This is a genomic window from Paenibacillus sp. FSL H7-689, assembly GCF_000517905.1.
In the GTDB taxonomy this organism is placed as follows: Bacteria; Bacillota; Bacilli; order Paenibacillales; family Paenibacillaceae; genus Paenibacillus; species Paenibacillus amylolyticus.
Map to the genome: position 1 here is coordinate 115,343 of NZ_ASPU01000005.1, position 115,343 is coordinate 230,685.

General features: G+C 46.0%; 99 protein-coding genes (2 of these 99 running past the window's edge). 79 read left to right on the plus strand and 20 right to left on the minus strand.

The genetic code is table 11. The features are described 5' to 3' along the window. The 15 genes from C170_RS03200 to C170_RS03270 form a co-directional block, all read left to right on the plus strand. Nucleotides 1-47 carry the end of an IucA/IucC family protein gene (locus C170_RS03200; RefSeq protein ID WP_036606214.1) on the plus strand. It extends 1,966 nt beyond the left edge of the window, so the window shows 47 of its 2,013 coding nt (coding positions 1,967-2,013); its start codon lies off the left edge, out of view; the stop codon is at nt 45-47. Continuing rightward, nucleotides 44-820 carry an HpcH/HpaI aldolase family protein gene (locus C170_RS03205; protein ID WP_036606215.1) on the plus strand — a complete coding sequence of 259 codons (777 nt, stop codon included), beginning with the start codon at nt 44-46 and terminating at the stop codon, nt 818-820. The genes C170_RS03200 and C170_RS03205 overlap by 4 nt, the downstream gene beginning before the upstream one ends. Then, a complete protein-coding gene (locus C170_RS03210; protein WP_051446969.1) occupies nt 817-2,244 on the plus strand; it encodes a type III PLP-dependent enzyme in 1,428 nt (475 codons plus the stop codon). Before C170_RS03205 ends, C170_RS03210 begins: the two co-directional genes overlap by 4 nt. After that, nucleotides 2,204-4,051, plus strand: coding sequence for an IucA/IucC family protein (locus tag C170_RS03215; RefSeq protein WP_036606216.1), 1,848 nt, complete (start codon nt 2,204-2,206; stop codon nt 4,049-4,051). Before C170_RS03210 ends, C170_RS03215 begins: the two co-directional genes overlap by 41 nt. A gap of 210 nt (nt 4,052-4,261) precedes the next feature. Further along, on the plus strand, nt 4,262-5,269 hold the full coding sequence (locus C170_RS03220) for a restriction endonuclease (RefSeq protein WP_036606217.1): 1,008 nt from the start codon (nt 4,262-4,264) through the stop codon (nt 5,267-5,269). Between the two features lie 256 nt (nt 5,270-5,525). Then, nucleotides 5,526-9,008, plus strand: a complete 3,483-nt coding sequence (locus C170_RS03225; RefSeq protein ID WP_036606218.1) for a glycoside hydrolase family 2 TIM barrel-domain containing protein — start codon at nt 5,526-5,528, stop codon at nt 9,006-9,008. Between the two features lie 200 nt (nt 9,009-9,208). Further along, nucleotides 9,209-9,682, plus strand: coding sequence for a DUF4362 domain-containing protein (locus C170_RS29925; protein ID WP_051446970.1), 474 nt, complete (start codon nt 9,209-9,211; stop codon nt 9,680-9,682). A gap of 438 nt (nt 9,683-10,120) precedes the next feature. Continuing rightward, a complete protein-coding gene (locus C170_RS03235) occupies nt 10,121-10,501 on the plus strand; it encodes a hypothetical protein (protein ID WP_036606219.1) in 381 nt (126 codons plus the stop codon). 407 nt (nt 10,502-10,908) lie between these two features. Beyond that, nucleotides 10,909-11,847: a DUF4183 domain-containing protein gene (locus tag C170_RS29930; protein WP_162158946.1), complete on the plus strand. Its 939-nt coding sequence runs from the start codon at nt 10,909-10,911 to the stop codon at nt 11,845-11,847. Between the two features lie 82 nt (nt 11,848-11,929). Then, nucleotides 11,930-12,214: a DUF4183 domain-containing protein gene (locus C170_RS03245; RefSeq protein WP_036606220.1), complete on the plus strand. Its 285-nt coding sequence runs from the start codon at nt 11,930-11,932 to the stop codon at nt 12,212-12,214. 256 nt (nt 12,215-12,470) lie between these two features. Next, nucleotides 12,471-13,646, plus strand: a complete 1,176-nt coding sequence (locus C170_RS29935) for a WXG100 family type VII secretion target (RefSeq protein WP_051446972.1) — start codon at nt 12,471-12,473, stop codon at nt 13,644-13,646. A 15-nt stretch (nt 13,647-13,661) separates the two neighbouring features. Next, nucleotides 13,662-14,141, plus strand: coding sequence for a hypothetical protein (locus C170_RS03255; RefSeq protein WP_036606221.1), 480 nt, complete (start codon nt 13,662-13,664; stop codon nt 14,139-14,141). Nucleotides 14,142-14,398: 257 nt separating this feature from the next. Then, nucleotides 14,399-17,536 carry a DEAD/DEAH box helicase gene (locus C170_RS03260; RefSeq protein ID WP_036606222.1) on the plus strand — a complete coding sequence of 1,046 codons (3,138 nt, stop codon included), beginning with the start codon at nt 14,399-14,401 and terminating at the stop codon, nt 17,534-17,536. Between the two features lie 53 nt (nt 17,537-17,589). Next, entirely contained in the window at nt 17,590-18,411 is an 822-nt protein-coding gene (locus C170_RS03265; protein ID WP_036606223.1) for a hypothetical protein, read from the plus strand. 37 nt (nt 18,412-18,448) lie between these two features. Beyond that, nucleotides 18,449-20,308: a DUF2075 domain-containing protein gene (locus tag C170_RS03270; RefSeq protein ID WP_036606224.1), complete on the plus strand. Its 1,860-nt coding sequence runs from the start codon at nt 18,449-18,451 to the stop codon at nt 20,306-20,308. 72 nt (nt 20,309-20,380) lie between these two features. Here the strand turns inward: C170_RS03270 and C170_RS03275 are convergent, their stop codons facing one another. Then, the gene (locus C170_RS03275; RefSeq protein WP_036606225.1) at nt 20,381-20,722 is read right to left on the minus strand and encodes a helix-turn-helix domain-containing protein; all 342 of its coding nucleotides are present in this window, start codon (nt 20,720-20,722) and stop codon (nt 20,381-20,383) included. Between the two features lie 141 nt (nt 20,723-20,863). Here C170_RS03275 and C170_RS03280 point away from each other — a divergent pair, with 141 nt between their 5' ends. The 7 genes from C170_RS03280 to C170_RS03310 all read left to right on the plus strand — a co-directional run bounded on the left by C170_RS03280 (nt 20,864) and on the right by C170_RS03310 (nt 28,132). Then, nucleotides 20,864-21,379 (plus strand): hypothetical protein, encoded by a 516-nt coding sequence (locus C170_RS03280; protein ID WP_051446973.1) that lies wholly within the window; start codon nt 20,864-20,866, stop codon nt 21,377-21,379. Nucleotides 21,380-21,957: 578 nt separating this feature from the next. Then, nucleotides 21,958-23,082, plus strand: coding sequence for a WXG100 family type VII secretion target (locus tag C170_RS29940; RefSeq protein WP_051446974.1), 1,125 nt, complete (start codon nt 21,958-21,960; stop codon nt 23,080-23,082). 10 nt (nt 23,083-23,092) lie between these two features. Then, the gene (locus tag C170_RS03290; RefSeq protein WP_036606226.1) at nt 23,093-23,560 is read left to right on the plus strand and encodes a hypothetical protein; all 468 of its coding nucleotides are present in this window, start codon (nt 23,093-23,095) and stop codon (nt 23,558-23,560) included. Nucleotides 23,561-23,600: 40 nt separating this feature from the next. Then, a complete protein-coding gene (locus tag C170_RS03295) occupies nt 23,601-24,098 on the plus strand; it encodes a hypothetical protein (RefSeq protein WP_036606227.1) in 498 nt (165 codons plus the stop codon). 225 nt (nt 24,099-24,323) lie between these two features. Then, complete coding sequence (locus C170_RS03300; protein WP_036606228.1) at nt 24,324-24,650, plus strand: nucleoside triphosphate pyrophosphohydrolase; 327 nt, start codon at nt 24,324-24,326, stop codon at nt 24,648-24,650. Continuing rightward, nucleotides 24,634-27,078, plus strand: a complete 2,445-nt coding sequence (locus tag C170_RS03305) for a DEAD/DEAH box helicase family protein (protein ID WP_036606229.1) — start codon at nt 24,634-24,636, stop codon at nt 27,076-27,078. The genes C170_RS03300 and C170_RS03305 overlap by 17 nt, the downstream gene beginning before the upstream one ends. 454 nt (nt 27,079-27,532) lie before the next feature. After that, on the plus strand, nt 27,533-28,132 hold the full coding sequence (locus tag C170_RS03310) for a hypothetical protein (protein WP_036606230.1): 600 nt from the start codon (nt 27,533-27,535) through the stop codon (nt 28,130-28,132). Nucleotides 28,133-28,279: 147 nt separating this feature from the next. On the opposite strand, the gene C170_RS03315 is transcribed toward C170_RS03310, so the two are convergent. From C170_RS03315 to C170_RS03325, 3 genes are read right to left on the minus strand one after another with little or no spacing between them, the layout of a single operon-like run. Next, nucleotides 28,280-29,068 carry a MerR family transcriptional regulator gene (locus C170_RS03315; protein WP_036606231.1) on the minus strand — a complete coding sequence of 263 codons (789 nt, stop codon included), beginning with the start codon at nt 29,066-29,068 and terminating at the stop codon, nt 28,280-28,282. Beyond that, nucleotides 29,043-29,969, minus strand: a complete 927-nt coding sequence (locus C170_RS03320; RefSeq protein ID WP_036606232.1) for a DUF2268 domain-containing protein — start codon at nt 29,967-29,969, stop codon at nt 29,043-29,045. The genes C170_RS03315 and C170_RS03320 overlap by 26 nt, the downstream gene beginning before the upstream one ends. A gap of 59 nt (nt 29,970-30,028) precedes the next feature. Continuing rightward, the gene (locus C170_RS03325; protein ID WP_036606234.1) at nt 30,029-31,285 is read right to left on the minus strand and encodes an MFS transporter; all 1,257 of its coding nucleotides are present in this window, start codon (nt 31,283-31,285) and stop codon (nt 30,029-30,031) included. 275 nt (nt 31,286-31,560) lie between these two features. On the opposite strand from C170_RS03325, the gene C170_RS03330 reads away from it, so the two are divergent. Both C170_RS03330 and C170_RS03335 read left to right on the plus strand, forming a co-directional pair. After that, on the plus strand, nt 31,561-32,859 hold the full coding sequence (locus C170_RS03330) for a galactokinase (protein ID WP_036606235.1): 1,299 nt from the start codon (nt 31,561-31,563) through the stop codon (nt 32,857-32,859). Between the two features lie 230 nt (nt 32,860-33,089). After that, the gene (locus C170_RS03335) at nt 33,090-33,371 is read left to right on the plus strand and encodes a hypothetical protein (protein ID WP_036606236.1); all 282 of its coding nucleotides are present in this window, start codon (nt 33,090-33,092) and stop codon (nt 33,369-33,371) included. A gap of 101 nt (nt 33,372-33,472) precedes the next feature. Here C170_RS03335 and C170_RS03340 read toward each other — a convergent pair whose 3' ends face one another. Beyond that, nucleotides 33,473-34,009, minus strand: a complete 537-nt coding sequence (locus tag C170_RS03340; RefSeq protein WP_036606237.1) for a hypothetical protein — start codon at nt 34,007-34,009, stop codon at nt 33,473-33,475. Nucleotides 34,010-34,148: 139 nt separating this feature from the next. Between C170_RS03340 and C170_RS03345 the strand changes: the two genes are divergently transcribed. The 3 genes from C170_RS03345 to C170_RS03355 all read left to right on the plus strand — a co-directional run bounded on the left by C170_RS03345 (nt 34,149) and on the right by C170_RS03355 (nt 35,562). Next, nucleotides 34,149-34,511: a hypothetical protein gene (locus tag C170_RS03345; RefSeq protein WP_036606238.1), complete on the plus strand. Its 363-nt coding sequence runs from the start codon at nt 34,149-34,151 to the stop codon at nt 34,509-34,511. A 73-nt stretch (nt 34,512-34,584) separates the two neighbouring features. Beyond that, on the plus strand, nt 34,585-34,938 hold the full coding sequence (locus C170_RS03350; protein ID WP_162158947.1) for a hypothetical protein: 354 nt from the start codon (nt 34,585-34,587) through the stop codon (nt 34,936-34,938). A gap of 42 nt (nt 34,939-34,980) precedes the next feature. Further along, nucleotides 34,981-35,562, plus strand: a complete 582-nt coding sequence (locus C170_RS03355; protein ID WP_036606246.1) for a hypothetical protein — start codon at nt 34,981-34,983, stop codon at nt 35,560-35,562. Between the two features lie 134 nt (nt 35,563-35,696). On the opposite strand, the gene C170_RS03360 is transcribed toward C170_RS03355, so the two are convergent. From C170_RS03360 to C170_RS03370, 3 genes are read right to left on the minus strand one after another with little or no spacing between them, the layout of a single operon-like run. Beyond that, entirely contained in the window at nt 35,697-36,860 is a 1,164-nt protein-coding gene (locus tag C170_RS03360; RefSeq protein WP_036606248.1) for a Ger(x)C family spore germination protein, read from the minus strand. Then, on the minus strand, nt 36,857-38,359 hold the full coding sequence (locus C170_RS03365; protein WP_051446975.1) for a spore germination protein: 1,503 nt from the start codon (nt 38,357-38,359) through the stop codon (nt 36,857-36,859). Before C170_RS03365 ends, C170_RS03360 begins: the two co-directional genes overlap by 4 nt. Continuing rightward, nucleotides 38,331-39,452, minus strand: coding sequence for a GerAB/ArcD/ProY family transporter (locus C170_RS03370; RefSeq protein ID WP_051446976.1), 1,122 nt, complete (start codon nt 39,450-39,452; stop codon nt 38,331-38,333). Before C170_RS03370 ends, C170_RS03365 begins: the two co-directional genes overlap by 29 nt. Nucleotides 39,453-39,647: 195 nt before the next feature. Between C170_RS03370 and C170_RS03375 the strand changes: the two genes are divergently transcribed. From C170_RS03375 to C170_RS03475, 21 genes are all read left to right on the plus strand, one after another. Next, nucleotides 39,648-40,541 carry an NAD(P)-dependent oxidoreductase gene (locus C170_RS03375; RefSeq protein ID WP_036606250.1) on the plus strand — a complete coding sequence of 298 codons (894 nt, stop codon included), beginning with the start codon at nt 39,648-39,650 and terminating at the stop codon, nt 40,539-40,541. A gap of 278 nt (nt 40,542-40,819) precedes the next feature. Continuing rightward, complete coding sequence (locus tag C170_RS03380) at nt 40,820-41,551, plus strand: nuclease-related domain-containing protein (RefSeq protein ID WP_036606252.1); 732 nt, start codon at nt 40,820-40,822, stop codon at nt 41,549-41,551. Nucleotides 41,552-41,816: 265 nt separating this feature from the next. Next, a complete protein-coding gene (locus C170_RS03385) occupies nt 41,817-42,707 on the plus strand; it encodes a hypothetical protein (RefSeq protein WP_036606253.1) in 891 nt (296 codons plus the stop codon). 227 nt (nt 42,708-42,934) lie between these two features. Continuing rightward, entirely contained in the window at nt 42,935-44,710 is a 1,776-nt protein-coding gene (locus C170_RS03390) for a cache domain-containing sensor histidine kinase (protein ID WP_162158948.1), read from the plus strand. Beyond that, a complete protein-coding gene (locus C170_RS03395; RefSeq protein ID WP_036606255.1) occupies nt 44,707-45,771 on the plus strand; it encodes a response regulator in 1,065 nt (354 codons plus the stop codon). Before C170_RS03390 ends, C170_RS03395 begins: the two co-directional genes overlap by 4 nt. 270 nt (nt 45,772-46,041) lie before the next feature. Next, entirely contained in the window at nt 46,042-46,959 is a 918-nt protein-coding gene (locus C170_RS03400) for an ABC transporter permease (protein WP_051446994.1), read from the plus strand. 14 nt (nt 46,960-46,973) lie between these two features. Continuing rightward, complete coding sequence (locus C170_RS03405) at nt 46,974-47,843, plus strand: carbohydrate ABC transporter permease (RefSeq protein ID WP_036606256.1); 870 nt, start codon at nt 46,974-46,976, stop codon at nt 47,841-47,843. 60 nt (nt 47,844-47,903) lie between these two features. Beyond that, nucleotides 47,904-49,559: an extracellular solute-binding protein gene (locus C170_RS03410; RefSeq protein WP_036606257.1), complete on the plus strand. Its 1,656-nt coding sequence runs from the start codon at nt 47,904-47,906 to the stop codon at nt 49,557-49,559. 343 nt (nt 49,560-49,902) lie between these two features. Continuing rightward, nucleotides 49,903-50,349, plus strand: a complete 447-nt coding sequence (locus C170_RS03415) for a tellurite resistance TerB family protein (RefSeq protein ID WP_036606259.1) — start codon at nt 49,903-49,905, stop codon at nt 50,347-50,349. Between the two features lie 35 nt (nt 50,350-50,384). Then, nucleotides 50,385-50,978, plus strand: a complete 594-nt coding sequence (locus C170_RS03420; protein WP_036606262.1) for a TerD family protein — start codon at nt 50,385-50,387, stop codon at nt 50,976-50,978. Nucleotides 50,979-51,068: 90 nt separating this feature from the next. Beyond that, a complete protein-coding gene (locus tag C170_RS03425; protein WP_036606264.1) occupies nt 51,069-51,644 on the plus strand; it encodes a TerD family protein in 576 nt (191 codons plus the stop codon). A gap of 92 nt (nt 51,645-51,736) precedes the next feature. Beyond that, nucleotides 51,737-52,318 carry a TerD family protein gene (locus C170_RS03430; RefSeq protein ID WP_036606267.1) on the plus strand — a complete coding sequence of 194 codons (582 nt, stop codon included), beginning with the start codon at nt 51,737-51,739 and terminating at the stop codon, nt 52,316-52,318. Between the two features lie 30 nt (nt 52,319-52,348). Then, nucleotides 52,349-53,605 carry a TerD family protein gene (locus tag C170_RS03435; RefSeq protein WP_036606270.1) on the plus strand — a complete coding sequence of 419 codons (1,257 nt, stop codon included), beginning with the start codon at nt 52,349-52,351 and terminating at the stop codon, nt 53,603-53,605. Between the two features lie 191 nt (nt 53,606-53,796). Further along, nucleotides 53,797-55,017 carry an HpcH/HpaI aldolase/citrate lyase family protein gene (locus tag C170_RS03440; RefSeq protein ID WP_081745837.1) on the plus strand — a complete coding sequence of 407 codons (1,221 nt, stop codon included), beginning with the start codon at nt 53,797-53,799 and terminating at the stop codon, nt 55,015-55,017. 67 nt (nt 55,018-55,084) lie between these two features. Next, nucleotides 55,085-56,380 carry a phosphoribosyltransferase family protein gene (locus C170_RS03445; RefSeq protein ID WP_036606272.1) on the plus strand — a complete coding sequence of 432 codons (1,296 nt, stop codon included), beginning with the start codon at nt 55,085-55,087 and terminating at the stop codon, nt 56,378-56,380. Further along, nucleotides 56,377-57,528 (plus strand): cysteine protease StiP family protein, encoded by a 1,152-nt coding sequence (locus tag C170_RS03450; RefSeq protein ID WP_036606274.1) that lies wholly within the window; start codon nt 56,377-56,379, stop codon nt 57,526-57,528. Before C170_RS03445 ends, C170_RS03450 begins: the two co-directional genes overlap by 4 nt. Further along, nucleotides 57,528-58,376 carry a hydrolase gene (locus tag C170_RS03455; protein ID WP_047844115.1) on the plus strand — a complete coding sequence of 283 codons (849 nt, stop codon included), beginning with the start codon at nt 57,528-57,530 and terminating at the stop codon, nt 58,374-58,376. The genes C170_RS03450 and C170_RS03455 overlap by 1 nt, the downstream gene beginning before the upstream one ends. Then, nucleotides 58,377-59,426 carry an ATP-grasp domain-containing protein gene (locus C170_RS03460; protein ID WP_036606276.1) on the plus strand — a complete coding sequence of 350 codons (1,050 nt, stop codon included), beginning with the start codon at nt 58,377-58,379 and terminating at the stop codon, nt 59,424-59,426. It abuts the gene before it with no gap. Between the two features lie 147 nt (nt 59,427-59,573). Beyond that, nucleotides 59,574-60,326 (plus strand): hypothetical protein, encoded by a 753-nt coding sequence (locus C170_RS03465; protein ID WP_036606279.1) that lies wholly within the window; start codon nt 59,574-59,576, stop codon nt 60,324-60,326. Between the two features lie 11 nt (nt 60,327-60,337). After that, nucleotides 60,338-61,441: a toxic anion resistance protein gene (locus tag C170_RS03470; protein WP_036606281.1), complete on the plus strand. Its 1,104-nt coding sequence runs from the start codon at nt 60,338-60,340 to the stop codon at nt 61,439-61,441. 138 nt (nt 61,442-61,579) lie between these two features. Continuing rightward, entirely contained in the window at nt 61,580-62,146 is a 567-nt protein-coding gene (locus C170_RS03475; RefSeq protein ID WP_036606283.1) for a hypothetical protein, read from the plus strand. 64 nt (nt 62,147-62,210) lie between these two features. Here C170_RS03475 and C170_RS03480 read toward each other — a convergent pair whose 3' ends face one another. Genes C170_RS03480 through C170_RS03490 form a run of 4 tightly spaced genes read right to left on the minus strand, consistent with a single transcriptional unit; the run spans nt 62,211 to nt 65,168 of the window. After that, nucleotides 62,211-62,873, minus strand: a complete 663-nt coding sequence (locus C170_RS03480) for a hypothetical protein (RefSeq protein WP_036606285.1) — start codon at nt 62,871-62,873, stop codon at nt 62,211-62,213. 13 nt (nt 62,874-62,886) lie between these two features. Beyond that, on the minus strand, nt 62,887-64,233 hold the full coding sequence (locus C170_RS03485; protein ID WP_036606287.1) for an arsenic transporter: 1,347 nt from the start codon (nt 64,231-64,233) through the stop codon (nt 62,887-62,889). After that, nucleotides 64,234-64,371: a hypothetical protein gene (locus tag C170_RS30650; protein ID WP_155985018.1), complete on the minus strand. Its 138-nt coding sequence runs from the start codon at nt 64,369-64,371 to the stop codon at nt 64,234-64,236. Between the two features lie 53 nt (nt 64,372-64,424). Then, nucleotides 64,425-65,168 (minus strand): hypothetical protein, encoded by a 744-nt coding sequence (locus tag C170_RS03490; protein WP_051446979.1) that lies wholly within the window; start codon nt 65,166-65,168, stop codon nt 64,425-64,427. Between the two features lie 344 nt (nt 65,169-65,512). On the opposite strand from C170_RS03490, the gene C170_RS03495 reads away from it, so the two are divergent. The 4 genes from C170_RS03495 (at nt 65,513) to C170_RS03510 (ending at nt 71,042) form a co-directional block, all read left to right on the plus strand. Continuing rightward, nucleotides 65,513-66,565, plus strand: coding sequence for a CotH kinase family protein (locus tag C170_RS03495; RefSeq protein ID WP_235200706.1), 1,053 nt, complete (start codon nt 65,513-65,515; stop codon nt 66,563-66,565). A gap of 245 nt (nt 66,566-66,810) precedes the next feature. Continuing rightward, nucleotides 66,811-68,613, plus strand: a complete 1,803-nt coding sequence (locus tag C170_RS03500) for an ABC transporter ATP-binding protein (protein ID WP_036606290.1) — start codon at nt 66,811-66,813, stop codon at nt 68,611-68,613. Continuing rightward, on the plus strand, nt 68,594-70,432 hold the full coding sequence (locus C170_RS03505) for an ABC transporter ATP-binding protein (protein ID WP_036606294.1): 1,839 nt from the start codon (nt 68,594-68,596) through the stop codon (nt 70,430-70,432). The genes C170_RS03500 and C170_RS03505 overlap by 20 nt, the downstream gene beginning before the upstream one ends. A 274-nt stretch (nt 70,433-70,706) precedes the next feature. Beyond that, nucleotides 70,707-71,042, plus strand: a complete 336-nt coding sequence (locus C170_RS03510) for a hypothetical protein (protein ID WP_036606296.1) — start codon at nt 70,707-70,709, stop codon at nt 71,040-71,042. A 97-nt stretch (nt 71,043-71,139) separates the two neighbouring features. Here C170_RS03510 and C170_RS03515 read toward each other — a convergent pair whose 3' ends face one another. Continuing rightward, nucleotides 71,140-72,744, minus strand: coding sequence for a bifunctional metallophosphatase/5'-nucleotidase (locus C170_RS03515; protein ID WP_036606298.1), 1,605 nt, complete (start codon nt 72,742-72,744; stop codon nt 71,140-71,142). A gap of 258 nt (nt 72,745-73,002) precedes the next feature. On the opposite strand from C170_RS03515, the gene C170_RS03520 reads away from it, so the two are divergent. From C170_RS03520 to C170_RS03540, 5 genes are all read left to right on the plus strand, one after another. Beyond that, complete coding sequence (locus tag C170_RS03520; RefSeq protein WP_370511446.1) at nt 73,003-74,001, plus strand: phosphate/phosphite/phosphonate ABC transporter substrate-binding protein; 999 nt, start codon at nt 73,003-73,005, stop codon at nt 73,999-74,001. A gap of 177 nt (nt 74,002-74,178) precedes the next feature. Further along, complete coding sequence (gene phnC, locus C170_RS03525; RefSeq protein WP_036606306.1) at nt 74,179-74,976, plus strand: phosphonate ABC transporter ATP-binding protein; 798 nt, start codon at nt 74,179-74,181, stop codon at nt 74,974-74,976. 38 nt (nt 74,977-75,014) lie between these two features. After that, the gene (gene phnE, locus C170_RS03530) at nt 75,015-75,824 is read left to right on the plus strand and encodes a phosphonate ABC transporter, permease protein PhnE (protein ID WP_036606534.1); all 810 of its coding nucleotides are present in this window, start codon (nt 75,015-75,017) and stop codon (nt 75,822-75,824) included. Then, nucleotides 75,821-76,627 (plus strand): phosphonate ABC transporter, permease protein PhnE, encoded by an 807-nt coding sequence (gene phnE, locus C170_RS03535; protein WP_155985019.1) that lies wholly within the window; start codon nt 75,821-75,823, stop codon nt 76,625-76,627. The genes phnE (C170_RS03530) and phnE (C170_RS03535) overlap by 4 nt, the downstream gene beginning before the upstream one ends. Nucleotides 76,628-76,947: 320 nt before the next feature. Further along, nucleotides 76,948-77,208 carry a hypothetical protein gene (locus tag C170_RS03540; protein ID WP_036606308.1) on the plus strand — a complete coding sequence of 87 codons (261 nt, stop codon included), beginning with the start codon at nt 76,948-76,950 and terminating at the stop codon, nt 77,206-77,208. Between the two features lie 96 nt (nt 77,209-77,304). Here C170_RS03540 and C170_RS03545 read toward each other — a convergent pair whose 3' ends face one another. Both C170_RS03545 and C170_RS03550 read right to left on the minus strand, forming a co-directional pair. Then, nucleotides 77,305-80,091: a DUF5689 domain-containing protein gene (locus C170_RS03545; protein ID WP_051446995.1), complete on the minus strand. Its 2,787-nt coding sequence runs from the start codon at nt 80,089-80,091 to the stop codon at nt 77,305-77,307. Nucleotides 80,092-80,313: 222 nt separating this feature from the next. After that, nucleotides 80,314-80,790, minus strand: coding sequence for an RNA polymerase sigma factor (locus tag C170_RS03550; RefSeq protein ID WP_036606312.1), 477 nt, complete (start codon nt 80,788-80,790; stop codon nt 80,314-80,316). Between the two features lie 216 nt (nt 80,791-81,006). Between C170_RS03550 and C170_RS03555 the strand changes: the two genes are divergently transcribed. The 17 genes from C170_RS03555 to C170_RS03640 all read left to right on the plus strand — a co-directional run bounded on the left by C170_RS03555 (nt 81,007) and on the right by C170_RS03640 (nt 102,443). Next, on the plus strand, nt 81,007-81,720 hold the full coding sequence (locus tag C170_RS03555; protein WP_036606313.1) for a response regulator transcription factor: 714 nt from the start codon (nt 81,007-81,009) through the stop codon (nt 81,718-81,720). Beyond that, complete coding sequence (locus C170_RS03560) at nt 81,717-83,183, plus strand: sensor histidine kinase (RefSeq protein WP_036606314.1); 1,467 nt, start codon at nt 81,717-81,719, stop codon at nt 83,181-83,183. Before C170_RS03555 ends, C170_RS03560 begins: the two co-directional genes overlap by 4 nt. Then, a complete protein-coding gene (locus C170_RS03565) occupies nt 83,180-84,343 on the plus strand; it encodes a hypothetical protein (RefSeq protein ID WP_036606316.1) in 1,164 nt (387 codons plus the stop codon). Before C170_RS03560 ends, C170_RS03565 begins: the two co-directional genes overlap by 4 nt. Before the next feature lie 214 nt (nt 84,344-84,557). Then, complete coding sequence (locus C170_RS03570) at nt 84,558-85,241, plus strand: ABC transporter ATP-binding protein (RefSeq protein WP_036606319.1); 684 nt, start codon at nt 84,558-84,560, stop codon at nt 85,239-85,241. Nucleotides 85,242-85,259: 18 nt separating this feature from the next. Then, nucleotides 85,260-86,630 carry an ABC transporter permease gene (locus tag C170_RS03575; protein WP_051446980.1) on the plus strand — a complete coding sequence of 457 codons (1,371 nt, stop codon included), beginning with the start codon at nt 85,260-85,262 and terminating at the stop codon, nt 86,628-86,630. A gap of 28 nt (nt 86,631-86,658) precedes the next feature. Continuing rightward, nucleotides 86,659-87,735 (plus strand): efflux RND transporter periplasmic adaptor subunit, encoded by a 1,077-nt coding sequence (locus C170_RS03580; protein ID WP_036606321.1) that lies wholly within the window; start codon nt 86,659-86,661, stop codon nt 87,733-87,735. Between the two features lie 570 nt (nt 87,736-88,305). Continuing rightward, nucleotides 88,306-90,750, plus strand: coding sequence for a glycoside hydrolase family 6 protein (locus C170_RS03585; protein ID WP_200868486.1), 2,445 nt, complete (start codon nt 88,306-88,308; stop codon nt 90,748-90,750). Between the two features lie 847 nt (nt 90,751-91,597). After that, nucleotides 91,598-93,934 (plus strand): rhamnogalacturonan lyase, encoded by a 2,337-nt coding sequence (locus C170_RS03590; protein WP_036606541.1) that lies wholly within the window; start codon nt 91,598-91,600, stop codon nt 93,932-93,934. A gap of 366 nt (nt 93,935-94,300) precedes the next feature. After that, complete coding sequence (locus tag C170_RS03595) at nt 94,301-95,314, plus strand: AraC family transcriptional regulator (protein ID WP_036606323.1); 1,014 nt, start codon at nt 94,301-94,303, stop codon at nt 95,312-95,314. A 189-nt stretch (nt 95,315-95,503) separates the two neighbouring features. Further along, entirely contained in the window at nt 95,504-97,009 is a 1,506-nt protein-coding gene (locus C170_RS03600; protein ID WP_036606325.1) for an alpha-glucosidase/alpha-galactosidase, read from the plus strand. Between the two features lie 451 nt (nt 97,010-97,460). Next, nucleotides 97,461-97,820, plus strand: a complete 360-nt coding sequence (locus C170_RS03605; protein ID WP_036606331.1) for a PadR family transcriptional regulator — start codon at nt 97,461-97,463, stop codon at nt 97,818-97,820. Then, nucleotides 97,817-98,512 (plus strand): permease prefix domain 1-containing protein, encoded by a 696-nt coding sequence (locus C170_RS03610; protein ID WP_036606336.1) that lies wholly within the window; start codon nt 97,817-97,819, stop codon nt 98,510-98,512. Before C170_RS03605 ends, C170_RS03610 begins: the two co-directional genes overlap by 4 nt. Continuing rightward, nucleotides 98,509-99,066: a DUF4825 domain-containing protein gene (locus C170_RS03615; RefSeq protein WP_036606342.1), complete on the plus strand. Its 558-nt coding sequence runs from the start codon at nt 98,509-98,511 to the stop codon at nt 99,064-99,066. Before C170_RS03610 ends, C170_RS03615 begins: the two co-directional genes overlap by 4 nt. Nucleotides 99,067-99,198: 132 nt before the next feature. After that, complete coding sequence (locus tag C170_RS03620) at nt 99,199-99,969, plus strand: amino acid ABC transporter substrate-binding protein (RefSeq protein WP_036606344.1); 771 nt, start codon at nt 99,199-99,201, stop codon at nt 99,967-99,969. 112 nt (nt 99,970-100,081) lie between these two features. Continuing rightward, on the plus strand, nt 100,082-100,741 hold the full coding sequence (locus tag C170_RS03625; protein ID WP_036606346.1) for an amino acid ABC transporter permease: 660 nt from the start codon (nt 100,082-100,084) through the stop codon (nt 100,739-100,741). 33 nt (nt 100,742-100,774) lie between these two features. Then, nucleotides 100,775-101,530 carry an amino acid ABC transporter ATP-binding protein gene (locus tag C170_RS03630; RefSeq protein WP_036606348.1) on the plus strand — a complete coding sequence of 252 codons (756 nt, stop codon included), beginning with the start codon at nt 100,775-100,777 and terminating at the stop codon, nt 101,528-101,530. Nucleotides 101,531-102,101: 571 nt separating this feature from the next. Beyond that, the gene (locus tag C170_RS03640) at nt 102,102-102,443 is read left to right on the plus strand and encodes a DUF4190 domain-containing protein (protein WP_036606353.1); all 342 of its coding nucleotides are present in this window, start codon (nt 102,102-102,104) and stop codon (nt 102,441-102,443) included. 128 nt (nt 102,444-102,571) lie between these two features. On the opposite strand, the gene C170_RS03645 is transcribed toward C170_RS03640, so the two are convergent. Continuing rightward, on the minus strand, nt 102,572-104,758 hold the full coding sequence (locus C170_RS03645) for a YhgE/Pip family protein (protein WP_036606355.1): 2,187 nt from the start codon (nt 104,756-104,758) through the stop codon (nt 102,572-102,574). Between the two features lie 240 nt (nt 104,759-104,998). Next, nucleotides 104,999-105,604: a TetR/AcrR family transcriptional regulator gene (locus tag C170_RS03650; protein WP_036606357.1), complete on the minus strand. Its 606-nt coding sequence runs from the start codon at nt 105,602-105,604 to the stop codon at nt 104,999-105,001. Between the two features lie 308 nt (nt 105,605-105,912). Here C170_RS03650 and C170_RS03655 point away from each other — a divergent pair, with 308 nt between their 5' ends. Next, nucleotides 105,913-106,275 (plus strand): hypothetical protein, encoded by a 363-nt coding sequence (locus C170_RS03655; RefSeq protein WP_036606359.1) that lies wholly within the window; start codon nt 105,913-105,915, stop codon nt 106,273-106,275. Between the two features lie 105 nt (nt 106,276-106,380). Next, the gene (locus C170_RS03660) at nt 106,381-106,917 is read left to right on the plus strand and encodes a hypothetical protein (protein ID WP_036606361.1); all 537 of its coding nucleotides are present in this window, start codon (nt 106,381-106,383) and stop codon (nt 106,915-106,917) included. 99 nt (nt 106,918-107,016) lie between these two features. Here the strand turns inward: C170_RS03660 and C170_RS03665 are convergent, their stop codons facing one another. After that, nucleotides 107,017-108,753 carry a methyl-accepting chemotaxis protein gene (locus tag C170_RS03665; RefSeq protein ID WP_036606543.1) on the minus strand — a complete coding sequence of 579 codons (1,737 nt, stop codon included), beginning with the start codon at nt 108,751-108,753 and terminating at the stop codon, nt 107,017-107,019. A 458-nt stretch (nt 108,754-109,211) separates the two neighbouring features. Here C170_RS03665 and C170_RS03670 point away from each other — a divergent pair, with 458 nt between their 5' ends. Continuing rightward, a complete protein-coding gene (locus tag C170_RS03670) occupies nt 109,212-111,185 on the plus strand; it encodes a CotH kinase family protein (RefSeq protein ID WP_036606362.1) in 1,974 nt (657 codons plus the stop codon). A gap of 91 nt (nt 111,186-111,276) precedes the next feature. On the opposite strand, the gene C170_RS03675 is transcribed toward C170_RS03670, so the two are convergent. Continuing rightward, entirely contained in the window at nt 111,277-112,218 is a 942-nt protein-coding gene (locus C170_RS03675; protein WP_051446982.1) for an NADP-dependent oxidoreductase, read from the minus strand. Nucleotides 112,219-112,247: 29 nt separating this feature from the next. Next, on the minus strand, nt 112,248-112,748 hold the full coding sequence (locus C170_RS03680) for a MarR family winged helix-turn-helix transcriptional regulator (protein WP_235200707.1): 501 nt from the start codon (nt 112,746-112,748) through the stop codon (nt 112,248-112,250). A 510-nt stretch (nt 112,749-113,258) separates the two neighbouring features. On the opposite strand from C170_RS03680, the gene C170_RS03685 reads away from it, so the two are divergent. Then, nucleotides 113,259-114,947 carry a methyl-accepting chemotaxis protein gene (locus tag C170_RS03685; RefSeq protein ID WP_036606364.1) on the plus strand — a complete coding sequence of 563 codons (1,689 nt, stop codon included), beginning with the start codon at nt 113,259-113,261 and terminating at the stop codon, nt 114,945-114,947. Nucleotides 114,948-114,981: 34 nt separating this feature from the next. Continuing rightward, on the plus strand, nt 114,982-115,343 hold the 5' portion of the coding sequence (locus tag C170_RS03690) for a Vat family streptogramin A O-acetyltransferase (RefSeq protein ID WP_036606366.1). It continues 283 nt past the right edge of the window; only the first 362 of its 645 coding nucleotides appear in the window; its start codon is at nt 114,982-114,984; the stop codon falls past the right edge of the window.

Sequence of the window (115,343 nt, forward strand, 5' to 3'; positions counted from 1 at the left end):
TACTTGAATCAAATGGAACACCCGAATTAAAGGGAATCGTCGAATGAGGATTAACACGCTGAAGGAAAAAATTGCACGCAAACAGCCCGTATACGGCCTTTTTGTATCCATACCACACCCGGTGATCGTCGAGATGATCGGACATGCGGAATATGATTTTGTCATTATTGATCTGGAACATGCCGCAACATCGATGGAATCGGTGGAAGAGTTGATCAGGGCGGCGGAACTGGTCGGCCTAACCCCGTTGGTTCGAATTTCGAAGGTAGAGCGAGCGGAGATTCTTAAAGTGCTGGACTGTGGCGCTCAAGGCATCGTCATTCCGCATGTCGAGCAACTGGAGCAGGTGGAGGAAGCGGTTCGTCACGCCTACTATCATCCGGTTGGTATGCGGAGCTTGAATAGTGGTCGTCCCGGTGTATTCGGAAAATATCCGCTCACGGGATATATCGAGGAAGCTAATGAACAAGTGATGGTTGTACCCATGATCGAAAGTGCGGAGGGCGTGCGGCAAAGTGCACAGATTCTGTCTCACGCTCAGGTGAGCTTTGTATTGGAAGGCGCGGCGGATCTGTCGCAATCCCTCGGTGTGCCATGGCAGACGGAGCACCCGGATGTGAGACGTGCGCTGGATGAATTACATGCTACCGCCCAACAGTGCGAAGTACCTTATGCAACGGTCACCAGAGGTGTGGATGATATGTCGCTCTGGGCTGAGCGGGGAGTACATATATACGTGCTTGGTGATGATCGGAATACGGCGTTTCGAGCATTTGCCCAAAAACGGAATGACTACAAGAATGCGGGTGGGCAGATATGAAAGCTAGTGTATGGCATGCGATAGATGAACTGCAACGAGGGATGGAAGATCCGGTATGTGCGTATGTATACGATCTGGCTGGCATTCAGCAACAGGTACGTCAGATGTTAGGCTGTATGCCCGGAAACACAGGATTGTTCTACGCCATCAAGGCGAATCCAGATCTGCGCATCATTGAGGCGTTGCTTCCATTGGTGAAGGGATTTGAAGTGGCTTCGATTGGAGAGCTACTCAAGGTTAGAGCGGTAAGTCGCGAGGTTCCGATTCTGTTTGGAGGTCCGGGTAAAAAGGAGAGCGAACTGAGGCTAGCCATCGAGAATGGCGTGAGTTACATTCATGTGGAAAGTTTGCTGGAGCTGCGGCGCATTATTGCGATTGCGAAAGAGAGAGCGATGGAGCAGGAGCAGGTGCAGGGGAGCAGGCAGAAGCAAGAGTGGGAACTGAAGCCGGAGCAGAGATATACGCAAGCATACGGCGAGGAACTGATGCAAGAGCAGAAGCAAAAACAGGATCAAGGACAGAAGCAGGAACATGAGCCGAAACATAAACAACAACAGGGTCTAGCGCAGGAGGTTCGCATTCTTCTTCGAATCAATCTGCGGAGCAGTACGTTACCTCGGACGAAGATTGTCATGGGCGGTGGGCCGAGTCCTTTTGGAATCGATGAAGAGGTGGTGGAAGAAGCCATTGAACTCATTCGTGTGGAAGGCGCGGGTGTGGTTCGGTTAAGCGGGTTCCATTTTCACTCCTTGTCCAACAATATGGATGCAAGGCTGCACGCCGAGATGATCGAGTTGTATTTGCAAAAGGTGGAACAGTGGCAGCAACAGTATGATCTTCCTGTGGAAGTGGTGAATGCAGGAGGTGGGTTCGGTGTTACGTATGATGGCAGCCCCGGATTTGACTGGCCATTATTCACTTCCCTGTTGGAGCAAAGTGAAGCCAGACAGCGCCTTGTTTCACGCGGAGGCCAGCTGTATTTTGAATCGGGTCGACTGCTGGTGGCAGACCACGGGTATTACGCAGCAGAGGTTACGGATATCAAAACTTCTCATGATCAGTATTTTGCCGTGTTAAGGGGAGGTACGCACCACAATCGTCTGCCTGCTTCATGGGGGCATAACCACCCGTTTCAGATTATGGCAACGGATCGTTGGAAACACTCGTTTGCCCGGCCAGAGGTAAGAGATCGTCGAGTCCATATCGTAGGTGAGCTATGCACACCCAAGGATCGCATGCATTCTGATGCGGAGGTAGCACTGCTGCGCGTGGGAGATATTGTTTTGTTTGAAAAGTCAGGGGCTTATTGCTGGACCATCTCGCATCATGATTTTCTGGGGCATCCGCACCCGGCATTCCATTATCTAACGGAGGACAATAATCATGTCAACAATGATGAAGCGTTCCAGTCTGCAAGCCGCTGAACGCCGGATTATGGCGGATCTGATGAATTCTTTCTTGGCGGAGCAATTGCTTCCAATGAAGGATCACCCATTCATTGATTTTGCCGAAGCACCTGCACCGTTCCGTCGATTGTACAAGGGATATGACAGCGAAGAGCATAATCAGAATGTAGCTTCTCGCTATAGATTGCACACTCAAGGCGTGCTGTGTCTGGTTGAAACAGGAGTAAGACAGGGGACTCAGTGGGTTCAGGGTTCACCGATCTACGAGGAGAAAACTGATGGAAGCTGGGTTCTCCTTGATACTCCGACAGAAGTTGGACGTGCGGTGTTACAGAGGGCTTTGTCGGATAAGGCCTATGCGCAGCCTGGGGTGGCGGAATTCCTGGTTAGTCTGGACATTGCTGTGGAGCAGTATGCTTTGGGCTGGGAACAAGTCCAGTATCTGTCCGCTAATGTCCCGGCTTCTGCGTATGAATGGTTTATCAAAGGTGAGCGCGTTGCGGCATTGCGGGATCGTCCATTTCACCCATCGTCCAAAGCCAAGGTGGGATTCAACGCAGAAGATGTAACTCGGTATGCAGCAGAATTCGGGAAGGCGATTTCGCTGCGCTGGGTGGCTATACGGCTGGATGCCGTGCAGCAAGGGTGTGAAGATGGATTGTCCATTTTGGATGTGTTAGACGATGTTCAGCGCGGAGTGATGGAAGCCGAGTTTGCCCGAAAAGGGATTACGTTGTACGAATATCTGCCGATGCCTGTTCATCCATGGCAATTGCAGCATGTGATTCTGCCTCGCTTCACGGGAGAGATCGAAGAGGGTAGCATTATCGTATTGGACATAGAAGTGGGCGACGTACAGGCCACATCCTCTCTGCGCTCGATGGCTCCGTCAACTGAATCCACCCTAATGCTCAAGCTACCGGTTAGTGTGCTGTCGTTGGGGGCTGCTCGTTATCTTCCGGTGGTCAAACTTCTGAATGGTCTTGCTGGTGAACGGATGCTACGACAGGCCGTTGCTTGTGACGAGACGTTGAAGGACAAGGTGTATATGTGCGAAGAGCAGAACTGGTGGGGCTTCATGCCGGAATCCATGGGACTGTTCGATGATCATCCCCGCCATCTGGCTGCACAGATTCGTGTGTATCCCACTGAATTGCTTAATGAAGCCTACAGAGTCATTCCAATGGCCGCACTCGGTGTGAATCTGGAAGGGCATCATCTATTAAAGGACATTCTGGGGGATCATCTGAGCAGCACGAATGTTCTCGACTTTTATGCCGGCATAGCTACGACGTTTTATGACATCGTGATGCGTCTGTTCAAGGTGGGCGTTGTACCCGAGATTCATGGTCAGAACTGCTGTCTGGTGTTGAAGGATAATGAGGTAAAAGGTCTATTGTTCCGCGATCATGATTCGGTGCGTTTGCATCAGCCTTATCTGGACAAACATGGCATTGCAGACCCTGCCTACCAGATTCGACCTGGCTACTCGAACAGCCTGTATAACGAGACGATCCAGAAGCTGATCTTTTATGTGCAGTCTTTGGGGACGCAGGTGAATCTGGCTGCGATCATGGATGCACTTAGCGAGGTGTATCACATTCCCGAAACGAAGTTATGGGAGATCACGGAGCAGGCTTGGAAGGAAGCGCTGCAACATGTGCAGCTTCCCGAATCCGACCGGGCCGCGCTCGCTCATGCGATATTCGAGAGCAGGGAGTGGCCCGTGAAGTTAGTTGTCCGTCCGCTGCTTGAAGCAGACGGAGTGCCTGGCGCGATGCCATCGGGCAAAGGCATAGGGTGGAACCCTTTTTACAAGGGATAGAGATTTAGGTGAGTTTAAAGGTGCATAAGACATATTCAAAGAAGAGGTGACTTGAGATAATTCAAGTCACCTTTTAGATTTGGTTAACAATAATCATGCAGTTCGAAGTGTAATAAATTACTGAACTATATACAGTCTTCATGCAGGGAATGTCATTTCCATGCCGAAACTTCTAATTAAGTTAGAAATAAGCAAGTTATGGAGGAACTTATGAGTAAAAATAATTGGTTCATTAGAGCCGGTGAGAGTGCCTACCTCTTTGAAGAGTTTAAAGAAACACAAGTGATAGCTATTGGTTGGAATGAAGTAGGTTCATTGACACAAGTAAGACATACCGACGATGTAAAGAAAAGACTTCGTAACGAGTATCCTGATTATAAGGATGGTAAAGTAAATATTACAGCAGGTCAGTTATTCAGATTTGCTAATGATATGAAAGTAGGAGATCTGGTAGTTACATATGACCCTCAAACACGCGAGTATCTAATTGGAGAAATCATTTCCGATTATCAGTACGGTGAAGGTATGATCTCAGACAAAAAACATTATAGAAAGGTGACGTGGACGGGACAAGTAGATCGGGATGTTTTAACTGCAAATACACGCAGTACCTTAGGATCGAAGATTACACTTTTTGCATTACAGCCTGAAACAGTGAAGGAACTTACTCACTTTTTGAAATCCAAAAGATCTGAACCCCTTGATCTACATCCAGAAGAAACAGAAAAAGAGCAGGCGGAACTAGACGCGATTAAAGAGGATGTAATTGAGAGAGCACATGAATTTATAAAGGACAAATTCAATCATTTAGATTGGGAAGAAATGCAGAGTCTGGTAGCTGGTGTCTTAAGAGGCATGGGATACAAAACAAGAATATCTGTAAAAGGACCTGATCGCGGAAGAGATATTATTGCATCACCAGATGGTTTGGGGCTGCAACAGCCTAGAATTATGGTGGAAGTTAAACATAGGAAAAACGCGATGGGATCCAATGAGATTCGAAGTTTTATCGGAGGGTTAAGACCCGGTGATCAAGGAGTTTATGTTTCAACTGGGGGATTCACCAGAGAGGCTAAGTATGAAGCAGAACGTTCTAACATTCCAGTTTCTTTGGTAGATGCAGATCTTCTGGTAGAGCTGATTAATCAGCATTATGATGCATTTGATTCAGAGGCTAAATCATTAATGCCCCTAAAGAAGATATATTGGCCTTTATAGAACAGAGAAGGTGACCCGGTTGACGGGTTGCCTTTTTGGCTTGTTGTCATCGAAAGTTACAATGCTTGGAGGGAATAAAACGTTCATCATTATGGCTAAAAATCTTATGAAAAGGAGTTACAGGAAAGAGACTGATGGTATAATCGGGTTATGTGTTATAGTCATACTTGTGTATTACCGAAAAGGTTTTCGGAGAAAGCGACATTTACTGTTGTAATCGCAATCATAATTTACTTCAAGAAAGTGAGAAACTAACATGAATCAGAAGAGACTATTTAATGATGGATGGCAATTTGCGAAAAGCAAGCTGGACGTTACGGAACCTGAGGGTCTGGTGTATGAACCTGTGGAGCTTCCCCATGATTGGCTGATATATAATACGCTTGAACTGTATGAGGACAGCATTGGATGGTACCGCAAGACGTTCCATTACACGAAGGATGAGCAGCAACTTTTGCTTTGTTTTGATGGCGTATACATGGACTCTTCGGTGTATGTGAACGGGCAGCTGGTTGGGGAGTGGAAGTATGGATATTCTGCTTTTGAACATGAGATCACGAATGCACTGGTGGAAGGCGACAATGAGATTGTGGTCAAAGTGGTGCATCAGAGCCCGAACAGCAGATGGTATTCCGGGGCCGGAATCTATCGCCATGTGTGGCTGAAAAAAAGAGACCGCAACCATATTGTTACGGATGGGATCTATGTATCCATCAAGCAACAGACGGATGGCTGGCAGGTGGAAGTGGATACGGAGCTGAACCTGGAACAGAATCAGCAAGCAGAACTGATGCATACGATCCGGTATGAAGGTCAGGTGGTGGCATCCAGCCAAGCGAATGTTACGGCTTCGGTGGATGAGAATGCGGCCGCATCGACAGATAGCCAACAGATCATAGTGGAGAATCCAAACCTGTGGAGCCCAGATGCACCGCATCTGTATGAACTGGTGACAGAGTTGCGATTGATCTCGGATGATCAGGAACATAGGACAGTTGAATCGGTATCACAGGGTATTGGATTCCGGGATATCAAGCTGGATGCCAATGAAGGGTTCCACCTGAACGGGGTCAAGATGAAGCTGAACGGTGTGTGTGAACACCATGATCTCGGGGCGCTGGGGGCTGCGTTTAACCTGACGGCACTGCGCAGAAGATTCGTTTTGCTCAAAGAAATGGGCGTTAACGCTATCCGCACCGCGCATAATATGCCTGCCAAAGAGTTCATGGAACTCGCGGATGAGATGGGTATGCTGGTTGTGTCTGAAGCCTTTGATATGTGGGAACGTGCCAAAACGCCATACGATTATGCGAGATTTTTCCCGGAGTGGGTGCATACGGATGTGAAGAGTTGGGTGAAGCGTGACCGTAACCATGCCAGTCTGATCATGTGGAGTATCGGGAACGAAATTTACGATACCCATGCGGATGAGCGTGGACAGGAAGTAACTCGCATGTTAATGGACTATGTGCTGGAATTTGATCCAAAAGGTAATGCTGGCGTGACGATTGGTTCGAACTATATGCCTTGGGAAAATGCACAAAAATGCGCAGATATCGTGAAACTGGCAGGTTACAACTACGCGGAAAAATATTACGACAAACATCATGAAGAACATCCGGACTGGATCATCTATGGTAGTGAGACGTCTTCTGTGGTGCAGAGTCGGGGCATTTATCACTTCCCGTTCGAACAGCCGATTCTGGCAGATGACGACGAGCAGTGCTCGGCTTTGGGTAACAGTACGACCAGCTGGGGCGCGAAGTCGGCAGAATACTGCATCTTGGCAGAACGGGATACACCGTATTCACTGGGACAGTTCCTGTGGACTGGATTCGATTATATTGGAGAACCGACACCGTATCATACGAAGAATTCGTATTTTGGACAGTTGGATACGGCAACGTTCCCGAAAGACTCTTATTATATCTACCAAGCGGCTTGGACGGATTATAAGAAAAGTCCGATGGTTCACCTGTTCCCTTACTGGGATTTCAGCCCGGGGCAAATCATTGATGTACGCGTGTGCAGCAACGCGCCGAAGATTGAGCTGCAACTTAATGGTAAAACCATTGGTACGTACGATATTGATCATGCCAATGGAACACAGTTGTCGGGCTGGTGGAAAGTGCCTTATGAAGAGGGCGAGCTGAAAGCGATCGCTTACGATGAGAACGGTCAAATCATTGCAACCGATGCACAAAGATCCTATACGGATGCGAAGAAAATTCGTCTTCAAGCGGATCGGGAGCAGTTACAAGCGAATGGCACAGACCTGATTTTTGTAGAAATTGATGTTGAAGATGAAACGGGTAATCCAGTTCACAATGCAAACAACCGCGTACAAGTTCAGGTGACGGGTGCAGGAAGATTGCTGGGTCTGGATAACGGGGACAGCACGGACTATGATCCATACAAAGGATTGAGCAGAAGACTGTTCAGCGGTAAACTGATGGCCATCATCGGAGCGACAAATGAAGCTGGAACGGTACGGATTGAAGTTTCTTCCGAAGGGTTGGAAGGAGCAACGGCTGAATTTGAATCTCTAGTTGTGACGGCTGAACTTAATGACGTGAAACAAGTACAACCTGTCTTCATGAACAATGAAGAACGTCCGGTGCTTACGGGAAATGCTCAGGAGATTCCTTTGCGGAAAATCGAGATCATCAGTAGTGCAGGACAGTTGCTCGATCCGTCCAACCCGGAGCTGGTCGTAACCGCCAAGCTGTATCCGGAGAACACCTCCTACCGCGACATAGAGTGGGCTGTTGTGAACGATGCAGGAATTGAATCCAACATTGCCAAAGTGGAAGCTGTTCAAGCAGAAACGGGCGATAACGGTGAGCATCAACATGCGGTGAAGGTATCGGCTATAGGTGACGGGGAGTTCCGGCTTCGCGCAACCAGTACCAATGGTACGGATAAAACGAAACTCATCTCCCAGCTGGAGTTCAAGGCGGACGGTCTCGGCACAGCCTACAAAGATCCATACGGCTTCATCACGGGCGGACTGTACGATTACACCAAAGGTGAGGTAGGTAACGGTAATGAGCGCGGGGTAGCGACAAGTCGGGATGGAGAGACGCATGTAGGCTTCCGTAATATTGACTTCGGACCGTACGGCTCCGATACCATAACGATTCCTATTTTCACGCTATCCACTGAGGACTACTTCATTCAGATCTGGGAAGGTATGCCGGATGAAGAAGGAAGTACGATGATCGCAGATGTGGTTTATGACAAAGAGTCCATTTGGAATGTGTACCAGGAAGAGACGTACCAATTATCCAAACGTCTTAGCGGGATCACGTCGATCTGTTTTGTGCTGAAGCAGAAGATTCATATTAAAGGATTTTCCTTCGAACGTCAGAGTCGGGCCTTTGAACAGAATGCGGCTGCATCCTGTGATCATCTCTACGGAGATACGTTCAAAATTGAGGGCGACAGAGTAGAAGGTATCGGGAACAATGTATCGCTGGAGTTTGAAAACATGGACTTTACGGCAGAAGGCACATCCAAGCTCGTGATCTACGGTCATTCGCCGATTGATAAAAATACCATTCATATTCGTTTTGCAGGTGCGGACGGACAGAGCAACCAGTTGGTTGAGTTCACCCAGTCGGGTGGATATGAGGAGCGGGTGTTTGAGCTTGAACAGGTGAAAGGTGAGCAGAAAGTAAGCTTTATCTTCCTGCCAGGCAGTCAGTTTGACTTTGGCTGGTTCCGATTCGAGAAATAAATGTGATGGAAATATAAAACCCTTCAAGCAGGCATCGGTTCATGGGAACGTGGATCTGAATCGCTTGCGTGAAGGGTTTTTCTTGTATGTAGGTGTGAGAGTACGTTCGGGACAACGAGGGAGTTACAGATAAATGACAAATTAAGCATAATCATGCAACAAAGGATAAGATTGAAGCGTTTCATACATGAGGTGATGGAATGAGAAAAAGTATGCTTATCCTATCGTTAGCTTTAATGCTGTTAACTGCCTGTCAGGCAAATGATCCAACAACGGATTCTCCAGTAATCACGAAATCATTCCCAGAAATTATTGAGCCTCATAATCCAGAGCAAGCGGAGCAAAGCGGCGATGTGGTTGTGCTTCATGGAGGCATACGGAACGAAGATAAGTGGGACACATTTATGAAAAATGTGAAGAAAAAACAGCAGGATCAGGTTCGTGTAACGATGTATACCATTGAAGGTGGGCCCATTATCCAGGAATTGATCTATGATGGTACAGCTATTCAATCGACTTACGATAACTCAAGGGATGCCTATGGCTCCAAACAGGGAATGAAGACAGACACCTGCAAAGGGATCGGTACGATGAAGAGTGAGCAGGGACATATTTTTTACGTGTTAACCGGGTGTGAGAAGGAAGAGAACCCCTTTTGGTTGCCTAAGTTGTAAATGAGATGTATCCACATGCAAATTCTTAATAAAAACTGTGAAGCCGAGGCTGGCTATGCAGGTTTTTGTTGCTATTTGAAAGGTGAAAAATCGAGATTTTATCTGTACAAAGCATTGACTGTCCACCACCCTGAATCTCATAACCCAAGTGCACTTCATGATCTGTATAGGTTAGTTTGCATTACGCAGTGAGATGGTAAGCTCATCTACGGTTTTGGTTTGAAGTGGGATGTTAGAATCGGGAAGTGTGGATTCTTCTTTATTAGTTACAGAAAAATAAAGCACAAGTTGAAGTATCAATATGATAAGAGCAATAATGATAAAGATGATGATATTCCTTTTGTTCAATGTGCATCTTCCTTTCAGCGAATAGATTTTTTAATGAAGTGAATTTAATAGTTAATAACCAATTATATCATATTTTGGGTGGTTATATAAATGAAGAGGCTTTGGGTGTTATGTATTTTGATACTCCTATTAACAGGATGTAGTCAGAACAATAGAGAGAAGGCCATTGATTATCTAACGCAAAATCAACGAAATGATGCATCACTCATTGTATTTACCGACCGACCTTCGGAGCGACCATTTATTGTTGAGTTACAGACGCAATTAAATGAAGTGAATAACGAGAATTTGAGGGCAGAAGGCCCAATAACTAACGTAACCTTTTATAATTTCCGTGATGAGAATAAGTTTAATTATGAGAAGATTTTTGGTCTGAAATCATATCCGTACATGATCCTATTCGAGAAAGGCCAGATTACATTGGAGACGCAGGAACCGAAAGAGATCGTTCAGCATTTTAAGGAGAGGTAAGAGTCTACTGAAAAAAAGTTTGATCCTGATGGATCGTCTGAGTTAAACATAAAATATGATCTGTGAGGTCCTACTGAGGAGACAATGAAGCCGTGCTGGCAAGGCAAAGGACAACTATAGCAGGACTCTTGTCTTTTTTATTGGGCTTCCCTCATAGTTATTCGCACACTCTCCGAATGTGCTAAGGACATAGTATAGGGCATATATACTGTGTGCCTTGGCCTAAGGAGATGACCATTTTGAAGTATCTGAACAAGAGGACAGCCACCCTCAACAAATTAAGGCCCAGTCGTTCTACGTCGAAATGCAGAAACAAACACTTGGGAAAACGAAAGAGATGCCATATTATCCGTAGGTCTTATCGGAAAAAGCGCTGCTCACCGAAGCGTCCATTAAGATCACAGAAAATGGCCCGTGACAAAAAAGTCATTGCATTACCGAGAGGGGGAGGCAGCAACCCGGTATGTTGTGAGCCCGGCCCCCTGCTCGCTCCGTTGAGACAACATGAATTGGGGACTGTGAGTCTCCCTGGAACGCAAGGTGTGGCAGGTGTCCAAGGCCCCGCCGGATCTCACGGCGAGCCGGGTCAAACGGGGGTTCCCGGAGCGCAAGGCCCGGTTGGTCCTCAGGGTGAACCGGGTCAAGTGGGGCTTCCCGGAGCGCAGGGTCCTGCAGGCCCTCAGGGTGAGCTGGGTCAATCGGGGGTTCCCGGAGCGCAGGGTCCTGTTGGTCCTCACGGCGGGCTGGGTCAACCGGGAGTTCGGGGAGCGCAAGGCCCGGCAGGTCCTCAGGGTGAATCGGGTCAACGGGGAGTTCCCGGAGCGCAAGGCCCCGCAGGCCCTCAAGGTGAATCGGGTCAACCCGGAGTTCCCGGGGCGCAAGGTCCCGCAGGGCCTCAAGGTGAACCGGGTCAAGCAGGACTTCCCGGAGCGCAGGGTCCCGCAGGTCCTCAGGGTGAGCCAGGTCAACCGGGAACTCCCGGAGTCCAAGGACCAACGGGTCCCCCAGGCGAGCAAGGTCCGCCGGGCACCGTACCCGGAATTGAAATCATTCCTACGGCAAACCGTTACTTCTATTTTCCGGACACCGATCTGGATTTGTCGGCATCGGTTGTAATTCCTGCCACAGAATTCACAAATGACGATGGCGACAGCATAACCGAATTTGCCGGGGTTGGACTTACTAGTTTCAACAATCTTTATATAAACGGGATTGTCCAACCAGGAAACTCATACAGTGTAAGTGCAGAGAGGTTGTTTTTTTCGTCACAAAACGGTGTGATCTTTGCAGGGACACCTATCACTATCGAGATAATTATAATAACAGCCAATATTATAAATGGTTAAAATTGGATTTAGTTGCTGGTTCCTTTGCCTTCACTACTCCCAAACCTACCACATATACTATGTTAGGTAGGAGGTGAGAAACATGCCACTTGTGACACCATTTCAGAACAGTTTAAGATTTGTTGCAACCATTGGTGATGGGACCGGCACTGGGGCAACGTTTGCCATTGCTGCGACTGCTTTTACAAACGACGCTGGTGTAGCTGCAACCGCATTTCCAGGCACCTACAACTACTACAATCTTTATATTAATGGCCTTATGCAAACAGCAGATACATCCTCGGCTACGACGACTACAATTACAATTCCCGGAGGAGATGCATTAAATGATGGGACTCCAATTGTCGTACAATTTGTAGTGTCTTAAAGAAGATTTAATCATGCTGTATTGTTATCTTGTGCGACTTCTATCTGTAATAGAAGTCGTTCTTTTTGTACAAGATACCCAGTCGACTCAACGGCATTCATCCATGCATTAATGTGCAAAAATAGTTACCCAAGGATGTTGCCCAACTACCGGATAACCTCTGAGGAAATGATCCTTCCGTTTGATTCCAATCTTCCTTCCCACTTGTTAAAATTTAGGTACATAAACTAAGGTCAGGTTGGCGGGTGATAAGGAAATGCAGCGAATCGAGGTACATCCCGATCTATTAGAGGAAAAGGCCCGGTTGGTCCAACAGAAGAAACAGGAACTGGAGCGAATGGTCTGGGAACTGGAAAAATCGATCTATATGTTGCAGTCCGATTGGTCTGGTGTGACAGGAGAGCGATTCTTTTGGGATTTTATGCAGGTGAAAGAAGTGTTCCCGACTACACTCGGACTGTTGGACGAAATCCAGAAAGAGTTTACGTTTATAGCAATGAACTTCAGAACAACAGACGGCTCAGGTGAGGTTGCACTGTACATTCCAGAAGAACTAAAGCGAAATTTCGCTGTAGGGCTGCTTGATAAATCAGTAGGAGAAACAGTAACGGGAATGGGCCAGACGGCAGAAGCTCTCTTCGATAACCCGTTCAGTACATTAAGCAGTGTGGCATATGCCATGACAGTGGGCAAAGTTGTAGACGTTGGGCGTGGCATTCAGTTTGCATGGGATACCGCTTGGGGTACGGGAACGGCGAGGTCAGATATAGAGCAATTTGTAGAAGAACAGAAGAAGCAGATCGATGAGAATGGTGCAGGGTATTACGGTGGGGCGATGACGGGACAGGCCCTGGCGTATGTTTTGTTTGGCAAAGCATTTCGTTCAAAGGACGACATTGGGTCGGGCGGAGGCAAGCCTGAGTCGAATAAGGAGAAAGGAAACGACAGGACGGGTAGAACTCATTATTTAGAATCTGTTAATAAGTTTGAGGATCAAATTCGAAATAAACCCTTGGAACACGGGCAATTTTTTGATAAGAATGGTAATTTAATAGGAGAAACGGTTGTTGGTACTGAAAAGTCTATAAATATAAGTAACCATAAAGATGTAGCTAAAGATACGGTATTTACTCATAACCATCCAACTAACGGGCCTTTCAGTCTTGAAGATATAGCCACTGCAATAGATTTTAATATGGCTGAGATAAGAGCTGTTTCTCCAAATGGTACTAATTTGAGTATGAAACGAGGGGCAGAAGGTTGGAAAGAAAATGCAGAAGACATAGGAATTATATTCGCTAATATTCAAAAAGAGCTAAGAAGTGATCTAAAAGCACAAGAATATTTCAAAACTGGTAATAAAGATGCAGTGTGGGATATGCTATTTGACAGAGTTGCTAAAAAAATAGGTGGGGAATATAAAAAACATTAAAAGGTAGGTTAAACAATGAATAAAGATTTTCTTTACACTAAGCCCTATGTTCCCGGGATAATAGACGATACACCAGTGGACCTCGAATCGTGGTTTCTAGATGATTCAAGAGAGAGGATGGAAGAGAAATTAAGAAATATTTCTCTGAATGACCTAATCATTGAGTTAATTAATATATTTAAAGACGGAGACCCGAATTATCAAGTTCTCTTAGGGTTATTAGGAGAAAAAGTGGTTAAGGAGGCTAGAGAAGACAAGATTGTCTATTGTCTAGGTGATATTTTGCGTGCTGATGACGATATAAAGAGAATTGAGATTGAAACTGATGATGAGGGTCTGAATATAAAGAAAATGAACATTTTTGTTATTCCAGCCGCGCTTTTGGTACTTCAAAAGGAGATAACTAGCCTTTGTGCTGATATTCAAACTCAAAAAACAAGCGATTACTTATCAATCTTTATTAAAGATAAGATGATAACCTTATTTTCAATTTAAGAGAGAAGACTGTCATACTAACTTATAATTCTAAGTGATACAGTGAAAAGATGATATGAGTTGCGCACATCTATGCACGATTTAAAGTCATATCATTAAGCACTTCTACCAGACCACAGGTAAAGGTGCTTTTTCCTATGAAATCAAACAACTAATGAAATCTTCCACAGATTGGTCGATAATATAGAAGAAGCAACTTTCAGCTAACATATACATAGAGAACTATCCACAAATCCTAACTCTCGCGAGGTACATTCATGAAACAAGGCATATATGAACAGCTTATCAACACCATCACCAGACAGGAGATTTCGGCGCTGGACCCGGATGTGTATAACATTGGGACCGAGAAGTTGAATGCAGAGGAAGCGCGCAAGCTGCTGTCCACGTATTTGGCGGCGGTAACCCGGCGAGCGCTCAAGATTGTGCGGGAACAGACGGAAGATAAAACGGCAGTATTGGCGCAGATTCGAACGTGTAATGAGATTATTGCTACCTTGAAAGGTACGCTGGGGGAAGAAGAGTACAATGAATTGCAACTGGATGAGCAGGGGGAAGTGTTGACCCATGTGTATTCCAAGCTGAACAGCATTCGTGCAGTCCGGGATACCAAAATCGTTCGTCCAGATACGCCCATCTCCCAAAGTTCTTTATTCACAGGTGCAAAGTCCGAGCCGAGTATGTTATTGGAGTTGCAAAAGGAGATCGTGACAGCCGATCGGATCGACTGGTTGGTGTCATTTATCAAATTCAGCGGACTTCGCCTGCTGCTGGAACAGCTTCAACAGTTCACGGCTAGTGGCGGGAAGCTGCGGATCATCACGACCACCTATATGGAGGCAACCGACCTAAAGGCCATCACTGAACTCAGCAAATTACCTAACACAGAGATCCAGATTTCGTATGATACCAAAGTGACCCGGCTGCACGCCAAAACGTATATTTTCCACCGCGATACCGGGTTCACAACAGCCTATGTCGGCTCCTCTAACCTATCCAACCCAGCGCTGACCAGTGGTATGGAGTGGAACCTCAAGGTGACGGAGAAAGATTCACTCGATGTGCTGCGCAAGATTGAAGCGACCTTCGAGAGTTACTGGAATGACCGTGAATTCACGCGATATGTAGCTGAGGATGAAGGGCATGAGGCACAGTTGAAGGCGGCTCTGAATCGTAAAAAAGATCAGTCCAACCACTTTCACCTCGACATCCAGCCTTACGATTACCAAAAAGAAGTGCTGGAACAGCTGAACGCCGAGCGTACGTTGTATGGACGAACCCGCAACCTGATCGTCGCCGCCACAGGCGTTGGCAAAACGGTCATCTCTGCCTTCGACTACAAGCGATTCCGGGCAAGCCATACGGGAGCAAAGCTGCTTTTTGTTGCCCATCGGGAAGAAATCTTGAAGCAAAGTCGGGACACGTTCCGGTATATCCTGAAGGATATGAACTTTGGTGAGCTGCATGTCGGGAATTACCGAGCAGAGGCGCTGGATCACTTGTTTGTTAGTATTCAGAGTCTTAACTCCATGAAGCTGACGGAGATCACTAGCCCAGACTATTACGATTACATCATTGTGGATGAATTCCATCATGCGGCTGCACCTTCATACCAGAAGCTGTTGTCCCATTACGAACCGAAGATTTTGCTGGGACTCACCGCGACGCCTGAACGGATGGATGGCAAAGACATTACCGCCTACTTCGATCATACGATTGCCGCCGAGATCCGTCTAACCGATGCAATTGACCGCAAGCTCCTGAGCCCTTTTCAATATTTTGGCGTCACCGATACTGTCGATCTATCTCAGGTGAAGTGGTCGCGTAAAGGCTACGATCTGAACGAACTGGAGAAGCTCTACACTCATAACAAAATCCGTGCCAACCAGATCATCCAAAGTCTGAACAAATACGTAACCGATCTGGACGATGTGAAGGGGCTTGGTTTCTGCGTAGGGGTGGATCATGCAATGTATATGGCAAAAATATTTAACGAAGCCGGCATTCCATCCATGGCCCTGCATGGCGGGTCGAGCGAACAGGAACGTCATTCTGCGAAAGGACAGCTGGTGAACGGGGAACTGCGCATGATCTTTGTCGTTGATCTGTACAATGAGGGCGTGGATATCCCTGAGGTGAACACCATCCTGTTCCTGCGTCCTACCGAGAGTCTGACCGTATTCCTGCAACAGTTGGGACGTGGACTACGGATGGCGGATGGTAAAGAGTGCCTGACCGTGCTCGACTTCATCGGGCAAGCGCATCAGGAGTACAGGTTCCAGGATAAATTCCGCGCCCTGATTGGCGCTACCAAACATTCCATCTCGTACTACGTCGAGAACGGCTTTTCGAACCTGCCTCGCGGCACGTTCATTCAATTGGAAAAACAAGCGAAGGAATACGTCATGCGCAACCTCAAGCAGATGAGTCGTAATCGCAGAGCGTTGATCCAGAAGCTGCAAACGTTCCAGCAAGACACCGGACTACCGCTGACCTTGGCTCATTTTGTTGAACATCACGGGATGACACTAGTTGAATTGTATGGTGGACGTACGGGCAAAAGGTATTTCCGCGGCATGTTGGCCGAAGCCGGATTAACAGCACCCATCGAAGATGAATACGAGGAGTACATCCGCAGACTGCCGTCTGTGCTTACGATTAACTCCCGAAGCTGGCTGACGTTCCTGATCGACTTTATTGAAAAAGGCAAAGAAGCAACCACCGCCGATGAACGGCGCATGTTGATTATGTTCTATTACACCTTCCATCGAGCTGCGCCCGAGAAGCTAGGACTGACCAGCATCGAAGAGGGTGTGCAGCGTGTGCTGTCTTGTGAAGCATACCGAGCAGAACTTGTGGATATTTTTAAATATAATCTGGCTCATCTGCGATTTGTGGATAAAAGCAATTCGTTCCGGTACACTTGTCCACTGGATATCCACTGTCTGTACTCTATTGACCAAGTACTTGCCGCCTTCGGTTACTGGAATGCCCAGCAATCACCTGCCTTCCGTGAAGGCGTGAAGTATTTTGCAGATGAACAGACCGATATTTTCTTCATTACGTTGAACAAATCGGACAAAGATTTCTCACCCTCCACATTGTACGAGGATTATGCGATTAACGAGCGTCTATTCCACTGGCAGACACAGAGCAGGGTGTCGGAGCATACAGCTACCGCGCAGCGGTATATTCATCACCGCCAGACAGGCCACCGGATCGTGCTGTTCGTGCGGGAGTATAAGGAGGAGCATAACTATACCTCTCCATTTGTTTTCCTGGGCGAAGCAGATTATGTGAGTCATGAGGGGAACAAACCGATGAGCTTTGTATGGCGACTGCGGGAAGAGATGCCTGCGAAGATGGTGGCGGTGGCGAATAAGTGTATTGTTTGAAGATTATTTGAAAATATAAGTTATATTATAAGTTGGAATGGAGCTGTAAGAAAGTGTGGAGTCAAATTGCGGAATGGTCAATAATATCAAAAATTAGTGGTCTGGGCAGTATAATTGTTTTCATTGGAACTTTAGTTGCTTTTATAAGAAAAAATCAAATAATAACTACTGTAACGTCTACTAAAATCGAGCAATTATTCTTCACTAAAGAAAAGAAGTTATATGTTAGAATGTTTAAATTTTTCATGAATTTTATTTTTTCTGTTTTGTGTAGTTGCCTTATAATTATTTTCTTTTACGAAATTAAAATTAGTTCGTCCATTGTCTACTATATTCTATGGGGAACTATTACTAGTTATGTTGTTCTAATTTATGTATCTTATTTTAAGATAGATGTTTTTGATAGATTACTTCCAAAAGCCAATAAATTTATTGTGGTATCCATAATCTTTATTTTTCATATTGGATGTTTGTTCTCATTTATACCTGGTTTTTTAGTTGCGACAATTTTAGAAAGTCAATTATCTATAAACTTTAATATAATTGAACAGTTGTTAGGTTCTATTATAGCTATTCTTTTAACCATTACCTTCGTGAATATTTGTTTTGTTGCTTTGACAATTCAGACAGCAACGCAACTATTGAAGAAATACAATAAATACTCTGAGGAGTGTTTTTACATTAAGGCTAAGGACAATATAAAATGGTATATCTATTATCCTATTGATAATGAGTATTTTTTACTTGGTAATGAGTTACATATTGAGGAAGCGACAGTATTCCGCACAAAACAACGATCAGAGATACTCTCTGAAAAAATTTATTTTTTAAGATTATTGAGAAACGGAGAAGAATCAATAGATTATCACATATAAAAATCAGATGAATTAATTCAATTACAGGCGGCGCATCATGATTATCTACAGCAGTAACGCATTAGCTTTCCGGGAATCAGTTGATAACAACCAAATTACAGTTCAGATTGAAGAAGCATTCATTAAAGGCATGGGAAAAAGACCTAATCAAGGGGAAGTACGAGCTTGGAACAACTCTATGCAGTTTATGGAGAAAATTATCCGTAATTCGAAGGTAGCAGATGACTGCGGAATATTGATTGAATATAATATTCCTTCTACAAGTAAGCGGATAGATTTTATCATTGCAGGTCAGGATGAACAGAAGAATGATAACTTTGTGATCGTTGAGTTAAAACAATGGGATTCAGTAGAGGCTATGGATCGAGAAGATGTAGTAAGGGCTTTTATAGGAGGTAGGACAAGAGAGACACCGCATCCTTCGTATCAAGCTTGGTCATACAAACAATATTTGAGTGATATGAATGAGGCTGTATACTCTAAAGATATTAACGGATACTCATGTGCATATCTACATAATTACAGAAAAGTTCAGCCTGACCCTCTCCAATATAATCAATATCAGGATATCATCCGTGAAGCTCCTTTGTTTCTAGCTGATGATGCATCTAAACTTCAAGATTTTCTGAAAAGGCATGTAGGTGAAGGAAATGGAGTTAATTTACTTTATTTAATTGAGAACGGTAAGATTCGTCCTTCCAAGAAGCTAATCGATCATATCGATGGATTATTTCAAGGGAACTCTGATTTTGTTTTACTTGATGAGCAGAAGGTTGCATACGAGGCCATTATGAGCCTTGCCAAGCAAACAGATGTAAAACGCACAATCATTGTGCAAGGTGGGCCTGGAACAGGTAAATCAGTGATATCTATGAATGCCCTTGGTGGATTACTTAAAAATAAGTTGAATGTTAAATTCATTGCCCCGAATGCTTCATTCCGGACGGTTATGGTAGAGACCTTGACTCAGCGACAAGCTAGAAACAAAACTAGGACAAAGATGTTATTTACGGGATCAAGTCAGTTTTACAAAGAGCCAGCTGATATGTTCGACGTACTTGTAGTGGATGAGGCGCATCGTTTAAAAGGTAAAGGAGCATATCAATATCTTGGGGAGAATCAGATCGAGGATATCATAAAAGCATCTAAAGTGAATGTGTTTTTCATAGATGACTTTCAACGTATTCGTCCTGAAGATATAGGTTCTATAGACGAGATTAAACGTTTAGCTGCCCTATATGATTCGGAAGTGCATGAATATTCACTAGCAGCACAGTTCCGTTGTTCTGGAGCAGAAGGATTTTTGAATTGGGTTGATGATGCTTTACAGATTCGTCCCACCGCTAATTTCGATGGTTGGGATCAAGATTCTTTTGAATTCAAATTAGTAGATACGCCTAACGAAGTATACGATCTAATCAAAAGTAAAAACGATCAGGGATATAAGGCGAGGATGTTAGCAGGATTTGCTTGGAATTGGACAGCTGATAAAGAAGGTAATCGCAATGGGGAAATTCCGGATGTCACTATTGAAGAACATCGTTTTGCTATGCCTTGGAATGCACGTTCTATATCAAGCACCTGGGCAATTCATGAGAGTGGTATAGATCAGATCGGGTGCGTTCATACATCTCAAGGTCTTGAATTTGATTATGTAGGCGTAATTATAGGGAATGATCTTAAATTCGATTCGGAGAAAATGGAACTTTATTCAGATTATGATGAGTACAAAGATAGAATGGGAAAACGAGGGCTTAAATTTAAGAATGAGGAACTAACAAAACTTATCAAAAATATTTATAAAATTTTGATGTCTCGGGGTATGAAAGGTTGTTATGTTTACTGTCGGGATCAAGAATTGATGAATTATTTATGTAGCAGAGCAAATTCAAAATGATGTGTACCATGGACTGTGCAAAGTAGAGAGAAACCCTATCCGTCCATAAATGGACGGATAGGGTTCGTGCTTTCACATCAATATTCCTTTAATAACATTTTTGGCTACTCGAATATTATCAGGAGAAGAATCTCTTAGCAGTTGTACAATTTCTTTGATTTGTTTCTCATCTTCAGTTACTTCAAACTCTTCTTCTATATAAGCAAATAATTGAATCAAATTAACATCCAAAGATTCAGCGATCTTTGCGAGGTTTACCAAAGAAACATTCTTTTCTCCACGTTCGATCTGTCCTATGTATGAAAAATGAAATCCACCTTTTTCTCCGAGGGATTCCTGTGAATACCCTCTTTCTTTGCGTAGTGCGCGAATTCTGGCTCCGACCAGCTTCAGAACTTCTCTGTCCTCGTTCATGGTATTCACCTCTCTATGTTCAAAAGTGTAGACAAGTTTCCTCAAGGTAAACACCAAACGAAGAATACAAATAATCTAATTGATTACTATATGTATCATTTTATTGTATAATACTGGTATTAACTCTTTGGAGGGATGACAATGGCAAGAAATTGGTCCATAACCGTAGCACATTGTAATCACCAAGTAGATTTTACCCCACGTTTGCAAGACCATGATATCTCCACACAACCTAGTTCCAAACATACTCCTGCTTACCACATGCTACGTACCACAATAATGGCCTACCACCAACATGCTAAGTATCATCTCAAACTTTCCGCCATCATGTGTAATCACAATCAGTTTAAAGCCTGCCTAATTCTATGTGATTGGGCTCTAGCTTCCATGATTAAGGCGCTTTATATCCATAAGTATCATTCAGTTCATCCCCCCAAAGAACTCACCATGAATGAAATCTTGCCTTTAGTGCATACGGACACTGAACTCGGATTGGATATTGCATTGTTCATCGGCACGATGCAACATATGTCATCTTTGGAGGATTGTCCACACGATCAACCACTAAAACTAAACAACATCGAAAGTCTTATTCAACGAACGGAAGAGATATTGGATGATCTATCTGCACGTTTGATGAAGGATTCATCAGAGTAAGATGTTTTTTTAATTGATCATTTGGGTTAAATGTTTGATTTATCTATGTTACGCTTACAAGATGACATCATCCAAATAAAGGATATATGATGCAGAGAATACAAAGGATGCTCTTTGCTTTGCGTCTAGAAAGTAGGTGTACATTTTGAAAAGAGTGATTGCTATCGTGTTTTTCATATTATCTATATTGGAATTGGTTACTCTAATCCTAATTGGTAAAAGCATGATGACTGGATACATGGAACCGAGTACGTTTAGAGGGATAATTTCATTCCCACTAGGCGCTACGTACCTCTCGATCTGGATGTTCTTTTCACGGCAAGAGTTTACCGGAGGACGAGTCGCGGCACAGATCAGTTTTACAGCGGCATTGTTAACGGCGTGCCCGTTGGTGTGTTTGTTAATTATTTTCTGTTAAATCAAGAGATTAAGAAGATTTCCTTTGAATTAGGACCTACGAAGTACGTTGTTGGAAATATTGTTATGGTGAGAAAGGAAAGATTAGGATGTTAGAAGGATGTATATACATCAAGCTTCTGCTAACATGGTAAAATCCTATTTCAAACGCGGAGAATGATATGAGTACAATTAAAGTGACACCAGAGCAACTGTTGTATGTATCCAGACAGATCGAGCAGGGTAGGCAGCAGTTGGAGGGTATACGTAATGACCTGACCGCACGGATCGGATTCATCCAGTCTCAGTGGGCGGGAGCAACACAAGAACGATTTTTCTATGATTTTCAGCAGTCACGTTCAGTACTTGATCGAGCACTGGAAAGTATGGTTAAGTCATCCCAAGATCTGTTCGCGATTGCTGAGAGATTCGAACAAGCAGATCAGGAACAGGTGAGCTTGGGAGCCGTTGCTGGACAGATTGCTGTCCATACAATGATGAACCATAATATAAGTAACACAGAAGAACAACGACGAATGGTATATAACCCTTTGTTTGGAGTTAACATGCCTGCCAGTGAAGCAGAGGATGGGATGCCAGGGCAAAAGGAGTTTGTTAAGTATTGGGAACAGGGTGGTACCTATGAGGAAATGAGGGCTGGGCCTAAGCAACCGGTGTCTAGTGGGGGAGATATATATGATGAACAGATCAGCGCATTTAAGGAAGGTCATCATCCCGTAACTGGAGAATCCATACCTGCATGGCAAGCAGCAGTTTCTATTGGAGGTTTACAGACTGCTAAGCTCGTGTTGGCTTTTACAGGAACGTATAATAGGGGTTATAAGGTTCCGAAAGATGGATCAGTTCTATCAAAATCTAGGTTAGATGGTGTGAGAGAGAGGACTTCTTCTAATAAAAGTCCCACGCCTGAACATGGAACTAAATTAACCAAGGAATCGACTACTGTAATAGGGAATTCGGCGGTTCTAAATACGATGGAATCGAAGTCGAAATTTTACAAAAAAGAGCTAGCGTACGATTGTTCGGAAATTGCAGATGATTTAGCTCATGCGGCAGGTGGGAGAGGCGAGATTTTCACGATTAAATCGAGGACAGAATTAAAGGATATCCAAGTTAAAGAGTATGGGGAGATGAAATCATACGTTTACCATACTGTATATTCTGATGGCAAATATATATATGATCCTCGTCTGACTAGTGATCCCGTTCCTGTAAAGGAATACATGGATACAGTGAGTAGACAGAACAATGGTGATATTGTAGTAAGTAAACGTACTCTCAAATGAGGTGGATAAAGTGTCAAAAAGTATTTACATGAAAAGTAAAGAAGAGGTGCTTATGCCGGAACTTATGGCGTATACCTTGGCCAAATTAGGTTCGTATGAATGGAATAGAACAGAGATGTATAATCCGAATCGGATATATGAGAAACCTGCGGGTTTTTATTTTAGATTCCATAACGCTGATCAGCTTTACGAGGAATTAAAGCATTGTATTCAGCACTTTAAGGGAAACCTTGAGTGGATGATCTATGTAAGTCCTTTAACCAAAAATCAAAATTATGTCATTGAGCCAGCGGATGTGCACCATGCTAAACAAACTGAGGCATATCAAGTGAATTTGGAACTTGAGGAAGTGCTTCAAGATTCATATAAAGAAATCTGTGAGCAAGCCATTCAAGACATTCCATTGTTATGTAATCATATTGAGCAATGGTTTGGGTTGGAACATAAGCAACTACATGCGCCTACAATACCGAATTAATGTGATATGAAGAATTACCTGATGTAAGAGGGTCTGTATTGTGCAAAGTTTAGAAATCATTTTAATTGATTTTAACAAAAATAATCTGGATCGATTCATTAAGAATGATTTGAACATTCAGGCGGATCAGATCAAAAGTTCTCACTTTTATGATAACCGTAGTGAAAACGATATTGAATTTCAGCAAATAGAGAGCCTTGAAGAGATTCTTTCTCCTAAGGGAACGGGAAATGTATTGTTGTCTCAGCTTAACCGGGGTCATACCTTTAACGACGTGATGATTGTATTCTCATTTGATGAGGAATTTGGAGATATTGTAATTAACTTTCCTGAAGAGGAATTGTTCAGCGGAGAAAATTCAGAGACAACGTTAAAAGCTCAGAAGTTAATAGAGTATATTCTTGATATTAAGAACAAGTATGCAATTGAGAAGGTTAGAATCGGTTATGAACCAGCTATGGATGATGACACTTGCTTGGTCGAGATTGATAAAGAAACAACGAATATTAATGCTATTATCGCAAAACTGTTGGCTTAGAATCCTTCTTAACCAGAGTTTGATGCAGAACAATTAGACTTTAATTGGCAGAAAGCCCATTTCAACTCGAATACGAGTAGTCATGGGTTATTCTCATCTCCTCAATCGAATCTACTGCACTACAAAATCAATCCTTCCCTTACCACGGCAAATGGTATAATGGCAAAAAGGGAGATTCTAGCGCGAGGCTCGAAGGCTCTCACAGCAGAAAGGATGTTATACCACATGCCTACATACAACAAATTGGTGCGGGACAAGATCCCGCATATTATCACATCCAGCGGTAAGGAATGCCGCACACGCATTCTGGACCCGGAGGAGTATAAGCAAGAATTAAGAACGAAGTTGCAAGAAGAATCGGATGAGTACGTAAATGCAGCGAGTGATCAGGAAGCCCTAGAAGAACTAGCCGACATGCTGGAGGTCATCCGGGCGTTGGCGGAGGTACACGGAGCGAATGAGGCGCAGCTGGATAAACTACGGGCAGACAAAGCCGAGGCGCGCGGCGGATTCCAGGAACGAGTGTATCTGATCGATGTCGACGAAGCTTAACGTTAAACTCATTACAGATAACTTGGCAGACGAACTCATTTCCCGGATGCAGCATGCGTCCGGGATTTATATTATGACGTCCTTTATTATGCAGTCTGGTGTGAAGCTGCTTGCCCCGCATTTGAAACGGGCAGCAGAACGTGGAGCTGAGGTGCGAATGCTCGCGGGAGATTATCTGTATATCACGCAGCCGGAAGGACTTCGGGCGCTCTGTGAGGTCCATCCACGAATTGAAGCTCGGCTGTGGCGAAGTATGGGGACTTCTTTTCACCCAAAAGCGTATCTGTTCGATCATGACAACGGGGAAGGACTACTGATCGTCGGCTCGTCCAACTTTTCGTTCACGGCGCTGAAGACGGGGTATGAATGGAATCTCGCAATGAATGCGGAGGCGGAGCCGTATACGTTTCATATGGCTTTGGACAAGTTCATGCAGAGCTTCTACCACGAGACAACCCTGCCGGTTAACCCGGATTCGATTGAACTGTATGAGGAAGAGTACCGCAAATATCACCAGAAGAACCCGGAGATGATCCAGCGCATCACGGAGATGGAAGAAGCGGAATTTGGCACAGGTCTGCCAGAGGACAAAGAGGAAGAAACCGCCGAGCTGTCGCTGGTGCCGATTCAACCGCGCTTTGCACAGTTAGATGCCCTTGAAGCACTTCAAGGCACGATGGAGGAGCAGTACGACAAGGCAATGATCGTTATGGCGACCGGGCTTGGCAAAACGTATCTGGCGGGTTTCTTCGCCCAGCGGTTCCAGCGGGTGTTGTTTGTAGCGCACCGGGAAGAGATTCTGTTCCAAGCGAAGAGGTCTTTTCAACGGATCATGCCGGAGCGCAGTCATGGGATATATAACGGTCAGTATAAGGATGGGGCGGCGGATTGTGTGTATGCTTCGATCTTTACGCTTAGTATGCAGAAGCACCGGGATGGATTTGCGATGGATGCATTTGATCTGATCGTGGTGGACGAATTCCATCATGCGGCGGCTAAGACGTATATGTTGGTGATTGAACATTTTCAGCCAAGGTTCCTGTTGGGCATCACGGCGACCCCGGATCGGCTGGATGGCAAAGATGTGTATGCGCTCTGTGATGGGAATGTGGCGTACCAGATGCATTTTATTGAAGCGATCCGGCGAGGTTGGCTGGCTCCATTTCAATATTACGGAGTATTCGACGATACGGATTATTCGCAGATTCGCTGGATTGGGACAAAGTATGATGAGGAACAGCTCATGGGCGTTCAATTGCAAGAGGAGCATGTAGAGACGATCTATGCAGCCTGGGTCCGACACAAACAGACGAGAACGATTGGCTTTTGCTCTTCGATCCGGCAGGCAGACTATTTAGCTGCGTATTTTCGCAGTCAGGGCGTGAAGGTACTCAGTTTGCATTCGCGTACAACGGAGATGTCACGGGAGGAAGCCATTCGACAGCTTGATGCGGGTGTACTGGAGGTTGTGTTGACGGTGGATCTGTTCAATGAAGGAACGGATATACCGCGTGTAGACACGCTTCTCTTTGTGCGTCCAACGGAGTCACTCACCGTGTTTACACAGCAGGTGGGGCGTGGTCTGCGGCTGGCGGAAGGCAAATCACATTGTGTCATCATCGACCTAATCGGAAACTACCGGAATGCGGATGTGAAGCTGAGTTTGCTGGATGTGCGCGGAGAGCTGGAGGGAACCGCGAAAGTCCGAGATTCGGCTGTGCCGGAAGTTCCGGCTAACTGTGGAATTCATCTGGAGACGAAGGTGGTGAACCTGCTTCAGGAGCTAAGCCGCAAACGGCTGCCGCGCCGCGAGAAGTTGCATCAGGATTTTCTGGATGTGAAACGAGAGCTGGGGCGCATCCCGACGTATCTGGGGCTGCATCTCATGGGGCGTTCGAAGAGTATCGGGTATCGGAGCGAGTTTGGTTCGTATGTTGGATTTCTCTATTGGGCGGAGCTGCTGTCCCCAACTGAGGGAGAGATGTACGTCCGGCATGAGGCGTGGCTGCGTGATGTGGAGAAGACGATTATGAACAAAAGCTACAAGATGATCGTGCTGCTGTACATGCTGGAGCGAGGCGAAGCGCACTGGATGGACCCGATCACGCCGGGGGAGCTGGCTGAATTTTTCCATACGTATCTGACGGAGAAGGAATACCGGAAACGGAAAGACTTTTCAGACAAGGACAAGCTAGCGCTCTGGGGATGGAACAAGAAGACGGCAACACGGATTGAGAAACTGATTATCGACATGCCGATGTCCATGTGGAGCGGTTCGAAGGGCAGCATGACGCGATTCGAGGATGGCGTGTTCTCGCTGAATGTGCAGGTGAAGGGTGCGGAGGAAAAGGCGTTACTGTATCGTTGGACAAAGGAGATTTGTCAGTATCGGTTGCATGCGTATTTTGAACGCGGGGCAGGTAAGTAGAGAAGAAGTTCTTATCAGTCAGTCAATCTGAAATTTTATTTGGCAAATAAAAATTTACCAAGAAGAAAAAGCAAAAAGCGTACCAGTGGATTATCGGTACGCTTTTTGCTTACTTGAAATTAACTTTTTGTAGTTCACTTATATTATTCGAATAGGGGAACTGTCTAATAATTGTAGAGAGATCGAACAACAAATATATCAACTTAAAAAAGATTAGATATTATTAATTTTTAAAAGAGGGTTTTATTATAAATTATTGAATAATATATAATATATGGAAGTAGTATCGTGATAAGGAGGTGAACTATTTAGACTTATTTTTTATTAAAAAGTAGATTGTGCCAGAAACTAGTCCAGCTAAGATAAGAAGGCTAACAACGAGAATAAGTATATTATTCCACACAATGTGCATTGTCGAAACCCCTTTCATAATAATTTTTAGGAGGTATTTAAAGTGAAGAAGATCAGTATGTTATTGACATTATTCTTGGTTTCAATATCCATTTCCGTTCTTTTTACTAATTCAGCCCACGCAAGTACAGGTGAGGAAGATACAGCCTTAAAAATACAAAATATACTAGATAAGTATGAAGTGAACGAACCATTTTCTGACGAAGATACACAATATTTAAAAGAAAACTCAGCTTTAAACAATAATATAACATATATTCAAAATAAAGGGGACGTATCAGTCTTTTCGGTATCAAAGAAATTTTTCACAGGTAACAATAAAACATTAGCTTTAACTGGTTATGTAGAATACGATAACGGATTCGGTAAAAATAGTTGGAATTTCTATATTGACGCATGGGACACAGCTGGCATAAAAAGAAACATCCGAGCAGAAGTTAAAATTGATTGTGTAGGTATTGTAAATTTTGAAACTGGAGCAATAGGTAAAATCTATAACAATACAGTAAGCCAGACATCGTCTGGCAAAGTGGATTTCCTTACCTTAAATAAGTCTGATTCATTCACAGGCCTACCTATGTTTGTTTATTATTATCCAAAGGCTACATTTGACGGAGTTGATTTAGCCGGTGAGTTCAGATAAAAACATTTCTAGAAATTAAAATATCCATCATCAAACCCATGGCTAAGGTGCTCTAGCCATGGGTTTATTAGATTGATCATTTACATAATGGGGCGTTTAATTGATATCACCATTGTTCCGTGTTTTTTCAGTGCGTTCTTTCGGAGGTCATCTAACATCTTTCACAGCTGATATGACTCCACCCTCCACATAAACCATAATCGCTTGATACAAAAATCTCAAAAAATCTCCATTACCAAACTGATCGAAATAACCCGCATAGCGACGATCCGTCGTATAGGCTTCAGCAATACACCTCAGAATCTCAATATCACAGACCATAAACTGCTCCAGACAACTCTTCCATTTACGCACTAACGCTTGTACCTCACCAGAAGCAGGGGACAGATCCTGATGTTTCGCCAATTCCCGAAATACCTGCTCTACGTTGACCGAGAACTGCTGGTAGGCTATTTCTTGCTCTTCCGCAGACAGCTCGCTCACATTAGCTTCGAATTCCTGATATTTCTCGGTGTCTCCATAGACAAACTTTGCCTCGGATTCATATTGCTCTTGAATAGACAGAATGGAAGAGTCATCAAACAGATTAAGATGAGAGATATCCGTTCCATCCACATACTCGTCCAACTGGTCGATGATGGTTTCGAGCTTTTGTTTGCGTTGAACCAGTGTACTGCGATGCTCTCTTAGAATATCTTTCTGTTCATCTTTGGAGAGCTGCATCATGGCCGCAATGTCTTTCAATGAGAAATTCATTTCTTTGAACAAGAGAATCATCTGCAGATTCCCCAGTGCCTCTTGATCATAATAGCGATAGCCGTTGTCCTCGACTTTGCTCGGTTTCAATAGATCTGTTTTATCATAATAATGTAATGCACGTTTGGTGATGCCAGTAATCTGGATGATATCTTTAACGGTGAAATAGGGTGTCTTCATTCCAAAATTCCTTTGTTTCAGCAAGGATGACACTTGCCGGAGTGATGGTTGCTTCGGTGATCGGTGTACCTGTTTTGTTCAGATAATATTGGATTAAGTGATAACCGCAAGAATAGCCAGCCGCATAGGGCATACCTACGGGCGTGAAGTTTTGCATGATGGCAAGTTCATCGCCGTATAGATACGGATTAATTTGGTCAAAACCGGTGACATGCAGCTGGTCTTTCATCTTCGGTTTGATTACTTTATTCAAAGTCTCCATATCCGTTTTAGCTACCCAGGGGCCTAGCAACTCTTCTCCATACAGGGATGTCGCAAAACTCTCGGCCAACCCCTCGCTAACCACCATCTCCCCAAGCGTAATCTGTGGACTCCACTGGATATATTGATATCTCACATTATGATTGCATTCATGGGCTAACACGGATTGGATACGAGGTAGAGTATACCTATTGGGGATCAGGTTCGCAATAATGTAACCCGGGATTCCACCATCTCCGCTGATGCCTTCGTTCATGGTGAGTGATGGACTGTTCTTGTCGCCTAATAAAATCGTGTATAGATATTCGGAGACCGATAACTCAATCCCATGATCTGTAAAGGTGGATAGACTCGTACGAACAGCTTCATGACACTGTTGCCAAAATGCCTCAGACGAAATCGCTGCTAACGATTCGTTAATCTCAGGTGTGATATCTGCTGGAGCGATATTCATAAAGTTATTCATCATAATCACGTCGAAGCCGTGAGGCTCTTGAGAGCGAAACGGGATTTGTTGAATGTTCCATTTGTTCATGAAAGGACTCATCATTCGCTCGCGGTATAACTCCAATTTCTCATCGGGTGCAGCCTGGATGATCTCCTCATAGATTTGATCTGAGCGTAAAGCGGTAATTTTCATCCTTAATCTCTCCTTCATGTAAGCTTGAGATCATTATCAAGTATGACCTAACGTAACAGTCAAGCGTTGATATTACGCTGCTGGCTCTCAGAATGATTCTGCATCTTCATTGCGAATATCAGAGCAGACAGGATATAGATCAGGCTTAACAAGAGATAAGGGAGTTGCAGCGAGAATACGCGATCAAAAGTCGTTTCACTAACCCGCACCAATAATCCGCCGAGAAGCGTACCAATGGCACTGATCCCAAAGGACAAAAAGCGAAACACACTTCCGACCCTGCCAAGCATTTCATTAGGAACGGAACGTTGCAGGATGGACGAACGGGTAACATTGTAGACAATGATGAAAAATGCAGCACAGAAGTACAGACTACCTACCATATACGCATTGGTAGTTAGACCCACCACACCGTAGATAATTCCCATGCACAAAATGGAGGAGATAATCAATTGTTTAGTACTCCATTTCTTGCGCATATAAGCAACAGCCTGGCTCCCCACAATGCTGCCGATTGTTGCAATGGAGATGAGGATACCAAATGCAAAAGCATCCAACTGAAGCACATCTCGTACAAAGAAAATCTGAGTAGCCAGAATGATCGAATACATCAGCGTAACGGTGACAGACAGAATGGCTAATCCGCGGAGAAAACGATCATGATAGACATATTGAATACCGGACCACATCTCACGTTTCCAATTCTTCATCGGGCGAGCTTCCTTCTTGCTTGTTTCCGTATTCCCGGGGTAGAAGTTTCCCCTCAAACTGATTAAAAAAAGCAGAGCAATAACAGCCGTTACAGCGTCTATGGCAAAAGGAAAAACAATATGCAGGGTGATAATGAACCCTCCCAGAGCAACGCCCAGAATATCACTTGTGATTAACTGTCCGGCGGTGAACTGCCCATTCGCTTTCTCCAACTTACTCTCATCTACCAGTTGAGGGATGACTGTCTGCACCGTACTGTCGAATACAACTCGGCTCAGGCCAATACCAAACATGAACAGAGCTAGAATCGGAATGCTCACCCATCCTCCCCAGATGCATAACGTCAGTCCAAGCAGAAGGATCATTCGAGTAAAGCCTGCCCCAATCAGCATATGCTTGCGTGAGTAACGGTCAATGAGGACACCTACAGGAAGACTGAATAGTAGCCAGGGTAAACGAAGTGCCGCCATGGTGACAGAAGCATACAGTGTATCGCTTGTAAGGGTTGATATGAGCCAAGGAACCGCAGCGAGTGTAAGTCCATCACCCAAAAATGTAAGCGAAAATGCACCGAATAACTTGGTATAGTTCGACTTGATTTTCATCGTTCCCTCCACCAATAAGATGTAAAGCATAGCAAATTTAAGATTGGAAGATAATGTGTTTTCACTTAAACCAAATTTAAGTTATTCTAAAATGGTTTTCAATCCTATTTTTACATTAAATAACTTCACAAAACGCTTACAAACTTTCAATTCTACCCTACCTTTTCCGCTACGAAGCTGAGATAATGGGAGAGGAATAAGGTATGAAACAGACGCAACAACCATGTTCACCAACAGTCAAAAATAAAAGCTGCATATCCATAGGAGGATTATTAATGACGACACAACCATTGAATCTGATCCAATCCACGGAGGGCCAAGCGTTGCTTGCCCAAATGTATGGACAATCACAAGTAGAAGAACAGACTGCACGTTACACGAAGCTGAACGCAACGTTCGAAGAGTACTTCGGCTCGCAAGAGGGAAGCAAGTTGTTCAGCGCGGCAGGACGTAGCGAGATTGGCGGCAACCACACGGATCATAACCATGGTAAAGTGCTGGCGGGCAGCATTACGCTGGATACGATTGCAGTGGCAGCACCAACTGCGGATTCGGTTATTACGTTTTACTCAGAAGGTTATGACAAGAAATATGTAATCGATCTCACGGATCTCACGCCAAATACGGAAGACGATGGCACAACAGCATTGATTCGCGGTATGGCTGCGGGATTTGGAGAATTCGGGTATAAGGTAGGCGGCTTCCAGGCGTACCTCTCAAGTAACGTGTTCTCGGCATCAGGGGTGAGTTCCTCGGCGTCATTTGAGATGCTGATCTGTACGATTTTGAATCACTTCTATAATGATGGAGCACTGGATGTTGTCACCTTGGCCAAAATCGGTCAGTATGCGGAGAATCATTATTGGAATAAACCTTCCGGTCTGCTGGATCAGATGGCTTGTGCGTACGGCGGACTCATTGCTATTGATTTTGAAAATCCTGCACAGCCGGTTATCGAGCCTGTTCAGTGGGATTTCCAACAAAACGGCTACTCATTGGTTATTGTCAATACGGGCGGTAACCACGCCGATCTGACAGAAGATTACGCTGCTGTGCCATATGAGATGAGAGCGGTTGCTCAGGCACTGGGCAGTGAGTATGTTCGGGAAATTACAGTAGACGCAATCTACGCCAACCTCAAGAAGGTTCGTGAAGCTGCTGGGGATCGTGCTGTGCTGCGTGCGCTTCATTTCCTGGAGGAAAACAATCGTGTCGATGGTCAGGTTCAGGCGTTGCGTGATGGACGATTTGCTGATTTCTTGAAACTGATTACGGCGTCCGGTAACTCGTCATGGAAGTGGCTGCAGAATGTATATCAGAGTGGTGCTGTGAAGGAACAGGAGATTGGCATCGCGCTGGCACTGACCGAGAATTATCTGCAAAACCTGGGTGAAGGCGCTTGTCGTATTCATGGTGGTGGATTCGCAGGGGTTATTCTGACGATCCTTCCGAACGAAAAAGTAGAAGAGTATATGTCATGGATGCACGACATGCTGGAAACGCCGATTATCGTCGTTAATGTGCGTGCACAAGGCGCAGTATGTCTGAATGCATTAATCGCTAACGCAGGCTAAATAACACTCAGTTAAATAGTTCTAGCATGATTCTAAGAAGTCCGGGCTATGCCCGGGCTTTTTTGGATTGTCCATTTTTTGAAAAAACTTCAAACTTTGAAGGCCTGTAATGTGTTATTTAAGTAGTGGTTTAGTTAGGTTGGTAGTGACTAGAATACAGGCGTATTAATGATGGTTCGATTAGGCGAGAGGTTATATCTCAATAATGTTCTCATGGAAGGAAGGATCAGATGATTACACCTACAGTAGCTGGGCAGGAAGAGGCTCAATTATATGAGGAGTTGCGGCGTGCGATCGATGAATTCGAAGAGGGCGAGCAGCGGCAAATAGTTCTGAATCAAATGATCAGACGGCTCAAGTTTGCCAAGTGGCGTAAAGATCGGATGCGCAAGGTCGATGCATACTGTCAAAAGATGAAGCCCGCGACACTTTGGATCATCCTAGCCACAGGTGCACTTGCACCAGTCTTATTATTTAGCATGTTCATCTGGGTATCGTTGTGGGTGGAATGAAGCTGTAGTATAGGGATAACAATATGAGGTTAATAAAAAGAACCGTTAACCATCGGATTATCGTATTCCGACTGTAACGATTCTCTGAGCTATCTTTGGGGTTAGTGGGACATTTGCGTAGATTTACCGTCTAAGGATTGCACTTGTCCCTGAATGTACTGGTGGTAATCACGGAAGCTGCTGATGTGATGCAAGGAATCAGAATTCTCGGACTGAATCTTAATTTTGCCGTCCTGAGGCAAACTTTTCATCTCAGCAATGACGGATTTGGAACCTTGGATATCACCGGACATGTCCTGGATTCGCTGTAATAATGCCGGATGTCCCTCATGCTGGAGCATTTCGGCGAGCGGTCTCATTTCCTCCAACTTTTGACTCGACCGTTCAAGTGTGGTCATCACTTTGTCTCCATCTGTACTTGCGCTAAACGAGACCATTCGGTGAATATGGTCTTTCTCCATACGTTCAAGCGCCTCCAGATGGGAAGCTTCCAGTCGTTTGGGATCGCTCCAACTCTCCGATCGAACGGTGTCATTCTGTTGCTGGGAAGTATTATTCGCAGTGCCATTGCCACAGCCCCATAACAGAGTTGAGCAAGTTAACACGGCTCCAACGGCGATGATACTTTTTAACCTCATGCTGTCACTCCTTCGATAATTTCCTGAAGGTAGTATGAGCTATAATATCCAAAATCATGCTTCATCTTGTGATAAATGTAGCAAATGACCCCAATAAGTGAAGTTACAATTGCAACGTTATGTAGTGAGGTGAATCTTTATGAATCTTTATACTAATAACATATGCCGCTGGACCATTAACCTCCTGTATCCTGCCATTATCTTTGTATTTCAGAGCTGGGGACCGATAGTGTATTCTTGGACAGGTCCTATTTTGTTCGTCGCGGTTTTCTGCTTTCTGTGGAGCGATGTGAAAGACTTATTCCTCTCGACAGGATTGACATGGTTTATTGCCATCCCGTGTTGGTGGTATTGGATTGAGCGTCCTAAACCATCATTCGGTGCAGAACATTTTGCCGCACATCTATGGTTAATTGTACTTATGTATATTGTCTTTGTGCTCATTCCTCAGACCTTAATCCTGACTACTCGGTTGCGGGTGATGCATTATTATAAGAAGTGAAAGTTAGTAGAGAGTAGGCGGCCGTTGGCCGTTTTTTTAAAATAAAATGAACGCATGGGAGAGAGTTCAATTGTTGAGCAAAGATATAACAAAAAGTAAAGAAAGAAGTTTTTTGTATATCATGATTTTCACCTTAATATATGGTCTGACATTACTGATCTGGCCGTTGATCGCATTTGCCATGGGAATGTCGCTCGCTGCACCCACTCCTTCTGAGTATCAGGTGGCAAGTCGTTTGGAGGGCGATATACTGATGTCATACCCACTCTGCGTTATTGCGGCTTTGGTTTCGGGATGGGTTTCTTATCATGAGAAAAGATACATCTTTCCTTACTGGATCATGCAGTTGCCATTGTTATGGATCGCTGCATGGATGCTGGTAAATTACTTCGGGGCAGCACTATCTTACATACCATTTCTACGATAATTAATTGTTTATAGAGATTCAATTTTAAGGAGAGGTTAATCTATGCCCAAGACAAGCAACCGTCGACGGGTAGCGTACGTGTTGTTCTTTTTATTGCTCGCTGCAACTTTGTTTTTGATACGCTCTTGTGGTCCGCAGGACATCGACACAATCTTAAGCGAAGAAGGTATTCCCCCAGAACAGGTAAAGCTAGTTACAACTATTGAAACGCGAACACAAATGGTATTATATCAAGATCTCACTACGAATAACCTGACTCCTGTTTTGATTCAGCAAAAGATGTGGTTCTCCGAACTGGCCAGAATAGGCGGTGGTCTGCAGGATAATCCGGTCGAGCCGCTTTCTTCTCATATATCAGGATACGAGGAGTCTAAAGGCAAAATGATCTATATTATATACGGGTATCTCCACGATGCTGACATTACCCAGGTGCATATTCGCTACGAACCAAATCTGGCCTCTTCACGGTTGGAAGCGGAAATCGTGGAATCATCTTCCGATCAATCCAACGGGAGGTTGTGGTATGCGGTAATCCAGCAGCCGATTCACGAGATGATATGGGACATAAAAGGGTTGAACGACGAAGGTCACGTCATCTACTCATCTCTCGATAGTGAGGATTAGGAAGCAGGCTGGCTTATGGAATGGAAACTTCGCTGTCATAGATCCGCATGATCTGAACTGCAAACGAACGACATCCATCTACACAAACACCCCTTATCCGGTTCAAGACGGACAAGGGGTATTTCACTTTCTTGCTACACTTTCCTCTTATATTTCCCTGTATACGGGATGGTGAGGTGGATTTTCAGATCTTGAATCGAGTCTTCGGTAAGCATCATCTTGCTCCCGTTGTTGGATAACTTACGCCAGAGCTTTGGATTTTTGCGATACAGCTTCTCCTGAAGGCCGTAAATATCGACACCACGCTCAAGGCCATGACGATAGGTCTGCATGATCTGCTCACGTAACTTCACTTCACTGATCTGGATCATCTCTTCATAAGAGGTGGGCACCAGGTATTCGTACAGGGCAGTGAGGTAGTGGGCGTCAATGTTGAACGTAACGTCTTCACCCTGAATGACAGGTTTAATTTTGATCTTTGGTAATCCTACACTGAGCGCCCCGTAGATCGTTCCATCCTTCTGCACAAGCAAGGGAGCACGCCGCATGTCCTTGATTAGCCAGTGATAACCGGGAAGCTGACTGCGTGGAAAGTATTCAAAGTCATAGCCAGTCTTTTCAAAAAAGGCCCCTTCCACCAGAAACAAATCATGTTTCTTCTCATTCTCAGCCCACTGAGTATCGTTCAATGCAATACTTGGCAGATACGTCGTGGTAGCGGGATCATTATGTGTTGCAATGAGCTTAAAGCTAAGCACAGGCGGGTACAACGATTCTTCCATGTACGTGGGAAGTGGATTGTGAAGAATGCTGTCCAGTGGCGACATATTATAGATGGACGTTGCACTTAGAATTTTCTCCAGAGGCTCTCGTGTTCCATACACCCAGGTTGTATAACGGGATTCTGGAAATCGTCCCAGCATGTCGAACACTTCTTTGATATGTTTGCTAGTCAGCACACCTTCGGCCATAACGATGGCTGTCACATGCCCCCAAGCCATGTGTAATTGAGCCGTGCGGAACAGCTCGTTCAGCGCCAGACTCATCGTTTTCCCTTCGGCATGTCCGACCCATACAGGCGGTGTATCTGCACTTTTGGTTGAACTTTCACTTTTGGCGACACTGGCAAAATCCAGCGTTTGTACATACAGGTGGTACATGCCGTCCTTATAATCAATCCCAAAGGCTTTGGCGTAGTCTACCTGTTGAATCTCAAAGGCACTCCAGCATCCACTCGTCATCACGCACATCGATAGGCTTAACAGACCCAGCAAACATCGCTGTAACAAGTGTTTCATCGTCCGTTTCCTTTCTTACGCGGTTCTTGAGTCTCAAGATAGACGGGTCTTCGTTTACCTAACCCCTTTGGCAGTTTGAATAATGAAGCTATTGCTTGTTTGAAATGAAGGGGTGTTAACGGCGTGAGATATGGAATGCCAAATGATTTGAGATCGGTCAGGTAGATGAGGAACATAATCAACGACAGGATGAACCCATAGATGCCGAGGGATGCCCCCAGAACAAAACAAAGGAACCGCAGGATCAGCACAGAACTGGTCATGACCTGATTCACAATGGTTGCTCCAGCTACGACGGTAACTGCGATGATGACAATCATGAGGGGAGAGACCATGCCAGCTCGAATGGCGGAATCTCCGATAATCAAACCTCCAACGACAGTTAATGTCTGGCCGATGGCACTTGGCAAACGTACCCCTGCCTCACGGAACAGCTCCATTAGCAGCATAATGAGAAACATTTCCATTCCCGATTCCATCGGAAGTCCCATGCGTCCAACCGATATCGTTGCAACTAGAGGAAAGGGGATCTGGTCCATATGAAAGGATGTCAGCGCAATATAAAAGCCAGGCAGGAACACGGTGATCATCAGGCCAAGAAAGCGCAGCATCCGTCCTACGTTCACAGGCAAGAAGGGAAAGCTGGCATCCTCCGGGGATTTGAGCAAAAGAAACAGATTGACTGGCCCAATGATGGCGCTGGGATTGCCGTCGACAATGAGGATAAAACGTCCATTCAGGAGACATTCTGCAGCAAAGTCAGGCCTGCCCGTATAATGGGTGACGGGAAACAAAGTAATCTTCGAAGGCGACAGCAATTCTTCCAGTTCATTGGCGGTCAAGATGCGTTCGGTCTCAATCTTACGCAACCGATCCTGGACGTCTTCGATCAGCTCCGGATTTGCGATATTTTTGATATACATCAATGCCACCTTTGTTGCAGAACGTGTACCGATCAGTTCGATATTGCAGGCCAGTTGGTTCGTACGCAGACGGGTGCGTATCAAGGCAACATTGACGGCAAGTGGTTCAATGAACCCATCTCTTGCCCCGCGGATCGAAACTTCGGTGGTCGATTCCTCCGGTGTTCGAGTAGGGATGTTAGATATATCAATACTCCACATGGTTTGCAGGGAAGGAATACAGATCAACATATGGCCTTCAAAAACACGAAGAGACATCAGTTCAGTTCCAAATGCCGGATCTTGCAGATCCATTCGGGTCCAATCTAGGCTGATGCACTTTTCAATATCGGATGTACGGATAAAGTGTGTATTTTCATATGTTCGTTTGAGTTCCGGGAGAATAATATCGTAGATCGCTTCACTATCTACCATACCGCTGCAATAGGTCATAAGGAGTTGCATCGGAGGTTCTCCGATCATATGACTATTGATGATGACATCATCAGATCCGGCAAAAAAGGTATTCAGGTTATGCTCGTTCATTCGGAACGGTTCAACGTCAGGATTATTCTTGGGCTGGGTTGAGATCGGCATGATCGGGAGCCTCCTTGTCCTTTTTATGGATTAATGCGGCAATGGTCAATATTACGGTAACGATGGATACATAAGCGAGCATGACCGGGAACTGAATATGATCCACGTAATAGTCGACGTAATCAATGCGCCACCATTGCATCGCCATGAAGCTCATGATGACGGTAATGGTGAGAATCGCGATATATCGTTTCTTCGGTCTGCGGAAATTCAGCAGATCCACGATGAGATACATGGATATGGCGACCCTTGCGAAGGAACCACTGAGCCACTGATAGATGGATAGAAAATCAACGTGTTGCAATAGTTTGCCTATATTCACAAGTTTCCATTGCTCATAGGGACTGTTTCGTTGTTTGGCTGCTTCTTCTGGGCCAAACTCCACGATGGCTCCGATCGTGGGACCGATCGCCATACTGAGCATAAACACGCCAAGGATCAGAACATGCCACCAACGAATTTTGCCTTTGACTTCATGTTGGAACAACATAAGAATCCAAATTTCCATAAGCCCGGCAAGAGAGTAGATCATGCCCCGCCACACGGGACCCATGCCGTTCTCCATAATCGGGAACAATAGACTGTAGTCTTTGTATTTCATATTGGCGGACATTACAAAATAACCAAGCAAAATGACAAAGGGCAGCAGCAGACTGGAAGTCATCGCAATGGAGCGTATGCCTTTAGCCGCTGCCCACGCAGCAACCAGTGCTCCGCCACCTGCCAGAACATAAGGAGGAGTGAATTGAAGATACGTGGATACGGTCCAGTTGGTTGTCTCATACAGCGTATGCGTGCCAAGCGTGAATAGCAGAATAGAAGCGGATATCCGGAAGATCCAGGAAGGGACCGCACCGAATTCTCGGGTAATCCAATCTGTTAATCGTTGTCCACGTACACGGCGGATAATGATATACATCATACATAGAAACAACATGAAAAAAGGGCCAGCCGCCACTACAGACAACCATCCGTCTCTGCCGCCAGCTTCGAGAATTGCTGGAATGGACAAGACATGGCAGACCAGTCCGGCACTTAATAAAATGATGGAAAAGGATAACCAGATGGTAATTTGACCTTTTTCACGACTCATGGGAATCCTCCTTTCCAATGAAGGAAGTTTCCGTTAGGTTGTACAGCATACAGGAAGTTGATTCCTTTTTCAGATTTTTTCACAGAAAGCTGCAAGCGATATGGACGGACTACGCAGAAAGCTTTAACATACAGATATAGCAATGTCGAAGACAAGCACTGAGCGAAGCATAGAGAAATAGGGAGGAAACCTGCGATGACAAATACGACGAAGGCACCTGGAGAGACAAAAGTTGGCTTTATTGGTACAGGCGTGATGGGTAAAAGCATGGCTGGGCACATCCAGCAAGCGGGATATCCGCTGCATGTGTACACGCGAACTGCTGCCAAAGCGGAAGCATTGGTGAAGGAAGGTGCCGTATGGCATGACACACCAGGCAAACTGGCTGCTGCGTGTGATGTCATCATAACGATGGTGGGTTATCCGAAAGATGTAGAGGAGATTTATCTCGGTGAGGATGGTCTCGTAGCCAATGCCAAACCGGGTTCATATCTGATTGATATGACAACATCCAGTCCGTTACTGGCTGCACGAATCTTTGAAGCTGCGGAAGCCAAAGGACTGCATGCACTGGACGCGCCTGTATCGGGCGGTGATATCGGAGCGCAGAACGCCAAGCTTTCCATTATGGTTGGTGGTAGTTCGGAGGCCTTTGAAGCTGTGCGTCCGCTGTTTGAGCAGATGGGCACCAACATTGTGTTGCAAGGCAAGGCGGGAGCCGGGCAGCATACCAAAATGTGCAACCAGATTGCCATTGCCTCTGGCATGATGGGTGTATGCGAAGCACTTGCCTATGCCAAGACGTCTGGTCTGGACGCGGAGACCGTGCTGAAGAGCATTGCTACCGGTGCAGCCGGAAGCTGGTCGCTCAGCAATCTCGGTCCGCGCATGATCGCAGGCGATTATGAGCCTGGATTCTATGTGAAACATTTTATCAAAGACATGGGAATTGCACTGGAGTCTGCAAAAGCGATGGGCATGAAAACGCCTGGGTTGGCCCTGGCCGAATCCCTGTATCAGGAAATAGCGAATAATGGGCTGGAAGAGAAGGGTACTCAGGTGCTCTACACCTATTATCTTCAGGCTTAACAACCAAGAGAACAGCAGCGTATTCTTTTTCTATTCAGGAAAGGGTTGCGCTGTTTTTTTTCAATTTTTCGGCTTGTTTATGCGTCTAAAGTCACGAAATTGGTTAAATGTTCATATGTACTTTGCGTATTGGAGAGATTTTGATCGTTTTCCCTTTATTTTTACCCCGCTTTATCCGACATAAGTAATAGAAGTTTACATAATGAATGTGTCAAAGGATGTTATTCCTCCTGTAATGGTCACCCGTAACCCACACTATAATAGAACGGAGCTTGCCCATGTTCAAGAAAATCCTGTCTCTGTTCAAGACACAACCAGAGCTTGCGAACCAGATTACAGCCTCCGCTTCAGCGTTGCCATCAACGACAACCATTCCCCCGCGTATGGTCCGTAGTAAGCGCAAGAAAAAGGCGGAAGGGGATTGGACACGCCAGCCGGAGGAGCCTAGCACAGCAGATCAGCTGATAGGTCTTCCAAGTCAATATAAAGTGCTGAACGACCTGCTCGTTACCAATCCGAAGTCACGCTCCGGTTATTCTCAGATTGATCATGTCGTGATCGGTCCTCGGGCAATCTTTGTGATCGAAACCCGAAATCTGACGACAGGTGAGATTCGCGGCGGAAGAAGAGAGGCCAATTGGTCGGTCAGCAGCAGCCGGGTCAAAATGTACAATCCACTCATGCAGCATCGCGCACATGTGGAAGCCATCCATGCACACCTCGGAGACTACAAAAGAGTACGCCTTGTCTCCATGGTGACTTTCACCAACCGTTGCCGCATCAGTGTTGATCCTGCTGTGAGGTATGTGAATTCGGATGAACTGATCATCTACGATCATGAATTGGTGGAAACGATTCAGCGGAAGACGGAACGACTTGAGAGTGAGGTTCCCGAAACCGTATTTCAAGAGAAGGATATCCAGGCGATCTACGCTCTGTTATCATCGGTTAATTCCACGGATCCTCAGATTCGGTCAGAGCATATGGAGAAGGCTAAAGGGATCAAATAATTACGCTTTACGAACACTGTTGTCCATACGGGCGGCAGTGTTTTGTGTTGCGGTGGTAGTTAATGTGCGAGTAGTAAAAGGCTTTAGACACAGGTATATCGTCGTATACAACCGATTTTTAACTTATGATAGAATGTAGACCATGTCCAATTGTGTGAATCAAGCATGTTATATGAAAGGATATTTCTGTAAGTGGGTGTTCAAGTCTTCGAGTAGAGGTTAATGGTTCTCAGGAATATACATACGATAAGGGGAAGATTATACGATGAAATGGAATTATACGATAAAGACGTTCACAGTCATGTTCAGTTTGGCAGCGATTCTGACAGCTTGTGGTGGCGGAGCGAAAGAGACGTCAGCGCCGGAGTCTGCTTCCGGTACAGAAGTTGCTTCATCAGAAACAAGCAGCTCGAATGCTGCTGTAACAGAAACCGCAGCAACCGGTTCGAATGAGAGTGAGGAGACAGGTTCAACTACAGACGAATCTTCTTCAGCTGACGACGGCAAGATTGGAAAGGACTCCACACTGGAAGAGTTGAAGCAGCAGTATGCGGATAAACTCGGTTATATCCGTATCCCGCTTACGGATCATCCGGTGCGTCGGGTTAGTGAGGAAGGTTCCAAAAATATTAATGTGGCCAACTATAGTGATGCCGTTGTGGACATGAATGCAGAGGTTCCAATTCATTCCGATTCGCAGCGGTTAATTGATGATGCCTTTCCATTTTTCACAACCGTACAAGCACCTGATGAATCTTATATAACTTGGGAAGAAGCAACCAATCTGGAGCGTGCCATGGTGAAAACACTGTTTATCGCCCGTGAAGGTCTGCTAATTACTGAGGATGCGATGAAAAATAAGGATTATAACAGTACATCATTCCAGGATTCGATGGATTTCTTCAGGGTCACAGCGAAATTTGAATCCATGGCACCTGTTGCACAGCATCCGCGTGACATTACGTTGAGTACGCTATACGACAAAGCACGCACGTCATGGGGCAAGCTTGCTGCGATGGACCCGGAGCAGGATGAAGAGGCGTTTGCCGAGGTGTACAAGACGACGAGAACCGATGCCAATAATGCCATGGGGTTGCTTAATGTTCTCTTGTCTACCAATGAAGAAGAACGGGTCAAAGAGATTTACGGGGAATAAAAATGCCGTGATCCAGAGTTAATCTGGAACATCCCGGTAACATGTCTGGATCACATGCCTTCAAACTCTGACTACCGCTTGAAGCGGGGTCAGGGTTTTTCTGGTTTTTTCCAATAGGTGTATGATATGTTTTTAGGAGTAAGACATGTACGGAATATAGGTGAGGTGTGTGAAAGATGTGGTGGATGAACTTTTGTAAACGCTTTAAATTTAAAACGAAGCTAATCTTGTTTTTATCTACCGCAACGGTCTTAATCTCCGGAATCACAGGGTTGATCACCTATCGCATCCATATCGACCTGTTCAATGAAGAGGTCAGTCGCCAGTATAGTCTTACCGCAGAGCAGATTCTTGCACGTCTGGATTCCAGGGTACACGACATGTATAAAGTCACCGATTATATCACACTGAATCCCTCCGTAAAAAATGCCATCAAAGCACAGACCTCTGGCATCTCGTCCTATGATCAGATGAAGCTGGAAGATGAACTGGATGATCAGTTGTATCAGGTAAGGCTGGATGCACCGGAGATCATGGGGCTCCGCATATATGACCTGAAGGATAACATATTTAATCTCGGCGCCTTTGCTGGCTCATTTCAACAGATGGATCCTTCCTATCTGGCAGAGATGGTTCATAGACTGGAAGGAACGGGCGGCGAATATGGTTGGAATCGTTTGGGGCCGGATGCCTTCTTGCAGGAGGAACAATCCAATTGGATTCTGGCGGGACGATTAATGCGGTCTGTTGATCTGGAGACCTATGGCGTCATGCTAATTCTGTTTAACACCTCGTTGTTCGAATCGTATCTCAAAGATCTGCGACTGAATGAGGAAGTTGCTGTCTACTTGTTTGACGCAGATGGTGGGCTTCTTTATGCCTTTCATAATCAGGATGCGGATCCACCACCACTTACCGAGCTAAGCCTAGGGGCGACGGAGATCAGGGACGAGCAGGGAACAACCCAATTGTATACGAAGCAAACGTCAGACAAAGCGGGCTTCACCCTGGTCAGCAAGGTCTCACTGGCTCAGATTCAGAACAAGGGAAAGATTATTGTAAAAGTTGCTGTGTTCTCTGCGGTAGCCAGCATATTATGCTCCTGGTTCATCATTACCGTAATTAGCGGCAGACTGTTGCGTCCACTTGCGAGTCTAGTCAACGCGATGAAAAGAGTGCGTGATGGACAGTTCGATACACGGGTACGGATCGAGACACGGGATGAGCTCGGTTTCATCGGTGAACGATTCAATGCAATGGCTTCCCGGATTGATACGCTTATACATGAAGTGTACGAGCGCGAACTCAGTGAAAAAGAGGCTGAACTCAAAGCTATTCAGGCCCAGCTGAATCCCCATTTTCTGTATAACACGCTGAGCATGTTTTTCTGGAAGTTCTATATGCTTGGTGATGAGAAATCGGCTCGCCTGGTCACTGCCTTGTCCGAGATGCTGCAGTATACGCTGGAACCCGTGCAGCAACTGACGACCGTTCAGGATGAGATGAAGCAAATAGATCACTACCTGCAGATTCAGCAGGCCCGGTATCAGGAAGCCTTGTCGATTGAAATTGCCGTTCCTGCTGAATTGCTTCGCTGTCAGGTGATCCGGCTGTTGCTTCAGCCCATCGTGGAGAATGTTTTTGTTCATGCCTTCTCGGACAAAAGGAACAACCGCCATCTGGAGATTCGTGGCTCGCGGCAAAACGGGCATGAAGGAGAGCCGGATCTGCTCATCATCGAAATTTCAGATAACGGCTGCGGCATGCACGCATCGGTCATTGAACGCATTATGAAGCCAGTGGCACATGCCGATGAGGAACGTCAGCACATTGGCATGCGGAGTGTACTTCGAAGAATTGAGTTGATTCACGGTGAACCCTACGGTGTACAGATCGAGTCGACTGTGGGAGAGGGTACGCTAGTACGTCTTTGTTTGCCTTATCAGATCGGTGAGGACTTATGCCGGGAAATTCAGGTGACTGAGAGGAGTAGGTTCTGTTGAATGGACGTATGCTTGTAGTGGATGATGAAGCATTATTTCGTCAGGGTCTGATTCATCTGGTTCGCAATAACCCCCTCTTTTGGGAGGTTGTTGGGGAAGCGGCCGATGGAGAAGAAGCGATACAGGCTGTACACAGCTGCACACCTGATCTAATCATTACGGACATCAACATGCCTGTGATGGATGGTCTAGATTTGGCTGAACGCATACACGAGAGTGGACTGGACATTATGATTATCATTTTGACAGGTTATCGAGAGTTCGAATATGCACAGCGTGCCATCCGATATGGAGCAATTGAATTTTTGTTAAAGCCGTTCTCGCTCGATGAAGCATGCCAGGTGTTACAAAAGGCACATGAACGATATCGCCGAAAACAGTCCGACATTCGGATCAGGGAACAATACAGCCAGGTGGACCGTACCGAGAGACTGCGAGAGGAACTGACTTTGTTGCTGCTCCACCATCAATTCGGATCGATAATGAATCGGATCGAGATGTTGCTAGAAGAAGCGTCCGGGATGAGCTTGTCACAAGGCAAAGCGGAGATTCATATGCTTATGAAGGTCATGACGGACTTACTGGTACAACAGCTTCAGCCTCAGGAATCCAGTGGTATGCACTCAACTGCCCCAGATCCACTGCTCTGGATTCATACCATACCTGAAGTCATCGCTTGGGCCAGATGCAAGAGCGAAGAGTGGGTGGATATGCTGATGCGGCTAACTCAGGAACAGCAGGATCATGTCGTTACACGTGTTATACAGTATATTGAAATGAACTATTCCAGCACATGCACGTTGCAGGCCGTGGCTGCTCATGTTCATGTGACACCCAACTACTTGAGCCATTTGTTCAAAAAAGAAACAGGACAAGGCTTCAGCCAATATGTCAGCAAGCGACGAATTGATAAGGCGAAGCTGCTGCTGCACAGCACTCGGCAGAGTATGGCAGATATCGCGGAATTGACCGGGTTCGATAACTCCAGTTATTTTACAACCGTATTCAAACAGATGACGGGGGTATCGCCCCGCGAATATCGCAAGCAAGTAGCCAAGTGAAGTGCACGGTAGCAATCCTCCTTGAACTGCTGCAGGGTCACAATTAAAGAGAAGCCTCCTCTTAATATCTGTTCGTTTCAAAGGTCAACCCCACCATGTGGGGTTATTTTGCGTAGAAAATTATAAAAGGATCGTTAAATAACAAATGTTTACGCTTACATTTTTATCTAAAATACAACTATAGTACATCAACAGCAGAGAGGGGTGATGGATGTGAAGGGGGAACTGACCGTAGGTCCGCCGTCTGGATTACAACCGCCGGACAGTGAAATGAAGCAACGGCTTCGGCAGCAGCGGCTTCGACGATTCAAGATGAATATACCGTTAATCTTGATGTTTGTTCCGGTGATTATGTTCTACCTGACCTTTCGTTATGCACCCATCGGAGGGCTGGTCATGGCCTTTAAGGATTACAACTTCTATGATGGGCTGTGGAACAGTCCATGGGTGGGCTTTCAGCATTTTCAGACGCTGTTCAGTGATCCGCGCACGGTGGAGATTATTCGCAACACCTTGTTCCTCAGTCTGTTAAGCATCATTATCGGGTTTCCCATTCCGATCATTCTGGCCATTATGCTGAATGAAGTGCGAAACATGGCCTTTAAGCGAACGGTGCAGACGGTGGTCTATATGCCACACTTCTTTTCCTGGGTCATCATTGCGATGATGATCATGACGGTGTTCTCTTTGGAAAATGGGATCGTAAACCGCTGGGTCGAGGCCTGGACGGGAGCGCCTTATCCGTTCATGTACAACAAGGGTTCGTGGGTTGCGGTGTTTGTTGGCTCAGGGATCTGGAAAGACATGGGCTTCAATGCCATCATTTTTCTCGCGGCACTAACGACCATTGATCCGAGTCAATACGAGGCTGCACAGATGGATGGGGCCAGCAAAATGCGCCAGATCTGGCATGTTACCCTTCCGGGTATACGCTCTACCATTATTCTCCTGCTGATTCTGTCGATGGGGCGGGTGATGGAGGTCGGATTCGACCAGGTGTATATGCTTCAGAATTCCAATGTCAATGAGATAGCGGATGTAATTAGTACCTATATCTACCGCACCGGTCTTCAGGGAGCACAGTTCAGCCTGACAACAGCGATGGGATTGTTCGAATCACTGGTTGCATTTATCCTCATTTTCAGTGCCAATTATATCGCGCGGCGATTTAACGAAGGTTTGTGGTAGGGAGGGAGAACAGCATGAGAAAAACCAAAGGAGAAAAAGTCTTTTATCTAATCAATTATGTATTGTTGTCATTGGTTGCCGTCAGCTGTATCCTGCCCTTACTGAACATTGTTGCCTTGTCATTTAGTGATGCGAGAGCGGTTGTTTCAGGTCAAGTGGGGTTATGGCCCGTCGATTTCACCTGGTTCTCCTATCACAGCCTAATTACGGGAACGCCGATTCTGAATGCATTCTGGAACAGTGTGGAGATCACATTGATCGGTACAGGGCTCAGCATGGCGGTGACGATTATGGCGGCATATCCGCTGTCACGCAGACATTTTTATCACCGGCGCTTCTTTACGATGGCGATGGTGTTCACGATGATTTTTAACGGTGGACTCATCCCGACTTATTTGGTCGTGCAAAATCTCGGTCTTGTGAACAGTTACGGCGCGCTTTGGCTACCGGGTCTGGTGAGCACGTACAACATGCTGATTATGCGATCTTATTTTGAAAATCTGCCAGGGGAAGTGGATGAGGCTGCGCGCATCGATGGTTGTGGTGAACTGGGGCTTTTGTTTCGAATCGTGTTGCCATTATCCAAACCTTTGCTGGCGACTATTGCTCTCTTTTACGGCGTGGGTTACTGGAATTCGTTCATGAGTGTGATGATTTATATCAATGATACGTCCAAATACAACATGACCGTGCTCGTCCAAAATATGATTATGTCCAATCTGAATGTACAGGATTTTACCGATCCAACGATGATATCGAATCTGACCCCGGAAGGCATCCGGGCAGCAGCTGTCATTGTGATGGTCATACCCATTTTGGCAGTGTATCCGTTCTTGCAGAAGTACTTCGTTAAAGGGGTCATGCTTGGATCAATAAAAGGTTAAAGCAGGCTGTGGGTTAACCCGCATGGGTTCATAATACAGGAGAGAAAGAGGGTCTTATCTATGGCGTTAACGATGAAGGCATGGATGAAGTCGGGTCTCGTTCTGGGCTTGATCGGTGGTTTGCTGGCGGGATGTACAGGAGGTAACGGTAGCGAACAGGCGGAAGGCGAAGGCAACAGGGGGAACATTACGTCAACGATCTATGATCGTGGCGCGGTCCCAAGCGGCATGGGTACGATCGAAGATAATATGTGGTCCAAGTGGATTAACGAGAATGGCCCGGCAAATGTAAAATATACAGCAGTTCCCCGCTGGGAATCTCAGTCGAAACTTAACGTATTATTCGCTTCTGGCAGTGCACCGGATATCATTTTTGAATTCGGTACGCCGATCCGTAACACTCTGTTTAATCAAAAACAGCTGATGCCACTGGATGAGTTGATCGAGAACTCGAGTGTGGAATACAAAGCCTTGATGGAGAAATATCCCCAGCTCAAGAAGGCCGGCATCAAAAGCGATGGTAAGCTCTATGAAGTGGGACGTATGAACGAGGTGTTTCCACTAACGAGCTTTTTCATTCGGGAAGACTGGCTGGAAAAGTTGAATCTGGAGGTACCGACCAATGAAGAAGAGATGCTGGCGGTAGCCAAGGCCTTCACGGAGAATGATCCCGATGGAAACGGAGCTAAGGATACATACGGCATCGGTGGATTTCAGTTCGGCGATACAGCGGGTCTATTCCGCTATATGTACAACGCCAACTGGGTGAATGTGGAGGACGGGGAGATGGTGGTTGGTCCCAACAACATGAAAGAAGCCACGGCATTCAAACGTGCATTATATGAAGCAGGTGTGGTCGATAAGGACTTATTGACCGACAAGGACGGGGCTAAGGCGAAGCAGGATTTCCTGAATGGCAAAATCGGTATGTACGCGGCCATGACTTCGGATTATACCGGGTTTGCAGCGAAGGAACTGGATACACTTATGCAGAATGTTCCTGAGGCCAAATTAAAGGTCATCGCTCTGCCAACCACGTCCGTAGGACAGCACACGATGGTGTGGAATAACCCGGTTCAGATGACTGCAGCTGTGAATGCACGAGCCAAAAATCCGGAAGCAGTTATGCAATATATCGATTTTCTGACCAAAATAGAGTCAGGCCGAACCTTCAAAAATGGATTTGAAAACACGCATTATACGCTGAACGATCAAGGTTGTCCGCGCATCTCGGATCAGGAGAAATACAAACAGGAGATCAGCTGGGCAGGCGATTACGCCATGTTGTACAGCCGTCTGGAGGAAGGCAAATGCGGGTACACAGAAATGCTGTTCAGCGAAGAGATTCCGTCGCAGAAGGAAGGACTTCGACTATTCAAGGAAGCGCGTGAGGTATACATGACGGATCTTCCGGTAGGAGAGGGTGTTACCCATTCAGAACATATGCCGCAGCTACCCAAGGAGCTTCAGGTCAAGTTGACCAATGTGACAACAGCGATCAACGATATCTTTACCCGTTCCATCATTGGCGGAAGCAAATATACAGTCGAACAGGCTGCAACGGAAGCACAGCAGAAGTGGGAGCAAGGCGGGGGCCCGGAGATTGAAGCATGGTACAAAGACTGGTGGAGCAAGGAAAAGGATAATGTACTAGTCTGGGACGACTTCTATGAAATCTATGAACAACAACAGGCTGATTTTGAAAAATCGGAATAAATTCACGGATTCAAATCATTCATGAAATTTATAATTTTGGTGTTGGTAGAAATAAGCGCTCTGATCCCCTGATCAGAGCCTTTTTATGTTTGGGCTTCAAATAGGGGAATATTTGCCTGAAAAATGAAGTGAATAGAAAGTTCTCGCATCTTGCTTGAAACTATATCCAGAACGATGCGTATCATAAGGTATTAATTGTTTTTTAATGTAGAAAATTGCCGTATTTCAGAGTATAGTTAAGGAATAATTTAACTTATATTCAACATGATGTAGACATGAAAGTTACTGAAAAATCTTGAAAAGAATGTACGGAACATCAGGTTGAAACTATTGGAGGTTGAGTATGAGTTCATTTAAAAGCTGGTTAAATTCAACAAAACAAGGACTTGAAGAGCAAGTCAAAAAGTTTAAAAATAAAGATTTTATGGATGCCGTGGTTGCAGGTTGTGCACTGGTTGCTTTTGCAGATGGTTCCATTGATGAAGCGGAAAAGAACAAGATGGCCGGTTATATCAACCTGAGTCAGGAATTGAAAGTATTTGATATGGCTGAAGTGATTACACGCTTTAATCATTATGTCGCGAACTTTGAGTTCTCTCCAGAGATCGGGAAGCAGGAAGCGCTAAAAGCTATTGGGAAATTCAAAGCCAAGCCGGATGTAGGACGCGTTATTGTGGGTGTATGCAGTGCGATTGGTTCAGCGGACGGCAACTTTGATGATCAGGAGAAAAGAGTCGTTGCCGAGATATGCATCGTACTTGGACTGAACCCGAGTGAATTCAATCTCTAAGTAGCTATTTTACATATGAAGGGAGGTGAAAATCAGTGGCAAGCATTAATTTGGTCAAAGGACAAAAGATTGATTTAACCAAAGGCAATGCAGGACTTACTGAGGTGATTGCTGGTCTCGGTTGGGACCCGGTAACTGCCAAAGGGTTCTTCGGAAGAAAAAAACAAGCGGATATCGATTGTGATGCATCGGCGATCATGTTGAATGAAGAAGGCAAGTTGGTTAAGGACTCCAACCTGGTTTGCTTCCACAACAAGCAAAGCGCATGTGGTTCGGTTATCCACTCAGGTGACAATTTAACAGGACAGGGAGACGGTGACGACGAACAGATCAAAATGGATCTGTCCCGTATTCCTGCTGATGTTCATAAAGTATTAATCGTTGTTAATATCTACGATTGTGTCAATCGCAAGCAAGATTTTGGCATGATTGAGAAGGCTTATATTCGTATTCTGGATGGTAAAAATTCCAGTGAGCTCGTGAAGTTCAATCTATCCGATAACTACACAGGTTCAACAGCGTTGATCTGTGGTGAATTGTATCGTCATGGAGGCGAATGGAAATTCTCGGCAATTGGAGAGGGTTCCCATGCGGTACATATCAACGAACTCGCTCGCAGGTACTCCTAAGTACAAGATTTAACCTAAATCGACAATAACCCTGATATTCATATGTCACGATAACTACAATACACTTAAATAAGCGAGGATGATCATACGATGGCAATTAATCTCTCTAAAGGTCAAAAAATCGATCTGACTAAAACGAACCCAGGTTTGACAAAAATCACAGTAGGCTTGGGCTGGGATACCAATAAGTATGATGGCGGAAAAGACTTTGACCTGGATGTATCGGTATTCTGTGCCAATGCAAACGGTAAAGTAGAAGGCGAGAAAAACTTCATCTTCTTCAACAATCCACAAAATGAAAATGGTTCTGTTGTTCACACCGGTGACAACCGTACAGGAGATGGCGATGGTGATGATGAGCAGATCAATATCGACCTGCCTAACGTACCCGCGAATGTAGAGAAAATTGCATTCTCCATTACAATCTACGAAGCTACAGAACGTAGCCAGAACTTCGGACAAGTCTCCCGTGCTTATGTGCGAATCGTCAACGAAGCAAACAGCGAAGAACTGATTCGTTTCGACCTGGGAGAAGACTTCTCCATCGAAACAGGTGTAGTTGTTGGTGAATTGTATCGTCATAGCGGCGAGTGGAAGTTCAGTGCCATCGGTAGTGGTTACCAAGATGGATTGGTTGGATTGACACGCGACTACGGTTTGCAATAGGACGTACAGTACGACTTACAGGATGGGAAGAACCGTCTCCTGGACGGTTCTCCTTTTCATTTAATCACATATTTGGAAAGGTGGAAAAACAAATGACGATCAGTCTTGCCAAAGGACAACGTATTGACCTGACTAAGACGAATCCGGGCCTTACCCGTGTGGTGGTTGGTTTGGGTTGGGATACAAACAAATATAGTGGTGGAGTCGACTTTGACCTGGACGCTTCGGCTTTTTTGTTGTACGAAGATGGAAAAGCCAAAGGTACGGATGACTTTGTTTTTTACAACAATCCAAGCGGCGGTGCGGGTTCAGTGACACATACCGGTGACAATCGTACGGGTGAGGGTGACGGCGATGATGAACAAGTTGTTGTTGACTTCAGCAAAATCCCTGCGCACATTCACCGGATCGGTATTACGGTAACCATCTATGATGGAGATGGACGAGGGCAGAATTTTGGACAAGTCTCCAATGCTTTTGTTCGTGTTGTAGATGCTGCAAGTGATCGGGAAGTGCTTCGTTTCGACCTCGGAGAGGACTATTCCACAGAAACAGCTGTGGTGTTCTGTGAGTTCTACCGTGCAGGTGCGGACTGGAAATTCCAGGCGGTAGGCAGCGGCTTCACCGGTGGACTATCTGCTTTATGCAAAAATTACGGGCTGGATGCACAATAACATAACTTGGCATAGAAAGGTGATTCTGCTATGGCGATTTCTGTCGTGAAAGGCCAGAAGAGTGATCTGACCAAAACCAATCCGGGCTTGTCCCGTCTAACGGTAGGCATTGGTTGGGAGGCAGCCTCGGGTGTAGAGCTGGACACATCAGCATTCCTTCTGGGTTCAGACAATAAAGTGGCTGGAGATGAGGATTTTATCTTTTATAATCAACCCTCTACCTCGTTCATCACGTACATGGATGGTGGACAGGTTGGTGGCGAGAAGAAACAATTCGCCATTGATCTTGGCAAAATCCCTGCCCGAATTGAGAAAATCGCCTTCAGCCTGACGATTCATGACGGTGAAGCACGACGCCATCATTTTGGACAGGTTCAGCATGGTTTTCTACGGTTTGCCAATGCAGCTACAGGTCAGGAAGTAATGAGATATGATCTGGGAAGCGGTTTTACAGTGGAGACCGCGATTGTCATCGGTGAATTGTATCGTCATAACGGAGAATGGAAGTTCAATGCAATAGGATCGGGTTTTGCAGGCGGATTGAATGCACTCTGTGCTAACTTTGGTGTGGATGTGGATGGTGGAGCGGACCCTGCACCAACGACTTCAACCGTTCCTCCGACAGCTGTACCGACTCCACCACCCCCGGTGCCCGCACCAGAACCGACGCCTTCTCCTGTGAATTCGATCAATTTCAGCAAAATTGAATTGAAGAAGAAGGGCGACACCATTAACCTCAAGAAAAATGCGGGTGGACTTGGTGAAATCCTGATTAATCTGAACTGGAATCAACAGGGTAGCAAAGGGTTGTTTGGTCGCAGCAAGAGTGTGGATCTGGACTTGGGCTGTCTGTTCGAGATGAAGGATGGTACACGAGATGTGATTCAGGCATTGGGACAAACGTTTGGTTCACTGAATCGTTTCCCTTATATTGCACTAGATGGGGATGACCGGACGGGATCGGTTAAGACGGGAGAGAATCTGCGGATTAATGGTGCCCGTATCTCGGAAATTGAGCGCATCTTGGTATTTACCTATATTTATGGTGGTGTGGCCAACTGGTCTCAAGTAGACGGTGTGGTAACTATCCAGCAGAAGGATGGCCCGGATATCATTGTCCGAATGAATGAATACGGGAGCCCGCTTGGCATGTGTGGCATCGCGATGTTACGCAATGTGAACAATGAGACATTCAGTATTGAACGAATCGTGCAGTTCTATAATGGCCATCAGGCGTTGGACGAGGCTCATGATTGGGGAATGCAGTGGGTTGCGGGAAGAAAGTAATCATTTGAATTTAATCAATATATAAACGCTGTATCGGTCAGCGCCATTGCAAGGATACTGTTGACCAACGTTATCCTCGATAATAGACCATCAATCCCTCCAGACTAAGGAGGGATTGGTTTTTATGCCCCGACAGCTGGAATCAACTATTGCAGATTGGCTATTGCCAAAGGTGCGAGGAGGAGACAACCCTGAAATATTTTAACTTTTTGAGTCTGGAAGAAGAAGATACTTTATTTTTCTCTTCACCCGTCTCGTTCAATCACCGGACTTCCAAAGATCTACTGGCATATGCTGTTGGGGCTGCTTTATATATGCCCGCGACGCGCACACATATCGCGGACGACATTATGAATGGTAAACATGAAGGTCTGACGACCATTATTATTGATCTGGAGGACGCTGTGGGTGACGACCAAGTAGAGTTTGCCGAGCAGTGTCTGGTACAGCATCTAACTCAACTGATGACTTATATGGAGACAGGCATGCTGAGTCAGGATCAAATGCCTCTTCTGTTTGCTCGTGTACGTTCACCACAACAGTTGGAACGTCTCATTGATACGTTGGGAGAATTGGTGTCCATGCTGACAGGCGTGGCATTGCCCAAGTTTTGTGTGGGCAATGGAAGAGCCTATTTCGACCAGATCCGCAGTTATAATCAACGGAAACCGGATCATTATCCCGTTCTCTATGGAATGCCTATATTGGAAACGGCTTCAATTATATATCGGGAGACACGTTGGGAGACCTTACTGGGCCTTCGAAACATCCTCGATGAAAATGTTGAATATGTGCTCAATGTACGCATAGGTGCGACCGATTTCTCCAGCCTGTTTGGACTACGCCGAAGCCCGGAATTGACCATATACGATATCGCCACGATCCGTGACTGCATCTCGGATATTATCAATCTGTTTGGACGAATGGACAAGCCGTATGTGATCTCAGGTCCTGTCTGGGAATATTTCAGTCAGCGGGAGCGCGTGTTCAAACCTCAATTACGACAGACTCCATTCGAAGAAACCCTGGGCAAATCAGGGCTGCATCTGAGAATGAAATATATTACGAACACAATGGATGGATTGATGCGTGAAGTCATGATGGACAAGGAAAATGGAATTGTAGGCAAAACGATCATTCATCCTTCTCATATTAAGCCCGTACAAGCGATGTACGTTGTTACACATGAGGAATATTCCGATGCCCAAGACATCATTGCCCGTAATGACGGTAGCCTGGGTGTGTTCAAAAGTAATTACTATAACAAAATGAATGAGATTAAACCACACTTGAGCTGGGCGAATCGAATTCTAATCCGATCACAAATATATGGGGTGTTACATGAACAGCAGCATTTTGTCGGGCTCTTGCCCAAGCACGAACAACAACACAACTACGTTCCCAATTCTTGATCAATTCAGCCTGAACGTTCAGGTTACACATAACCCGCTGCAACTTCCACTAGAATCTCTATTTTCCATGGCTGCACGCATCAATAAGAAACGTTCATTTCTGTTTGTAAGCAGACTGCTGGGCAAGCACATCCCAGTTAATCCGTATACCTCGCTTCTGAGTGGCGCGGCATTGGCTGTTCTGTTATATGAGCACCTGACTGAAAAGACGGAAGAGACGAAAGTTCAGATCACCGAGTGGAAACGGGCAATGGTCGAGGGGCTGATTGATCCCCAACAAGCCCGGCAAGTGTATAACATGCTGTTGCAAGAAAGCTTGAGTTTGCCGGAAACGATTCGTTTTGTTGGTTTTGCGGAGACCGCTACAGCGCTGGGCCATAGCATGTACGAGATGTTTGCTGATCATGCTTCTTACATTCACACCACTCGCGAATATGTTCCAGCGATGCATCCGGATATTCAATTTGAAGAAGAACACTCCCACGCGATGGCTCATCGTTGTTATGCGTTGGATCATGAAGCCTTTGCAGGAGAGGGTCCGATTGTTCTGGTGGACGACGAGATTACGACGGGCAAAACGACGTTGAATATCATTCGGGATATTCAGGCCAGATATCCTAGGAAGCAATATGTGATTGCTTCGCTGTTGGACTGGCGTACGGAAGCGGATGAGAATCGATTTGCCGAGCTGGAAGCTGAACTTGGAATTACTATTACACCGTTAAGCCTGTTGAAGGGCCGTATTGAAGTAGTGGGTACTCCACAGATGGAAGCAACACAGCAAGATGAGCAGCTATCCCGTCCTGCCGTAACGCTTCAAACCTCTACCGTTGCTGATGCCTTCGATCAGCTGCACGCTACTTCGGAGGATGGTGAAGGTAAACGTAGCACAGCGAGCTACGTCCAACATACGGGCAGGTTTGGTATGCAATCCCGTCATAATGGCGAATTGCGCCAGGAGATTAGCCGGATTGCAGAACGGCTTCGGACGCAGCGTACGGGAGAACGGACTTTGGTGATGGGAACAGGGGAGTTCATGTACATTCCGATGCGTATTGCTGCCGAGATGGGAGAAGGCGTGTTGTATCAATCCACTACCCGCAGTCCAATCCATACACATCCGGCTCCAGGATATGCTGTTCGTAGTGGTGCCGGATATGCCTCACCGGAAGACGCATCCGTTCGTAACTTTATCTATAACATCGCCCCGGGTCAGTATGACGAGATTTTTGTTCTGCTGGAGAGACAGATGTCCGAAGAACGAATGGAACCGATGTTGAAGGTACTGGGGCAGTTGGGGTGCGGACACATTCATATCGTATATTGCGGCTTGCCAGAGAAGACAGGGGACAACGAGCAATGAACTTAACTACACTGGAGCTAATCAGACAACGTGAGATTCCGTCTCCCGAACCGATGGGCAGTTATGCTGCATCGGACGTTGTTTTCCTACTGAAAGATATCAGCCATGTTGATCTGGAAAAGGGAACGGGTGAACGGGAGCAGGCGATCCAATCCGGGGTTCATTATTCGGAGATGTTGCCCGTGGAATATCAGCCCACAGCAGAATACATCGAGCTGTTCCATCAGACGCTGGAACAATCCGCTGCAAGAATCGCACGTCATACCGCCATTGTGGCTGAGAAGATTGTAGAGCGTAGGGGACTGAATCTGGTGCTGGTATCTCTGGCTCGAGCCGGAACACCTGTGGGCATCCTGATCAAACGTTATATTGAATTGAAATACAAAGTGACGATTCCGCATTATAGTATTTCTATTATCCGTGGCAAGGGTATGGACGAGAACGCAATTTTATATATTTTACAGCAGCATGGTCTGGAAACAGCTATTCAGTTTGTAGACGGTTGGACAGGCAAAGGGGCTATTCGCAAAGTGCTGAAAGAGTCCTGTGACCACATGGAACGGACTTATGGCGTAAGTCTTGATGATGATCTTGCTGTGTTGGCTGATCCGGGGCAATGTTCAGGAACTTTTGGGACAAGGGAAGATTATCTTATTCCTAGTGCTTGTCTGAATTCCACGGTATCGGGACTGGTGAGCCGTACAGTACTTCGCGATGATCTGATTGGACCGGCAGATTTTCACGGGGCCAAATGGTATCGTGAATGGTCCTCAGCGGATGTGTCGACCCAATACGTGGATACCATCGCTCAGTATTTTCCACAGGTGATGAACCAAGCGGAGATTCGCTCGAATGACAATGCTACCGGTACTTCGGAAATTACCTGGAAAGGATGGCAGGATATTGAGTCCATCCAGCAATCTTTTGGCATTGCGAACATTAATCTGATCAAACCTGGAATCGGAGAAACAACCCGGGTGTTACTGCGCCGTGTCCCTTGGAAGATTCTTGTGGACCGTCTGGATAATCCGGATTTGCAACATATCATGATGCTCGCCAGAGACAGAAATGTGCCGGTTGAGGTATATCCGGGATTAACCTATTCCTGTTGCGGCATTATTCAATCCCTGGGAGGTGGCGGAGAATGATGATCTACGCAAGTGATCTGGACCAGACGCTGGTGTACTCCCGTCGTGCGCTCCGTATTCCCGAAGATACACCGGGACTTGTTCCCGCAGAGTGGATTAACGGCAAGTTGTCCGCTTTTATGTCAGCATATGCATTGGAGCGGTTGCAGTCTTTGCCACAAGACATTGTATTTATGCCTGTGACGACACGTACAGTGGAGCAGTACCGGCGCATTCATATTTTTCAGAGCGAATGTATTCCGAAATATGCGGTGACGAGTAATGGTGGCAACATCATTGTTGACGGTCAGGTAGACGATGAATGGAATCTGCATATTCGTTCTTTGCTTCGTCAGCAGGCAGCTACTCCCGAAGAGATCCTGAATTTATTTGACGATGTGCTGAGCCCGGAGTGGGTAATTAATCAGCGATTGTGTGATGAGCTGTTCTTTGCATTGCTAATCGAACGTGACAAGCTTCCAATGGAGCATATTGCGGAAAAGATTCGGGTGTTAGAGACGCTGGGATGGGAGAGTTCGATTCAGGGGCGGAAGCTCTATCTGGTGCCTTCGGCCGTGAACAAACGAGCTGCAGTGGAGCATATTAGGCAACGCATTGGCGATGTGCCTGTGATTGCTTCGGGTGATTCCTTGCTGGATCGTTGTTTGCTGGACTTTGCGCACTACGCCATTGCTCCGTCTCACGGAGAGTTACATGTGGAGAGACAGCGTGTACCTGAGCAGGTACCGTATCAATTTACGGAACAATTCGGTGCTTTTGCAGCAGATGAGATTCTCGATTACGTTCACCGTATTCATAACGATCAACAGACCCAGATAGACCATGCCGAGATAAGGGAGACCGTATAAATGAAAAAAATGAAGATTTACTTCAACCGTTGGTTCTCTGTAACGTATCATTATATGAATGCGATTCGGGACAATGAGGACGGTATGGAATTTGAGATCTACGGTACTCATCCTGATCCTGGACATATGGCATTACAGGGCTGTGATGTTGCAGAAGTTGAACCGCGTCTAACGGGCCGGGAGTATGTTGATTTTTGCCTCGACTTTTGCCGTCGTCATCAGATTGATGTGTTTATTCCACGCTGGAACATGCTGGACATCAGCAGACATATCTCCCTGTTCGAAGAGATCGGTACACGGGTTATCGTATGCTCGGACACGGAATTGCTGGAACAATTGATGGAGAAAGACCGGTTCTATGAATCGGTGCGTGAGAAGGGCATTATGGAGATTCCGGATTATTTCACGGTCAGTAATGCTGCACAATTCCAGCAAGCCTATGAGGCGCTACGTGCACGTGGACACGATGTATGCTTCAAACCATGTAATGGTGAGGGTGGTATGGGATTCCGAGTGATTAATAATGAACGTGATCCGTTGCAGGAGTTGTTCGGATACGCGCTTAACTCCATTTCGTATGAAGATGCCCTGCGTGCGTTCTCTTCTGCTCCGTCCTTTCAAAATGTCATGGTGATGGAGGTACTGGAAGGATATGAATACAGCATTGATTGTCTTTCGGATCGCAATGGGAAACTTATAACGGCTATCCCGCGTAGAAAAGAAAGAGGACGTTTGCGCTTGCTTGAAGAAAACGAGGAATTGCTGGCGATTGCCCGCAATGTGGCAGAAGTATATCGGATTCCTTATAATTTTAATATACAGATGAAATATCGCAAGGATACACCGAAGCTGCTGGAGATCAATCCGCGTATGTCGGGTGGGTTGCACATGTCTTGTCTGTCGGGCGTGAACTTCCCGTATCTGGCGGTCAAGTCTGCACTTGGCCATGATATTGGACCACTTCATCCGAAGTTTGGCATACTGGGAAGTCATATCGAACAGCCATTTATAATCGACGTTCAGAAGGTAAGCGGAGTACACCACGTCTAGCTGAGAATTTCCCTCAACATTGACACCTTCTGGATGGTTTTTTTACAATACGGATGAGAGGTTATTCAAAAAGTCCATCTTCTCGGTACTGAAAATCAGACTTTTTGAATATGCACTGTATGTGTTGTTAAGGCAGGAGGACAAGTAATGTTACGGAAAACGAAGATAGGTATAGGCGCATTGGTCGGTTATGGTCTCGCGGCGATCACGAGTCCCTTTCTACCGGATGTCATCACGTGGGCAATTCCGGCACTGGCAACTGTGGTCGGAGGATTGATTCCTTCACGTTCCACGCCACGTACACAGGTCCAGGGTTCGTCATCAGCCCCTGTACCCATTACAGATATCGGAAATGAACCATCCCGCTTGAATGGTGGACAAGCACCGAGCACAGTGCCAACAGGGGCACGAGAAGCTTCTCTGGCAGAGCCCCAACCGAGTTCCACTCCCGCACAGCATGCAAGCACAGAACAAGCGAAGCCTTCCCGGACTGAACCAGATCCTGTATTTGATCCGGTGATTGAATACCTGGAAGTTCTGGAGGATATGATCATCTCAGAAGGTCAGAAGAACGAGCTGGATAATGAGATCGTGGAGAAATCATTGGCGTTGTTTGCCCGTTTGCAGCGTGTGATTCCTTCCCTTCAGGAACTAAATAACGGAGATATCAACCATACGGTGCGCAGACTTATTTTGAAAGACCTGAACGGTTTTATTAATCCATTTTTACGTTTAAGTGGAGAAGCCAAACGCAACAATCGGCGTATGCTGCTGAATGGTCTTCGAGACGTGGATTCCAAGATATCGGATATTGTATCAACGATTGAACATAAAGACTTAATGGAGCTCCAGAACAAAGCGGAACTAATACATCAACGGTATAACAGCTCTGAATTATAGGAGGGATTGGCATGGCAACGGAATGGGCTCAGTTGAAGCAGGAAGATGAGCAACGGATTAACCAGGAAGCAACACAGCTTATTCAGAAAGTGTCCCAAAGTGATCCGGCTCATCTGGATACCTTAATGGATGATATCGGCAAGTTGGGCGTGAAAACACAAGAGAGAGCAGGACAGACTCTCAAGTTGCTTGATCGCCCAGTCAATGAATTGATGTCCGGGAACCGGGCAGAGGTATCAAACATGATCCTGAAGCTCCGTGATGAATGTGAGAGTTTGCAGCAGAGTAAAAATGTGAGTTTTGTCGGGAAGTTGTTACGTAAAAGCCCGCTGAAAAACTATGTATACCGTTATCAATCTGTTCGCACGAACATTGATGCGATCATTAACGGGTTGCGGGACGGCAAGGACAACCTGGAAGAAAGCATCGTGAACATGCGTCAATTGAAACGTTCTTCCATTCAGGAGATCTACAATTTGCAGACCAAAATCTCTTTTGGTAATCAATTGAAAGCATTGTTCGAAACCGAGATCGCCAAGCCTGAGAACGAGAATCGTAAAGCACATCTGGAGCGTGGGTTGCGCAAAGTGGTAACACGTACCCAATCCATGACAGAGATGATCATGCTGTACAATCAGGCAATCGCAGCTACCGACATCATTAATGATAACAATGACAAGCTGATTGATTCCGTTAATAATGCCATTGATAAAACAGCAAATCTAATCACCGTTTCGGCCATGATTGCGATGGCTCTTAATGATCAGGAGAAGGTCATTTCTGCTGTGGAAGCTACGAATAAGACGATTGAAGATCAATTCAAGGAGAACGCCAGATTGTTGAAGACAACAACAGAGAAAACAAATGAACTGTTGTCCAAACCTGCGATGTCCCTTGAAGCGGTCAATCAAGCGATGGGTGATCTGATGTCTGCACTGGATCTGTCCGAGCAGTCCAATCGCCGGATCATCGAGAGCTGTAATGACTATACCAACAAGATGACAACCCTTAACGCCAAAATGAGCGATCGACTTGGTCTGGAAGGACCGAAGGCTGCTGCCATTCCGGAGAAAAACAAACCGGATTCCAGTGCATTAGGATCTTTCCTGGATTAGGGTAGGACTCGCTGCATATCGTATCGAGATTGCTACATGGTTTTATTTTCTACGAGGGACGCCGAGTGCGTCTCTTTGTTTCATTTATTTGATAGAATGATGGTAAAATCTGGGGTTGTGCGAAGGAGCTTGCTGAACATGCTGGACTTTTCATTCGAGATTATTGATGAGACCAAGATTAATATTCAATACAAATATGGCAGTGAGTTCTTTAACTTTAACCTGTATTATGCAAACGGGGAGTGGACGCTGCATCCATTTGACGGCATACTGATCCAAAACCGTGAAATGTGCAGTCTGATTGTATCGGAGCTACTCCGTAACAAAGATTTTCATGTCATGTTGGCTAAAGAGAAAATCATCTTATCCCAATTACGCACCAGTGTTAACCTCCAGTCCAATGAGCCGGATGAATGGGTAGCAGATCGGAGAAACGCAGATTATTCCAGTCCTGATGATGAGTTGATGGATTACATAGGGAACCACAGTTTCGAAGACATATTACAGCTTGAGCAAGAACAGATTGAGGCCAGAGTGCAATTCTTCCAACAGATCATTCAGAGAATGTTTATGGAGGGGCTTGGACCGGAAGATGCTGATTTCATCAAAGTTCAGGCCGTGATTCGGATATATAAGGAGACATACGATCGTCTTGGTGAGTTGAATGATCATAATAGGGGTGATCGTGGACGCAGAAGATGGTAGGATGTAAAGGTGAAAAAAAGGTTCATCAGCCATAGGCAGATGAACCTTTTTGTTCTTCTGATATTCAAGGGAGATGAATGGTTTGGATATGATCGGTATGCATAATTAAAGAAGTCCCATCCGCTTCTACCAACGCAAGCAAGTGGTTGTCTGCATTCTTCAATAACCCTGCTCGGTAAGGCTTGCAACCGAGGTTGAGTACAACAAGTTCACCTATCATTTTATGAAGTTGCTGATCGAGTGTACGGGAGAGTGACATGGACGAAGGTTGCATAGGGAAATGTTGCTTACTAAGAGAATAGGGTGTGCTGTTAGTAGGGGAAGGAATAATATATTTCAGATGATTAATGGAAACATAGATAGAATGATATAACGGAGAGTAGAACATAAAGTAGTCATTCATAATATTTGTAATATAACCATGCAATGTTTTCCCTCCGATGGAAATTTCACTGAAACGTCCACGGGCGTTCATCAGCATTTTGCGGTAAGAGATGTTGGTGTGATCCATCTCGGGGTCGGGTGTTGGCAAAACTATACTTGAATCATCTGCCGTATTGACATGCATGGATTGAACATGATGAAGTGGAATATAAACAAATCGCTGGTTTCCGTAGACTACAATCAGATCCTGGCCTACATCAATGATCTCACCCTGGATCGGTAGTTTACAGCCAGACAGCTCCAATTCGACGGATTTACCCAGCCAATGAGTAAGAAGTTCCACAGTATTCCTCCTCTCAATAGAGAATAGATGTCCAAATATATAGTGAAATTAGGCTAACAATTAGACTTATTGGTATCACAATAAAGGTAACTTTCATATACTGTTTCCAGGAGATTCGAATATGATGGGTCTTTAATATATACATCCAAATTAACGTTGCCAAGGTGCCAATAGGCGTCAGCAAGGCTCCGATATCACTTCCCAGAATGTTGGCAAGATACGCAAGATGCAGTTGAGATTCACTTAGTGGAAGATCTGTAACAGCAAAGGTCCCAATCATGACGGAGGGCAAATTGTTGAATAGATTGGAAAGCAGAGTGAGCATTAACCCCGACACAGCAATGATGCTGGCATTTCCTCCTTCTATTATAGGTTTCATCCACTGAATGATCGATGCGGTCATGCCTGCTCGGTGAAGACTATCCACAATAACATAGATGCTGAAGGCAAAGAGTAGAATGTGCCAGGGCGTTTGTGTTATCACATCTTTGAGTCCAGTCCGGGTGCGATACCAACGCACAGCGAGCATGAGAATAACACCAGTGATTGCAACTACCTCCATACGTATACCGACTTGCTCAGCTAGAAAATATCCTGCACGGATAAATACAACGATACCAATACAGACACGGAACAGCCACCAGTCTACTTTATTCTCGGATTCAGTTGTCTGAAGCGGATGATATCCTGAACCTGATGAAGACTGCAGGGATACAGGGAAATGATGAATAACTTTGGGAATACTTCTACGAAAATAATAGAACAGTAGTACAGTCATCACCATGATCGCAAGCATGGATGGCACAAACATCATCTGAGTATAAGTATTCAGATTTAAGCCAACCATTTGCAAAGCAATCAGATTAGCCAGATTACTAAGTCCAATTGGCGCACTGGAAGCCGTGGCGATTAGCGCACCGGAGATCAGGTAGGGTAACTGTTGATGCATTTTCAGACGAAGTATAGAACAGATTCGAATAATGATCGGAGTTGTGATCAGAATACTGCCATCATTGTTGAAGAAGATGGTCATGAGAAAACAAAGTAATAGAATTAGCCAGAACAATCGAAAGCCGGAACCTCTTGCTTTCTCAATCATATTCAAAGCGATCCAGCGAAAAAAACCGATGCTATCTAAAATAATCGACATGACAATGGTAGAGAGGATTGTTACGGCTGCACCAGATACGATCCCGAAGATTCCAACTATGTGAGCATAGCTGCTCACTCCAGTTAAAATAAGAAGAAGGGCGCCAAGCGAGGTGGGTATAGATTCATTCAATCCGCCAGGACGCCACATCAGGAAAATGACAGTGATGATAAAGACCCCGAAGGTTAACCACAACTGGTAGTCAGGCATTTACTGTGATTCACCTCCCAGGGGGAGAAGTCCTGACGAAGCCTGAAGCAGATGTTCATGGGATGGAGTGGGCCTTCCGGGTGTAACGATCCAGTAAAAAGGCACACCAATCAAGACTAATGCGACGAAGATCAACATGATAATTCCCCCCTTTAAGCTGGTAGATAACTTAAGTTGTCAGTTTATTTTATTTACTTCTTTTTATTGCCGGATTTGTTACCACGGGATTGACTGCCTTGGTTGCCTTGATTGCCACGCGACTTGTTGCCACCTGATTTATTGCCTTGAGATTGGTTGCCTTGAACTCGTTGCCCCTGAGAACGATTGCCTTGATTGCTTCGAGATTTATTGCCGCCGGACTTATTCCCCTGAGCTTGGTTGCCTTGAGCTGCTTGGTTCCCTTGAGAACGATTGCCACGCGACTGGTTGCCTTGAGCCGCCTGATTACCTTGGGCTGCTTGGTTCCCTTGACTTTTATTATTACTGCTATTGTTGTTGTTGTTGTTGTTGTTCCCACCACCACGTACGAGGGATACAGATTTCACATGTTGCATCGGAATACGAACAATCTCCTGATTTTTCAAAGTCATGATCAATTGGTTCTGGTTGGCATCGGCCAGGATGCCTTCCACTTTTTCAGGTCCTCCCCGGTTAATCTGAACATGGCGGAAGCGGAGTGCTTGCATAACGCCCAAAAACGTGTTGGAAGGAATAGGGTTCCCCATGGTTGCATTTCGGTTACCACCGGAACGGCCTGTATCTGTTATGCTTTTGACATGTGATTCATTAACGTAGACAATCCCTTCTTTGCAGTTCATTGCCATGTAGTCCCAGCGTACGTCCGTAAGTGTACCTTGTATTGAATCAGGTCCTCCCCGGTTAATCTTAATCTCTCTTCCCAACAAACCTCTTATTCCTTGACCATTCATAGACATTGTGTTTGACCCCTTCCATGATATAAGTTCAGATGGACAGAAATGGTGGATGTAAATGTGATCCCTTCCATTCGTCATTCGTGTCTGTCTGTAGTTTAAGCATATGTGACATGCTTCTTGGAGGGACTAGCCAGTTAACTATATTTATACCATTTCAGCTATAATCTATGAAAATGATGTAAATTTATAGATTAATAACTCGGTTATTCCGCATTATGACAAGTGAATTGGGATGTGATAAGTATCAGGACTGTGCATTCGCCCGTACGACTTTCTGTGCATCTGCATAGGATGATGTAAGAGCCTACGGGCGAATCTTACAGGTACTCGAAAGGCGGATGGAAATGGCTCTACCTGTCTACCATATCAGCTTGTCTCCAACCGAATATCAACAGTTAACGTCCAATATATGGTCAGAGACGTTTGTGAACAGCACGATGCAGATGGACGGTAAGCCGTTTCCGATCCGGCTTCGATACCGTGGAGGACATACACGCGGTTATCCCAAAAAATCATTTGAGATTCGTACATCCAGCCGAACGTATCATTTTAATGCGGAGTATGATGATCCTTCGTTGTTGCGCAATGCACTTTCTTTTCGTTTTTTTGAGTCGATTCGTGTACCCGCACCGTCTACACAACACTGCGTACTCTATCTGAACGGGCAGCTTCTGGGTGTATACCTGAGGATCGAAGGAGTGAAATCCTTCTTTTTTCGCCAAAGGAAAATCCCTGTGCGCAGTATCTTCTATGCGGTGAATGATCATGCTGGTTTTACGATGAATTCCGATTCCTCTTCAACAAGTACCGATCTATTGTCCGGATACAGCTTAATTCGTGGCAAAGATGTGGATCGCACAAGGCTACGTAACTTTATTCAGCAGTTGAACATAAAGTCCAGGCTGGAATTGTTTCGTTTTTTACAGTCGAGGGTGGATACAGACAATTATTTACGCTGGTTAAGTGGAGCTGTGCTTACAGGGAACTTCGACGGATTTCATCAGAATTACACATGGTATGAGAAAATCAAAAGCGGAAAATATGGCATCCTGCCTTGGGATTATGAGGGTACTTGGGGGAGGAACTGTTATGGAACTCGAGTTGACCCCAATCTTGTTCGAATTCAGGGGTATAACAGACTTACCGGACGATTGCTGGCATTCCGCAGTTTCCGTCAACAATATAAAAAGCTGATGCGCCAGCATCTGATGAATGCTTTTACAGAGAAGCGAATTATGCCCTTGGTGAATCGGTTACACAATGAGATTCGGGAAGATGTCAACAAAGATCCTTACATGAAATGGCCCATGGATGTATTTGCAGGTGAACCGGAAAGAATTCGCGAATATGTGGTGAAACGTCGGGAGTATCTAAGTGAAAAACTACGTCAGCTGTAAGCACTTAACTAGTGTGAGGAAGGGAGACCTTCCTTTTTTTATTGCCAAAATGATGAGAAGTTTATTGTATTGGGAAAAGTAGGGTAATAAGAATAGAAGCGGCATTGTAAAATACGCTATAATAACCATATGTGTACATAGAAATGATTACATATTGGACGCTGTGGAGAAAACAACATGTCTAATGGAGGCTCTGAGCTGGAACGTGTTATCGGTTTAGGGTGCTCCGAGCCGGAGGAATGCTTATGATCAAGCTGTTGTACTACTTGAAGAAGTACCGAGTTGCCGCGATTGCAGCCCTGGTCATGATGTTAATTGAGCTTGCGGTGGAGCTGGCTCAGCCTTATCTGATCTCCAAGATCATTGATAACGGGATTCAGCAGGGAGACCTTTCTGTCGTCTGGTTGTGGGGCGGTGTGCTGGTTGGCAGTGCTGTTGTGGCTTTTGCTGCCGGAATTGCGAGTTCGTTCTTTGCATCCCATGCAAGTCTGGGGTTCGGATACGATCTGCGGGAGAAGTTGTATGAGAAAGTGCAAACGTTCTCTTATGCCGTCTTTAACCGGTTCGCGACATCGTCCCTGATTACCCGTTTAACGGGGGATGTGACCCAGGTTCAGGACACGGTCTTCATGAGTCTGCGATTCATGACACGTGTGCCCCTGGTGGTGATTGGTAGCATGATTATGGCAGTGATCGTGAACCCGAGGTTGGGTCTGCTACTGGTTGTCATGGTGCCTGTACTGCTTATTGTTGTGGTGTGGATGATCAAAAAGGCAGCGCTGCTGTTCCGCAATGTGCAGCGCAGACTGGATGCCGTCAATGGAGTCATCCAGGAGAATCTGACAGGCATTCGGCTGATCCGTGTTTTCGTACGGATGGGCCATGAGATCGAACGCTTTGCCGGATTCAGCGGCAAGCTGATGAAAGGCACAATCTCCGCGCTGCGCTTGACGGAGACCACGATGCCGTTCATGTTGCTGATGATGAACGTTTGTATCATCGCCGTGTTATGGTTTGGACGAGTCGACATTGCCTCCGGTAATGCAACCGTGGGTGAAGTGGTCGCCGTCATTAACTACCTGCTTCGCACAATTGGTGCCATGTCTGCGTTGTCGTGGATTCTGGTAACCTTCTCGAGAGCAAGCGCTTCGGCGCAACGGCTGAATGAAGTGTTTAATACGGAGGACACGTCGGAGACTGAACAGACGATATCAACGTCTGCACCATCTGCTGGATCTATGAAATCTTCGCATTTTCCGCAATCTGTATACCCGGCGAAGAAACAGCGCGCTGTGCAGGGAGCGGTTGAATTCCGCAGTGTAGGCTTCAGTTATCCGAATAGTGAAATTACAGTACTGGATAACATCACATTTACGGCAAAAGCGGGGGAGCGTATTGCCATTATGGGAGCAACAGGCTCAGGCAAATCTTCGCTGGTACAGCTTATTCCGCGTTTATACACAGAGGATCAAGGAAAGGTACGGATTGATGGTGCCGATGCTTCAGAGCTGGATCTGTCCATGCTGCGTGGTGCGATTGGTTATGTGCCTCAGGAGGTTGTCCTGTTTACCGGTTCCATACGGGAGAATATTGCCTGGGGTCAGGAAGATGCTACCTTGGATGAGATCGTGGAAGCCGCGAAGCGCGCGCAGATCCATGAAACAATTGAGAATTTACCAAACGGTTATGATACATTGCTGGGTCAACGGGGAGTGAATCTCTCCGGTGGACAGAAGCAGCGACTTTCCATTGCACGAGCACTGGTACGTAGACCAAGAATTTTGATTCTGGACGATAGCACAAGTGCGCTGGATGTGGCTACAGAAGGCAGACTGCTCGATGCGCTGGAGGAATTGTCGTGTACCACGTTTATCATCACCCAGAAGATCAGTTCAACCACTTCGGCGGACCTGATTCTGCTGCTTGATGATGGACAACTCATTGGACAGGGAAAACATGAAGACCTGATGGAATCGTCAGAGCTGTATCGTCGAATTCATGAATCACAATACGGGGAGGGTGCACAGCATGTTCAAAGCATTCATTGAGCCTTTCCGTCAGCCGCCACCGCCGATTGATCCGGAGACATTACGATCAGGCGGTGGTCGCAAACCCAAGGCACGGGCGAAGAACTGGTCAGGTACGCTAGGTCGTATCTGGACCTATCTTGCACGGCGCAAGGTTAAGCTGTCCATGGTACTGTTGATGGTGTTTGCCAGTTCCGCACTCGCTTTGCTTGGCCCTTACATGGTAGGGGTGGCCGTGGATGATTTCATCGCGGGGGAAGCCGGGGCAAGCTGGACTCGGTTTCTGATTGGATTAACCGCAGTGTATGTCTTGTTCTCTCTTACATCTTGGTTACAAAATATATGGATGATCGAAATTGCACAGGAAACCGTGTTCCGCATGCGGTATGATCTGTTCTCCCATCTGCACAAATTACCGATTCCATTCTTCGGTAAACGCCAGCAGGGGGAGATTATGAGCCGGGTGACCAATGATATCGAGAATGTCAGCGGTACATTGAACAGCTCGGCGATCCAGATTTTTTCGAGTGTATTAACACTGCTCGGAACGTTTGGGGTTATGCTCTGGCTCAGTCCGCTACTGACCCTGCTTACCTTTATCGTTGTGCCTCTGATGGCCATCGGCATGCGTTGGATTACGCGCAGAACGGGACCGCTCTTCAAGGAGCGGCAGCGCAATCTCGGTGAACTTAACGGTTACATCGAAGAGACATTATCCGGGCAGCGGATCATTAAGGCATTCTCCCAAGAGGAGCGGGTGATTCGCGGTTTTGAGGAACGAAATACCCGCATCCGGATTTCCGGTTTCTGGGCGCAGACGATCTCTGGTTTTATCCCGAAACTGATGAATGGATTGAACAACCTGAGCTTTGCGATTGTTGCGGGCATCGGTGGTATTCTGGCGATTCAGGGTTCGGTTACGGTCGGGGTGATTATAATCTTTGTGGAATATGCTCGCCAATTCACTCGTCCGCTGAATGATCTGGCAAACCAGTGGAATACGTTATTGTCCGCAATTGCGGGGGCTGAGCGCGTATTTGAGGTGCTGGACGAAGATGAGGAAGCGAAGGATGAAGGGGCAGCGATATCTCTGGACAAGGTAGAGGGAGCCGTTCGCTTTGAGAAAGTATCCTTTGGATACGATGAAGGGCGTAACATTTTGCATGACATCAGCTTTGAAGCCAAACCGGGGGAGATGATTGCTCTTGTCGGTCCGACCGGAGCGGGGAAAACGACACTTATCCAGTTGTTATCCCGTTTCTATGATCCGACGGGTGGCACATTAACCGTAGATGGACGCGATATGACCACCATTCGGCGTGAGAATCTGCGGTCACATATGGCATTTGTGCTTCAGGATTCATTTCTTTTTCAGGGCACGATTCGGGAAAATATTCGTTTTGGCCGTCTGGACGCGACGGATGAAGAAGTGGAAGCAGCCTCCCGGCTGGCAAATGCCCATTCCTTCATCGTGCGTATGAAGGACGGGTACGACAAAGTGCTCCAGGCTGATGGGAGCGGCATTAGTCAGGGGCAGAAGCAATTACTCGCCATTGCCCGGGCAATCTTGGCAGATCCATCCATACTTGTACTGGACGAAGCGACGAGCAGTATTGATACTGTTACGGAGATTAAAATCCAGGAAGGGTTGCAACGCCTGATGCAAGGCCGTACCAGCTTTGTCATTGCCCACAGGCTGAACACGATCCGTCAGGCAGACCGAATTCTGGTGCTGAAGGATGGGCAGCTACTGGAGCAAGGCTCGCATGATGCATTGCTGGAACAAGGCGGTTTCTACAGCGAGCTGTATTACAGTCAGCTGCGTAAAAAGGCGCAATAGTCATTTTGGATAATATGGGACATGTATTAGAGAACTTGTAGGTATGTAAAAAGAGCAGGGATGAGGGCACGATGCTCCTCAATTCTGCTCTTTTTGCATATTCCCTTGAAGGAAAATGGAAAACGGAACTGTGATTGTATGTTAAAATAAGGATATATTGGAATAGGTCCGTTTTTGGACGGTTGCCAGCGGTTTTGAAGCATGAGAATGAATTTTTACACGTATGCCTGTAGTCAGTCATGTGATGCATTAAAAGAGAGGAGGGCAATGCGGAATGGAATTTAAATTTGGGAATGCTGCTCTTCTTTTTCCCCCTTTACACATTACGATTATCGCAATCATTATTATTTTCATTCTAGTAAGGTGGAGCAAGCAATTAGAAACAAGACGTTTTACGGTTTTCTTTTACTTTTTGATTAGTACGTTCATTACTCCAATTTATTCTCAAAGTACAACAAATGGTGTCTTTGAACTATGGATCCCGGCAGGGTTTATTTTGGTTTTCTTTTATTTGATTCGTAGCGAAAGATATCATCCATCTAAAATGAAAGCGAGTATCTTAGGATTTTCAATAGCATTATATCAGTTAATCCTTCAATATATCGGATAACGGGACGTGACAGGACGGCATAATTCAACAAGAACAAGTAAGCAATAGGTTGAAAACAAAAGAGCAGATCCTGATCACAGGACCTGCTCTTTCTCATTTAACTTCCGATAACTTTCCAGTTATTAGCCTGCTCCACCGTTAACGGCTGGTGTCTGCGGATGTAATCTTCCACCAGTGCGGCCATGTCCGTGGCACCTTCGTGCAGTACCTTTTTGCCCGGATACATTGCATAATCCCCGCCGCCAGCAGCGCGGTAGCTGTTCATCACCACAGAGTACATGCCATTCATGTCCATTGGCTGGCCTTCATGTTCCAACTTCACAACTCGACTGCCAACAGGTTGGGAGATATCTAGCTCGTATTCCATGCCAGCCCACATATCGTAATTATAATGTTGAGGTTTGGGTTCCATATAAGCCGGATTAACTGCCACCTCACCAGAAGCATTCACTTCAAAGTAACGTGCCGTTTGTTCCAGTGCCTCCCGGATATCCTGACCACTCAACTCCAGCACCGTCAGAGTATTAGGATAGATGAAGTTGGATAACACGTCCCGAACGGTGATGTGACTCCCGAAACCGCGAGCTTCTTCACTCAGCATGGCGGTATTGGAGAGCTGCGCTCCAGTCGCTTCCATCTGCACTTGATGTACAAAAGCAATGAATGGATGTGCCTTGAGTCGCAGAGCCGTAGCATTGGTGATGGATAAATCCCCAGCCACCTCGCCAATGGGTTGATCAAGCCATGCTTGTGCCTCAGTTTCCAGCTCTTCCGTCAGTTTCATGACGGTTGCATCAGGTTCAACCTCATGATGTTCATCCAGAAGTAACAACCGAGCCTGCTTATCTGTAATCTGCCATTTCCCACCTGATGATTGTTCCAACTGAATGGATACATGCCCCGCACCATTTCCACTGAAGCCCGGCTGAATGACGGTAACACCATGAATATTAGCGGTAAGCTGACGATGCTGGTGTCCGGTAAGCAACACATCGATACCTTCGATGTCCCGGCAGATGGCATAGCCTTGATTTTCTCCAGTTAACCGTTCTGCGGGCTCGCCTGTCTCCAGATCACTCTCAAATCCGCCGTGATAACTGACAACCATTACATCTGGTTGTTCATGCTGATGGATGTAGCTAACCCATTCACGAATCGTCTCCAAGGCATCAAGGAACTGTAAACCCTCAATATTTTTCGGGTGCTCCCAGTTCGGTATGTAGTGCGTAGTTGCGCCCAACAGGGCAATTTTGACACCCGTAGACAAGGTTTTGATTAGATACGGTGGACCGAAGGCAGGTACGTCTGGTTGCTCATCCTTTACAATATTGGTAGACAGCCAAGGGAAATTGGAAGCTTCAACTGCTCCGTGTAATAATGCCTGACCATAGTTAAACTCGTGATTGCCCATCACCGCAGCATCATAACCCAGTTCATTCAGTACCGTTATGAATGGATGAACTTCGTTTTTGGAAACCTGTGAAGCTGCATAGGAGGCCAAGGGTGATCCTTGCAGCAGATCCCCGTTATCCACCAGCATCAATTCAGGTGCACGTTCACGTTCCTTACGAATCAGGGAAGCCAGCAGGGCAAGCCCAGCCGGGCGGTAGGCATTGGTATTGTAATGAATGGGACGGATCGCCCCGTGCAGATCACTGGTATACAGAATATCGAAGCTTGCCGTATGGTTTGTGGATGTCATTTTACAATCTCCTCTAATATATAAGTTCAGATATATGGAATTACTATAAAACGGAGAAGAATGAATAACCTGAAGAACCGAAGTATACGCCGTTATCTCCGATGTTCTTCTTATATCTTCAACCATAATGAGCCTATTCTAACAGATACAAGTCGCGCTGACAGCCTGACAGGAAACTTTACAAAACTCCAAATTTCGTTTCACATCGCGCTAATATTTGGCAACTATAGTAGATAAGTACTGAAAAATAGAAACTCTTTGGAGGGTGTTCGTTTGAAGAAGTCTGCTTTATTTTTACCATTGTTGATTTTGGTTCTGTTTCTGAGTGCTTGTGGGTCTAGTAGTAGTACAACAGGTTCGGCTAACGGGGATAATGCGAGTTCTAATGCATCCGGTACGTCTACGGCAGAGACAGAGAAAGTTGTCGAAGGTTATGTGCCAACTGAATTGACGGTTCAATTTGTTCCTTCCCAGAACGCAGATACGCTTGAAGCCAAAGCGAAACCGCTGGAGAAGTTGCTTGGTGACAAACTGGGCATTCCGGTAAAAGTTAGCGTATCCACCGACTACAACACAATTATTGAAGCAATGGCTTCCAACAAAGTAGACGTAGGTTTCTTGCCTCCGACAGCTTATGTACTGGCTAAAGAAAAAGGCGCTGCGCAGGTTATTTTGCAAGCACAACGTTTCGGTGTAAATGATGAGACAGGTGCTCCAACCGAAGAGTTGGCGGATTCCTATAAATCCATGTTCATTGTGAAAAAAGATTCGCCGATTCAATCCATCGAGGACCTTAAAGGTAAAAAAGTCGCTTACCAAAACGTAACGTCTTCCGCAGGTTATGTATGGCCAGCAGGTCTGTTGCTGGACAGAGGCATTGATCCATTAAAAGATGTAACACCTGTAACGTTGAAAGGTCATGACCAAGGTGTTATCGCTGTATTAAACGGTGACGTTGATGCAGCAGCTATTTTCCAAGATGCCCGCAACACGGTAGCTAAAGACTATCCGACTGTATTTGAAGATACACGAGTACTGGCGTTCACTGAGCCTATTCCTAACGATACCATTGCCGTTCGTACAGACATGAATGCAGATTGGACTGCGAAGATCAAACAAGCCTTCATCGATATCGGTAAAGATACTGAAGGTCACCAGATCATCAAAGAAATCTATACGCATGAAGGTTATGTAGAGTCCGATGATAGCAAGTTTGAGATCGTTCGTCAGTATGGCGAAAAAGTGAAAGGTGAATAATTCTGATCCAAAAGTAATTCGGGATTTGTTCACTTTGTAGTAGCTTTCTTGGATGGGAACAGCTTAATCGTAGCAATGGACAGGCCAGTTCAGCGTGATCTACGCTGCGCTGGCTTGTGCCATTATAGCAAGGACTCATGTATGGTTGATCATTATGAATGAAAGAAGGATATTGTCATGATTGAGCTTCATAACGTTACCAAAACTTACGCTAACGGCACCAAGGGCCTGGATAATATTAATCTGAAATTTGAGCAGGGTGAATTCATTGCTGTTGTGGGTCTGTCCGGTGCGGGTAAATCAACGCTCTTACGCTCCATTAACCGACTGCACGACATTAGTGAGGGCGAGATTCTGATTAACGGAAGTTCCATCACGAAGGCACAAGGCAAACGGCTACGCATGATCAGACGTGACATCGGCATGATTTTCCAGAGTTTCAATCTGGTAAAACGGTCCAGTGTACTACGTAACGTACTCGCTGGACGCGTTGGATATCATTCCACCATGCGTACCATTATGGGTCGTTTTCCAAAAGAGGATATTGAACTGGCATTCACTGCGCTGGATCGTGTGAATATCTCGGAGAAAGCTTATTCCCGTGCAGATCAGTTGTCTGGTGGACAACAACAGCGTGTGGCTATTGCCCGTGTACTGGCACAGGAAGCAAAAATCATTCTGGCCGACGAACCGGTTGCTTCACTTGACCCGCTTACAACAAAACAGGTCATGGATGACCTGAAACGCATCAATCAAGACCTTGGGATTACGACCATCGTCAACCTTCACTTTATTGATCTGGCGAGAGAGTATGCGACCCGTATTGTCGGATTGCGAGCAGGCGAGGTGGTCTTCGACGGCCCGGTAGAAGAGGCAACGGATGAGCGCTTTGCAGAAATTTACGGCAGACCAATTCTGGCTGACGAATTGTTGGACAAGCAGGCTGTGCATGAGCAGGGAGAAGTTGTGGTATGAAGGGGCAGTCCAACGTTCCACTTCAGAATTCAGGCGGGATGGGCAAGGAACCTGGTTCCAGCCCTGCACAGGTTGTGAATCGTCCCAAGCCGCCTGGGCGTACGAAACATCTACTCACCCTGATCATCATTCTGCTTCTTCTGTGGGCAAGTGCGAAGCAGACGGACGCCACCTTCACAGAGTTGATTGAGGGTTTCCCCAACATGCTGGACTTGTTGAAAGAAATGTTTCCTCCTCGGTGGAGTTATTTTGACAATATCGTGCAAGGCATGTTGGAGACGATCCGAATGGCTCTGATTGGGACAACCATTGGTGCCATTATCGCCATTCCAATCTCGATCATCTGTGCCGGTAACCTGATGCCAAGTCGCTGGATCTATTATCCGGCGCGCTTTCTGCTGAACCTGATTCGGACAGTGCCGGATCTGTTACTTGCTGCATTGTTTGTCGCTGTGTTTGGTCTGGGGCCCATCCCCGGAATCTTGGCACTGGCTGTATTCTCGGTGGGTCTCATTGCGAAGCTGACCTATGAGACGCTGGAAACCATTGATCAAGGACCGCTGGAAGCGATGACGGCTGTTGGTATGAACCGGATTCAGCTCATTGTGTATGGCGTGGTGCCGCAACTGGCTGCCCAGTTCACATCCTATGTACTGTATGCCTTCGAAATTAATATACGTGCTGCTGCCATTCTGGGATTGGTGGGAGCCGGAGGGATCGGGCTTTACTATGAGGCCACACTTGGTTTCCTGGAGTATGACAAGACCAGCGTAATCATTCTGTTTACCCTCGTCATCGTTCTGGTCATTGATTATGTAAGTACTAAGCTGCGGGAGAAATTGCTATGATGAAAAATGAAACAAGCCGCATCCGGCCTAAACCACGGAAGAACCCGCTACGCTGGGTCATTGTTTTACTGTTAATCCTTGTGTATGTCTGGGCGCTTGCCGGTGTACCGTTTACTGGTTTCAAGGAAACTGCCGCTCAGATTATGAAAGCCATTGTAGCCGGGATTTTCTCACCGGACTGGGAGTTTGTATATTTGCCTGAGGGAGAAGACCTGCTGCGCGGACTGCTAGACACGTTGGCAATCTCCGTACTAGGTACTGTAATCTCGGCCGTGCTCTGTATCCCGTTTGCATTCTGGTCTGCCCGCAATATGAGTGGACATCGTTCCATCTCGGGTGTAGGTAAAATGGTACTCAGCTTCATCCGTACGTTCCCCGAGATTATCATGGCTTTGATGTTCATCAAAGCAGTAGGTCCCGGATCGTTCGCAGGGGTACTCGCTCTTGGATTGCACTCCATCGGCATGTTAGGCAAATTGTATGCGGATGAAGTTGAAAATATCGACTATGGCCCATCTGAGGCGCTGCTTGCCTCTGGAGCCAATCGTATGCAGCAGTTGTGGTTCGCCATCCTGCCGCAGGTTATGCCTGGCTTCCTGAACTATACGCTGTATCGTTTTGAGATTAATGTACGTTCCGCGACCATACTTGGTGTAATTGGAGCAGGGGGTATCGGTACACCGCTGATCTTTGCGTTAAGTACTCGGAACTGGCCGCGAGTAGGTATAATCCTGCTGGGTATTATCGTGATGATCACGATTATTGACTTGATCTCGGGGTATATTCGTAAGAAGCTGGTGTAAGGGTTAATGTGGCGCTACGAATATACTAGATGATAAATTAAGATAAGTTGATAGAGGAAGAAGAGAGGGCTATTCGGTGCCAGAATATGGGCAGGGATAGTCTTTTTTTTGTGTCTGTAAATAAACATCGGTGCATTCTTGTTGCTCAGCTAACCGTTGAGGAATAAGAGGATTCCAAGAATATTTATAAGAATGATTGAATTATTTTCCAAATCCATGTAATATTAATAGGTTTCTATATAAAGGTAATTAAGGATATTAATTATTACTCCTGCTAGATACCAATACAAGAAGTGAGTTTTTTGAAAGGAAGGTGACCTATGGAAATATTTTATTTTATATGGATTGTATTTATGGTATTGATATTGCTGTACAGAATGATCTTTCAGAAGTTTAAAAAACATAACAAAGAAAATATGGGGCTCAGTGCAATCCTGATCATTTTCACGGGAAGCAGTTATACGTTTACACAGATGAACTTGATTTTTGTCATTAGTGTCATCGCCGTCGCGGCTTATTGTGCTGTATGGAACAGCATTCTATTTGTTAGAAATGGATATGAGCCTGAACGTTTGAAATGAATGATAAAAACCGAAACCATGTTGCCCTGTGAATCAGGCAATGTTGGTTTCGGTTTTTTAGTTGCTTGGTTAAACGTTAGGCTTCTTTACTGAGACTTAACTAGCCAAAGGCAATGCTTTAGTCACTTGAACCGTAATTGTCTCGGTGCTGGTTACGCCTGCAGCGTTGATCAGCTCAGCACGGTACGTGTACGTTCCGTTAGCGCGACCCGACAATTCAGTTGTAGCACTTTGGGAAGCTGGTGTTGCCGCGTTCAACGCTTGTGTATCAATTAATACATCATTCTCATAGAGACGGTATTCGGTTGCGTTTGTACCCCACCAGAGGTTCATGGATACGTTGTAATTTCCGTCACCATCCCAGTTGTTTTGGGATAACGTAGCTTTGCCTGGAGCAGCATTGGTTACTTGTACCGTCAGCACGTCACTGCGTGTTGTGCCTTTGTCATTGGTCAGCTCGGCTACGTAAGTATACGTGCCGTTGGCTTTACCTGTAATAGCTGTTTTGGAGGACTGAGCCGATGGTGAAGCCGCAGTCAACTTCTGTGTATCAATTAGAACGCCGTTCTCATACAGTTTGTATTCAGAACCATTTTCGCCCCACCAGAGGTTCATGCTTACGTTATACGAACCTTCGAACAGGCCAGTGGTATATCCATTATCAGAAGAAAGCACCGGTTTACCCGGTGCTCCTGCAGCTGGAGTGGAAGGCACTTCGCCGCCACCTTGCTCTTCAGCAGGTACAAAATCATTCAAGCTTCTAGGTTTCAATTGATATACATCTTTGAAAATAGCGGAAACGCCTGTGATATCGATTTTGTCACCAGCAGCATAAGGGAAGGCAGTCTCCGTCACACCTGTACGGGTGTCTACACGGATGTGTGTGCTCGTTCCATCTGCTGCTACCGCGTCGAATTCAAAAGATCCAACTGGTGTAGCACTGATGATATTCTCAATCGTTACATTTTTCAATTGAACCAGTTGACCTTGGTTCGCATCTGTAATTGCAGTAACCTCGATTGGAGCAGGTACGGAAGCCGTACCTGTTTTCTCAATCGCAACGATATCGGTAAGCTCGAACTCGCTGTTATAGATGGTTGTTGCTGCTGTTACTTTCACCTTGTCACCAGCATGGAAGCCGCTAGTGTGCTGGAATACGTAGATTCCAGCAGTTTCATCTTGAAGATAGAAGGCTTGTCCACCAAATGCACCCGGCTCTGTCGTCACAACACCTTCGATAGTTACGGTAGTGCCAGCAGCTTTGGTGCGTGCTTCAGCAACTGTGATAGCTGCTGGAATCGGTCCTTCTTCTTCCGGAAGCTGTTCTGCTGGCACATTGCCAACAGTCACGGCATTGGTGATCAGGTTGCTGCCATTCAGACGCAGACGCAAGCTCGCAGCGCCAGTTGTACCTGGTTTGATCCGGACGTTCAGATCTTTGATCCCGCGACCTTGGCTGTCCGAGGTTACACTGAATGTGGAGCTATACCCGTACGAAGTTGGCCAAGTACCACTTTCATTCTGGATCATGGCGACCTGTGTTCCGCCAGTCAGATAGATACCGGCACTATAACCGGATACGGTTGTGTTCGGAACCATGTTCTCCACAACTACACGAATCTGGAAGTCTTCTGCATTTGGAAGAGTATCCTGTTTCACGAAGCTGTATGCAGCGTTCGCACTGGATGCAGGGCCACCGTAAGAACCAGCCTTGAACGTGGAACGATCGTACCACTTATATCCGGCAGCAGGTGCGGACCAAGGTTCAGCCTGTGGTTCTGTGGAAGCAGCCGGCTCTTCGAATGGCAACAGCGCTGTAGCTGTGTCCAGTTCAAGTCCGTTCACTTCAGTCAGGCTTGTGTAGTTCTCTTGTGTAGCAAGCCAGTTTACGGTGTTCACGAGCAACACGGCATCATCGGCTTCTTTAAAACCGTCATAAGTTGTTTTGCGTGTGCCTGTCTCTTCACGCAAGTATTTTGGTGATGCATCTTCTACTGGAGAGGAGTCACCGATGAAGGCAGCTTTACCTGCGCCCAGCTTGGATACAGCCACGTAAGGACCTTCTTCAATCCCGCCGCCGTTGTAGACACCTTGGTCTACCGCGTTATTCCATTTTGCGTTGGTTTTTGGCAGGTACACAATACCTTTTGCCTTTTCCGGATCGGTGATTGCAAGTGTTGAACCGGCGTGCATGGCTACAGCCGATACGCCTTCTGTGATGCCGAAGGCTTGATCTGCCGGTACAACGATATTGGCGTTGATATCGCCAAGTGCGTTATAGCGGAAACGTACGCCGAAGTTATCGGACAACCAGTCCGAGCCGGTTACATTTTGCATCGCTTCAGAATTACGCTCATCGGTGCTCATACCTTTGGCCGGATCTTCGAATGCTCCCCGACGATAGCCGTTGATGACTTCAGAGCCATCCCAGCGGTTTTTATTACGGTCTGCATTATAGTGATCTCCAACAAAGAAGATGCTGCCGCCCGTTTCAACATATTGTTTGAGTGCTGCTTGTTCGGATGTTTTGAAAGGAATTTGAGGCTCTGCAATAACGAATACGTTATACTCTTTCAGATCATCATAGGTAAATGGAGTTGTCTTGCGAAGTTCTTTGACATAGTAACCATCATTCGCGAGTGCATTCCCGAAGTCGGAGAAACCTCCATCAATGACCCAGTCTGCAGCTCCAGCCGTTTGGCCGTGAGAGTTGTCGAACAATACTTTTTTACCTGCATTTTGGTTCACAACCTTTGCCTGGATGAACGGTGCCGGGTCTGTCGGTCCTTCCGCATGAACCGATGCATCTCCGTTCCATAATCCGACCTGAAGCGGCAAAGCCATGGACAATGCCAGGAGTGATTTTAAAAATACTCCTCGCATACCTGTTAATTTACCCAACCAAATCCCTCCCAAATATTAGTTGATTCATGAGTTCGTCCATATTCTACCACATGAAAATCTCACATAGTCATAACAATTTGTAAAAATTAACTCGATATTTGTAAAATTGGGTCTTTTGACATATCCATAGGTATTTCGGTCCCGTCATAATCCATTCATTTCTGCGTGCATATTGATTTTACGCAAATAAAAAGCCATCTCTTATGAGATGACTTTGGCCCGAATTCGATTGACGGCATGGAAGACAGAGGATTTAATCATGCCTTCACTGCGATTCACCAGTTCCGCCGTTTCCTTAATGGAGTATCCATGGATGAGGCGAAGTTCTAATATTTTACGATGTTCGGTGTTGTTAATATGGGAAACAAGATCATGAACACCTTCGCTAATTTCAAGGTGGGAAGTATCGACGTGATGGGTAGGTACCTCCAGACGGCTGTCTCGTCTGAGTGTACGGGTCCGCCTGCGGAAGCTGTCCATCGCCAGGTTACGGGCAATGCGTTTGAGATAATAGAGAATGCGATCTTCAGGGATATCCACGGTAACGTTCATTAGTCGAATGAAACAATCCTGTGCCAGATCTTCTGCATCTTGCGGTTGTTTGACGATATGGGATAGATACCTTGTGATTTCTGATTTATAGTTGATATAAGCATCATTAATTTGTGTGCTGTTCATATGATGTGAATCCCCCTTGGATACAGATCAGGCTTGGGTCCGGTCTGGTATGAGTCTCTTTATGATCCAAGTATATCGGGTGGTTGTTTCCAAAAGGTTCAGAGTTGTATCGGAGTTGTAACATTTCGTGCTTCCCTCTATTCAAGCATACGGCTTGGGATACAAAATAAAGGCAGATGAAGGAAATTCATAGAGCAGGGAGATTACGAAAGTATCATGAGACAAAAAGAGATTTTAATTATTGAGGACGAGGAGTCCATTCGCGATATTTTGTCCTATTCGTTACGTAAGGAAGGATTTGAGATCAAGGAAGCAGCTACGGGAAAAGAGGGTCTGGATCTGCTTCGGGATTCGAAGCCGGATCTGATTCTGCTGGATCTGATGCTGCCAGATATGAGCGGTTTTGATGTGTGCAGGCAACTATCTGTGAACTCCAAGATACCTGTCATCATGATCACTGCGAAGTCGGACATGCTGGACAAGGTACTTGGCATGGAGCTTGGGGCGGATGATTATATCACGAAGCCTTTTGATATCCGTGAGGTGGTTGCGCGCATTCGGGCGATTTTTCGCCGGATTGATCTGATCAGCGAGACACTGGAGAATCAGTCCTATGAGGTGGTAAGGCTAGGCAAGCATATTGAGATCCGCAAGGATGAACGGGAAGTGTGGAAAGACGGGGAACGGGCAGGACTCACGAATAAAGAATATGATCTGTTGTTATTTCTCGTGACCCATCATCGTAAGGTTCATACACGTTCTGAACTGCTGGACAAGGTATGGGGATTTGATTTTGCAGGGGATACCCGAACGGTGGATATTCATGTGCAACGGATTCGCAAGAAACTGGATAGTGGTGTGCAAGGCATTTCGATGATTGAAACGGTATTTGGTGTGGGGTACAAGCTGAATATTCAGGTACAGACATGAAGTGGACGATCCAGTTCAAAATGGTGGTGTTATTCTCGGTCATTGTATTTATCGGATTTTCCGTGCTGCTGATTCTGTCCAATAAGGTAGCTCAGGAGAATATGTACCGGGAAGTGCATGAGGATATGGTGCAATCCAAAAGAAATCTGGACATCGCGCTGAATCAGTACTTCCTGATACATAACAAACGCATGAGCAGAGACTCGCTCGAAGCAGGAAGTCGCGAGCTCGCGGAGCAGATTGGATCAGCCGTTGGTGGGGAGATTATAGTATATCGCCCCGATGCTTCGCCATACGGATCTGTTGGCAGCGAGGTTAACGCCGCTAAGCGGTCTGACCATCCTGATGTGGAGGAAGCCATACATTCCCGAATTGCTTACACCACAGTTGTGGATAAGGGCCATGTCACAGCCAGTCTGTCCTTCCCGCTCCAGATGGATCAACAATTGATTGGAATCGTACAGATGAAGAAGGATTATACGGAGTTGTTCAAACGCAACCTTCGTTTTCAAAATACGATCAAGTTTTTTGCAGCGGTTATTTTCGTATTTGTATTTATCGCATCCATCTTTATTTCCCGGAAAATTACACAACCCATCCGTGTACTCACGAAACGTTCTGCGGAAGTGGCCCAGGGAAGTCTGAATGCGGACATTCAGATTACAACCAAGGATGAGATCGGTGAACTGGCTTCAAGCTTCACCATCATGATTGATCGGGTACGGGAGCAGATTGATGTGATTGAGCGAGAGCGAGACGAAGTGAAGCAAGTACAGGCGAGAAGCAAAGTCTTTTTTGACAATGTGACGCATGAATTGAAGACACCCTTAACGACGATTCTGGGATACGCCCAGATTTTACGGGATAACGGATTTACCGACCAGGACTTTTTTGACAAGGGCATGAATTATATCATCAAGGAAAGCCAGCGTCTCAACACGATGGTTGCGGATATTCTGGAGGTCTCGGTCTCCTCTGCGGTCATTCAGGCATACCGGTTCGAACGTATCGATATATCAGATATTATTCGTGAAGCTTGTGAGGACATGTCGATTAAGGCGAGCAAGTACAATATAGGCATTCACTATGAACTAGAGGAACATCAGTATTTACAGGGAGATCGGGATAAGTTGAAGGAGGTCTTCCTCAACATTCTGGATAATTCGGTCAAGTACAGTGATGTGAACTCCATTATCGAAGTACAATCCTTCCGGTTAGGTGATTCTATCGCTATTGTGATCCGTGATCAGGGGGAAGGAATCGGTGCTGAAGCGCTCCAACATGTATTTGAACCCTTTTACCAGGATAAAGGAATCAACAGGGCCGAGAAAGGCAGTGCCGGGCTTGGTTTGTCTATTGTGAAGAACATCGTTGAGCGTCATGGAGGAACAGTGGAGATGAAGAGCATCATGCGGGAAGGGACACAAGTGAATATCAGTCTTCCGGGGGAAATGAACGCATGAGACATTCTGGATTTTGGCGTAAAAACCGTGACAGATTGATGCTGTCAGGGTTGTTGATCGCATTTGTCAGCGGGATTTTTGGGATTGGGAGCCTGTTCAGTCTCGGAAATCTCAAACCAAGAACGGTGATTTTGCCAAGTGAGCAGTTCAACAACCGTCTGGCACCACCACCGAGCAGTACGATTCAGATCGAGTCGGCTACCAAGATTCCAAATGACTTTGCGATCTTTGATTTTGAAGTGGTAGACCGGAACACGATTATATTAAATCAACCGGAATTTTCCTATTCAGGACTCAAGCTGTCTCTCCTGCATCTGGATGATAAGGAAGTGAAGAACATTGCGGCTAATACGGATTACGGCATAACGATCAGCCCGGACCACAAGAAGATCATTTACTCCCAGTATCGGTCAGGACAGACGCAGAAGACAACGTATGAGTATATGATTCAGAGCGGGGAACGTCGCAAGCTTCCGAACGACAACTCGTATTATCGAGTGTTTGCAGGGAATGAATCCTACATCGGTCAGGATGATCTGTTATTTAAACAAGTCGATCTGAGCCAGGGGACGAGTCAAGTCATCTACACGTATGATGAGCTGATGGGCATGTTCACAGGAACAAGACAAGGCAAAGGTTCGAACGATACGTTTATCGTGATGGATGTGTTGCAGGTCAGTGAAGATCTGAAGCAGATTTATATGCTGGTGATGCTCAAAGACAAGTATGCCATCTATCGTGTATCGCTTGAGGACGAGCATGAAGTGAAGGCGTATGCTGCAATGGAAGATATTCAACAGTACAAGTTGCTGAAAAATGGTGACATGCTCATCCAGGGAACGATGAATAAGGTTCAGGGGCTGTATCGGTATCACGCATCGGAGGAGCAGTATGATTTGGTATTACAAGGTTCGATCTGGAACTTCGAACTGGATGCAGATGAATCGCGAATCGCTTACTTTTATCCAATGGATATTCAGAATCAGAAGAATGAGTTGCATGTTGCCTACCTGAATGACAGCAAGATTTCGTCGGATACGGTGATCTATCGCAATATTGATAACTTCATCAGTCTGAAATGGAATGACGATGAATTATTTGCTGTAAGCAGCTCAGTGGATAAAAGTGAAATGTACCGCTTTAGTTTCAGAGCTTGGTAAGCTGCGGAAAGTATATGAACATAAGACCTTGGTCTGATGGAGCGATAGCTGCTCTGCGGACAAGGTCTTTTTGTTATGACATGTTACAAGTTGGATACAACTCGGGCCAGCCCGGATACATCTCCACCCTATAATGATAAGGGAATGTGCTACGCGAATCTTTACGTAACAACCTCTGTACATATTTAGCAAGTAGAAAGGAAGAAATGTAGCAATGCTTCAAGTTGAACAATTATCCCACTCGTTCCGCAATGGCCAGGGAACCGTGCCGGTGCTTCAGGATATCAACCTGACGATTGGAGAAGGCAAGATGGTAGCCCTGCTGGGCAGTTCTGGTTCGGGTAAATCCACACTGCTGAATCTGATGGCAGGGCTGATGAAACCGGATCAGGGCAAGATTCTAATTGCGGGACAAGATATTGTACGTTTCAGTGAAAATCGCCTGGCTGAGTTCAGGCGCAGTCATATCGGGTTTATTTTTCAATCCTATGAATTGCTGTCCAATCTTACGATCCGGGAAAATGTAGAGTTACCCTTGGTGTTTATGGGGATAAGCCCTTCGAAACGTAAAGCAAAAGCATTGAAGTTGCTGGAACAAGTGGGACTGGGTGAAAAAACAAAATTGTTCCCGTCCCAGTTGTCGGGCGGTCAACAACAACGTGTCAGTATTGCACGTTCGCTCATTACCGAACCCTCGGTGATCTTTGCAGATGAGCCTACCGGGAATCTGGATACCGAGACGGAGGAAGAGATTATTGCGATTTTGCAGCAGCTTAACCGGGATATGAATACAACCTTTGTCATTGTGACACATGAAGCAGAGGTCGCGGAGCAGATGCAAGTTGTGCTTACCCTGCAACATGGAATACTGGTCGAAGAAGCTGTAAGGGAAGTTTGAGGCAAAAGGAGAGGAAATGTGAGAATACGGGATGTAGCACGTATGGCCTGGGGACAGATCATTCGCAGAAAAATGGTCACACTGCTGTGCATGATGGGGTTGTCCATCGGCTCTGCCGCCATGATCATTGCACTTAGCGTGGGGCAGTCCGTACAGACCTATAGCGAGAAAACATTGAACGACAATTACAAGATGGATGAAATCACAATTACGCCCAATGAAGGCATACGTACTGGGAACGGCAAGGGGAATGGTCAGACATCGAAGTTTGAACGGGGAGCATTGACGTTGGAAAAGATTCAGATTATCCAAAGACTTCCTCATGTTGTTGCCGTGGCTCCCATGTTAAAACTGGATTCGCTGGAAATGGTGCTTCCGGATGGTCGCAGCACGTATGTTGAGGTCATTGGTACCCAGCTGGAGACCCTGGGCGGGTTTGGATACAAGTATGCTGAGGGACGTGGGGCAGAGGATGGTCGTATGGCGGTAACCAGTTATGGGGCTGCATTTGGACTCGTGGACCCCAAAGTAACTCAGAAGCTATTCGAGCAGTTGAATGCTGATCCATATAACAATGAGCTTTTGGAGCAGTTTACGGAAATGTCTGCGAAGCAGGATCAGTTGGTGCAGCAGCGTATTCAGTTTCGATATGAAGATTATGCGAATGCGAGTAAAACCAAAATGAGTGGTTCTATAAGCGTGTCTGGAGAACTGATGAAGCCTTCCAACATGGATGATATGAGCGCTCAAAACGATAAAAAAGTATATCTGCCGCTCGATACAGCTCGTGCATTGCAGGATGAGCTTGGATTACAGCAGGCCGACAGCAGTGCGGCCAAGCATCTTAACTCAGCTCTGGTCAAGGTTGAGGACAAACGTTATGTATCCCAGGTGGAAGAACAGATTAAAAAGCTGACGTTAAACACACAGAGTAATCTGTTCCAGGAGGAAGCGATGGCAGGTCAATTGGCGATGTATCAAAAAGCGGCATTGGGGATCGGTGGTTTTATCATGCTGCTGGCCTCATTATCCATTATTGTAGCGATGATTATGTCTACGCATCAGCGTCGTAAACAGATTGGTGTGATGAAGGTGCTGGGCGCAAATCTGTGGCAGATCCGTCAGATGTTTATTACGGAAGCAGCGATGCTTGGATTAATGGGCGGCGTGGCTGGTGTGGGGATCGCCTTTGCTGCCCTCGGCGGGGTGAACAGTCTGCTGGCGAGTCAGATGGCAGATCAGATGAATGGTCCGATGACCGTCGTTATTCAGCAGTCGGCTCTGCCACTTGGCATCGTTTTTGCTATTCTGGTTGGCATTGTATCAGGTATATATCCGGCAATCAGCGCATCTCGGACCAATGCATTAACTGTGATCAAATCAATGTAATTTTATCAGCGAAAGGGAAATTGGGCACATGAAGAAATGGATTAAAATTATCATCACCGTTGTACTTTTGGCAGGTGCAGGGTACTGGCTGTATGAAAAGTACAAGCCAAAACCGGAGGCGCCTATAGAGATTCCACCCCCGATTACCTTTGATGTGACACAGGAAACGATGACGCAAACGATACAGGTGAAAGGGAAATCCGTATACACCGATCAGACGGATATCTTCGCTCCGTATGCTTCCAACATCAAGCAGTGGCACGTGAAAAGTGGTGAGCAGGTGAGCAAAGGCGATATCCTGTTTAGCCTCGATACTTCCACGTTACAAACGGAAGTAGAACAGTTGCAGAGTGATCTGGAGAAAGCTCAGCTGGAAAACAAGATGAATCAGGTTACCCTGGATCAGGCGAATATGAGTGAGTCCCTTGGCGTGACGGAAGAGGAGCGCAAGAAGGCATTTGCAGATCGGGAAGGTAAACGCCTGACGAATGAATTGAATCAAAAAGCGTTGGTCCTCAAGGAGAAGGAGATACAGAAAAAGCAGGCAGTTATAAGTAAGTCTGTTGTGTATGCTTCCGCTTCCGGTATATTTCAGATGAATGAAGAGGATAGCAAGACACGTGCGGTGACGGAAGGACAGCTGATTGGGTCTATTACAAACATCAGCAAACTGAAATTTATGACGATTGTTGGTGAGGAAGAAATGTTCAGGCTCAAGGTGGGCATGCCAGTTAAGGTGCGAATGACAGCGCAGAAAGACCTGCAATTCACCGGGAAGGTGAGTAAGGTGTCCAAATTCGCCCGCAAGAGTACCGATACGGACCTCAAGCAAGCTTCACAGTTTGATGTGGTCATTGATCTGAAGCCGGACGCCAGAATGTATGGAGGCGTGAGTCTGGAAGGCGATATCGAGACAATGCGGAAGGATAAAGTGACGGTAGTGTCAAGCCTCGCGATCATGCGGGATCAGACCGAGCCTTACGTACTGTTAGACAAAGGCAATGGACAGACCGAGCCGCTGACGATCCAGGCTGGAATGGAATCGGGGGACAAGACAGAAGTAGTTAGTGGCTTGAAACCGGGAGATATTGTCGTTTTGCCTTAGATGTAGGAATATAAGAACAAGACATTATATGTAGTGACTAGCTAGGCGAACGGTTAATTCGGCATTGTAAAACACGAGGTTCATTGTGGCAGATTGCCACGATGGACCTCGTGTGTCTTTTGGAGCAAGGGATGTCCAGATTCCTGCCTGATTTATGGAAAAAAATATAATTAAATTTATATAATTCAATTTACAGTAAAATTTACATGTCGTATAATCAGAACATAAGGAGGTGACACCGAACATCATGTTTGTAGATGGATAGGCGAAGACCTTTTTTTTAACCGTTTTAAGAAAGCGCTTACCCAATTTAGGATTCAGACATCCCATAAGTCATTGTTCACACTTCTTCATGTCTAACACACGTTCAACCACACCCACCATATTATACTCATTCACATGATTCGCCCTCACACACCATTTGTTTGCTCAAGATTCCAGTTATACAACCATTTCTTTTGGAGGTGATATAACCAACTCATCCGAACGTTCTCTTCGTGCTAAGCATCATAATGACACAGAGGATCAGACATGAGTACAACCCAATCTAACTAAAGGAAAGGTGGAACTATGAAGACTAAATTGAAAACCAAATCGAGAGGTAAGAAGATCCTGCGCAAAGGTGTAAAACAAATGCTTGCAGCAACGCTGCTCGCTGCGGGGATTTTCCCTGGACTGTCTCCAGGCTTGACTCAGGCGGCTGAAGCACATGTGGATAATCCATTTGTAGGGGCAACCGCTTATCTGAACGAGGACTATTCAGCTCTCGTGGATACGTCCATTGCACTGACCAACGATGCGTCGTTGAAGGCCAAGATGGAGACCGTCAAATCGTATCCAACCGCAGTATGGGTTGACCGGATTGCTGCGATCTATGGCGGTACGGACAACGCTGGTCGCAAAAGTGTAGAGCAACATCTTGATGCCGTTCTCGCTCAAAAGAAACCGGGTACACCGATCACCGCTTCATTTGTTATTTACAATCTGCCCGGACGGGATTGTCATGCACTTGCATCGAATGGTGAGCTTCCACTAACACAGGCGGCACTGCAGACCTATAAAACGGATTATATTGATGTGCTCGCAGATATCTTCGCAGATCCGAAGTATCAGGATATTCGCATTATTGCTGTCATTGAACCGGACAGTCTGCCTAACCTCGTGACCAACCTGAGTACACCAGCTTGTGGTCAAGCCAGCTCAACAGGTATCTATGAGGCGGGTGTGAAGTATGCATTGGACAAGCTGCACGCCATTCCTAATGTGTACAACTATCTGGATATCGGCCACTCCGGCTGGCTTGGATGGGATAACAACCGTTCTGCAGCAGTCGCGCTGTATACAAGTGTTGTGCAAGGGACAGCCGCAGGTCTGAGCAGTGCAGATGGCTTCATTACAAATACAGCGAACACTACACCGCTGGGGGAGCCGAACCTGTCTAACCCTGATCTCAATATCGGTGGACAACCGATTAAATCTGCCAAGTTTTATGAGTGGAATCCTTATTTTGACGAAACCGATTTCACCGCTGCGCTGTATGCCGATTTCGTACAAGCTGGCTGGCCAAGCAGCACAGGTTTCTTGATTGATACTAGCCGGAATGGGTGGGGCGGGGTAGACCGTCCAGCATCTGCTACGGGCAGCAACATCAACGATTATGTGAATTCCGGACGTGTAGATCGCCGGGAGCATCGGGGGAACTGGTGTAATGCCAGTGGCGCAGGTATTGGTGAAGCACCTAAGGCTGCACCAGGACCAGCGCATCTGGATGCTTATGTATGGGTGAAACCTCCGGGTGAATCCGATGGCTCCAGCTCCGAAATTCCGAATAACGAAGGCAAAGGTTTTGACCGGATGTGTGATCCAACCTTCACAACTCGGGATGGTGTATTAACAGGTGCATTGCCTAATGCTCCGGTATCGGGTCACTGGTTCCATGATCAATTTGTGGCACTGGTGAAAAACGCATTCCCTGTACTTCCTGCAAGTAACGGTGGAGGCAATCCTCCGGGCGGAACAACAGCTCCGGCAGCACCAGCAGCATTGACGGCTTCTGCCGGTAACGCTCAAGTCTCCTTGACGTGGACTGCTTCTACAGGGGCTACAAGTTATAGTGTGAAGCGGGCACTGAGTGCATCAGGTCCATTCACAACAGTTGCAGCTAATGTAAGTGGAACATCTTACAGCAACACCGGTCTGATCAATGGTACAACCTATTATTATGTGGTAACGGCAACAAATGCAGTAGGTGAAAGTGTTAACTCTGCAACAGCAACAGCTACACCTGTTGCAGGTGTAACGGCGCCAGCTGCACCGACTGCTCTCACAGCAACTGCAGGCAATGCACAGGTGAGCCTAACGTGGACCGCTTCTACAGGTGCAACAAGTTATGATGTGAAACGCGCGCTGAGTGCAACAGGTCCGTTCACAACGATCGCGGCGAATGTGAGTGGTACGTCCTACACCAACACTTCCCTGACGAACGGCACAACGTATCATTATGTGGTAAGTGCAGTGAATGCAGCAGGGCAAAGTGCCGATTCCGCTGTAGCTTCCGCGACACCTCAAAGTGTCGTTGTACCAACGAGTGATCTTGTCGTGCAATATCGTGCTGGAGATACCAATGCTCAAGATAGCCAGATCAAACCGTATTTCAACATCAAAAACTTGGGCAGTACTGCTGTGAATCTGAGTGATCTGAAGATCCGTTATTACTTCTCCAAAGAAGGCTCGGCTACGATGGATTCGGCCATCGATTACGCTCAAGTTGGCGGAGCCAATATCCAGCGGACCTTCACAGACTCGTATGTAGAGCTGAGCTTCACATCTGCCGCTGGCAGCATTCAGGCTGGTGGACAGACTGGAGACATCCAGCTTCGCATGTACAAAACAGACTGGTCCAACTTTGACGAGACGAATGACTACTCCTTCGATCCAACGAAAACATCCTACCAGGATTGGAACAAGGTAACACTCCACCAAGGTGGAAACCTGGTATGGGGCATGGAGCCTTAAACTTTATTTGTAACTGTCTTAACCGCGATCCTCTGTGTGTTAGAGGATTGCGGTTTTTTGCTATGCATTCAAGAGTCATTCTAGATTGAAGTTCTCACATCAAAATGTATTTAGAATCGTTTGAAGATCCGAATTAGGATGTGAGAGCCGATGTATTAAGCTGGGCTGTCCTCTGGTCATGAAAATGATCAGGGGGCAGCCCTCTTTCTTTTCTAACGAACAGAGGGCACGCTATTTAGTTGAATTGATACAGTTGAAAATTCTAACGAATCGTAGACACGCTATTCAGTTAATTAGGGTGGATTTTGCCCCGTTTAGACCCGGTTTGGTCCAAATAAGGTTGCTGAGATTCGTTAGGATTCGTTGTTGGAGTTTAACGCCCCAATAGGGTGTGTGAGAATCGTTAGAGAAAACTTGGCGGTGAGCTTAAATCATCCTTCCGACTGAAGCGTCATCGGGTTGATATTCCAAAATGACTCCTAAAAACACTGATTATTAATCGTTTTGGACGGATATTTGCCTAGGGTCTGGCAGGCAGGATGTCTATAATAGAACCCGATGGGCGGGATCACCTCGCTCGGATTGGAAAGAGAATGGAAGGGGGACCGCACTCGGGTAGTCGGGCAAGCTAATTTCTCTTTTTTAATTTTGTAAGCGTAATCATTGCGGGTTGAACCTTCTTTCGAAGAAGGTCTGTGTGGATGATTGAACGTCCAATCATCATCAATGTGTATATGCGTTACCCATTCTGTCTCAAGGAGCGTGAAGGTGGATGAACTCAGAAACAACAGCGCCGGTACATAAGGGATCGGTGTCAGGTCGGCAATCCGGTCGCAGGAAGGCTCGTATGCCACTTGCAGCCAAGGTGCTCTCTTCGGCACTCAGCGTAGCTTTGCTCATTGGAGGAACAGCTGGGATTACCGGAGCGGAAGCTTCGAACGGTAATGGGGCGACGGAGGCTGGTCTGCAATCACATAAGGGGGGCAGTCACGTGAAAGAGATTCAACTGGAATATCTGGATCGGGGTTTGGTGGCTGCATCGACATCTGAAGGTGTTTTTCTCAGTTGGAGATTGCTTGGTGACGAGGCCACAGGGTATAGCGACAAAGGGCTGACAGGTACGGACTTCAACGTCTATCGTGATGGGAAAAAGATCGCTACCGTCACCGACAGCACCAACTATGTAGATACCGCGGGTAAATCGTCTTCCCGTTATGAAGTGGCGGCGGTGAACAAGAAGGGCAAGGAAAGCAAACGCAGTGCATCCGTCAAATCTTGGGCGAACGGGTATGTGGACATTGCACTGCAAAAACCCGTTGATGGTGTGACGCCTGCGGGAGAAGCTTATACGTATTCCGCCAATGACATGAGTGTGGGTGATGTGGACGGGGATGGTCAGTATGAGTTTTTCGTCAAATGGGACCCTTCCAACGCCAAGGACGTATCGCAAAAAGGGTACACCGGTAAAACCTACATTGATGCTTACACCCTGGACGGTCAGTTGTTGTACCGGATCGATCTTGGGGTCAATATCCGTGCAGGTGCTCATTATACACAGATGCTCGTTTACGATTTTGACGGGGATGGCAAGGCCGAGATGATGTTCAAGACCGCTCCGGGTACGAAGATTATCAAATATAACAAAAAAGGAAAAGTAACCTCCGAGAAGTACATCACGCTTCCGAAGCAGGATCGCAAGGCAGGGTATTCGAACGAAGATGATTATCGTTTAAGTGCGGATGGTTACTACGATCATATGGTGGATATGTTCAGAAACTGGCATAAGCACGACGAGGTTGTGAAGGGGAACTGGCCTGCGACATTAGAAGAAGCTTTTGGAATCGAGAAAAAATATAATTACCCATTATCTCAGCAGGATGCCGAGAGTCTGGCCGACTACTTCATTGATGTGTACGCGGTAGAACGCAGTAACCGAAATGAGTTGCGCAAGTTCGAAGGTTTTATCGTGGACGGTCCTGAGTATGTTACGGTATTTGAAGGCAAATCAGGCAAAGAGCTGGAGACCATTCCATATGAACCCGAGCGTCATGATGATGGCTTGATGTGGGGCGATTATGCGATGGCACGAATTGAACCGGGGAATCGGGTGGACCGTTTCCTGGCAGGCGTGGCGTATTTGGATGGCAAGCAACCATCTGCTATATTTGCACGCGGATACTATACACGTTCAACGATGGTTGCCTACAATTGGGACGGCAAGAAACTGAAAAAGGAATGGAAAGTGGACAGCGGCTGGACGCCAATGAAGAACCCGTTCAATGACGGACCGCATGGTGTGGATGGTACAGATCCGCAGTATGGCTCCATTACCACTCAAGGTGCGCACTATTTCAGTGTGGCGGATGTGGATGGAGACGGCAAACAGGAGATTATCTATGGCTCCGCTACGATTGATCATGACGGTAGCGTGCTGTACAGCTCCACAGACCTGATGCCTGCCGAGAGTGCTTCACCGGGAACCATTGCTCGTCTGGGCCATGGGGACGCACTTCATGTGGCAGATATCGACCCGGATCGTCCGGGACTTGAAATTTTCATGGTTCACGAGGGTGGTCCGTGGGCGCCATACGGCTATTCCCTGCGTGATGCGAAGACCGGAGAAGTAATCTATGGTGGGTACACGGGGAAAGATACCGGTCGCGGCATGGTGGGTGATGTTGATCCGACTCGCCGTGGGCTGGAGACATGGGCTGTAGGTTTGTGGACAGCTAAGGGTGAGAAAATCAGTGATCAGGCGCCAGGCACAAATATGAATATCCGCTGGGCTGGTGATATGACGACACAGATCGTTGATGGTGCGATTGATGTTACACCAACCATCAAAGACTGGAATCGTGGCACGTTGCTGACGGCAACAGGCACATTGACTAACAATCACACCAAAGGTACACCTTCTCTTGTAGCTGATATCTTCGGGGATTGGCGGGAAGAGATGCTGGTGAGAACCACGGACAGTTCCGCGATTCGTATCTATCTGAGTACCGAGAAAACGGACCGCAAGTTGTACACGCTCATGCATGATGCGATGTATCGTGTGGGCATTGCCGGACAGAACAGTGGATACAATCAGCCGTCCTATCCGTCCTTCTACATGGCATCGGATATGGACTGGTCGAAAGTAACGCTACCTAAGTTCTACACGCCAGGTAAGGGCGGAAAGTAAGCAGGCCGGAGTAATAATAGCTAGCAATAGCAACATAACATGTGTTCATGATCAGGCTGTAACGTAAGGAAGCATCAGTTTTTAAGAGTTAGTATTAAAGCTTAGAAGCTCTGGAATCCCCATGTGTCTCGGCACATGGAGGTTTCAGAGCTTTTTTACATAAGGATCTGCGGGCAGAGCTTGGCTTGTTCCCAGCCATCTATGTTACGTCATTCTTTTACATCGTTGGAGTTTAGATGCTCGGTAGTATTTATCTAATTAAATAATACAATGAGGCTTTTAACGAAGACAGTTTATATCCAGCCGACAGAATTGTTACAATGGAGAAAAGTGAGGATCGATCGTTGTAGGAATGGAGGTATGGATATGAGCATCACAAAGCGCTGGACAGGAAGCCTGTATCAGGAGGCATTGCGAACAGAGGACTGCGGGCCGCGTTTCTACGCGTACTATTACAAGCAATGGGACAACTATCGTATGTCCTATCACCATCATGATTCCACAGAGATCATGTATATTATCTCGGGAATGTGCCGGGTCGATGTGCAGATGCCGGATGGGGGCTCGGAGCAGGCCGTTTTGAAAAAAGGGCAGTTCATCATGCTCGACGCAGGTGTCCCGCACCGTTTGCTGGTGGAAGATGGTGTTCCTTGCCGGATGCTCAATGTGGAGTTTGGATTCTCAGGCTCTCCTCCCGGACAGTTATCCATTCGCCAGCTTGCGCTGGAAGAGGAAGAAGTCCAAGCTTTACTGACTAATGCTTCGCCATATCTGGTACTGCCTGACCCGGAAGAAGTGTATCACATTATGAAAAGTCTGGTACTGGAACTCGATCAGCGTGGTCTACTGGAGCAGGGAAGATCAACTGTGCCGATGAGGATTATTCCACCAGAGGAAAGGTTACATCACCGTGAAGCCCGGAATCTCTCGTCACCGGAACAGGGAATACTGGTGCGTACACTGTTTATCCAATTGCTGGTCCGTGTTGCACGTCTGCGCGGAGAAATGAGCCGGAGTGCGCCAGATCAGGCGGAACTGTACGTCAAACGAACCATTGAATTCATGCATCACAATATGGATCGCAACATTCAGATGAAGGATATTGCGGCAGCAGTTAATCTGCATCCAGGCTATTTACATCGTATTTTTCGTCAGCACACGCAGCGCACACCTACCGACTACCTGACGATGCTTCGAATGGAGAAGGCCAAGATGCTGCTTCAGCAGACGAATATTCCTATTTCGGAAATCTCCGACTATGTTGGAGTAGGCAGTCGTCAGTATTTTCATATGTTATTCAAGAAGACGACGGGCATGACTCCGGTCGAATTTCGCTCCTCTATGGAACGACATGTTAGTCAGTACCCGTCGGATGAATGAGCCGATTGCAGTTATTTTCGAAGACATATCGATTAGTGGGACTGGCGCGTAAAAGTTAGGATTTTTGACAACAAGATCTTGAACAGGTCATGATTTTGATAACGCTTCCCTATATGCGGTTGGTACAATGATTTCATGAAGAGAGTCATTAACCGAAGCGAAAGATTCGGATTAGGGGAGGACATAGGGATGTCTTTTAAAGTGGCGTTTATCGGGGCAGGAAGTATCGGATTTACACGGGGATTGTTAAGGGATTTGCTCACGGTACCCGAGTTTAACAACATCGAGATTGCGTTCTGCGATATTAGCCAGCACAATCTGGACATGGTGACTGAGCTGTGTCAGCGGGATATCCGTGAGAATGGATTGAATATTCAGATTCAGCCAACAACGGATCGGAAAGAAGCGTTGAAAGATGCAAAATATGTACTGTGTACGATTCGTGTTGGGGGACTGGAAGCATTTGCAACCGATGTGGACATTCCACTGAAATATGGGGTAGACCAATGTGTCGGCGATACGCTGTGTGCAGGCGGGATTATGTATGGACAACGCGGAATTGCTGAGATGCTGGACATCTGTAAAGATATTCGTGAACAGAGCGCACCGGACGTGCTGCTCTTGAACTATTCCAATCCGATGGCGATGCTCACATGGGCTTGCAACAAGTACGGCGGTGTACGGACAATCGGCCTGTGTCATGGCGTACAGCATGGTCATCATCAGATTGCTGAAGCTTTTGGCTTGAAGAAGAGCGAAGTGGATATTATCTGTGCCGGCATCAACCATCAGACTTGGTATATTCAAGCGTCTCATGAGGGCAAAGACCTTACAGGTGATCTGCTCGAAGCCTTCGAGAAACATCCAGAGTACAGCCGCACCGAGAAAGTGCGGATCGATATGCTGCGCCGCTTTGGGTATTACAGCACGGAATCAAATGGTCACCTGAGTGAATATGTGCCGTGGTACCGCAAACGTCCGGAAGAGATTAACGAATGGATCGACCTGGGCAACTGGATCAATGGAGAGACAGGTGGGTATCTGCGCGTATGTACCGAGGGACGCAACTGGTTCGAGACTGATTTTCCAAACTGGATGAAGGATGAACCGATGCAATTCATTCCGGAAAAACGGGGCGAGGAGCATGGTTCGTATATTATCGAGGGACTGGAGACGGGACGTGTCTATCGTGGACATTTCAATACCGTTAACAATGGAGTCATCTCGAACCTGCCGGACGATGCGATTATTGAGGCACCGGGATATGTGGATCGCAACGGCATCTCTATGCCACATGTAGGCGATCTGCCCCTTGGCCCGGCTGCGGTATGTAATGTGAGCATTTCCGTGCAACGTCTTGCGGTTGAAGCCGCGGTGAACGGAGATGACAAATTACTTCGTCAGGCGTTCATGATGGACCCGCTCGTGGGTGCCGTATGTAATCCAAAAGAGATCTGGCAGATGGTCGACGAGATGCTGGTTGCGCAGACCAAATGGTTGCCGCAGTACGGAGATGCGATTGCAGCTGCAGAAGCAAGACTTGCTGCAGGTGACTTGATTCCAACAAAGGAATATGAAGGTGCAGCACGTCTTAAGGTGAAAACAGTGGAAGAGATGAAACAGGATCGCGATGCCGCGAACAAAAACGCGGGGGAATCCGATAAAGGGAAAGATCGCGAGAAAGTGCAGCAATAGATAAAAATGCGTAAGGGCCTCTCCAAAATTGGAGGGGCCCTGTTTATTTCTATTTTTTTCGACACCACGGATAACAAAGGCAAAAGAGGTATCACCCATGGAAACCTGCGAATTTTGAGGGGAAGTCCAGCGGGCAAAGGCTCCATAATAATGAGTACCTTTTTCCTGCGCTAACTGGAATGAACCTTCTCACAAAGAGTTGAGGGTGAGGCAGTTTTGTTTGTACTATGACTTGGAGTAGGATTACAGCCGGATAATATAAGCAAAGTTGAAAGAAATAACAATGGGGTCAATGTTCTTATCGTATTGAAGAATTTTATTTGCAAGAGAGGAATGTTACTAGTGTTACTCTTGCGATGCATATTTACCATGTGATACATATTACCTTTACAGACATAGTAATGTGTCTTATAGTATACACAGGACGGAAGAAAGTCGGTGAAACTCGTAGATGGATGTGCAAGTGATTAACAGTGATCTGATTCGGGGCAATATTGACCCCATCATTCTGAGTGTACTTATACCCGTAGATAACTATGGCTACAGCATTATTAAGGAGATCTATCGCAAGAGCGGAGAGCAGTTTGAATTGAAGGAACCTACGCTTTATTCCAGTTTGAAGAGGCTGGAGAAGAGTGGATATGTGGAGTCCTACTGGGGGGGAGAGACACAGGGAGGACGACGCAAATATTACCGAATTACAGTGCAAGGCCTCGAAGCCTACAGAGAGCAGTTTCAAGCTTGGCAGGCAGCCAAGGCACTGATTGATTGCATGATTGTCACTGGAGAAAAAGGAGATGAAGACCTATGAGATTGGATGCTCGCATCACCCGTCATGTGAATCGTCTGTTCACTCACGCACAAGATACATTAGACAATCGAGAATTAAAAGAAGAGATTCACAGCAATCTCGCTGCGCGGATTGACGATTATATCTCGCAGGGTATGAGTGAAGAGAAGGCGTTCCAGACCGCCATTCAGCATATCGCTGGTATGGATGAAGTGATGAGTGACCATCGAAGGGTACAACGTGTTCCTTACTGGACAGCGTTGTTGCAGTCTGCTCTGATTTATAGCCTCATAGCCTGGATCATTACCATTCCAATGAGAGTGCTGATGCAAGGCTCCGCCATAAACAATCTGCTTATGATCGTGAGTCTCATTGTTGGTGGCATGTATGTATTGTATCTGTTGATCAACAAGACGAACGATTCTGCAACTTCCGTGAAAACCACGGTTATTCGAATCCCTGCCTTAGTGCAGTGGAATCGCAGGATATGGTGGTTGTGGGCAGCATTAATACTCGTACTATGGGGAACGCAGGCAGCGTTGCGATTCGGAAGCAACATCTGGTTTAATCGACCCATTCAGGTGGATGGACCCTATCAGTTTGCTGTGATCGTCATTGCCTTTGCCATCCCATTACTGAGTGTCATTATTCCTTTGGTTGTGCATCGGGCGTATCGGATTGTTAGTAAGTATGAAGTGAGTGATGCGTTATGAGAATTAGAAACATATGGATTATAACACTTGTTGTGTTGGGCATCAGTGGCTTAGTGATTGTTGAAGGCTTCGTTAATCCGAAGATCGAGGCGAAACAGACTCGGTACGAGGAAGAGCAGCAGAATCCGCTGACACATAATTTTGCCGCTTTAGCCAAATATCGCAGTCCCTACATGGGTGATAATTCAAACCTTAGTCATCTGAATCAGGCTTTACCTTTACGTGAAAGATTGAATGGTTACCAACTGTACCCGGAGACGTTCACAGCTCAAGTGAATTATAGCTTGGATACGCGTGAGATGGATGCAGAGGAACTTGAGCGGATACTCGTATATAATGCGGTTGCGAACTTTGTTATGATCGATAATCTGGAGCAGATCGTCTACCAGTTTGACAATACCAGCCAGACCTTACGTCGTGAATCTGCCCAACAATGGACAGGTACGGAATTAAAGGAGCTTCAGAATTCGGAGTTATGGAATTCGACTGTACGCGAGAAGCTGGTGGAACCGGGACAAGTGAAAGAGGCTTTTTCACAGATTGTTGCCAATTAAGCTGCATGAAATAGAAGGAAATAGGCAACATACTCGACTCTTCTCCCATGCTATGTTATTATAAATCTCTGATAACGTGGTAACGAACTAAAGCGTTTGGGTTTTGGTTATAGACATGGAGGGGTTCGAGAGATGAGAAAAAAAGCGATTCTACTATTATTCATTAGTATATGTGTATTGATTGTGGCTGGTTGTTCCAGTTCCGCAAGCAAAGACGATAACACGATTGTTGTAGGAATTGATGACAAGTTTGCTCCAATGGGTTTCCGGGACGAGCAGAATGAAATTGTTGGTTTTGATATTGATTACGCAAGAGCTGCAGCGGAGAAAATGGGTAAAGAAATCACATTCCAGCCAATCGACTGGTCTTCCAAAGAATCAGAGCTGAACAGTGGCCGGATCGACATGATCTGGAACGGGTACACCATTACAGATGAGCGTAAAGAGAAAGTGCTCTTCACGAAGCCGTATCTGGAAAACAGTCAAGTTGCTATTACCTTGGCAGACTCACCAATTACGAAGCTGGATGAACTCGATGGCAAAAATGTGGGATTGCAGGCGCTGTCCTCAGCGGCAGATGCACTGGCAGCAAGTCCCCTGAAGGATAAAGTGAAAGCTTCCGAATTCAAGGATAACGTGCTTGCACTGACGGATCTGAAGACAAAACGTCTGGATGCGGTCATCATTGATGAAGTGGTAGCGAGATACTACATGTCCAAAGAAGAGGGAACATTCAAACTGATGGATGAATCTCTTGCACCGGAACAATATGGCATTGGTATCAAAAAAGGCAATGAAGAGCTTCTGAATCAGCTGCAAAAAGCACTTGATGAGCTCAATGCAGATGGAACAGCAGCTAAAATCTCCACCCAATGGTTGGGTGAAGACAAGGTTCTGAAATAGGCAGGATACACACCTGATATATAGTTAGAAACAAAACGGACCCCGTATTCCACGCTGGAGTGATTCATGCCCCAGAGGAATGCGGGGTTAACAGATTAGAGGAGACAAAATAATGAGTTGGGATTATCTATCGACCATTTTAAAACCGATGCTAGAGGGTGCACAGACCACCATTTTCATGTTCTTGCTGGCGATCGTGTTATCTGTGCCGCTTGGATTTGCAGTCACGCTCGCGATGAGAAGCCAAATTAAACCGCTGGCGTGGATTGCCCATACCTACGTCTACGTGATGCGAGGAACACCGCTACTGCTCCAAATTCTATTCTTCTGCTTCGGTTTACCGTTGCTTCCGGTGATTGGAGAGTATCTGGTGTTTGATCGTTTTGTTGCAGCGGGGATTGCGTTCATCCTAAACTATGCGGCGTACTTCGCTGAAATCTTCAGGGGCGGACTGCTTTCCATTGATAAAGGGCAACATGAGGCAGCGAAGGTACTTGGGTTAACAAAGTGGCAAACGATGACTAAAGTCATTATTCCTCAGATGATTCGTGTAGTATTGCCCGCAACGGCCAATGAGTCCATTACGCTCATCAAGGATACGGCACTGCTCTATGCCGTGGCTGTACCTGAGCTGTTGTATTATGCACAAGCGGCGGTGAATCGCGACTTGCAGCTGATCCCTTTCTTCGTGGCAGCGGTTATGTATCTGCTCATGACACTCGTACTCACAGTGTTGTTCAAGCTACTTGAGAAGCGGTTTTCATTTGAATAAATTAAATCTGATCAATCAAAGGACTGTCTGCATATGACACATATAATAGAAGTAAAAGAGTTGAGAAAATCTTTCGGTACCCTTGATGTGCTGAAGCAGGTATCCTTCAACGTGGAACCAGGAGAAGTAATTGCCGTGATTGGACCTTCCGGTTCGGGTAAAAGTACAATGCTGCGCAGCCTAATTCATCTGGAGGATATTTCGGGCGGAACGATTCGTATTCAGGATCAGACGCTGGTTGATAATGGTCGTTACGCGGGTGCCGCAGATATTCACAAGATGACGGATCGCATGGGCATGGTGTTTCAGCATTTTAACTTGTTCCCGCATCTGACTGTGCAGGCTAATCTGGAACTCGCACCGAAGACTTTGAAAAAAGAAAGTTCAAGCGTCATTCGGTACCGCAGTCTGGAATTACTCGGCAAAGTAGGGCTGTCGGACAAGGCCGATGTCTATCCAGCCAATCTGTCCGGTGGACAGAAACAGCGTGTAGCTATTGCCCGCGCACTCATGATGCAACCGGATATCCTCCTGTTCGATGAGCCTACGTCGGCACTCGATCCGGAGCTGACCGGGGAAGTGTTACGCGTAATCAAACAGCTTGCACAGGAAAATATGACCATGATGATTGTCACGCATGAGATGGGCTTCGCCCGTGACGTTGCGGATCGTGTATTTTTCATGGATAACGGCGAGATCGCAGAGGCAGGTCCGCCAGAGCAGATCTTTGGCAATCCAAAGCTTGCACGTACCCGGACGTTTTTACAGCGGGTGGAAGTGGAAGGATAGAAGGCATTCCAAATCTAAGAAATGTCAAAAGAACGCAATCCTATGAGTAATAAGGGATTGCGTTCTTTTTTTTGAAAGTAATAGCTTATGTCCACAGGTATATGTTCCAGATCATCAATACCAGGGTCAACACGATATAAGTTACTACATTCCAACGTGTTCGAATTCGATAAGTGGTGTAACTCATGATTCCAAACAAAACAATACTAAAACATAATACCGCTACATTATTTTGATAAAAAGCAATAAGTAGAAGCATGACAATCATAAGTATGTTCATTACTTTATCGATTTTCATCGTAGTGATCCCCCAAAGATACTCAGAAAAGTATTACGACTATAATAATATCTATATGTTAGAGGTATTCTTGATTTATATCTTCACACGGATAAACGGTTCTTAAATTCATATCCTTGAAGTACAATCAATAAGCTTATGGATTAAGATATGTGACCGGGATGATGGGGATAAAATAAATCTAATGGTAATTCATAATTAGAATAATATGGATATTGTTATTCCTATTAATCGATTATAATGAACATACTTAATAAACAGGGAGGATTTACCTTGGAACATCGCGAAAATGATGTGGATCGTTATTATAACGACACACTTCCACCACCACCTTATGTAATACCAAAAACCAATAGCAAATCGATTGCAGCTCTTGTCTTGGGGATATTGTCCATCGTGATTCCATACGTGGGATTACTGATTGGTATTGTTGCCATCATCATTGCCTCCATATCACTCAAAGAAATTAAGAACCGCATGGAGCAGGGCAGAGGATTAGCCATTGCTGGGCTTGTCTGTGGAATCATCAGTGTAGCGTTATATATATTGTTGATTGCGCTCGTACTGTTATTTACTTTCGCTGTTTCGAGTTCTGATATGTACTCTACATACTAGAAATATGAAGTTAGCAAACTTAGATTGTATCTCCAACTAAAAAAGCAAAGGCGTACTTTAATTCACACCCCTTGTTGTCCAGAAGAGGGTGGAGCTTAGGTACACGCCTTTGCTTTTTATTTTACTTTTTACATATGAAGTACGACCTCACCGCTAACGTCCTCAACCTCACGGGTGCGATGCACCATGAAATACGTTAAGGTTCCTCCAAGGCCAATCACAGCAAAGATGCACAGAATCCCGATCTGATCCCAAGCCACGCCGAACTGTCCACTTGAGATGACTGCTTTATAACCTGTTACCGAATAGGTCATAGGCAGCCAAGGGTTGAATACTTTCAGCCAATTGGGAATCAGTTCGAGCGGGAAGGTGCCCGCGCTGGTCGTAAGTTGGAAGATCAGCATCAGAATAGCAATGAAACGACCCGGATTCTCCAGCCATGTCACCAGTGCCTGAATGATGTACATGAAGCTTAGACTGGTAACAAAGCTGAACAAGAGGAACAATGGAACGCTCTGAACATTCAGACCTAAACCGTACAAGACCAGCCATGAAGCAAGCAGGGACTGTACAGCACTCATGAGCGTGAAGGACAGCGTTTTACTCACAAAACGATTCCAGCCACTTGCCTCACTAACTGTGCTGCCGCGTGTTGGCACTACCAATGTGGCAATCAATGCCCCGACAAACAGTCCGAGTGACAGAAAGTATGGCGAGAATCCTGTACCATAGTTAGGTACCTCATTATATTTATGCTCATCGACTTGAACAGGCTCTGCATACATGGTTACCAGTTCATCGGTCTTCTTCACACTACCCGTCTGCTCAGCCGCTTCATTCAGCTTGGTGGCAAGTTCGCCAGAGCCGTCCATTAGCTTAAGCGTACCTTCTTTTAATTGACCGGCGCCGTCATCGAGCTTATGTGAGCCATCTGCCAGGGTTGAGATTCCTTCTGTAAGCTGGCTTACACCTGCAACCAGTTTGCCTGCACCAGCATTCAATTGAGCTGAACCATCCGCAAGTTTGGCTCCTCCAGCGGCTGCTTCGGATAATTTGGAATTGAATTGTTTCAGCCCTGTTGCAAGCTTTTCTTGTCCGGCGGACAACTGCGTAGCTCCTTGTACCAGTTGTTGTTCACCCTGTACCAACTGACTGCTGCCTTGATGTAGTTGCTGTTGTGCAGCATACAGGTGTTGGCTGCCAGCGACTAATTGCTGTCCACCCTGATACACTTGTTCGCTGCCGGCGGCTACGGCCTGACTGGCTGCCAGTAGCTGCTGCACAGCAGGACTTGCGGCCAGTTCCGGACTGGCTTCAGCTAATTGGGCAAGCCCTTGTGCAACCGCTTTGGCACCCTCGCTAACTTTGCCACTGCCCTCAACAGAACTTTGCAGCCCAGCAGTCAGCTTTGCACTGCCTTCCTCGGAAGCCGCCAGTCCTGCATCCAGCTTGGATGCGCCTTCCTGAGCGGATTGAAGGCCAGCCTGTAGCTGTTTGCCGCCTGTTTCAGCTTGTGTTGCTCCATCACTTAACTTCGTGCCTGCTGCTGCCAATTGGGACAGCCCACTGGATAGGGCGCTTGCGCCAGTATGAAGATCACCTGTGCCTTGGGAGAGAGTGGACGTACCTTCTTTTAAGGAAACTATGCCCGTTTCGAGTTTGTCGGTGCCTGCGGCCAGTTTAGACAGGTTCTCTTTTAATGTAGCAGCACCCTCATCCAGCTTAATCGCACCATCATGAATCTGACCTGCGCCATCTCCGGCATCCGCCAAACCGCCAGAGATTTTTTCGACCTGATCCAATAGTGTTTCGGTATACGATTCTGTGACTTTGGCAGCGACTTTGGAGCGAATCTGTTTGACCGCCGTGCCGCCAATCTGACCCGCAAGGAAGTTGTATCCTTCATTTGGCTCATAGATCAGGTCTGCCGGCTCAGGGTGCTCATCCATCAGGGTTGTTGCTTTGGTGGAAAAGTCCTCCGGAATCACAATCGTCATATAATACGTGTTGGCCTGCATACCTTGTTCTGCTTGTTCACGAGTCACGAATTGCCAGTCGAAATCGTCACTTTTTTTCAATTCATCGACCAGATTCTGACCGACCTCGAGTGATTTGTCATTGTAGACTGCACCCTGATCCGTGTTGACCACGGCCACAGGTAACTCATTCATTTTGCCATAGGGGTCCCAGAATGCGTTCAGGAACAGGCCACTATACAGCACCGGAATGAACAGTACAACGAGAATTGGAATAAATACTTTTGGTTTCTTAAAGGCGGACTTCAGATCCTGCCCAAATACGTGGAATGATTTCATCATGTTCTCTCCCTATCCATACGCTAATCCGTTTGTTCTATCTCTATTATGTGTTGAATCTCTATAAGTTGAACTAAAGATTATTTACACTGACACTACGATGACAGAATAACCTTCCAATCGCTGTTATCCCCAGATTTTTTGATTCCCTTTTCTTAAAGGGAAAATCCGGTGATAAAGGCGAACGCTTCGCTTTTTCAGGTTTTTTCTGTCCTCTCCGTTATCCTGTAAATGATTAGTTTAACTTATATAGTGGCATGCCTTTCTCGATGTGGAGGATAAGCCATTCTTGAGAAAGAGGCCCACAAAATCCTTGATCTGATCTTTGTGCAACGTAGGATGCGCTTTGTTCCAATCCGAGGTTAAGGTGACATACAGCTTCAGCAGGACAAAAGAAACCAACTTGGGATCATCCCTGCGAATCTGCTCTAGCTCCATGGCACGGCTCACTTGACGCTCCAAATATTCGAGAATGGCTGTCTCCACTTTTTGCAAACCTTCCTTGGCCTGCGGTGTACCGAACTCGTTAACCTCCTGAAAGAGTTTGATCAACAGCTCATGTTCCTCCCGATACTCCAGCAAAGAATCCATACTCATATGCACGTTATCCAGAAAGGAGTTCTCTTCCTTCACGGTCTGCTCCGTAATCTGTCTCATATCTGCAATGATCGAGCGCAGAATCTCGCTGAACAGTTCTTCTTTATTATCGAAAAAAGTATAGATCGTTCCCTTGCCCACATTGGCAAGTCTCGCAACCTGCTCCATCGTTGTGGCTTTGTAGCCAAACAAGGCAAAGGATTTCTCGGCAGAATCCATCACCTGTTGCCTTCGATCTATCGTTTTCATCGCATATACACCTCCTTATATGTTGAAAGGTAATGGGTAAGGTAACCCTATTTTTTTGACCGATTTACTATTATGGTCAGTTGGTCGTTAACAACTGTAGCACTTGAGCAGGGAAGGTGGATGTGATCTTTGTCATAATGTGGGCTGGGGGATGAAAACAATAAATGAGTAGAGGAAAGTACGGATGAGGAGTTACTATAATATGGAAAAGTGCTATATATATCAGTTATAGAGTTGAATAGCTATAATAGCAAAGGGTGGCGAAGAAACAGTAAATATTAAAATACAGCAAAGAATGAGGAGTACGTATGGAACACGTTTTATGGACGATCTATCTTGGATTGCTTGGCACAGCATCACTCTCGTATCTTATTAAAGGAAAGTATAAGTCTAAACTTAGCAAAATCGATTTTGTCGTATCCGTTATTACATGGATAGGGTTGCTAGGATATGTAACGGAAACAGCTATTTTAAATCCTTCTTTGTGGAAATTTATTACTGTGACAGCTCTGTTATGGGATGTATTATTCGCAATGCTTTTAAAGGATAACGAAGGGGAAGAGATTTTGGATGGATTACCAATTATGACGAGGAGAGTTTGGATGTTGATAACATTAGTTATCGCGATTGGACCTCTATACTATGGGCTGTTTAGATATGCTTTCTCTTAAGTGGAGAACTTCTTATATATTTTATTAATAATGTAACTTAATGGTACAATTCTGCGTCCAAACTCTAAGAGCCAGATTATATATTAGAGTGAGAGGAGGTCTACCTTGAAATATTTCTCCTACCTCCTGATGATGTGTCTTGTCCTAATGGGTTGTTCCGATTCATCATTGGAAAGCAACGATACAGTACCAGACCGAATTCAAAGAGAGGGACAGACGATGACGGCAACCAGACAATTGGGTGATTATGAACTCCGATTAAATGTCCAACAATTTGGTGATCACGACTTCACTTTTAAACCGGGGATAAGGTATAGGGGACAAGATGCCAACCACGAGATTTTCCATTCGAAACAGCTTTTCGATATTGATCTTCAAATGGATGGAAAGACGCTTCTCCCACCGAGGTCAAGTACCAGTGAAGAATTGGCAACCGAATTAAAGAAAGATAGCTGGTATTCAGAAGAAGTTGAAATAATCCTTACACCGGAGCAGGTTCAATATATATCGAATGGTGAGGCCGATCTTATTCTTAATGCTGGATTTCGATCCGAACAATCTGGCTACAATGACGAGAAAAAGATGATTATAAGTGGGGAAGACATACTGTTTAAACAAGTAGATGCTGATCAAAAGGAATAAAACACCTGATAACAACAAAAAACCAAGGCTTCGAGTTAGTCACTCATGAGCCTTGGTTTTTTACTGTGTCGTATTCTTGTTAGCTGTTTCGTATTAATTCTATTCTGCGCGTACTTTAAAGAATGAAATCAGTTCTTGAAGTTGCTCGGATACAACCGAGAGCTCATCGGAGGCACTCACAATGGCTGCCATGGAGGCTTCCTGCTCATCAATTGACTGCTCAATTTGTTTACTGCTGCTTGCTGCTTTGCTGACATTGGCAGACAGTTCATCGGCCGTGGCAGACATTTCCTGTGTGCTTGCCGAGATTTCTTCAGTAGAACTGGAGATATCCTGAATCTGGTTTGCAACTTTATTCGTAGCAGTCAGAATATTCTCGAAGAATACACCAGTCTCTTGGGTAACTTCCAAGCCTTTGGTAACTTCCTTGGAACCCAACTGCATCGCTTCGGAAGACTGCATGATATCCCGTTGAATTTCTTCAATTAACTGTCGAATTTGCTTCGCTGATTCCTGCGATTGCTCTGCCAGGTTACGTACCTCGCCTGCAACCACCGCAAAACCTCTTCCTTCTTCACCTGCGCGGGCTGCCTCGATTGAAGCGTTAAGTGCAAGCAAGTTGGTTTGTCCAGCAATCTCCGTAATCACGTTAACAATGTTGCTAATCTGGTTCGAGTTATTTTCCAAAGACTGAATCGAGTTTGACGTATTTTGCACCGCACCCGAGATCAGGCGCATCTGCTCAATGACTTGTTGCATCACCACATTACCTGTGCTGGAGCGCTGCTCCATGCTGAGTGCTTCATCTGCCACATCGGCTGAGCTACTGGCGATCGTCTGCACTACCGTTGACATCTCTGTCATGGCACGTGCGTTCTCCACAGTGGCTTTGTCTTGTGACACCAGTCCAGTGGATATTTCCCGAATATTGGTGCTGATGGATTGAATGTTCACATTATTTTTCTCCGAAATGCCCAGCAGTTGTTTGGAAGATTCCGAGAGGTGATGTGAAGCATTCTGTACTTTATAGATGGTTGTATTGAAGCGATGGATCATCGCATTAAACTTCTCGTTGATGATACCCAGATCATCTCGCCCGGTATCGATGGTTACGTCCAGATTACCCGTGCTGACTTCTTCGATCCCTTTCATCAGATTGCGGATCGGAAGCAACGTTCTTTTCAGCAAAATGAATTGCAACACCATGAACAGGATCAGGAAACCGATCAGGAACATCAAGCCGTACGTAAGCAGTTTGTTCAGGCCTTTTGGAACGGCACTTGCATCTACATCGAAGTAAAGAGCAGCATACATGGAGCCGTCTGCGTTATTAATCGGATAGATCAGAGTGGTCCAGGTTCCGTACTCATCCGTGTAGAAATCACTGAAGGCAGGTTTTCCGTCCTTTTTCATCTGTTCCAGCACTACGACGTTATTCTGAGGCAGCGGGTACATGGCACCTGCGGGCAGATTACCTTCCTCGAATGGTTCCAACAGATTCGTTGGAATCGCGATGATGGACGTTCCATTTCCTTGCTCAAGTTCTGAACCAAAAATGTACGCTTGCGCGATGTTTGGATAGAATTCATGGATGGAATCGAGATAAGTTTTCATTTCCAGCTGTACAGGACCGGAGTAGCTTTTTTCCTTAGCCGCTTCTGCCACTTTGGCAGTGTCGAGATCATCGTACCATTTCTGGGTGATGACGGTAGCCTGGTCGTGCAACTGTTCAACCAAGATATTTTTTTGCAATTGATACGCGGCAGTAATCAGAATTACACCGATCAACATGATGCTGCCGAATGAAATCACCAAATTTTTGATAAAGAAAGGCATGGTACTCCAGCGAAGCTTATTAAACAAGATGGTTCACTCCTTCTACGATTGTGACGAAGGACTTACCCTGGGTGTTGTACACGCTATGTAATTGTTGACTTAAAAACTGTGAAATCGTCCCTAAATATCCTGTCTGATCAAATTCTCTTTTGTTTCTAAAAGTTTTTCGTAATGGGTTTTGCTATTCACGTATATGAACTCCAGGTAAGTTCTACTCTTCAGATATATCGTTATATAGGCATATTAATATTAGATATTTGCATCAAAATAGGACTTATGAACCGGTTCCAAGGTTATAATTGCGCTTTTTTTCATTATATTTCTTGTATATCCATGAAAATTTCATAGTGATACATATCATTTTTGATCGCGTTTAAGATTCACTAAAGGTTTGTCCCCTACCATGGTTACATAAGCCTCAGTTGCTTAACAGAAACCCAAGAAGGAGGATTCATCATTTGAATATTTTATTACGCAAAGCTGCAGTAACGGCATTATCCGTGACGATGGTAACGACATCTTTTGGCCTGATCGGAAGTCCGAATGCGGCATTTGCCGCAGAAAGTACAGCGACAACCACGAGTGTAGGTGTGACGCAAGCTTATGAATCGTTGTTTCAGACGGATAACGTCATTGATGTGAATGTAACGATTGATGATGCAGACTGGAAGAGCATGCTCGAAAGTCCGCTGGATAAGGATTATAAGAATGTTAGTGTGGAAGTGGACGGCAACAAGCTGGACAATGTCGGTTTCTCCACCAAGGGCAATCTGACCCTGAAAGCTGTAGCCTCAATGGAAGATTCGGACCGTTACAGCTTCAGACTGAAGTTTGATAAATATGACAAAACACAAACCCTACTTGGACTGGACAAAATGGTACTGAACAATAACTACGCCGATCCATCGTATATGCGTGAGGTACTTCACTACGAAGCACTGCGGAGCATTGGCATGGATGTACCGATGACGAACTATGTTAATCTGTACGTTAACGGCGAGCTTGTTGGTTTCTATACTGGCGTTGAAGCGGTGGATGATAGCTATCTGGAGCGCAACTACGGTGAGGATTACGAAGAAGGTGTCCTCTATGATACGGATGAGAAGAGTTATCTTCAATATGAAGAGGACAGTGACTACAGTACAATCACCAAAGATTTGGGTACGGATAAGGACAAAGCCAAACTCAAAACCTTCATCCAAACGCTTAACGAGATGCCAGAAGGTGAAAAAGGTGATATTGAAAGTGTACTGGACGTGGATTCAGCGCTTCAATATATTGCAGGCAACATGGTTTTTGGCAACTATGACAGCTATAACGGCGACAAAGGACATAACTACATGCTCTACAGTGATGCCGCGGGCAAGTTCACCGTTGTTCCTTGGGACTTCAACATGTCCTTCAACGGGTACTCGGGTGGAGGTGGACGTGGCACAACAACCGGATCAACCACGACCAACACCAACGCAACAAACGTATCTGTGGACGAGCCGGTACTAGGCATTAACATGGAAAATGTACCGATGATTAATAACCTGCTTGCTGTGCCGGAGTATAAGGAAAAATATTTGAGCTACGTCAATGAACTGACAGACTATATGGAAGGCATTCAGGATCGTATCACTGGCCTTGCCAATGAGATTCGTCCTTATGTGGAAGCAGACCCAACGAAGTTTTATACGACAGAACAGTTTGAATCCAACATCGCTTATTCTGCAAATGCAGACGCGGCAGGTGGTATGGGCGGTACACCACCAGCAGGATTTGAAGGCATGACCCCACCTGAAGGCATGGAAGGTATGACTCCTCCAGATGGAACAACACCTCCAACTCAGCCGGGTGCTGCAACTGGAAACGGTACAACAGATGCAACAACGGGTACAGATAATACGCAGACACGCCCTAGTGGTAACTTTGGCGGTGGGGGCGGAGGCATGGGCTCCATGGCAGCCGGGTCACTGACGACATTTGCACTGAACCGTCTTGCGAATCTGCAAGAGCAACTTGGACGTGAAGTGACGCCTTTACCTGAGACTTCGGAAGAGACAGGTTCGAATACCTCATTTGGAACAAACGACAAAACCATTACCGTAACACTCGATGGTAAATCGATCACATTCCCGGATCAGGACCCGCTGCAGCAAAGTGGCCGAGTGATGGTACCTGTGAACGCAATTCTCGAAGCACTAGGTGCAGAAGTCACTTGGGACAAAACGGCGAAGTCGGTAACAGCTGTTCTGAATGACCAGACCCTTGTGCTCAAGATCGGAAGCAGCACCGCAACCGTAAATGGAGAGACACTCGAAATTGATGCACCAGCGATCATTCAAAACAGTCGCACACTCGTGCCTGTACGCTTCATCTCAGAAGGTCTGGGACTTACCGTGGACTGGGATCAAACCGCTGCACAAGTAAGCCTTACATCCAAATAAGAGATATTTCCTGCAGATCACCGTTGTTGTATGGAGAATAAGAAAGGGATTCGATGGTCAGATCGAATCCCTTTTTGTTCTGCTTTTCAGGTTAGACGGAGCGAACATCCAGCAAAATCCGGCCTCGTCCATGTCTGGCCTCACTTTTGGCATGCGCTTGATTCGCTTCACTTAAAGGGAAGATGGAATCAATCTCTGAGCGGAGGGAACCGTTAGCGATTAGCTGAGCGATTGTGTACAGATCCTCTGATGTCGGGAATTTGGAATTAAACTTGGCTGTAACACCATACTGCGCTGCTTTTTCGGCAGAAGGCAGTTGAGTTAATGATACCAGTCGGCCCCCAGGTTTCAGAACACCCCATGAGCGATCTTCGATCTCTCCACCAACAGCTTCAACAACCAGATCTACATTGCTTACCAGCTCTTCAAACAAGGTTGTCTTGTAATTAATCACTTGATCGGCACCCAATGAAGTAACAAAATCAACATTGGCACCAGACGCGGTAGCAATAACATGAGCGCCTTTCCATTTTGCCAGTTGCACTGCGAATTGTCCGACACCGCCCGCAGCAGCGTGGATCAGAACGGTTTGCCCGGCTTCCAACTCACCTTCGGTGAACAGTGCTTTCCATGCAGCTTCAGCTCCGCCTTTAATGGTCGCAGCATCCTCAAAACTCAGGTCGTCTGGCATATGCACCAAATCCTGAGCAGGAGCCATACCATACTCGGCATAACTACCCTTCACATTACCAAAAACACGATCTCCCGACTGAAAGGTATCAACACCTTCTCCCACGATTTCAACGATGCCAGACATGGCCGTTCCGGGTGTATAAGGCAGCTCTTTGACAAACACGTCCTGCAACCAGCCGTTACGAATCTTCCAGTCCAGTGGAATGGCTCCTGCATACTGAATGCGTACCAGAACTTCGCCGGCAGGTGGCTGGGGCTTATGGACTTCCTGTTCGAACTGTAATGTATCGGGTCCTCCGTATTGATGAATCTGAATAGCTTTCATTTTGGATGTATGCATTGTGTACACGCTCCATTCGTTAAGGAAATTTAGGATAGGGATGAATCAATCTGTGCAGCAATTTTCTGTGAAAGAGATAACAGTAAGTTCTTTTCTTCCTCGGAGAGGCCAGCTGTGGTGATCTGCTCCACTTGGCGCCAGGCGTTATTCACTTGATCCTCCAGTGCGTGTCCGGCTTCTGTCAGGGATACAATGGTCACCCGTCCATCGGTTTTGGACCGACTCCGAGTAACGAGACCGGCATCTTCCAGCCGGCGAACAGACTTGGCTACGGTTGAGTGGTCCAGGCGAAGTGTGCGTCCCAATGAATTTTGGGATTGATGGTCTTGGGCATATAACTGCATCAGCATAATCTCTTGACCGGGAAAAAGCCCGGTATCCCGAATCAACTGCGCAGCAAGACCCTTGTGGGAGCGTGCCAGAGCAAAAATGCTAAAGCTGATGGGATACTGCGCTACTGCACTGAATTCCTCATTATTTAATTCCTGGAGATTATCAGGCTTTTTGAAATCATCTTTGGCTGCCATCATGTACCTCAACTTTCTTAATTGTGTTGTCGGCAACATAAATATAACACTTGAATATGTGGTTGGCAACATAAATATAACTAAACACTTCTACATGAAACGTAGAGGACAGAAAGAACCTGAAGAAGCGGAACGTTCGCCTAAAAGCTTTCTGAGCAAGCTGCATCGGAAGCATATGTTATCCCCGGATCTACCCCTTTATAAAAGGAATCGAAAAATCTGGGGATAACAGCGATCGGAAGGTTGTTCTGTCATCGGAGTGTCCAGTGTAAATATTCTTTAGTTCAACTTATAAAGCTCCTCTAAATTTCCAGAGATCAGATCATTCTCACATAATTATGGAGAAAGCGGAAAAACTTTGATTTTTAATTTTGATTACTGTGATAAAAGTCACTGAAATATTATAAATATTGTGAAGTCTCCTACCGATAAGACTATAGTGATATTCGAAACGGAATCGAAATTGGCTTGAATATCCCCACAATTACATAGGGAAAAGGGTGGCTCACACACATGCGAAGCATGAGCATCGGTACCAAAATCAGTTTGATCGTTATCAGTATATTTATCGTCTTCTCTTCAGCCGTGGCGGTAAGTGTAATCCTGGAGATGAAGCAGGGGATCACGACATTTGCTACAGAGAAGGCAAAGCGAGATTTGGAGATGGCGAATAGTATCATTACATATAAGCATCCAGGAGATTGGGCCATTAAGGATGGACAATTATTCAAGGGAGATACCGCGCTGGAAGGCAACTTTGAACTGGTGGATGAGATTGGAGAAGCTTCTGGGGACACAGTGACGATCTTCCGAGGTGACGAACGTGTCGCAACAAATGTCATGGTGGACGGAAAACGTGCTGTTGGCACGAAGGTATCTGACGAGGTCGCTCAGACTGTTTTGCAGCAAGGGGAAAAATACTTCGGTGAAGCCGTGGTTGTGGGCCAGAAATATCAGACGGCCTATGAACCAATCAAGAACGCATCCGGAGAGATTATCGGAATTTTCTATGTTGGCGCTTCTCAATCGTTAATTGATGTAATTATCTCCTCATTCCTCAAGACATTCCTGATCGTATTCCTGCTTGCAATGTTAGTCGCAATTACCCTGATCCTGCTGTACGTTCGCAGGGTTAGAGTAAGAATCGAACGGGTATCCGTAGCGATTAAACGTGCGGGTACGGGCGATTTCACACAGCCAGTTGTGGACAACGTCCAAGACGAGATTGGTATGCTGGGCATGGGATACAATGAGATGAGAAGTAATCTCCAGGTCATCATTCAAGGAGGACTTCAAGCTGCGGAGAAAGCAGAGCATTCGACTGGGCTGCTACTGAAGATTGCGGACCAAACGTCCAAAGAATCGGCGCAGATTGCATCCTCCGTTGAACAAGTCGCACAAGGAGCCGAGAGTCAGACAATTAGTACGGAAGAAAATCTGCAGGCCATGGAAGAAGTGGCGATAGCCGTACAACGCATGGCGGACAAGGCCTCCAGCATCTCGGACTCTGCTTTGTATTCACGTAAACAGGCTGAAACCGGAGGTGAAGCGGTGCAACTTACCGTTCAGCAGATGTCTACCATTGAATCTTCCGTTACCACAACGGATGAAGTCATTCGTATGCTGGAAGGGAAGTCGGCACAGATTAGCCAGATGGTTTCCGCCATTCATGAGATTGCAAATCAAACGAATCTGCTTGCTCTCAATGCATCCATTGAAGCAGCAAGAGCAGGGGAGCATGGCAGAGGATTTGCCGTCGTATCTACCGAGGTTCGTAAACTGGCTGAACAAGCCGGAGACTCTTCAGATCGTATTGAAGAGCTGGTCGAAGCCATGGAACAAGATATGCAGCAATCGCTATCGGCCATGTCGAGAGTGAAGGACGAAGTACAGGAAGGACTGCGCTTGACCCGGGAAACGGAGCAAAACTTCAGCCTGATCCGGGATACAAATCTGCGTATGGCTACAGAGATTGAGGACATGGCCGCGACAAGTGAAGAGATGTCCGCAGGCGTGGAGCAGATTGTAGCTTCTGTGCATGAGATCGCTCGCCATGCGCAAACGGCTAGTACCAATTCACAACAGGCTGCCGATTCTGTCCATGAACAGCTCAAGTCGGTAGAGCAGATCAAGGCATCTGCGGCTATTTTGTCTGATGTGTCGACAGAGCTGCAGACCTCACTTAGTCCGTTTAAGATTTAATATCTGTTACAATAGGGAAAAGGAGGGACTTCATATGGCCCCTGATAAAACAAAACTTTTCCCGAATGAGAATATCCGTACGGTATGTTACATTCAAAACCTGCCGCCGCGTTCCAACGTGGACATCGGTGATTATACGTATTATAGTGATAACACAAATCCGCCAGAGCAATTCTATGACCGGATACAGCATCATTATGACTTTATTGGTGATCGCCTAATCATTGGAAATTTCTGTGCAATTGCGGAAGGTGTGACATTCATTATGAATGGTGCGAATCATCGGATGGAGGGTATGACCACGTATCCGTTCAACATTTTTGGTGGAGGATGGGAGCGTGTGACACCTACACTGGAACAACTTCCATATAAGGGTGACACGGTACTGGGGAACGA

Coding starts and splice junctions, on each gene's coding strand:
- C170_RS03365 (WP_051446975.1), bottom strand. CDS start 38,359: ATGCCGATCTCAACCCAGCCCAAGAATAATCCTGACGTTGAACCGTTC.
- C170_RS03570 (WP_036606319.1), top strand. CDS start 84,558: ATGCTTCAAGTTGAACAATTATCCCACTCGTTCCGCAATGGCCAGGGA.
- C170_RS30650 (WP_155985018.1), bottom strand. CDS start 64,371: ATGTTGATCTTCGTCGCATTAGTCTTGATTGGTGTGCCTTTTTACTGG.
- C170_RS03425 (WP_036606264.1), top strand. CDS start 51,069: ATGGCAATTAATCTCTCTAAAGGTCAAAAAATCGATCTGACTAAAACG.
- C170_RS03655 (WP_036606359.1), top strand. CDS start 105,913: ATGGAACACGTTTTATGGACGATCTATCTTGGATTGCTTGGCACAGCA.
- C170_RS03220 (WP_036606217.1), top strand. CDS start 4,262: ATGAGTAAAAATAATTGGTTCATTAGAGCCGGTGAGAGTGCCTACCTC.
- C170_RS03540 (WP_036606308.1), top strand. CDS start 76,948: ATGGAAATATTTTATTTTATATGGATTGTATTTATGGTATTGATATTG.
- C170_RS03675 (WP_051446982.1), bottom strand. CDS start 112,218: ATGCATACATCCAAAATGAAAGCTATTCAGATTCATCAATACGGAGGA.
- C170_RS03270 (WP_036606224.1), top strand. CDS start 18,449: ATGATTATCTACAGCAGTAACGCATTAGCTTTCCGGGAATCAGTTGAT.
- C170_RS03415 (WP_036606259.1), top strand. CDS start 49,903: ATGAGTTCATTTAAAAGCTGGTTAAATTCAACAAAACAAGGACTTGAA.
- C170_RS03450 (WP_036606274.1), top strand. CDS start 56,377: ATGAACTTAACTACACTGGAGCTAATCAGACAACGTGAGATTCCGTCT.
- C170_RS03665 (WP_036606543.1), bottom strand. CDS start 108,753: ATGCCTTTCTTTATCAAAAATTTGGTGATTTCATTCGGCAGCATCATG.
- C170_RS03305 (WP_036606229.1), top strand. CDS start 24,634: ATGTCGACGAAGCTTAACGTTAAACTCATTACAGATAACTTGGCAGAC.
- C170_RS03275 (WP_036606225.1), bottom strand. CDS start 20,722: ATGAACGAGGACAGAGAAGTTCTGAAGCTGGTCGGAGCCAGAATTCGC.
- C170_RS03280 (WP_051446973.1), top strand. CDS start 20,864: ATGGCAAGAAATTGGTCCATAACCGTAGCACATTGTAATCACCAAGTA.
- C170_RS03550 (WP_036606312.1), bottom strand. CDS start 80,790: ATGAACAGCACACAAATTAATGATGCTTATATCAACTATAAATCAGAA.
- phnE (WP_155985019.1), top strand. CDS start 75,821: ATGATGAAAAATGAAACAAGCCGCATCCGGCCTAAACCACGGAAGAAC.
- C170_RS03505 (WP_036606294.1), top strand. CDS start 68,594: ATGTTCAAAGCATTCATTGAGCCTTTCCGTCAGCCGCCACCGCCGATT.
- C170_RS03485 (WP_036606287.1), bottom strand. CDS start 64,233: ATGCCTGACTACCAGTTGTGGTTAACCTTCGGGGTCTTTATCATCACT.
- C170_RS03235 (WP_036606219.1), top strand. CDS start 10,121: ATGAAGAGGCTTTGGGTGTTATGTATTTTGATACTCCTATTAACAGGA.
- C170_RS03495 (WP_235200706.1), top strand. CDS start 65,513: ATGGCTCTACCTGTCTACCATATCAGCTTGTCTCCAACCGAATATCAA.
- C170_RS03460 (WP_036606276.1), top strand. CDS start 58,377: ATGAAAAAAATGAAGATTTACTTCAACCGTTGGTTCTCTGTAACGTAT.
- C170_RS03340 (WP_036606237.1), bottom strand. CDS start 34,009: ATGAGGTTAAAAAGTATCATCGCCGTTGGAGCCGTGTTAACTTGCTCA.
- C170_RS03680 (WP_235200707.1), bottom strand. CDS start 112,748: ATGATGGCAGCCAAAGATGATTTCAAAAAGCCTGATAATCTCCAGGAA.
- C170_RS03500 (WP_036606290.1), top strand. CDS start 66,811: ATGATCAAGCTGTTGTACTACTTGAAGAAGTACCGAGTTGCCGCGATT.
- C170_RS03615 (WP_036606342.1), top strand. CDS start 98,509: ATGAGAATTAGAAACATATGGATTATAACACTTGTTGTGTTGGGCATC.
- C170_RS29925 (WP_051446970.1), top strand. CDS start 9,209: ATGAGAAAAAGTATGCTTATCCTATCGTTAGCTTTAATGCTGTTAACT.
- C170_RS03320 (WP_036606232.1), bottom strand. CDS start 29,969: ATGAAAATTACCGCTTTACGCTCAGATCAAATCTATGAGGAGATCATC.
- C170_RS03205 (WP_036606215.1), top strand. CDS start 44: ATGAGGATTAACACGCTGAAGGAAAAAATTGCACGCAAACAGCCCGTA.
- C170_RS03355 (WP_036606246.1), top strand. CDS start 34,981: ATGCCCAAGACAAGCAACCGTCGACGGGTAGCGTACGTGTTGTTCTTT.
- C170_RS29940 (WP_051446974.1), top strand. CDS start 21,958: ATGAGTACAATTAAAGTGACACCAGAGCAACTGTTGTATGTATCCAGA.
- C170_RS03335 (WP_036606236.1), top strand. CDS start 33,090: ATGATTACACCTACAGTAGCTGGGCAGGAAGAGGCTCAATTATATGAG.
- C170_RS03475 (WP_036606283.1), top strand. CDS start 61,580: ATGCTGGACTTTTCATTCGAGATTATTGATGAGACCAAGATTAATATT.
- phnE (WP_036606534.1), top strand. CDS start 75,015: ATGGGCAAGGAACCTGGTTCCAGCCCTGCACAGGTTGTGAATCGTCCC.
- C170_RS03370 (WP_051446976.1), bottom strand. CDS start 39,452: ATGAGTCGTGAAAAAGGTCAAATTACCATCTGGTTATCCTTTTCCATC.
- phnC (WP_036606306.1), top strand. CDS start 74,179: ATGATTGAGCTTCATAACGTTACCAAAACTTACGCTAACGGCACCAAG.
- C170_RS03300 (WP_036606228.1), top strand. CDS start 24,324: ATGCCTACATACAACAAATTGGTGCGGGACAAGATCCCGCATATTATC.
- C170_RS03260 (WP_036606222.1), top strand. CDS start 14,399: ATGAAACAAGGCATATATGAACAGCTTATCAACACCATCACCAGACAG.
- C170_RS03590 (WP_036606541.1), top strand. CDS start 91,598: ATGCCACTTGCAGCCAAGGTGCTCTCTTCGGCACTCAGCGTAGCTTTG.
- C170_RS03215 (WP_036606216.1), top strand. CDS start 2,204: ATGTCAACAATGATGAAGCGTTCCAGTCTGCAAGCCGCTGAACGCCGG.
- C170_RS03210 (WP_051446969.1), top strand. CDS start 817: ATGAAAGCTAGTGTATGGCATGCGATAGATGAACTGCAACGAGGGATG.
- C170_RS03645 (WP_036606355.1), bottom strand. CDS start 104,758: ATGAAATCATTCCACGTATTTGGGCAGGATCTGAAGTCCGCCTTTAAG.
- C170_RS29935 (WP_051446972.1), top strand. CDS start 12,471: ATGCAGCGAATCGAGGTACATCCCGATCTATTAGAGGAAAAGGCCCGG.
- C170_RS03470 (WP_036606281.1), top strand. CDS start 60,338: ATGGCAACGGAATGGGCTCAGTTGAAGCAGGAAGATGAGCAACGGATT.
- C170_RS03595 (WP_036606323.1), top strand. CDS start 94,301: ATGAGCATCACAAAGCGCTGGACAGGAAGCCTGTATCAGGAGGCATTG.
- C170_RS29930 (WP_162158946.1), top strand. CDS start 10,909: ATGGCCCGTGACAAAAAAGTCATTGCATTACCGAGAGGGGGAGGCAGC.
- C170_RS03630 (WP_036606348.1), top strand. CDS start 100,775: ATGACACATATAATAGAAGTAAAAGAGTTGAGAAAATCTTTCGGTACC.
- C170_RS03545 (WP_051446995.1), bottom strand. CDS start 80,091: ATGCGAGGAGTATTTTTAAAATCACTCCTGGCATTGTCCATGGCTTTG.
- C170_RS03385 (WP_036606253.1), top strand. CDS start 41,817: ATGAAATGGAATTATACGATAAAGACGTTCACAGTCATGTTCAGTTTG.
- C170_RS03405 (WP_036606256.1), top strand. CDS start 46,974: ATGAGAAAAACCAAAGGAGAAAAAGTCTTTTATCTAATCAATTATGTA.
- C170_RS03345 (WP_036606238.1), top strand. CDS start 34,149: ATGAATCTTTATACTAATAACATATGCCGCTGGACCATTAACCTCCTG.
- C170_RS03375 (WP_036606250.1), top strand. CDS start 39,648: ATGACAAATACGACGAAGGCACCTGGAGAGACAAAAGTTGGCTTTATT.
- C170_RS03585 (WP_200868486.1), top strand. CDS start 88,306: ATGAAGACTAAATTGAAAACCAAATCGAGAGGTAAGAAGATCCTGCGC.
- C170_RS03600 (WP_036606325.1), top strand. CDS start 95,504: ATGTCTTTTAAAGTGGCGTTTATCGGGGCAGGAAGTATCGGATTTACA.
- C170_RS03465 (WP_036606279.1), top strand. CDS start 59,574: ATGTTACGGAAAACGAAGATAGGTATAGGCGCATTGGTCGGTTATGGT.
- C170_RS03685 (WP_036606364.1), top strand. CDS start 113,259: ATGCGAAGCATGAGCATCGGTACCAAAATCAGTTTGATCGTTATCAGT.
- C170_RS03580 (WP_036606321.1), top strand. CDS start 86,659: ATGAAGAAATGGATTAAAATTATCATCACCGTTGTACTTTTGGCAGGT.
- C170_RS03605 (WP_036606331.1), top strand. CDS start 97,461: ATGGATGTGCAAGTGATTAACAGTGATCTGATTCGGGGCAATATTGAC.
- C170_RS03435 (WP_036606270.1), top strand. CDS start 52,349: ATGGCGATTTCTGTCGTGAAAGGCCAGAAGAGTGATCTGACCAAAACC.
- C170_RS03490 (WP_051446979.1), bottom strand. CDS start 65,168: ATGTCTATGAATGGTCAAGGAATAAGAGGTTTGTTGGGAAGAGAGATT.
- C170_RS03560 (WP_036606314.1), top strand. CDS start 81,717: ATGAAGTGGACGATCCAGTTCAAAATGGTGGTGTTATTCTCGGTCATT.
- C170_RS03400 (WP_051446994.1), top strand. CDS start 46,042: ATGAAGCAACGGCTTCGGCAGCAGCGGCTTCGACGATTCAAGATGAAT.
- C170_RS03330 (WP_036606235.1), top strand. CDS start 31,561: ATGACGACACAACCATTGAATCTGATCCAATCCACGGAGGGCCAAGCG.
- C170_RS03455 (WP_047844115.1), top strand. CDS start 57,528: ATGATCTACGCAAGTGATCTGGACCAGACGCTGGTGTACTCCCGTCGT.
- C170_RS03650 (WP_036606357.1), bottom strand. CDS start 105,604: ATGAAAACGATAGATCGAAGGCAACAGGTGATGGATTCTGCCGAGAAA.
- C170_RS03610 (WP_036606336.1), top strand. CDS start 97,817: ATGAGATTGGATGCTCGCATCACCCGTCATGTGAATCGTCTGTTCACT.
- C170_RS03625 (WP_036606346.1), top strand. CDS start 100,082: ATGAGTTGGGATTATCTATCGACCATTTTAAAACCGATGCTAGAGGGT.
- C170_RS03515 (WP_036606298.1), bottom strand. CDS start 72,744: ATGACATCCACAAACCATACGGCAAGCTTCGATATTCTGTATACCAGT.
- C170_RS03325 (WP_036606234.1), bottom strand. CDS start 31,285: ATGAAAATCAAGTCGAACTATACCAAGTTATTCGGTGCATTTTCGCTT.
- C170_RS03430 (WP_036606267.1), top strand. CDS start 51,737: ATGACGATCAGTCTTGCCAAAGGACAACGTATTGACCTGACTAAGACG.
- C170_RS03555 (WP_036606313.1), top strand. CDS start 81,007: ATGAGACAAAAAGAGATTTTAATTATTGAGGACGAGGAGTCCATTCGC.
- C170_RS03225 (WP_036606218.1), top strand. CDS start 5,526: ATGAATCAGAAGAGACTATTTAATGATGGATGGCAATTTGCGAAAAGC.
- C170_RS03315 (WP_036606231.1), bottom strand. CDS start 29,068: ATGAAGACACCCTATTTCACCGTTAAAGATATCATCCAGATTACTGGC.
- C170_RS03410 (WP_036606257.1), top strand. CDS start 47,904: ATGGCGTTAACGATGAAGGCATGGATGAAGTCGGGTCTCGTTCTGGGC.
- C170_RS03380 (WP_036606252.1), top strand. CDS start 40,820: ATGTTCAAGAAAATCCTGTCTCTGTTCAAGACACAACCAGAGCTTGCG.
- C170_RS03255 (WP_036606221.1), top strand. CDS start 13,662: ATGAATAAAGATTTTCTTTACACTAAGCCCTATGTTCCCGGGATAATA.
- C170_RS03245 (WP_036606220.1), top strand. CDS start 11,930: ATGCCACTTGTGACACCATTTCAGAACAGTTTAAGATTTGTTGCAACC.
- C170_RS03445 (WP_036606272.1), top strand. CDS start 55,085: ATGGCTGCACGCATCAATAAGAAACGTTCATTTCTGTTTGTAAGCAGA.
- C170_RS03510 (WP_036606296.1), top strand. CDS start 70,707: ATGGAATTTAAATTTGGGAATGCTGCTCTTCTTTTTCCCCCTTTACAC.
- C170_RS03360 (WP_036606248.1), bottom strand. CDS start 36,860: ATGAAACACTTGTTACAGCGATGTTTGCTGGGTCTGTTAAGCCTATCG.
- C170_RS03620 (WP_036606344.1), top strand. CDS start 99,199: ATGAGAAAAAAAGCGATTCTACTATTATTCATTAGTATATGTGTATTG.
- C170_RS03565 (WP_036606316.1), top strand. CDS start 83,180: ATGAGACATTCTGGATTTTGGCGTAAAAACCGTGACAGATTGATGCTG.